The sequence below is a fragment of the Enterobacter sp. RCC_40 genome (genome assembly GCF_041360735.1).
In the GTDB taxonomy this organism is placed as follows: Bacteria; Pseudomonadota; Gammaproteobacteria; order Enterobacterales; family Enterobacteriaceae; genus Enterobacter; species Enterobacter ludwigii.
This window is the reverse complement of record NZ_JBFUPR010000001.1, coordinates 1,253,156-1,367,263: the sequence shown is the minus strand read 5'-3', so window position 1 is coordinate 1,367,263 and position 114,108 is coordinate 1,253,156. Positions and strand designations below refer to the sequence as shown.

The 114,108-nt window shown below is 55.1% G+C and carries 113 protein-coding genes, 2 tRNA genes and 1 riboswitch (2 of these 116 only partly in view); of the genes, 47 read left to right on the top strand and 68 right to left on the bottom strand.

Going from position 1 to position 114,108, the window contains the following annotated elements:
- Positions 1–317: the 3' portion of a response regulator transcription factor gene (locus AB6731_RS06400; protein ID WP_014169758.1), read on the top strand. The gene continues 295 nt to the left of window position 1, outside the view; the window shows 317 of its 612 coding nt (coding positions 296–612); its start codon lies off the left edge, out of view; it ends in the stop codon at positions 315–317.
- Between the two features lie 89 nt (positions 318–406).
- Entirely contained in the window at positions 407–886 is a 480-nt protein-coding gene (locus AB6731_RS06395) for a heme-binding protein (protein WP_020884350.1), read from the top strand.
- A gap of 35 nt (positions 887–921) precedes the next feature.
- On the opposite strand, the gene AB6731_RS06390 is transcribed toward AB6731_RS06395, so the two are convergent.
- Positions 922–1,062, bottom strand: a complete 141-nt coding sequence (locus AB6731_RS06390; protein WP_020884349.1) for a hypothetical protein — start codon at positions 1,060–1,062, stop codon at positions 922–924.
- Positions 1,063–1,187: 125 nt separating this feature from the next.
- On the opposite strand from AB6731_RS06390, the gene AB6731_RS06385 reads away from it, so the two are divergent.
- On the top strand, positions 1,188–1,970 hold the full coding sequence (locus AB6731_RS06385) for an MBL fold metallo-hydrolase (RefSeq protein ID WP_025204360.1): 783 nt from the start codon (positions 1,188–1,190) through the stop codon (positions 1,968–1,970).
- A gap of 72 nt (positions 1,971–2,042) precedes the next feature.
- Positions 2,043–2,678: a carbonic anhydrase gene (locus tag AB6731_RS06380; protein WP_014169762.1), complete on the top strand. Its 636-nt coding sequence runs from the start codon at positions 2,043–2,045 to the stop codon at positions 2,676–2,678.
- 28 nt (positions 2,679–2,706) lie between these two features.
- On the opposite strand, the gene AB6731_RS06375 is transcribed toward AB6731_RS06380, so the two are convergent.
- The 4 genes from AB6731_RS06375 to mdtK all read right to left on the bottom strand — a co-directional run bounded on the left by AB6731_RS06375 (position 2,707) and on the right by mdtK (position 6,105).
- Complete coding sequence (locus AB6731_RS06375) at positions 2,707–4,302, bottom strand: FAD-NAD(P)-binding protein (RefSeq protein ID WP_371006058.1); 1,596 nt, start codon at positions 4,300–4,302, stop codon at positions 2,707–2,709.
- Positions 4,303–4,420: 118 nt separating this feature from the next.
- A tRNA-Val gene (locus AB6731_RS06370) sits at positions 4,421–4,497 on the bottom strand.
- A gap of 4 nt (positions 4,498–4,501) precedes the next feature.
- Positions 4,502–4,578: transfer RNA gene (locus AB6731_RS06365), tRNA-Val, on the bottom strand.
- 153 nt (positions 4,579–4,731) lie between these two features.
- The gene (gene mdtK / locus AB6731_RS06360; protein WP_014169764.1) at positions 4,732–6,105 is read right to left on the bottom strand and encodes an MdtK family multidrug efflux MATE transporter; all 1,374 of its coding nucleotides are present in this window, start codon (positions 6,103–6,105) and stop codon (positions 4,732–4,734) included.
- A 225-nt stretch (positions 6,106–6,330) separates the two neighbouring features.
- Here mdtK and AB6731_RS06355 point away from each other — a divergent pair, with 225 nt between their 5' ends.
- The gene (locus tag AB6731_RS06355) at positions 6,331–6,972 is read left to right on the top strand and encodes a riboflavin synthase (protein ID WP_020884345.1); all 642 of its coding nucleotides are present in this window, start codon (positions 6,331–6,333) and stop codon (positions 6,970–6,972) included.
- Positions 6,973–7,000: 28 nt separating this feature from the next.
- Here the strand turns inward: AB6731_RS06355 and cfa are convergent, their stop codons facing one another.
- Both cfa and punC read right to left on the bottom strand, forming a co-directional pair.
- Positions 7,001–8,149, bottom strand: coding sequence for a cyclopropane fatty acyl phospholipid synthase (cfa, locus tag AB6731_RS06350; protein WP_014169766.1), 1,149 nt, complete (start codon positions 8,147–8,149; stop codon positions 7,001–7,003).
- Positions 8,150–8,448: 299 nt separating this feature from the next.
- Entirely contained in the window at positions 8,449–9,648 is a 1,200-nt protein-coding gene (gene punC, locus AB6731_RS06345; RefSeq protein WP_014169767.1) for a purine nucleoside transporter PunC, read from the bottom strand.
- Between the two features lie 115 nt (positions 9,649–9,763).
- Here punC and punR point away from each other — a divergent pair, with 115 nt between their 5' ends.
- Complete coding sequence (gene punR / locus AB6731_RS06340; protein ID WP_014169768.1) at positions 9,764–10,675, top strand: DNA-binding transcriptional activator PunR; 912 nt, start codon at positions 9,764–9,766, stop codon at positions 10,673–10,675.
- Positions 10,676–10,691: 16 nt separating this feature from the next.
- Here the strand turns inward: punR and purR are convergent, their stop codons facing one another.
- The gene (gene purR / locus AB6731_RS06335) at positions 10,692–11,717 is read right to left on the bottom strand and encodes an HTH-type transcriptional repressor PurR (RefSeq protein WP_014169769.1); all 1,026 of its coding nucleotides are present in this window, start codon (positions 11,715–11,717) and stop codon (positions 10,692–10,694) included.
- 297 nt (positions 11,718–12,014) lie between these two features.
- On the opposite strand from purR, the gene AB6731_RS06330 reads away from it, so the two are divergent.
- Both AB6731_RS06330 and AB6731_RS06325 read left to right on the top strand, forming a co-directional pair.
- On the top strand, positions 12,015–12,104 hold the full coding sequence (locus tag AB6731_RS06330) for a YnhF family membrane protein (protein ID WP_032670423.1): 90 nt from the start codon (positions 12,015–12,017) through the stop codon (positions 12,102–12,104).
- Between the two features lie 163 nt (positions 12,105–12,267).
- Positions 12,268–13,434, top strand: a complete 1,167-nt coding sequence (locus AB6731_RS06325) for an MFS transporter (protein ID WP_014169771.1) — start codon at positions 12,268–12,270, stop codon at positions 13,432–13,434.
- A 38-nt stretch (positions 13,435–13,472) separates the two neighbouring features.
- Here AB6731_RS06325 and sodB read toward each other — a convergent pair whose 3' ends face one another.
- Together sodB and AB6731_RS06315 are read right to left on the bottom strand one after the other, a co-directional pair.
- Positions 13,473–14,054, bottom strand: coding sequence for a superoxide dismutase [Fe] (gene sodB / locus AB6731_RS06320; protein WP_020884341.1), 582 nt, complete (start codon positions 14,052–14,054; stop codon positions 13,473–13,475).
- A 122-nt stretch (positions 14,055–14,176) separates the two neighbouring features.
- Positions 14,177–14,950, bottom strand: coding sequence for a C40 family peptidase (locus tag AB6731_RS06315; protein ID WP_014169773.1), 774 nt, complete (start codon positions 14,948–14,950; stop codon positions 14,177–14,179).
- Positions 14,951–15,289: 339 nt separating this feature from the next.
- Between AB6731_RS06315 and grxD the strand changes: the two genes are divergently transcribed.
- Positions 15,290–15,637 carry a monothiol glutaredoxin 4 gene (gene grxD, locus AB6731_RS06310; RefSeq protein WP_003832760.1) on the top strand — a complete coding sequence of 116 codons (348 nt, stop codon included), beginning with the start codon at positions 15,290–15,292 and terminating at the stop codon, positions 15,635–15,637.
- 45 nt (positions 15,638–15,682) lie between these two features.
- Here grxD and rnt read toward each other — a convergent pair whose 3' ends face one another.
- The 5 genes from rnt to eptA all read right to left on the bottom strand — a co-directional run bounded on the left by rnt (position 15,683) and on the right by eptA (position 20,355).
- Complete coding sequence (gene rnt, locus AB6731_RS06305) at positions 15,683–16,333, bottom strand: ribonuclease T (protein ID WP_025204356.1); 651 nt, start codon at positions 16,331–16,333, stop codon at positions 15,683–15,685.
- 96 nt (positions 16,334–16,429) lie between these two features.
- Positions 16,430–16,837: a lactoylglutathione lyase gene (gene gloA / locus AB6731_RS06300; RefSeq protein WP_020884340.1), complete on the bottom strand. Its 408-nt coding sequence runs from the start codon at positions 16,835–16,837 to the stop codon at positions 16,430–16,432.
- Between the two features lie 100 nt (positions 16,838–16,937).
- Positions 16,938–18,035 (bottom strand): alkene reductase, encoded by a 1,098-nt coding sequence (locus AB6731_RS06295; protein ID WP_020884339.1) that lies wholly within the window; start codon positions 18,033–18,035, stop codon positions 16,938–16,940.
- A gap of 53 nt (positions 18,036–18,088) precedes the next feature.
- Entirely contained in the window at positions 18,089–18,688 is a 600-nt protein-coding gene (locus AB6731_RS06290) for a TetR/AcrR family transcriptional regulator (protein WP_014169778.1), read from the bottom strand.
- A 41-nt stretch (positions 18,689–18,729) separates the two neighbouring features.
- Positions 18,730–20,355: a phosphoethanolamine transferase EptA gene (gene eptA / locus AB6731_RS06285; protein WP_252068128.1), complete on the bottom strand. Its 1,626-nt coding sequence runs from the start codon at positions 20,353–20,355 to the stop codon at positions 18,730–18,732.
- A gap of 149 nt (positions 20,356–20,504) precedes the next feature.
- On the opposite strand from eptA, the gene AB6731_RS06280 reads away from it, so the two are divergent.
- From AB6731_RS06280 to sodC, 3 genes are all read left to right on the top strand, one after another.
- On the top strand, positions 20,505–20,744 hold the full coding sequence (locus tag AB6731_RS06280) for a DUF1289 domain-containing protein (RefSeq protein ID WP_020884337.1): 240 nt from the start codon (positions 20,505–20,507) through the stop codon (positions 20,742–20,744).
- A 48-nt stretch (positions 20,745–20,792) separates the two neighbouring features.
- Positions 20,793–21,689, top strand: a complete 897-nt coding sequence (locus AB6731_RS06275; RefSeq protein ID WP_014169781.1) for an aldo/keto reductase family oxidoreductase — start codon at positions 20,793–20,795, stop codon at positions 21,687–21,689.
- 79 nt (positions 21,690–21,768) lie between these two features.
- Positions 21,769–22,287 carry a superoxide dismutase [Cu-Zn] SodC gene (gene sodC / locus AB6731_RS06270; protein ID WP_020884336.1) on the top strand — a complete coding sequence of 173 codons (519 nt, stop codon included), beginning with the start codon at positions 21,769–21,771 and terminating at the stop codon, positions 22,285–22,287.
- On the opposite strand, the gene AB6731_RS06265 is transcribed toward sodC, so the two are convergent.
- From AB6731_RS06265 to AB6731_RS06255, 3 genes are read right to left on the bottom strand one after another with little or no spacing between them, the layout of a single operon-like run.
- Positions 22,266–24,299 carry an FUSC family protein gene (locus AB6731_RS06265; protein WP_047366454.1) on the bottom strand — a complete coding sequence of 678 codons (2,034 nt, stop codon included), beginning with the start codon at positions 24,297–24,299 and terminating at the stop codon, positions 22,266–22,268. The two genes, sodC and AB6731_RS06265, sit on opposite strands and share 22 nt — an antisense overlap.
- Entirely contained in the window at positions 24,299–25,159 is an 861-nt protein-coding gene (locus tag AB6731_RS06260; protein ID WP_272755626.1) for an HlyD family secretion protein, read from the bottom strand. The genes AB6731_RS06265 and AB6731_RS06260 overlap by 1 nt, the downstream gene beginning before the upstream one ends.
- A 2-nt stretch (positions 25,160–25,161) precedes the next feature.
- Positions 25,162–25,398, bottom strand: a complete 237-nt coding sequence (locus tag AB6731_RS06255; protein WP_020884333.1) for a DUF1656 domain-containing protein — start codon at positions 25,396–25,398, stop codon at positions 25,162–25,164.
- 186 nt (positions 25,399–25,584) lie between these two features.
- Here AB6731_RS06255 and slyA point away from each other — a divergent pair, with 186 nt between their 5' ends.
- Positions 25,585–26,025 (top strand): transcriptional regulator SlyA, encoded by a 441-nt coding sequence (slyA, locus tag AB6731_RS06250; protein WP_014169785.1) that lies wholly within the window; start codon positions 25,585–25,587, stop codon positions 26,023–26,025.
- A 35-nt stretch (positions 26,026–26,060) separates the two neighbouring features.
- Here the strand turns inward: slyA and AB6731_RS06245 are convergent, their stop codons facing one another.
- Positions 26,061–27,422 (bottom strand): GGDEF domain-containing protein, encoded by a 1,362-nt coding sequence (locus AB6731_RS06245; RefSeq protein ID WP_047744553.1) that lies wholly within the window; start codon positions 27,420–27,422, stop codon positions 26,061–26,063.
- 235 nt (positions 27,423–27,657) lie between these two features.
- Positions 27,658–28,125, bottom strand: a complete 468-nt coding sequence (gene slyB, locus AB6731_RS06240; protein WP_014169789.1) for an outer membrane lipoprotein SlyB — start codon at positions 28,123–28,125, stop codon at positions 27,658–27,660.
- 255 nt (positions 28,126–28,380) lie between these two features.
- Here slyB and anmK point away from each other — a divergent pair, with 255 nt between their 5' ends.
- The 5 genes from anmK to pdxY all read left to right on the top strand — a co-directional run bounded on the left by anmK (position 28,381) and on the right by pdxY (position 32,962).
- Positions 28,381–29,505, top strand: coding sequence for an anhydro-N-acetylmuramic acid kinase (gene anmK, locus AB6731_RS06235; RefSeq protein ID WP_020884330.1), 1,125 nt, complete (start codon positions 28,381–28,383; stop codon positions 29,503–29,505).
- 93 nt (positions 29,506–29,598) lie between these two features.
- The gene (gene mliC / locus AB6731_RS06230; protein WP_020884329.1) at positions 29,599–29,922 is read left to right on the top strand and encodes a C-type lysozyme inhibitor; all 324 of its coding nucleotides are present in this window, start codon (positions 29,599–29,601) and stop codon (positions 29,920–29,922) included.
- A gap of 57 nt (positions 29,923–29,979) precedes the next feature.
- Positions 29,980–30,636, top strand: a complete 657-nt coding sequence (pdxH, locus tag AB6731_RS06225) for a pyridoxamine 5'-phosphate oxidase (RefSeq protein ID WP_025204349.1) — start codon at positions 29,980–29,982, stop codon at positions 30,634–30,636.
- Positions 30,637–30,761: 125 nt separating this feature from the next.
- Positions 30,762–32,036, top strand: a complete 1,275-nt coding sequence (gene tyrS / locus AB6731_RS06220) for a tyrosine--tRNA ligase (RefSeq protein WP_032678025.1) — start codon at positions 30,762–30,764, stop codon at positions 32,034–32,036.
- Between the two features lie 65 nt (positions 32,037–32,101).
- Positions 32,102–32,962 (top strand): pyridoxal kinase PdxY, encoded by an 861-nt coding sequence (gene pdxY, locus AB6731_RS06215; protein ID WP_014169794.1) that lies wholly within the window; start codon positions 32,102–32,104, stop codon positions 32,960–32,962.
- Positions 32,963–33,021: 59 nt separating this feature from the next.
- On the opposite strand, the gene gstA is transcribed toward pdxY, so the two are convergent.
- The 12 genes from gstA to blr form a co-directional block, all read right to left on the bottom strand.
- On the bottom strand, positions 33,022–33,627 hold the full coding sequence (gene gstA / locus AB6731_RS06210) for a glutathione transferase GstA (RefSeq protein ID WP_014169795.1): 606 nt from the start codon (positions 33,625–33,627) through the stop codon (positions 33,022–33,024).
- A gap of 105 nt (positions 33,628–33,732) precedes the next feature.
- A complete protein-coding gene (dtpA, locus tag AB6731_RS06205; RefSeq protein WP_014169796.1) occupies positions 33,733–35,241 on the bottom strand; it encodes a dipeptide/tripeptide permease DtpA in 1,509 nt (502 codons plus the stop codon).
- A 617-nt stretch (positions 35,242–35,858) separates the two neighbouring features.
- Complete coding sequence (gene nth, locus AB6731_RS06200) at positions 35,859–36,494, bottom strand: endonuclease III (protein ID WP_014169797.1); 636 nt, start codon at positions 36,492–36,494, stop codon at positions 35,859–35,861.
- A complete protein-coding gene (locus AB6731_RS06195; RefSeq protein WP_014169798.1) occupies positions 36,491–37,177 on the bottom strand; it encodes an electron transport complex subunit E in 687 nt (228 codons plus the stop codon). The genes nth and AB6731_RS06195 overlap by 4 nt, the downstream gene beginning before the upstream one ends.
- A gap of 2 nt (positions 37,178–37,179) precedes the next feature.
- Positions 37,180–37,800: an electron transport complex subunit RsxG gene (rsxG, locus tag AB6731_RS06190; protein ID WP_020884325.1), complete on the bottom strand. Its 621-nt coding sequence runs from the start codon at positions 37,798–37,800 to the stop codon at positions 37,180–37,182.
- Between the two features lie 10 nt (positions 37,801–37,810).
- Positions 37,811–38,863 carry an electron transport complex subunit RsxD gene (rsxD, locus tag AB6731_RS06185; RefSeq protein WP_014169800.1) on the bottom strand — a complete coding sequence of 351 codons (1,053 nt, stop codon included), beginning with the start codon at positions 38,861–38,863 and terminating at the stop codon, positions 37,811–37,813.
- Entirely contained in the window at positions 38,864–41,086 is a 2,223-nt protein-coding gene (gene rsxC, locus AB6731_RS06180) for an electron transport complex subunit RsxC (protein ID WP_371006056.1), read from the bottom strand.
- Positions 41,079–41,657, bottom strand: a complete 579-nt coding sequence (gene rsxB / locus AB6731_RS06175; RefSeq protein WP_032678028.1) for an electron transport complex subunit RsxB — start codon at positions 41,655–41,657, stop codon at positions 41,079–41,081. Before rsxB ends, rsxC begins: the two co-directional genes overlap by 8 nt.
- On the bottom strand, positions 41,657–42,238 hold the full coding sequence (gene rsxA / locus AB6731_RS06170) for an electron transport complex subunit RsxA (protein WP_014169803.1): 582 nt from the start codon (positions 42,236–42,238) through the stop codon (positions 41,657–41,659). The genes rsxB and rsxA overlap by 1 nt, the downstream gene beginning before the upstream one ends.
- Before the next feature lie 76 nt (positions 42,239–42,314).
- On the bottom strand, positions 42,315–42,755 hold the full coding sequence (locus tag AB6731_RS06165; RefSeq protein ID WP_025204344.1) for a DUF2569 domain-containing protein: 441 nt from the start codon (positions 42,753–42,755) through the stop codon (positions 42,315–42,317).
- An 86-nt stretch (positions 42,756–42,841) separates the two neighbouring features.
- Entirely contained in the window at positions 42,842–43,057 is a 216-nt protein-coding gene (gene ydgT, locus AB6731_RS06160) for a transcription modulator YdgT (protein WP_006174966.1), read from the bottom strand.
- Positions 43,058–43,289: 232 nt separating this feature from the next.
- Positions 43,290–43,415 (bottom strand): division septum protein Blr, encoded by a 126-nt coding sequence (gene blr / locus AB6731_RS06155; protein WP_170289847.1) that lies wholly within the window; start codon positions 43,413–43,415, stop codon positions 43,290–43,292.
- Between the two features lie 243 nt (positions 43,416–43,658).
- Between blr and AB6731_RS06150 the strand changes: the two genes are divergently transcribed.
- Positions 43,659–44,699 carry an oxidoreductase gene (locus tag AB6731_RS06150; protein WP_214578814.1) on the top strand — a complete coding sequence of 347 codons (1,041 nt, stop codon included), beginning with the start codon at positions 43,659–43,661 and terminating at the stop codon, positions 44,697–44,699.
- Between the two features lie 45 nt (positions 44,700–44,744).
- Here AB6731_RS06150 and add read toward each other — a convergent pair whose 3' ends face one another.
- The 3 genes from add to malX all read right to left on the bottom strand — a co-directional run bounded on the left by add (position 44,745) and on the right by malX (position 48,656).
- A complete protein-coding gene (gene add / locus AB6731_RS06145) occupies positions 44,745–45,746 on the bottom strand; it encodes an adenosine deaminase (RefSeq protein WP_014169807.1) in 1,002 nt (333 codons plus the stop codon).
- 96 nt (positions 45,747–45,842) lie between these two features.
- Complete coding sequence (locus AB6731_RS06140) at positions 45,843–47,015, bottom strand: MalY/PatB family protein (RefSeq protein WP_333062647.1); 1,173 nt, start codon at positions 47,013–47,015, stop codon at positions 45,843–45,845.
- Between the two features lie 48 nt (positions 47,016–47,063).
- A complete protein-coding gene (malX, locus tag AB6731_RS06135; protein WP_014169809.1) occupies positions 47,064–48,656 on the bottom strand; it encodes a maltose/glucose-specific PTS transporter subunit IIBC in 1,593 nt (530 codons plus the stop codon).
- A gap of 177 nt (positions 48,657–48,833) precedes the next feature.
- Here malX and AB6731_RS06130 point away from each other — a divergent pair, with 177 nt between their 5' ends.
- Complete coding sequence (locus AB6731_RS06130; RefSeq protein ID WP_014169810.1) at positions 48,834–49,862, top strand: Mal regulon transcriptional regulator MalI; 1,029 nt, start codon at positions 48,834–48,836, stop codon at positions 49,860–49,862.
- A 69-nt stretch (positions 49,863–49,931) separates the two neighbouring features.
- On the opposite strand, the gene AB6731_RS06125 is transcribed toward AB6731_RS06130, so the two are convergent.
- On the bottom strand, positions 49,932–51,482 hold the full coding sequence (locus AB6731_RS06125; protein ID WP_371006055.1) for a YdgA family protein: 1,551 nt from the start codon (positions 51,480–51,482) through the stop codon (positions 49,932–49,934).
- A gap of 99 nt (positions 51,483–51,581) precedes the next feature.
- Positions 51,582–52,757, bottom strand: a complete 1,176-nt coding sequence (gene manA / locus AB6731_RS06120) for a mannose-6-phosphate isomerase (protein WP_049022014.1) — start codon at positions 52,755–52,757, stop codon at positions 51,582–51,584.
- A gap of 197 nt (positions 52,758–52,954) precedes the next feature.
- On the opposite strand from manA, the gene fumA reads away from it, so the two are divergent.
- Together fumA and fumC are read left to right on the top strand one after the other, a co-directional pair.
- On the top strand, positions 52,955–54,601 hold the full coding sequence (gene fumA / locus AB6731_RS06115; protein WP_371006054.1) for a class I fumarate hydratase FumA: 1,647 nt from the start codon (positions 52,955–52,957) through the stop codon (positions 54,599–54,601).
- 137 nt (positions 54,602–54,738) lie between these two features.
- On the top strand, positions 54,739–56,133 hold the full coding sequence (gene fumC / locus AB6731_RS06110) for a class II fumarate hydratase (protein WP_020884315.1): 1,395 nt from the start codon (positions 54,739–54,741) through the stop codon (positions 56,131–56,133).
- Here fumC and tus read toward each other — a convergent pair whose 3' ends face one another.
- The 3 genes from tus to rstA all read right to left on the bottom strand — a co-directional run bounded on the left by tus (position 56,134) and on the right by rstA (position 59,638).
- The gene (gene tus, locus AB6731_RS06105) at positions 56,134–57,063 is read right to left on the bottom strand and encodes a DNA replication terminus site-binding protein (protein ID WP_014169815.1); all 930 of its coding nucleotides are present in this window, start codon (positions 57,061–57,063) and stop codon (positions 56,134–56,136) included.
- Between the two features lie 74 nt (positions 57,064–57,137).
- The gene (gene rstB / locus AB6731_RS06100; RefSeq protein ID WP_149376609.1) at positions 57,138–58,436 is read right to left on the bottom strand and encodes a two-component system sensor histidine kinase RstB; all 1,299 of its coding nucleotides are present in this window, start codon (positions 58,434–58,436) and stop codon (positions 57,138–57,140) included.
- 485 nt (positions 58,437–58,921) lie between these two features.
- The gene (gene rstA, locus AB6731_RS06095; RefSeq protein ID WP_025204337.1) at positions 58,922–59,638 is read right to left on the bottom strand and encodes a two-component system response regulator RstA; all 717 of its coding nucleotides are present in this window, start codon (positions 59,636–59,638) and stop codon (positions 58,922–58,924) included.
- 128 nt (positions 59,639–59,766) lie between these two features.
- On the opposite strand from rstA, the gene AB6731_RS06090 reads away from it, so the two are divergent.
- Positions 59,767–60,102 (top strand): GlpM family protein, encoded by a 336-nt coding sequence (locus AB6731_RS06090; protein WP_025204336.1) that lies wholly within the window; start codon positions 59,767–59,769, stop codon positions 60,100–60,102.
- Here the strand turns inward: AB6731_RS06090 and folM are convergent.
- From folM to ydgH, 3 genes are all read right to left on the bottom strand, one after another.
- Complete coding sequence (folM, locus tag AB6731_RS06085) at positions 60,099–60,821, bottom strand: dihydromonapterin reductase (RefSeq protein ID WP_025204335.1); 723 nt, start codon at positions 60,819–60,821, stop codon at positions 60,099–60,101. The genes AB6731_RS06090 and folM overlap by 4 nt on opposite strands.
- 39 nt (positions 60,822–60,860) lie before the next feature.
- The gene (locus tag AB6731_RS06080; RefSeq protein ID WP_020884310.1) at positions 60,861–62,243 is read right to left on the bottom strand and encodes an amino acid permease; all 1,383 of its coding nucleotides are present in this window, start codon (positions 62,241–62,243) and stop codon (positions 60,861–60,863) included.
- 185 nt (positions 62,244–62,428) lie between these two features.
- The gene (ydgH, locus tag AB6731_RS06075) at positions 62,429–63,373 is read right to left on the bottom strand and encodes a DUF1471 family protein YdgH (RefSeq protein WP_020884309.1); all 945 of its coding nucleotides are present in this window, start codon (positions 63,371–63,373) and stop codon (positions 62,429–62,431) included.
- 535 nt (positions 63,374–63,908) lie between these two features.
- Between ydgH and pntA the strand changes: the two genes are divergently transcribed.
- Together pntA and pntB are read left to right on the top strand one after the other, a co-directional pair.
- Positions 63,909–65,438 (top strand): Re/Si-specific NAD(P)(+) transhydrogenase subunit alpha, encoded by a 1,530-nt coding sequence (gene pntA, locus AB6731_RS06070; protein ID WP_371006053.1) that lies wholly within the window; start codon positions 63,909–63,911, stop codon positions 65,436–65,438.
- A 10-nt stretch (positions 65,439–65,448) separates the two neighbouring features.
- Positions 65,449–66,837 (top strand): Re/Si-specific NAD(P)(+) transhydrogenase subunit beta, encoded by a 1,389-nt coding sequence (gene pntB, locus AB6731_RS06065; RefSeq protein WP_025204333.1) that lies wholly within the window; start codon positions 65,449–65,451, stop codon positions 66,835–66,837.
- A gap of 51 nt (positions 66,838–66,888) precedes the next feature.
- Here the strand turns inward: pntB and uspE are convergent, their stop codons facing one another.
- From uspE to AB6731_RS06030, 7 genes are all read right to left on the bottom strand, one after another.
- On the bottom strand, positions 66,889–67,839 hold the full coding sequence (gene uspE / locus AB6731_RS06060) for a universal stress protein UspE (protein WP_014169827.1): 951 nt from the start codon (positions 67,837–67,839) through the stop codon (positions 66,889–66,891).
- A 110-nt stretch (positions 67,840–67,949) separates the two neighbouring features.
- Positions 67,950–68,102 carry a hypothetical protein gene (locus tag AB6731_RS06055; RefSeq protein WP_223398027.1) on the bottom strand — a complete coding sequence of 51 codons (153 nt, stop codon included), beginning with the start codon at positions 68,100–68,102 and terminating at the stop codon, positions 67,950–67,952.
- A 176-nt stretch (positions 68,103–68,278) separates the two neighbouring features.
- Complete coding sequence (fnr, locus tag AB6731_RS06050; RefSeq protein ID WP_014070017.1) at positions 68,279–69,031, bottom strand: fumarate/nitrate reduction transcriptional regulator Fnr; 753 nt, start codon at positions 69,029–69,031, stop codon at positions 68,279–68,281.
- Positions 69,032–69,214: 183 nt separating this feature from the next.
- Positions 69,215–69,730 carry a methylated-DNA--[protein]-cysteine S-methyltransferase gene (ogt, locus tag AB6731_RS06045; RefSeq protein WP_020884306.1) on the bottom strand — a complete coding sequence of 172 codons (516 nt, stop codon included), beginning with the start codon at positions 69,728–69,730 and terminating at the stop codon, positions 69,215–69,217.
- Positions 69,731–69,740: 10 nt separating this feature from the next.
- On the bottom strand, positions 69,741–71,267 hold the full coding sequence (abgT, locus tag AB6731_RS06040; protein ID WP_032681150.1) for a p-aminobenzoyl-glutamate transporter: 1,527 nt from the start codon (positions 71,265–71,267) through the stop codon (positions 69,741–69,743).
- A 36-nt stretch (positions 71,268–71,303) separates the two neighbouring features.
- The gene (locus AB6731_RS06035; protein WP_371006052.1) at positions 71,304–72,749 is read right to left on the bottom strand and encodes a M20 family metallopeptidase; all 1,446 of its coding nucleotides are present in this window, start codon (positions 72,747–72,749) and stop codon (positions 71,304–71,306) included.
- Positions 72,749–74,059, bottom strand: coding sequence for a M20 family metallo-hydrolase (locus AB6731_RS06030; RefSeq protein ID WP_020884303.1), 1,311 nt, complete (start codon positions 74,057–74,059; stop codon positions 72,749–72,751). The genes AB6731_RS06035 and AB6731_RS06030 overlap by 1 nt, the downstream gene beginning before the upstream one ends.
- A gap of 175 nt (positions 74,060–74,234) precedes the next feature.
- On the opposite strand from AB6731_RS06030, the gene AB6731_RS06025 reads away from it, so the two are divergent.
- Together AB6731_RS06025 and smrA are read left to right on the top strand one after the other, a co-directional pair.
- Positions 74,235–75,146, top strand: coding sequence for a LysR family transcriptional regulator (locus tag AB6731_RS06025; RefSeq protein ID WP_014169834.1), 912 nt, complete (start codon positions 74,235–74,237; stop codon positions 75,144–75,146).
- Positions 75,147–75,501: 355 nt separating this feature from the next.
- Positions 75,502–76,065, top strand: coding sequence for a DNA endonuclease SmrA (smrA, locus tag AB6731_RS06020; RefSeq protein ID WP_020884302.1), 564 nt, complete (start codon positions 75,502–75,504; stop codon positions 76,063–76,065).
- Between the two features lie 37 nt (positions 76,066–76,102).
- On the opposite strand, the gene AB6731_RS06015 is transcribed toward smrA, so the two are convergent.
- A complete protein-coding gene (locus tag AB6731_RS06015; RefSeq protein WP_014169836.1) occupies positions 76,103–77,764 on the bottom strand; it encodes a methyl-accepting chemotaxis protein in 1,662 nt (553 codons plus the stop codon).
- Between the two features lie 144 nt (positions 77,765–77,908).
- On the opposite strand from AB6731_RS06015, the gene AB6731_RS06010 reads away from it, so the two are divergent.
- The 3 genes from AB6731_RS06010 (at position 77,909) to umuC (ending at position 80,689) form a co-directional block, all read left to right on the top strand.
- Positions 77,909–78,775: an aldo/keto reductase family oxidoreductase gene (locus tag AB6731_RS06010; protein WP_020884301.1), complete on the top strand. Its 867-nt coding sequence runs from the start codon at positions 77,909–77,911 to the stop codon at positions 78,773–78,775.
- 233 nt (positions 78,776–79,008) lie between these two features.
- The gene (umuD, locus tag AB6731_RS06005; RefSeq protein ID WP_044866940.1) at positions 79,009–79,443 is read left to right on the top strand and encodes a translesion error-prone DNA polymerase V autoproteolytic subunit; all 435 of its coding nucleotides are present in this window, start codon (positions 79,009–79,011) and stop codon (positions 79,441–79,443) included.
- Positions 79,427–80,689: a translesion error-prone DNA polymerase V subunit UmuC gene (gene umuC, locus AB6731_RS06000; RefSeq protein ID WP_014169839.1), complete on the top strand. Its 1,263-nt coding sequence runs from the start codon at positions 79,427–79,429 to the stop codon at positions 80,687–80,689. The genes umuD and umuC overlap by 17 nt, the downstream gene beginning before the upstream one ends.
- A 7-nt stretch (positions 80,690–80,696) precedes the next feature.
- Here the strand turns inward: umuC and AB6731_RS05995 are convergent, their stop codons facing one another.
- Complete coding sequence (locus AB6731_RS05995; RefSeq protein ID WP_014169840.1) at positions 80,697–81,578, bottom strand: LysR family transcriptional regulator; 882 nt, start codon at positions 81,576–81,578, stop codon at positions 80,697–80,699.
- Positions 81,579–81,675: 97 nt separating this feature from the next.
- Here AB6731_RS05995 and AB6731_RS05990 point away from each other — a divergent pair, with 97 nt between their 5' ends.
- Positions 81,676–82,731: an SDR family oxidoreductase gene (locus tag AB6731_RS05990; RefSeq protein ID WP_371006051.1), complete on the top strand. Its 1,056-nt coding sequence runs from the start codon at positions 81,676–81,678 to the stop codon at positions 82,729–82,731.
- A 66-nt stretch (positions 82,732–82,797) separates the two neighbouring features.
- On the opposite strand, the gene AB6731_RS05985 is transcribed toward AB6731_RS05990, so the two are convergent.
- Positions 82,798–84,306 carry a PLP-dependent aminotransferase family protein gene (locus tag AB6731_RS05985; protein WP_371006050.1) on the bottom strand — a complete coding sequence of 503 codons (1,509 nt, stop codon included), beginning with the start codon at positions 84,304–84,306 and terminating at the stop codon, positions 82,798–82,800.
- 36 nt (positions 84,307–84,342) lie between these two features.
- Here AB6731_RS05985 and AB6731_RS05980 point away from each other — a divergent pair, with 36 nt between their 5' ends.
- The gene (locus AB6731_RS05980) at positions 84,343–85,110 is read left to right on the top strand and encodes an arylamine N-acetyltransferase (RefSeq protein ID WP_371006049.1); all 768 of its coding nucleotides are present in this window, start codon (positions 84,343–84,345) and stop codon (positions 85,108–85,110) included.
- A 120-nt stretch (positions 85,111–85,230) separates the two neighbouring features.
- Here the strand turns inward: AB6731_RS05980 and AB6731_RS05975 are convergent, their stop codons facing one another.
- A complete protein-coding gene (locus tag AB6731_RS05975) occupies positions 85,231–85,500 on the bottom strand; it encodes a hypothetical protein (protein WP_032681142.1) in 270 nt (89 codons plus the stop codon).
- 56 nt (positions 85,501–85,556) lie between these two features.
- Positions 85,557–85,904, bottom strand: a complete 348-nt coding sequence (yajD, locus tag AB6731_RS05970) for an HNH nuclease YajD (RefSeq protein ID WP_014169845.1) — start codon at positions 85,902–85,904, stop codon at positions 85,557–85,559.
- 178 nt (positions 85,905–86,082) lie between these two features.
- Between yajD and AB6731_RS05965 the strand changes: the two genes are divergently transcribed.
- Complete coding sequence (locus AB6731_RS05965) at positions 86,083–87,108, top strand: LLM class flavin-dependent oxidoreductase (RefSeq protein WP_014169846.1); 1,026 nt, start codon at positions 86,083–86,085, stop codon at positions 87,106–87,108.
- 96 nt (positions 87,109–87,204) lie between these two features.
- On the opposite strand, the gene AB6731_RS05960 is transcribed toward AB6731_RS05965, so the two are convergent.
- On the bottom strand, positions 87,205–88,248 hold the full coding sequence (locus AB6731_RS05960) for an AI-2E family transporter (RefSeq protein ID WP_014169847.1): 1,044 nt from the start codon (positions 88,246–88,248) through the stop codon (positions 87,205–87,207).
- A 421-nt stretch (positions 88,249–88,669) separates the two neighbouring features.
- On the opposite strand from AB6731_RS05960, the gene mdtJ reads away from it, so the two are divergent.
- From mdtJ to AB6731_RS05945, 3 genes are all read left to right on the top strand, one after another.
- The gene (gene mdtJ, locus AB6731_RS05955; protein ID WP_025204323.1) at positions 88,670–89,032 is read left to right on the top strand and encodes a multidrug/spermidine efflux SMR transporter subunit MdtJ; all 363 of its coding nucleotides are present in this window, start codon (positions 88,670–88,672) and stop codon (positions 89,030–89,032) included.
- On the top strand, positions 89,019–89,348 hold the full coding sequence (gene mdtI, locus AB6731_RS05950) for a multidrug/spermidine efflux SMR transporter subunit MdtI (RefSeq protein ID WP_014169849.1): 330 nt from the start codon (positions 89,019–89,021) through the stop codon (positions 89,346–89,348). Before mdtJ ends, mdtI begins: the two co-directional genes overlap by 14 nt.
- Before the next feature lie 85 nt (positions 89,349–89,433).
- On the top strand, positions 89,434–91,596 hold the full coding sequence (locus tag AB6731_RS05945) for a bifunctional diguanylate cyclase/phosphodiesterase (RefSeq protein ID WP_014169850.1): 2,163 nt from the start codon (positions 89,434–89,436) through the stop codon (positions 91,594–91,596).
- A 1-nt stretch (position 91,597) separates the two neighbouring features.
- Here AB6731_RS05945 and AB6731_RS05940 read toward each other — a convergent pair whose 3' ends face one another.
- From AB6731_RS05940 to AB6731_RS05930, 3 genes are all read right to left on the bottom strand, one after another.
- Positions 91,598–92,419: a serine protease gene (locus tag AB6731_RS05940; protein ID WP_020884292.1), complete on the bottom strand. Its 822-nt coding sequence runs from the start codon at positions 92,417–92,419 to the stop codon at positions 91,598–91,600.
- Positions 92,420–92,697: 278 nt separating this feature from the next.
- Positions 92,698–93,087: an acid resistance repetitive basic protein Asr gene (gene asr, locus AB6731_RS05935; RefSeq protein WP_032670412.1), complete on the bottom strand. Its 390-nt coding sequence runs from the start codon at positions 93,085–93,087 to the stop codon at positions 92,698–92,700.
- A gap of 177 nt (positions 93,088–93,264) precedes the next feature.
- Positions 93,265–94,752 (bottom strand): carboxypeptidase M32, encoded by a 1,488-nt coding sequence (locus tag AB6731_RS05930; protein WP_371006048.1) that lies wholly within the window; start codon positions 94,750–94,752, stop codon positions 93,265–93,267.
- Positions 94,753–94,907: 155 nt separating this feature from the next.
- Here AB6731_RS05930 and AB6731_RS05925 point away from each other — a divergent pair, with 155 nt between their 5' ends.
- A complete protein-coding gene (locus AB6731_RS05925) occupies positions 94,908–95,270 on the top strand; it encodes a cell envelope integrity protein TolA (RefSeq protein WP_063214510.1) in 363 nt (120 codons plus the stop codon).
- Position 95,271: 1 nt separating this feature from the next.
- Here AB6731_RS05925 and AB6731_RS05920 read toward each other — a convergent pair whose 3' ends face one another.
- On the bottom strand, positions 95,272–96,525 hold the full coding sequence (locus AB6731_RS05920) for an MFS transporter (RefSeq protein ID WP_020884288.1): 1,254 nt from the start codon (positions 96,523–96,525) through the stop codon (positions 95,272–95,274).
- A 121-nt stretch (positions 96,526–96,646) separates the two neighbouring features.
- On the opposite strand from AB6731_RS05920, the gene AB6731_RS05915 reads away from it, so the two are divergent.
- The 3 genes from AB6731_RS05915 (at position 96,647) to bioD (ending at position 99,720) form a co-directional block, all read left to right on the top strand.
- Positions 96,647–97,579: a LysR family transcriptional regulator gene (locus tag AB6731_RS05915; protein ID WP_032678049.1), complete on the top strand. Its 933-nt coding sequence runs from the start codon at positions 96,647–96,649 to the stop codon at positions 97,577–97,579.
- 94 nt (positions 97,580–97,673) lie between these two features.
- The gene (mlc, locus tag AB6731_RS05910; RefSeq protein WP_020884286.1) at positions 97,674–98,894 is read left to right on the top strand and encodes a sugar metabolism global transcriptional regulator Mlc; all 1,221 of its coding nucleotides are present in this window, start codon (positions 97,674–97,676) and stop codon (positions 98,892–98,894) included.
- Positions 98,895–99,024: 130 nt separating this feature from the next.
- Entirely contained in the window at positions 99,025–99,720 is a 696-nt protein-coding gene (gene bioD / locus AB6731_RS05905; protein ID WP_014169857.1) for a dethiobiotin synthase, read from the top strand.
- Here the strand turns inward: bioD and clcB are convergent.
- The 8 genes from clcB to AB6731_RS05865 all read right to left on the bottom strand — a co-directional run bounded on the left by clcB (position 99,655) and on the right by AB6731_RS05865 (position 106,760).
- Positions 99,655–100,965, bottom strand: coding sequence for a voltage-gated ClC-type chloride channel ClcB (clcB, locus tag AB6731_RS05900; protein ID WP_371006047.1), 1,311 nt, complete (start codon positions 100,963–100,965; stop codon positions 99,655–99,657). The genes bioD and clcB overlap by 66 nt on opposite strands.
- Before the next feature lie 168 nt (positions 100,966–101,133).
- Positions 101,134–102,282, bottom strand: a complete 1,149-nt coding sequence (gene osmV / locus AB6731_RS05895) for an osmoprotectant ABC transporter ATP-binding protein OsmV (RefSeq protein ID WP_020884283.1) — start codon at positions 102,280–102,282, stop codon at positions 101,134–101,136.
- A complete protein-coding gene (osmW, locus tag AB6731_RS05890; protein ID WP_014169860.1) occupies positions 102,282–102,929 on the bottom strand; it encodes an osmoprotectant ABC transporter permease OsmW in 648 nt (215 codons plus the stop codon). The genes osmV and osmW overlap by 1 nt, the downstream gene beginning before the upstream one ends.
- 8 nt (positions 102,930–102,937) lie before the next feature.
- The gene (osmX, locus tag AB6731_RS05885) at positions 102,938–103,837 is read right to left on the bottom strand and encodes an osmoprotectant ABC transporter substrate-binding protein OsmX (RefSeq protein WP_073396666.1); all 900 of its coding nucleotides are present in this window, start codon (positions 103,835–103,837) and stop codon (positions 102,938–102,940) included.
- Positions 103,838–103,855: 18 nt separating this feature from the next.
- Positions 103,856–104,566 (bottom strand): osmoprotectant ABC transporter permease OsmY, encoded by a 711-nt coding sequence (gene osmY, locus AB6731_RS05880; RefSeq protein ID WP_059306006.1) that lies wholly within the window; start codon positions 104,564–104,566, stop codon positions 103,856–103,858.
- A gap of 273 nt (positions 104,567–104,839) precedes the next feature.
- Positions 104,840–105,583 (bottom strand): YoaK family protein, encoded by a 744-nt coding sequence (locus tag AB6731_RS05875; protein ID WP_047357364.1) that lies wholly within the window; start codon positions 105,581–105,583, stop codon positions 104,840–104,842.
- Positions 105,584–105,739: 156 nt separating this feature from the next.
- Positions 105,740–106,363, bottom strand: a complete 624-nt coding sequence (locus AB6731_RS05870) for a glutathione S-transferase family protein (RefSeq protein WP_014169864.1) — start codon at positions 106,361–106,363, stop codon at positions 105,740–105,742.
- A gap of 106 nt (positions 106,364–106,469) precedes the next feature.
- Positions 106,470–106,760 carry a DUF1330 domain-containing protein gene (locus tag AB6731_RS05865; RefSeq protein WP_032678054.1) on the bottom strand — a complete coding sequence of 97 codons (291 nt, stop codon included), beginning with the start codon at positions 106,758–106,760 and terminating at the stop codon, positions 106,470–106,472.
- Positions 106,761–106,831: 71 nt separating this feature from the next.
- On the opposite strand from AB6731_RS05865, the gene AB6731_RS05860 reads away from it, so the two are divergent.
- The 7 genes from AB6731_RS05860 to uca all read left to right on the top strand — a co-directional run.
- Positions 106,832–107,284, top strand: a complete 453-nt coding sequence (locus AB6731_RS05860) for a MarR family winged helix-turn-helix transcriptional regulator (protein WP_014169866.1) — start codon at positions 106,832–106,834, stop codon at positions 107,282–107,284.
- A 216-nt stretch (positions 107,285–107,500) separates the two neighbouring features.
- A riboswitch (guanidine-I (ykkC/yxkD leader) is annotated at positions 107,501–107,599 on the top strand.
- A 57-nt stretch (positions 107,600–107,656) separates the two neighbouring features.
- Positions 107,657–108,715, top strand: a complete 1,059-nt coding sequence (locus tag AB6731_RS05855; protein ID WP_032681129.1) for a putative urea ABC transporter substrate-binding protein — start codon at positions 107,657–107,659, stop codon at positions 108,713–108,715.
- A gap of 17 nt (positions 108,716–108,732) precedes the next feature.
- Entirely contained in the window at positions 108,733–109,548 is an 816-nt protein-coding gene (locus AB6731_RS05850) for an ABC transporter permease (RefSeq protein WP_014169869.1), read from the top strand.
- The gene (locus tag AB6731_RS05845) at positions 109,545–110,321 is read left to right on the top strand and encodes an ABC transporter ATP-binding protein (RefSeq protein WP_014169870.1); all 777 of its coding nucleotides are present in this window, start codon (positions 109,545–109,547) and stop codon (positions 110,319–110,321) included. Before AB6731_RS05850 ends, AB6731_RS05845 begins: the two co-directional genes overlap by 4 nt.
- Before the next feature lie 13 nt (positions 110,322–110,334).
- The gene (locus tag AB6731_RS05840; protein ID WP_040019021.1) at positions 110,335–111,042 is read left to right on the top strand and encodes an urea amidolyase associated protein UAAP1; all 708 of its coding nucleotides are present in this window, start codon (positions 110,335–110,337) and stop codon (positions 111,040–111,042) included.
- Positions 111,043–111,053: 11 nt separating this feature from the next.
- Positions 111,054–111,686 (top strand): urea amidolyase associated protein UAAP2, encoded by a 633-nt coding sequence (locus tag AB6731_RS05835; RefSeq protein ID WP_371006046.1) that lies wholly within the window; start codon positions 111,054–111,056, stop codon positions 111,684–111,686.
- A 152-nt stretch (positions 111,687–111,838) separates the two neighbouring features.
- Positions 111,839–114,108, top strand: the 5' portion of a protein-coding gene (uca, locus tag AB6731_RS05830) for an urea carboxylase (protein ID WP_371006045.1). 1,333 nt of this gene lie beyond the right edge of the window; the window shows 2,270 of its 3,603 coding nt (coding positions 1–2,270); its start codon is at positions 111,839–111,841; its stop codon lies beyond the right edge, outside the window.

Below are 114,108 nucleotides of genomic sequence, written 5' to 3'. Positions count from 1 at the left end.
TCTTTGAGTTTTTCACCAAGCCGCTGGATGCCGATAAGCTCATTGAAACGGTAGGGCTCGCCTTCGAAGAGAGCCAGAGACGACTGACCCGCTGGCAGGAAACGTCGCGGATTAAAGCGCGTTTCGAACAACTGACGGCGCGTGAGCACGAGGTGCTGGCGGTGCTGATGGAAGGACGCAGCAATAAAGAGGTGGCCCTGCAGTTGAACCTCTCGCCCAGAACGGTTGAAGCGCACCGGGCCGCGGCGTTCGCCAAGCTTGGCGTGACCAGCCTGGTGCAGGCAATCCGCGATTACGACAAATTACAATCCGTATAACTACCAGGATAATTGCGTAATCAACCGAATTACGCTTCATCGCGCGTCTGAGTACGATCGAACGGTATTCAATCATTCGAGGACGTGCGATGAAAAAAGTAATGATGGCAGCCGCGCTTGTCGCCGGTAGCGTAAGCCTGACGGCACAGGCCGACGCATTGAACCAGAAAAATCTCTCCCTGGCGCAGGCCAACGCGCTGGCGACCTCCGCCATTCAGGCCTGCGTAGCGAAAAACTACCAGGTGACGGTCACCGTGGTGGACCGCGCCGGTGTGGTCAAAGCGGTGCAGCGTACCGACAATGCCGGGCCCCACACGGTAAAAGCCAGCGAAATGAAAGCCTATACCGCGCTGAGTGCAAAAAATGCGTCAGGCAAGGTTATGGAAGCCGCGCAGAGCAATGCCGGCGCACAAAACATGCGTGATATTCCGGGCTTCCTGCTGCTGGCCGGTGGTCTGCCGGTGAAAGAGGGGGATGAGGTGATCGGCGCAATAGGGATCGGCGGTGCGCCGGGTGGTCATCTGGATGAAGCGTGCGCGCAGGCGGCGATTGACGGGCTGAAGAAATAATATAAAAAAGCACCGGGTTTTCCGGTGCTTTATCATCAGATCTTGCAGGCATCACCGCAGTCGTCATCGGCGATAATCGACTGCGCTTTTTTATCAGCGTCGTCGAGACGTTCCGCGTTACGCTCTTCAGCTTCATCCAGCCCGTTAAAGACCAAGTTTTCGAGATCAATTTCCATATGGCACCTGCTTTGTTCGGTTTTTGATACTGGCACAGTATAGGGCAAAAAGAGCCGGCAATGTACCGCGCAGCACATAACGATAATCCCTGCCATACTCAGTGCTTTATCGCTGAGGAGAGCTCATGATTACACTGTGTAAAACCTGCGGTACCTCTTATGACGCAACGCCGGCGCGATGCCCTGTGTGCGAGGATGAACGCCAGTATGTTCCGGCCAGCGGCCAGGCGTGGAGTGATTTTGCGACGGTGACGGCCACACACAGCAATAAATGGCAGCAGCTGGAGCCGCAGCTGCTCAGTATCAAAACGGTGCCCGCTTTTGCCATCAACCAGCGCGCGCTGCTTCTGCGTACCCCCCACGGCAATATCCTTTGGGATTGCATTGCGAATCTCGACCCGGCAACCAGAACCATCATCACGGCGCTCGGCGGCATCAGCGCGATCGCGATTTCACATCCTCACTACTACACCACAATGCAGGAGTGGGCCGGGGCTTTCGATGCGCCGGTTTACCTGCACGCGAACGATCGCGAGTGGGTTATGCGCGACAGCCCGATGCTCCACTTCTGGCAGGGCGATACGCTGGACATTTTCCCCGCGGTAACGTTATTACGCCTCGGAGGACATTTCGCTGGCGGAACGGTGCTGCACTGGCAGGAGGGTGATGGTGTCTTACTGGCAGGCGATATTCTACAGGTCACGCCGGGCAAAGATGCTGTCTCGTTTATGTGGAGCTATCCGAATATGCTGCCGTTGCCCGCCCGCAGCGTCGAAGACGTGACCGGGCGGCTGGTGGGGAAAAAATTCGCTCGCCTGTACGGCGCTTTTGAAGGGCAAAATATCCTGGCGAATGCGGATGAGATTGTGCAGCGGTCGGGCCAGAAATATATTGCTTGTCTGAAGTAAAGTCCGGTGGGTAAACTTTACTTGTGTGATCCCGATCATACCTAAACTAAAACAGATAAAAGAGAAATTGCTATGCAACATATCATTGAAGGTTTTCTCAGCTTTCAAAAAGAGATTTTCCCGCAACGTAAAGAGCTCTTCCGCAGTTTAGCGTCCAGCCAGAATCCCAAAGCGCTGTTCATCTCATGCTCTGACAGCCGTCTGGTCCCAGAACTGGTCACTCAGCAAGAGCCAGGACAACTCTTTGTCATTCGTAATGCTGGCAACATCGTGCCACCGTTCGGCCCTGAGCCAGGCGGTGTCTCCGCAACGATTGAATACGCGGTTGTCGCGCTGGGCGTGACCGATATTGTTATCTGCGGCCACTCCAACTGTGGGGCGATGAAAGCCATTGCCGACAATGCGGACCTCGAACCTATGCCGGCGGTTTCTCACTGGTTACGCTATTCCGATGCGGCAAAAGCGGTGGTTGAGAAGAAAACCTGGGATAAGCCAATCGATAAAGTGAATGCGATGGTGCAGGAAAACGTGTTTGCGCAGCTGAGCAACATTAAGACTCACCCGTCAGTGGCGGTGGGCCTGCGCAACAACGCCATCCGCCTTCACGGCTGGGTGTATGACATTGAAAGCGGCAAAATTCTTGCACTGGATAAAGAGACGAAAACCTTCGTCTCTTTATCCGATAACCCGCAGGTTTACTTCGAGTAATCCCGCGTTGCAGGGCACGGATGCCCTGTCAGTCATCACTGTACGGTAATTTCCGTCTTGAACCCGATGCGGTTTTCTCTGCGGCTTTTGCCATCGCCTCTGCTATCTCTGCACATTCCGCCAGTCCCTGAACAAAAGGGCGATCGTGCATCAGCCACGGGATTGCGCCAAATGCAATGCGTCCGCGAAGCGTTTCCGGCGCTTTTAACGTGTAATCCTCGCCAATATCCGGGATCTCATCGCCCGTCGCCTGTAGCTGCTTGCGCAGCGTCGGGAAGGGCAGATCTTTTGTTTTAAGCGGCTTTTGCCCGCGGGCATCAATAAAGACGTCGAAACGGTAGGTCGTTTCTTTTGTGGCGATGACCGTCTGCGCGCTGCCAATATCCAGCGTGTAATCATCACCCAGCGCCACAACGCTAATGATGCCGGCCTCACGAAGCGCGAGAAGCCTGCGAATCGACTGCGGGGGAATGGCGGCATAGTTGTCGATAAAGACGCGCGCCAGCCCGTTTTTAAAGCGTTCAGCGTCCTCCTCGGTAAGATGAGGAACCATCTCCTGAACCACTTCATGCAGCCGAAGCACGGTGTAGCGCCAGGCCACCGTGCGCCGGTCACGTTTGTTCCGCTCGACTTCAATCAGGTTCTCTTCAGCCCAGGTAAACGGACCGTGCTGTTTTCGATCCTCAAACCACGCTTCGCGAAGGCTGTCCGCCGTCTGCATGCGCAGCGATATTTTCTCACACCAGGCGGGGTCGGCGAGTTCAAGCTCTTTCACCATCAGGGCGAAAATGCGGTCAAGCAGACCGTCTGATCCTTTGGCGATTTCGGCTTCGAGTACCGATTCGGTTAATACCGACAGCGGTTCGTACGGAATAGGGCAGTAAAAATCGGCCTCTGGCAGAATCCCGGACCTGGACATGAGTACAATTTTTAACGCTTCACTTCCTTTATCGAGGAGGAATGTGCCGTCGCGAAACTCACCGTGCTGCATGACCACGGCCATCGCCGCGTCCAGCCCGCTTAAGGATGTTCCCATAATACCGACGCGGCAGGGGCGGATGCGGGCATCCATCAACCCTGACCACGGGCTTGGGAAATACGCGCGAGTGGCTTCCTCTTCTTCTGGCCAGACATGCCCGGTGGCGATCACGGCGAGATCGAATCGTTCCGGAAACGGCGTGTCATTGACCGAAAGCGTCACGCCGGAGGAGGACGGGGCAACATCGGTGACGGTGGCAGACGTGTGGATCTCAACCTGAAATCCCCGCCTCTTAGCTTCCTGGACTATCGTCTGGAAACTGTCGCGAAAATACTCGCCCAGCAGAATACGGGGCAAAAACTGTCTGTCATGCAAGGTGGCTTTATCAACCTTAAAGCGCGCCAGATGGGCTTCACTCTGGCGCTTAAGCCAGTCGAGGTAGGTCATAAAAAGGGGCGGGATTTCAATGCTGGCAATGTTGGCCAGCATCAGGCGAGAGTTATCGTCGTCGTTGTAGGGCATTCCCACGCCAGCTTCGTCTGCCTGTTCAAAAACGGAGACAGAGAGCGGCGACGCGTTCTTAAGAAGAGAATAAAAGGTGTAAATCCCTGTAGGGCCGGAGCCGATAATGGCGATTTTCTTCATCGACAGTCTTCCTGTTTTTTTTCCATAAGAAAAGCGTAGCAGGAGAATAATGATGAAATTGGGGTATTAAGAAAAATCAGGCATTAAGAAGAGGATTTGCACCATTTCAGGACTGAAATGGTGCGTCCGAGTGGACTCGAACCACCGACCCCCACCATGTCAAGGTGGTGCTCTAACCAACTGAGCTACGGACGCAGAATGGTGCGTTCAATTGGACTCGAACCAACGACCCCCACCATGTCAAGGTGGTGCTCTAACCAACTGAGCTATGAACGCAACGTGTTGTCGGTGACAACGGGGACGAATATTAGCGGCACAGCATCGTTGAGGCAAGAGGGAAAATGCATTTTTCTCTCTGATTTCACGCGATTGCTTTATTACCGCGCAAAGTGAAGAGAAAGTAGCCGCCAGCTGGCGGCTACTGCGTATTTAACGTGCAGCGCGTTGCAATATTACCGAGGATGACTGGCGTTGCAGGAAGCGCATGCGCAGCATCATCATAATTGCCGCAGAGGTTAAGCCGATGATAAAGCCCATCCAGAATCCTGCCGGCCCCATGCGGTCAACCACCAGGTCGGTAAGCGCCAGGATATAACCACACGGCAGACCCAGCACCCAGTAAGCGATGAAGGTGATAAAGAAGATCGAACGCGTATCTTTATACCCACGCAGTACGCCGCTGCCAATCACCTGTATGGAGTCGGAGATCTGGTACACCGCGGCTAGCAGCATCAGGTGGGAGGCCAGGGCCACCACTTCCGGGTTATCGTTGTAAAGCAGGGCAATTTGCTCACGCAGCGTGATGGTAAACAGTGCCGTACAGATGGCCATACAGACACCGACGCCAAGCCCTGTGCGGGCCGCCGTTTGCGCATCCAGCGTCGAACCTTGCCCCAGACGAAAGCCCACGCGAATGGTCACCGCTGCGGCCAGCGACATCGGCAATACGAACATCAGGGAACTGAAGTTCAGCGCAATCTGGTGACCGGCTACGTTCACAATGCCGAGCGGAGAAACCAGCAGGGCGACCACGGCAAACAGCGTCACTTCAAAGAACAGCGCCAGTGCAATCGGCAGGCCTAACTGCACCAGACGCGTCATGATGTTCCAGTCCGGCGTGCTGAACGAACGTTCATTGCGGATATCGCGCATTGAACGGGCACGTTTCACATAAGAGATCATACTGAAGAACATCACCCAATAGACGGCAGCCGTCGCCACGCCGCAGCCGACGCCGCCGAGCTCCGGCATACCGAAGTGACCATAGATGAAGATGTAGTTCACCGGAATATTCACCAGCAAGCCGATAAAGCCCATCACCATTCCGGGCTTGGTTTTCGCCAGACCTTCACACTGGTTACGCGCGACCTGGAAGAACAGATAGCCAGGCGCACCCCACAGCAGGGCCCGCAGGTAGCCGACGGCTTTGTCAGCCAGAGCCGGGTCAATATTATGCATGGCGCGGATGATATGACCGGCATTCCACAGCACAACCATTATCAGCACGGAGACAAACCCTGCCAGCCAGAACCCCTGTCGAACCTGATGGGCAATACGTTCACGTCGCCCTGAGCCATTTAGCTGAGCGATAACCGGGGTGAGGGCGAGCAGCAGGCCGTGGCCAAACAGGATGGCCGGAAGCCAGATCGAGGTGCCTATTGCCACGGCGGCCATATCGGTGGCGCTGTAGCCACCCGCCATTACCGTATCCACAAATCCCATTGCGGTCTGGGCCACTTGCGCGATGATCACTGGTATAGCCAGTGCCAATAACTGGCGCGCTTCATTCATGTACTTCTGCACGTGAACACCTTTATATTCTAGTTATTTGAGAGACTAAAAAGGCCGCCGTAACTGGCAGCAAGAAGAAAATGCAGGGGGGTGCCAGCTATTGTAGCGGGGTTTAGCTATTTATCTAGTGAAAAAATCGCCACAAAATGCGCTCCGCTGGCAACCTGTTTTTCCAACTGTTATTGTGGTGGGATTAAACGGTGTCACCACCGTCCGGAAAAAACAGGAGTTGTAAGCATGTTTACTGGTATTGTGCAGGGCACCGCCAAAGTGGTGTCCATTGATGAAAAACCTAATTTCCGAACTCATGTGGTTGAGCTTCCGGAATATATGCTTGATGGCATTGAAACTGGCGCCTCGATTGCACATAACGGCTGTTGCCTGACGGTAACCGAAATTAACGGTAACCAGATTAGCTTTGATTTAATGAAAGAGACGCTGCGCATCACCAACCTGGGCGAGCTGGTGGTGGGGGATACCGTAAACGTAGAGCGTGCGGCCAGGTTCAGCGATGAGATTGGCGGCCATCTGATGTCAGGCCATATTATGACCACCGCGGAAGTGGCGAAGATTGTTACCTCGGAAAATAACCGTCAAATCTGGTTTAAAGTGCAGGATCCTTCATTAATGAAATACATCCTGTATAAAGGATTTATTGGTATTGATGGGATTAGCCTGACGGTTGGGGAAGTGACGCCGACCCGTTTCTGCGTGCATTTAATTCCTGAAACTCTCCAGCGTACAACCCTGGGAGCGAAAAAACTGGGGCATCGGGTTAATATCGAAATCGATCCGCAGACTCAGGCGGTTGTGGATACCGTTGAGCGGCTGTTGGCGGCTAAAGAAGCCGCAATAATAAAGACCGCAGAAGAAGAATAAAATGAACCCCGGATATCCGGGGTTTTTTTTAGCGTGCGACCCGCAAACCGTGTTCTATCCCTCGGCTGAAAACAACCTGCCAAAGTTGAATATCACGCGCGCGAAAGGCGCCTGCGCAGGCATTGAGATAATAGCTGAACATCCGTTTAAACCGTTCAGAATAGTTGTCCGCAATTTCTGGCCAGGCTTCCTGGAAACGTGAATGCCATGCCATCAACGTGGTGTCATAATCCGCGCCAAAGTTATGCCAGTCTTCCATAATGAAATGAGGTTCACTGGCGTTAGCAATCTGGCGAACGGACGGCAAACAGCCATTCGGAAAGATGTATTTGTTGATCCACGGATCGACGTTATTGTCGGTGCGCTTAGAACCAATGGTGTGCAGCAGGAAGATGCCGTCAGGTTTCAAGTTACGGTCCACCACGCTGAAGTAGGTGTCATAGTTTTTCGGCCCCACGTGTTCGAACATGCCGACGGAGACTATGCGATCAAACTGCTCGTTCAGGTCGCGATAATCCTGAAGGCGAATATCCACATCAAGGCCCTGGCAGCGCTCCCGTGCCATTTTTTGCTGTTCGGCTGAAATGGTCACACCGACCACGCTGGCACCATAATGCTTCGCCATAAAATAGGCCAGACCACCCCATCCACAGCCGATATCCAGCACACGCATGCCCGGCTGTAGCTGCAGTTTTTCACAAATCAGACGCAGCTTAGCCTGCTGGGCTTCTTCAAGGGTTGAGGCCTCTTTCCAGTAGGCGCAGGAATATTGCATGAAAGGATCGAGCATGCGGCTGAACAGGTCATTACCGAGGTCGTAATGCTCCTTGCCGACGATCCACGCCCGTTTTTTGCTTTGCAGATTAAACAGCCGGGCGGAGGCGACACGTAATGTATCTTTCAGATTGCGGGGGAGCTGGTTTTCCAGACCGGCGCGTAAAACGCTGGAGAAAAACATATCCAGCCGTTCACACTCCCACCAGCCGTCCATATAACTTTCCCCCAGGCCTAACGATCCCTCCCGCAATACGCGTTTAAAAAAGTCGGGATGCTTAACCTGTGGATCGGATGGCGAAGATCCATTAATAGTGATGCCTGCGCGACCTAACAGTTCACTGACGATCCGGGACCAGTTATCGTCCGGAACGCTGACTTCTTCTATACACGATGAACTCATAGCTTCTCCATCACCTTACTGTGATCAGAACCTTCAAACAGCGTAGACGCTTTTTATGGTTTGTGAGAAATCTCACGGTATTTCCCCGTGAGGCTAGTATCCGACGTAGAACAGAGGAAGGGAGATAACCCTTGCCGAAATGCCTTCCATGGTAAAACGGGAGCGCTCCGGCTCCCGTTAACACTTAATATTTATCGTATTTAATCGAACCAAATTTAGTATAGGCCTCAAAATTTGGTGATTCAATAGAAAATTCTTAGCAACCTAATCACTGATATTTAACATAATTTCTGGCGCGATTATGCATGCGAGGTTTTCACCTCTGCGCGGTCATCCTGCTCACGTTGTGCCGCAGACTGCATACGGTATCCCAGAAGGGCCAGCGCAACCGTAACCAGCATGACGCTGGTGGTGGTCAGGAGCGGCGTGGCAATCAGCGCAGAGACCACCAGGCTTGCCAGGAAGCACAGACCCAGCTGCAGGGTATTCTGAAGCGCGGCCGCACGACCTGTTGCCTGTGGGAACGGACGTAACGCCTGGGCTACGACGATAGGGTAAATCGCACCGTTCGCCACGGCCATCACGCAGAATGGAATCAGAATTTCTGCCAGACCGGCGCCCGGGATAAAGCCCACAGCCCAGGTGGCGATCACGCTCAGCGCGTAGAGCACCAGCAGCCAGGGCAGCATCTGCTGACCTTCCCATTTTTGCAGCGCCGCGCGACAGCCATAGCCCCCGACCAGAAACGCGATGGTCTGCGGGACATAGCTCAGACCGATGGCGGCCGGGCTGTAACCCATATCGTGAAGAATGAACGGCGAACCGGTCAGCCACGCGAAGAAACTCGCCGAGCAGGCGGCATAAATCAGGACATTACCGCGGTACGCTTTGGTGCTCAGCAGAGAGGTAAAGGTCACCGGTGTCGTGTCAGCAGGCGTCTCTTTCTTATGTGCCGCTTTGAGTGTGAATGCCGGGATCATCAGGACCAGCGTGATGGCAAACAGCGTAGCGAAAATGGCCTGCCAGTCGAAATGCGCCAGGATCCAGCTCCCGAGCAGCGGGGCGAGGGCAGGCGAAAGCCCTACCAGCGGCATAATGGTGGCGAAAATGCGGTTTGTCCGGTTGGCCGGATAGTAGTCGGTTACCAGCGCCTGCCAGGTCACCGCGGCAGCACAGACGCCAACGGCCTGCACGAAGCGTAGCACCAGCAGCCAGGTTGCATCGCGTACCCATAACATTCCCAGACAGCCGACGGCAAAGATAGCCAGCCCCAGCAACAGCACCGGTTTACGGCCAAAGCGGTCAGAGAGCGGCCCCCAGAGCAGCTGCGCGAAGGCAAAGCCCGCGAGGAATAAGCTCAGGCTGGCGCTGATGGCTGCCGCCGGGGTCTGTAAATCTTCCTGCATTGCGGCGAAGGCGGGCAGGTACATATCAGTGGCTAAAAAGCCCAGCACGCTTAAACCACCGAGCCAGACTAAAAATCCTTTCCTGGGTTGCATTGTTTTTTTCTCCTGAGGGAGGCAGGTCTATGTTTGCGCAGAGTGTAGGGAGTGCAAAGCAGCTTGTGAAACGCTAATATTTGGCGAGTGCATTCAAAATTTTTGCAGGCAGAAAATGTGGTCAGATTATTCTCTTGAAGTGGTCGATGCTGTTGCGCGCAACGGCAGCTTTAGCGGTGCAGCGCAGGAGTTGCACCGCGTCCCCTCGGCAATCAGCTATACGGTGCGTCAGCTTGAGGAATGGCTGGCCGTTCCGCTGTTTGAACGGCGTCACCGTGATGTGGAATTAACGCCCGCCGGGGCATGGTTTTTGAAAGAAGGGCGTTCTGTTATCAAAAAAATGCAGATCACCCGCGAACAGTGTCAGCAGATCGCTAACGGCTGGCGAGGACATCTTTCGATTGCCGTGGATAACATCGTAAAACCAGAACGTACCCGGCAGATGATTGTCGATTTCTATCGCCATTTCTCGGATGTCGAATTGCGGGTATCCCAGGAAGTGTTTAACGGCGTCTGGGATGCGCTGGCGGATGGCAGGGCAGAGATGGCGATCGGTGCCACGCAGGCGATCCCGGTTGGGGGACGCTTTGCCTTTCGCGACATGGGCATGCTCAATTGGAAATGTGTGGTGGCAAGCGATCATCCGCTGGCTGACCTGGACGGGCCGCTCAGCGACGAAACGCTCCGTAACTGGCCCTCGCTGGTGCTGGAAGATACCTCGCGTTCGTTGCCCAAACGCATCACCTGGCTGCTGGATAACCAGCGACGGGTGGTTGCGCCGGACTGGGAATCCTCAGCAACATGCCTCAGCGCCGGGCTGTGCGTTGCCATGGTCCCTGGCCATTTTGCACGGCCCCGAATCGACACCGGTGAATGGGTTGAACTGACGCTGGAAAATCCTTTTCCGGATGCGGCCTGTTGCCTCACCTGGCAACAAAATGATGTGTCGCCCGCAATGGCCTGGCTTCTGGATTACCTGGGAGACAGTGAGACGCTTAACCGGGAATGGCTACGGGAGCCAGTATAACTGGCCCCGTAAAAGATTAACGACGATAGTCGCGGAACGGACCATCCGCAACGGAACGGCGTTCGATAAGACGCGGGTGAACTTCAATGGACTGAGACTCTTCACGCTTGTTGACGATCCTGTCCATCAGCATATTGAAGGCCGTTTCACCCAGCGAGTCTTTTGGCTGGTGGATGGTGGTCAGCGCCGGGGTAAAGAAGCGCGCGTTGCGCACGTTGTCATACCCGATCACGGAAATGTCCTGCGGCACGCGCAAACCCAGTTCATCGGCGGCACAGAGAGCACCCATCGCCATAATGTCACCTCCACAGAAAACGGCTGTCGGGCGATGCGACTGGGAGACAATCTGCTGCATCGCGCGGTAACCGGATTCCGGTTCAAAGTCACCCTGCACGATCCAGTTTTCCGGCACGGTAATCAGCGCCTCTTCCATTGCTTTCATAAACCCGGCCAGACGTCCGGCACCGGTGTTGCGCTCCAGTGGACCCGGGATCACACCAATCTCACGGTGACCGCGTTCAATCAGATAACGGCCTGCCATATAGCCGCCTTCAAACGCGTTATCGATGACGGAGTCGGTGAAGTCTGCACGCGCTTCGCCCCAGTCCATGACCACCATAGGGATATGGCGGTACTCTTCCAGCATGGAAAGCACGGACTCCGGATACTCTGAACACATCACCAGCAGGCCATCCACACGCTTTTGCGCCATCATGGAGAGATAAGCGCGCTGTTTTTCAATGCTGTTCCACGCGTTGCCCAGAATCAGGGTATAGCCTTTCTGGAAGCAGTTTTTCTCGACCGCTTCAATGATCTCGGCAAAATAGGCCGCTTCACTGCTGGTAGCCAGCAAACCAATGGACTTGGTGTGATTAACTTTGAGGCTGCGCGCCACCGCACTCGGTGAATAGTGTAATTCTTTGATTGCCGCCCAGACGGCGTTGCGCGTCTCTTCCGCCACAAAGCGGGTTTTGTTAATTACATGTGATACGGTTGTAGTGGAAACGTTTGCGCGTTTTGCTACGTCTTTAATTGTTGCCATTAAATGTCACTCCAGACCATATCCTAAACTCCTGAAAAACTTGAAGGTAAACGTTTGCCTTCTCTCACCCTTATCACGCAATCTTGAATTGCGGCACGCCGGGAAAACGACACAGGACGTCAGGAGGGGGTCAATGGCCGGTACGCTAATAAATTTAGCGTGGAATTTTGTCCTATCTTGATGAAAAGGGGAAGAGCTAAAGTGGTTATCAGTTTAAATCCAGGAAGATTTTTGAACTAAACTGTGTAAAAATGAGCAGGCTCACTTTTCGTGGGGAGATTAAAAGGAGAAAAATTGATGAGCTACGATCTGAAGTTTTCGCTGGTGACCACCGTTATTGTACTGGCTCTGATTGTTGCGGCGGGTCTGACGGCTGCATTGCACTGATTTACACGGAGGGAGAGCTCTCTCCCTCTCAGTTTTCCTGATTGTTACGCCTGCGGCAAAAATCTTTTGCCAATTTGTTAACTTCTCATTTTTTGTGATTGATGTCATGCTTTCGGCTTCTTTGTTCTGTGTCACGACATGACACGGCATCCGGAGTTGACGCATGAAAATCAATTTTCCCCTGCTTGCCCTGGCGATTGGCGCTTTTGGGATTGGCACCACTGAATTCTCCCCGATGGGGTTACTGCCTGTTATCGCCCGGGGCGTGGATGTTTCTATCCCGGCGGCCGGGATGCTCATCAGCGCCTACGCCATTGGCGTGATGGTGGGGGCACCGCTCATGACGCTTCTGCTTTCACACCGCGCGCGCCGCAATGCGCTCATTTTCCTGATGGCGATATTTACGCTGGGCAACGTGCTTTCCGCGATTGCTCCGGATTACACCACCCTGATGTTGTCCCGCATTCTGACCAGTCTTAACCACGGCGCGTTCTTTGGGCTGGGATCGGTTGTGGCCGCAAGCGTAGTGCCAAAACACAAGCAGGCGAGTGCCGTGGCAACCATGTTTATGGGTCTGACAATTGCCAACATTGGCGGTGTACCTGCCGCAACCTGGCTGGGTGAGGCGATCGGCTGGCGCATGTCGTTCCTGGCGACGGCCGTGCTGGGTGTTATCGCCATGGTGGCGTTGTACTTCTCCTTGCCGAAAGGCAGCGCTGGTGAACGTCCTGACGTCCGCAAAGAGCTGTCGGTACTGATGCGCCCGCAGGTGCTCTCCGCACTGTTGACCACCGTACTGGGGGCGGGTGCCATGTTTACCCTGTACACCTATATTTCACCGGTGTTGCACGATATCACCCACGCGACGCCTCTCTTTGTGACCGCGATGCTGGTGCTGATTGGTGTCGGGTTCTCTATAGGCAACTATCTCGGCGGGAAATTCGCCGATCGTTCCGTGAGCGGGACGCTGAAAGGCTTTTTAACGCTGCTGATTGTCATCATGATCGCCATTCCGTGGCTGGCGCGTAATGAAGTCGGGGCGGCGATGGCGATGGTTGTCTGGGGGGCTGCGACCTTTGCCGTGGTTCCGCCGCTGCAGATGCGCGTGATGCGCGTTGCCCATGAGGCACCGGGTCTCTCGTCGTCGGTCAATATTGGCGCGTTTAACCTTGGCAATGCGCTCGGTGCCGCTGCCGGTGGTGCCGTCATTTCTGGTGGCCTGGGATACAGCTTTGTGCCGGTGATGGGGGCGATAATTGCCGCGCTCGGCCTGCTGTTAGTGATGATGTCTGGCCGTAAACAGCCGGAAGCAGCGTGCGCTGCTGAATAATGAAAAAACGCAGAAGGGCAAACCCTTCTGCGTGTCTCTTACGCGGCGAAGTTCTTCGCCACAAACGCCCAGTTAACCAGTGCCCAGAAGTGCTCCAGGTAGTTCGGGCGCGCGTTACGGTAATCAATGTAGTAAGCGTGTTCCCAGACGTCCACGGTCATCAGCGGCGTTGCGCTGGTGGTCAGTGGCGTACCCGCGTTCGAGGTGGAAACGATAGCCAGTTTGCCATCCGCGTCTTTCACCAGCCACGTCCAGCCAGAACCGAAGTTCTTGACTGCAGCATCCGTAAACTTCGCTTTAAAATCAGCAAAGCTGCCAAATGCCGCGTTAATCGCACCAGCCAGTTCACCCGTAGGTTCGCCGCCTGCATTCGGTGCCAGGCAGTGCCAGTAGAAGGTGTGGTTCCACACCTGAGCGGCATTGTTAAAGACACCGCCCTCTGAACTGCGGACGATCTCTTCCAGCGTTTTGCCTTCAAAATCGGTGCCCTTGATCAGGTTGTTCAGATTGGTGACGTACGTCTGGTGATGTTTGCCGTAGTGATACTCCAGGGTTTCCGCAGAAATGTGCGGGGCCAGGGCGTCTTTTGCATATGGTAGTGCAGGTAATTCGAACGACATTGCTTCTCTCCTTATTGTTTTTTATGTTGCCAATAACCACACAGACAACAGGGACAGAATAGCAAATTGAAAGGGTATGCAAAAGAGGAACTTACCCTGCCACGGCTGTGGCAGGGCAGGGGTTAGCGAATGGTTTTTGGCGTCATCACGCGGCGTGCGCCGACATAGTGACGTACCCAGTAGTCTTCACTGAGAGAGGTTATCTGGATGTCCTGGCCGCTACGTGGGGACTGAATAAATTTCCCGTTGCCTACATATACGCCAACGTGGTCAGCCGTGCCGCGCCCCTGAGTGCGGAAGAAGACGAGATCGCCATTCTCCAGTTCACCGCGGTTGACCGGTGACGCGTCGCGCAGGTGATACATCTCATTGGCGGTACGTGGAATACGGAACTTCACCAGATCTTTATAGGCGTAATAGACGAGGCCGCTGCAGTCGAAACCGGTACGCGGTGAGCTGCCGCCCCAGCGATAGGGTTTGCCGATCTGCCCCATCAGTTTATTCAACGCCGTTTTTTGCGCTTTCTGCACGCGAACCTTATGCACTTCCGCTATTTTCGTGACCTTCGTGCATTTCGCTTTATGACCTTTGCGGGGGATGCATTTTTCCGTCACGAGATTAGCTGCAGTTTGCGAGGCTTTGCTTTTGGTTGCGTGGGCAGTGCGGGAAGGTTTTGTTTTCGTCTTGCTGGAGGCGGTCTTTTTAGTCTGGGTGGTGGTCTTTTTCTTGTCGTTCTTGCTGGTGGTTTTTTTCTTACGGTCTGTGGTTTTGGCCAGATGCGTTTTTTGTACAGCAGAGTGCCGCGCCTGTTGAGAGGCGTTCGCCACTGGCGTGAAAGTGAGTGTTGTAAACAGTAAAGCACAGAGCGTGATCGAGATTTTATTTATCCGCGCCACTGGGCAGTCCCCTGATAAATGCAGGTCATCAATAATACCCGCGAATGATTTACAAAGCCCGTCGATTCTAATCTATAAAAACCCGATAAGTTAATAGCATTTTTCAATCTACAATCCTGTTTCGTTAGCAAGTGCAAAAAAATTCATCAATCTGTCGCACTATTGTTCACTCCCTAAACAAAACCCTGAGTGCCGCAGGGTTAAACACCATTTGCAATGCAACTTTTCATCACTCGCGGTAAAATAAGAAAGACGTGACAAAAATGTTATTTTCCGATGGCAGTCTGAACCGCTACAATGACAGACGAATGCCGTAACAGAAGTTAAAGGAAGCAAGACATGAGCACCACTATTGAAAAAATCCAGCGCCAGATCGCTGAAAACCCGATTCTGCTGTATATGAAAGGTTCTCCGAAGCTGCCAAGCTGTGGCTTCTCCGCGCAAGCGGTTCAGGCGCTGTCTGCCTGTGGTGAGCGTTTTGCTTACGTTGATATCCTGCAGAACCCGGACATCCGCGCTGAGCTGCCTAAATACGCTAACTGGCCGACGTTCCCACAGCTGTGGGTAGACGGTGAGCTGGTCGGCGGTTGCGATATCCTGATCGAAATGTATCAGCGCGGTGAACTGCAGCAGCTGATCAAAGAAACGGCTGCGAAGTACAAAACGGAAGAGCCAGACGCGGAGTAAGTTATCTGCGAAGACAAAAAAGCGACCTCATGAGGTCGCTTTTTTTTATTCTTCATTGTCACCCATCGGCAGCGGCCAGCCGCCCAGACGCTTCCAGCGGTTCACAATTTCGCAAAACAGTTCCGCCGTCCGCTCGGTGTCATAAAGCGCGGAATGCGCCTGCGTACCGTCAAACTCAATGCCTGCCGTAATACATGCCTTTGATAATACCGTTTGTCCCAACGCCAGACCGCTCAGTGCCGCGGTATCGAAGGTCACAAACGGGTGGAAAGGGTTACGCTTGAGCGACGCGCGCTCAGCGGCGGCCATGGTAAAGGTGTGATCGAACGTGGCGTTATGCGCCACCATAATGGCGCGGCTGCAGTTGCTCTCTTTCATACCTTTACGCACCATTTTAAAAATGGCGTGCAGCGCGTCATATTCACTTACCGCACCACGCAGCGGGTTATGCGGATCGATGCCGTTAAAGGCCAGCGCTTCGGGCTGTAAGTTGGCCCCTTCAAACGGTTCAACGTGGAAATGCAGCGTGGTGTCCGGTGTAAGCCATCCCTGTTCATCCATCTTCAGCGTGATGGCGGCAATTTCAAGCAGCGCATCAGTTTTAGCGTTAAATCCGGCTGTTTCAACATCGATCACAACAGGATAAAAACCACGAAAACGGTCGCACAGACCGCTAAATTGAGCGTTATCGGACATCAGGGTCTCTTACATGGGGAAAAAAGCAGTGCGCATTATGGCAAATTTTGGATGGGGATGCAGTAAAAGTACGGGCGCATGTTGCGCCCTGCGGGATCAGTTGCCCAGACCGCGACCAGCGTCTTTGGCTTCAATCAGCTCGATTTTGTAGCCGTCCGGATCTTCAACAAACGCGATCACGGTGGTGCCGCCTTTGACCGGGCCAGCTTCGCGCGTCACGTTACCGCCGTTGCTGCGAATACGTTCACAGGCTTCGGCTGCGTTGTCCACTTCCAGCGCGATATGACCATAAGCGGTGCCCAGCTCATAGCTGTCCACGCCCCAGTTGTAGGTCAGTTCGATGACCGCTTCGTCCGTTTCCGGGCCGTAACCCACAAACGCCAGCGAGTATTTATATTCCGGGTTTTCGCTGGTGCGCAGCAGTTTCATACCCAGTACGTTAGTGTAGAAATCGACAGAACGTTGCAGATCGCCAACGCGCAGCATGGTGTGAAGTAGGCGCATAATTTCCTCATTAACCAATGGAATAGAATATCTATTTGAACAGAAACGATGTTTTAGTATAGCGGCGAAAGGTCGCCGCTATCAATGAGCAATGAAGAGATTACAGGGTAGGGTAGTCGGTATAACCTTCAGCGCCGCCGCCGTAGAAGCTTTCCGGACGCTGAGGGTTCAGCGCGGCTTTCTGCTGCAGACGGGCGACCAGATCAGGGTTAGCGATAAAATCGCGACCAAATGCAACGGCGTCGATCAAACCTTTGCTAATCAGATCTTCAGCTTTCTCAGGGGTATATGCACCTGCACCGATGATCACACCGTGGAAGCGTTCGCGTACTTTCTGACGGAAGGCTTCAGTGTAAGGCTGACCACCGGCCCAGTCTGGCTCGGACATATGCAGATACGCGATACCCCGTTTTGCCAGCTCTTCAATCAGATAAAGGGCATCCGCTTCTTCGTCCGGGCCGTTATCAACGTTCTGGAAAGAACCAATCGGGGACACGCGGATACCAATGCGATCCGGGCTCCACTCCTGACATACGGCATCCACCACTTCCAGTACCAGGCGCGCACGGTTTTCAACGCTGCCGCCGTACTGGTCGGTACGATGGTTAGAGGACGGTGACAGGAACTGGTGCAGCAGATAGCCATGCGCGGAGTGCAGTTCAACCAGGTCGAAACCGGCTTCACGCGCATTCGCCACGGCCTGGCGGAAATCGTTAACAATCCCCGGGATCTCGTCCAGTTCAAGAGCGCGCGGCATAGACGTATCAACGCGGATCGCATTGCCGTTTTCATCACGCAGCGAGGTGCGGGTGTTCGCGCTCAGGGCAGAGGCGGAAACCGGTGCCTGACCGCCAGGCTGGATGCTGCTGTGAGAGATACGACCGGTATGCCACAGCTGGACGGCAATACGACCCTCTTCAGCGTGAACGCCAGCCGTGATTTTTTTCCACGCGGCAATCTGTTCCGGGCTGTGCAGACCTGGTGCGCCAGCGTAACCCTTAGCCTGAGCAGAAATCTGGGTGGCCTCGGTGATGATCAGGCCAGAGCTTGCGCGCTGACGGTAATATTCACCCATCAACGGGGTAGGGATATCACCCGGCTCAATGCTGCGCAGACGGGTAAGCGGGGCCATGAACACACGGTTTGGCGCGGTAACGGCACCCACTTTCAAGGGGGTAAATAATTTTTCAGCGGACATAAAGGCTCCTGAGTAGACCAGTCGTCTAGTAATTACGTAAATAAAAACGCCTGCTATACGCGAGGCGTAGTAATGCTGCTTTTTACATGTGCCAGTGCGCTTTCAAGCGGCACCGCACTGCGAGAAATCTTGGCCTGCAGGTTCGCGCCTAACCAGAGGGCGTATAAAACCTGCGCCTGGGTTAAAGGTTCGCCGGGAAAAGTCAGCGTTTTTTCATCGCGGCCTTTCTCCAGCGCCTGTGCCATGAGGGCGATAACCCCGCGGGCCCCTTTATCCATTGCTGTGCGCATATCTTCTGAAAGATCGCACACTTCGGCAGAAAGTTTTACCGTCAGGCAACCGCTGATGATGCCCTGCTGACAGAACTGGTTCAGCGTTTCCTGATAGAAGTGCAGAACACGATCGCGATAATTACCTTCGCCCGTGGCAAAGTGCGCTGCCAGGCGCTGATGGTAGCTGGCATAGTGCCGCTCCAGCATTGCCACGCCAAACGCCTCTTTGGACCGGAAGTAGTGATAAAACGACCCCTTCGGTACCTCAGCGGTTTTTAATAACTCGCTCAACCCCATACCGGTGAACCCGCGATGCATGCAAAGTCGCTCGCCGGTCGCCAGTAAATGTTCTCGGGTATCGTGTTCTGTATTTCTGCTCATGGCCGCACTCTAATAGACCGTTCGGTCTATTGCAAGCGTGTTCAGTGGCGACATGCGTTCAGAATATCCAGCTGTTGTTGATAAACCTTTGATTTAATGTCCATCATACCCAATACGGTAGAGAACAAATTGTCCTGCGAAACCGCATTTTTTGCTGCATGGTCACGTAAACATTGCTCGTTGACGCCGAAATTTTTCGCATAGTCTGGTGATAACCAGAACATAAACGGAATGTGCGTTTGTTGCTCTGGTGCCAGCAAATACGGCGTGCCGTGCAGATAAATCCCGCTTTCGCCCAGCGACTCCCCGTGATCCGAAAGGTAAATCAGGGCGGTATTCATGCTCGCCTGACGCGCTTTCAGGGCATCGATGGTTTTACTGACCATGCTGTCGGTATACAGGATGGTGTTGTCATAGGTATTCATTAGCGCCTGGTGATCGCAATCCTGAATTTCATTGGTATCGCAGGTTGGCGTAAATTTGCGGAAATTATCCGGATAACGGCGATAGTATGCCGGGCCGTGGCTGCCCATCAGGTGGATGACCAGTACGGAGTCCTGCTTCAGGCCATCCAGAACATTGTCCAGACGGGTGAAGTTCACATCGTCAATGCAGGAGTTGTCTTTGCAGAACTGATCGAGTTTCCACTGGGTCATGTCGGTATGGGGAACGCGATCGCAGGCGCCTTTACAACCGCCATCATTGTCACGCCACAGCATATTGATCCCCGCATGGGCGAGCACGTCCAGCAACCCTTCCTGGTGATGGGCCAGATCGGCATCGTATTTACTGCGCGTCATACCGGAGAACATGCAGGGCACGGAAACGGCCGTTTCGGTGCCGCAGGAGGAGGCCTGCGGGAAGTTAATCACATCCTGCTTTTTCAGCTCGGGGTTTGTTTCACGCCCGTAGCCATTCAACGAGTAGTTCGCGGCACGTGACGCTTCGCCGATGACCAGCACCAGAACGGTTTTCTTTTGTTGGCCTGCAATCAGCGGCCCTTTATGGGCATCTTCACCGATCCGGACCAGTGTTTGATCGCCTGCAAACCAGCGCATTTTGCTGTATTTGACCATCGCGCTGACATAGTTAGCGGGGGTCACCATTTTGACGATGCTTTTGTTATTGCGAAACAGCGACGCGTAGTCTTTATAAAACAGGGCGGCGATGAGGATGATAACCAGCAGGGCGCCGAGCATTGCGGCAAAACGGGTCAGCAGGGCGTACCACCATTTCCCGGTGCGAATGCGGGTCATGGCCAGCACCACGGACGGAACAAGACCGGCAACGACAATCCACAGGATCATCTGCGGCGTCACCAGGGCAGTGGCTTCCTGAGAGTTGGTTTCGAACACGTTAACAATCATGTTCTGATCGATAACCGCGCCGTAGGTATACATAAAGTAGGTCGCGGCGGCGCATCCGACGGTCAAGACAATCAGCAGCGGCTTACGGATAAACGGGATATTAAGCAGACTAAAAACAATGACCCAGCCGCAAAACAGCACCAGTGGAACGGACGCGGCAAAGAGGACGTCATGGATATGCGCGGGCGCGATAATTGCCCAGCTACGCTGAATAAACAGCGCGTTTAATACGGTAAAGAAAAGTGCACAGCCCAGAGTAAATTTTATATCGTTACATTGTAACTTTTTGATTGGCCACATCGATCAGAAAACCTGCAATTTTAATGATGGGGCGAGTATAGAGAACGAAGATTAGTGAAACCTTAATGCCACAAAACTGTGGTAAAGCCCTTGCACGCGGGACGTTTAGCGTCTTCACTGTAGGTGATAGTCGTTATCGGGAGGTGAGTGTGGCAGAGCAACTGGAGTTTTTCCCCATCCAGAGCCCGTGCCGGGGTATTTGTCAGGTGGATGAGCGCGGATATTGCCGTGGCTGCATGCGCACGCGCGATGAGCGTTTTAACTGGCAACACTTCAGCGACACGCAGAAACAGGAGGTGCTCCGTCTCTGTCGACAGCGACTTCTGCGCAAAATACGCGCAAACAAAGCCGGTGACACCGAAGAACCCCAGCAACCTTCACTGTTTTAACACGGTAATTGCGTATACTCATGACATCACGTCCTTGAGGAAAATGTTATGGTTCAGCGAATTACCCTTGCCCCCCAGGGGCCAGAATTCTCCCGCTTTGTGATGGGCTACTGGCGCCTGATGGACTGGAATATGTCCCCCCTCCAGCTGGCAAGCTTTATTGAAGAGCATCTCGACTTAGGGATCACCACGGTCGATCACGCTGATATTTACGGTGGCTATCAGTGTGAAGCCGCGTTCGGCGAGGCACTCAAACTGGTTCCTGCGTTACGCGAACGCATGGAGATCGTCACCAAATGCGGGATTGCCACGACGGCAAAACCGGAGCATGCCCTCGGCCATTACATTACCGACAGCGCGCACATCATTAAGAGCGCCGAACAGTCGCTGGTTAACCTGGCGACCGATCATATCGATCTGCTACTGATCCACCGCCCCGATCCGTTGATGGATGCCGATGAGGTGGCCGAAGCGTTTCTGAATCTGCATCAAAGCGGCAAAGTGCGTCATTTCGGCGTATCAAACTTTACCCCTGCACAGTTTGCGCTGCTGCAGTCTCGTCTGCCGTTTACCCTGGCCACCAACCAGGTTGAAATTTCTCCGGTTCATCAGCCGCTGCTGCTGGATGGCACGCTCGATCAGCTTCAGCAATTGCGTATCCGACCGATGGCGTGGTCGTGTCTGGGCGGCGGACGTCTGTTTAATGATGATGAATTCCAGCCGCTGCGCACTGAGCTTGAGACCATTGCCCGCGAACTGAATGCCGGGAGCATCGAACAGGTGGTGTACGCGTGGATCCTGCGTCTGCCGTCAAAACCACTGCCGATCATTGGCTCGGGCAAAATTGAACGCGTACGCGCCGCCATTGCCGCGGAAGAGTTGCAGATGACCCGTCAGCAGTGGTTCCGCATCCGCAAAGCGGCGCTGGGTTACGACGTCCCGTAACCGGTAAAACGTGACTTTCCGGTGAAATCTTTGCCCCTGGTATAAACTTAAGGGGCAAAAAACAACCCGTGGAGGTCATATGAAGCGTTTTACTCTGGCTCTCGTCACGCTGGTGGTCTGTGCAGGTGCGCAGGCGGCCAGTGATGAAGTGGAAATGAATCTCGTCACCTCTCAGGGTGTAGGTCAGTCCATCGGCACGGTGAAAATCACTGAAACCGACAAGGGACTGGAATTCGCGCCCAATCTCAAAGCCCTTCCTCCTGGTGAACATGGTTTCCATGTCCATGCCAACGGTAGCTGTCAGCCCGCATTAAAAGAGGGTAAAGCCTCGGCTGCGGAGGCGGCAGGCGGCCACCTCGACCCACAACATACCGGTAAGCATGAAGGTCCTGACGGTATGGGACATCTGGGCGATTTGCCGGTGCTGGTGGTGAATAACGACGGCAAAGCCACGGATCCCGTCGTCGCGCCGCGGCTGAAAAAGCTGGATGAAGTGAAAGGCAAGGCGCTGATGATCCACGTCGGCGGCGACAATATGTCCGATCAGCCAAAACCGCTTGGCGGTGGCGGGGCTCGCTATGCCTGCGGGGTGATGTGATCCCCAATTGTACCCGGAGCCGGTGCCTGTTCCAGCTGCGACAGTGAGCAGTGCAGGCGCCAGATTATCGAGGCTAAATCTCGTGCTGCAGGCGAGTGGTGGTGCGCAAGGGTATCGCAAATTCGCTGAAGTTCAGCAAGCGTGGTTTCCAGTGGCCGCTGCTGGACACCGCGTTCGCTCATGACATCGCGTAGCAGGGTGATGCAGACATCACGAACCTGCGACAGCGGGTCGGACCGTGTTTCCCATGCCCTAAGTTGCCAGACCACGTGAGAGCAGTTCAACAGCACCACGCCCCAGCGCAACAGCCAGCGGCGCGAAAGGGAGTCCTGGCTGTTATTGAGCTGGCTGACATAGTGATAGACCAGCGATTCATACTCACTTTCACGTAAATGCGGTTTTCGACTCAACTGGTCGACAAAACCTCTGCGTAACTCGCGGATATGCCGGCGACTCTTGCGCGCATCTGAACCCGGACGTAACACCGCAAATGCCAGCCACGCCAGCCCAACGCCAAGGATCTTCGCCAGATTGTCATTGAGAAAATCGGCGTAGTCATAAACCGGCGGGTTAGTGACGGAGATAAACGAGCCCATAAACACAATCAGCTGTCCCCACAGCCCCGCGAGTTTGGGCATTTGCAGCTTCAGCAGCTGCATGGTGGTTAACAGCGGGAACAGGAACAGAAGGAACTGCCACAGGTCGCTTATCTGCACCATCAACCCAAACTTCACGGCAAAACTAAACAGCGAAAGCAGCACCAGGGTGCGCAGCAGCAGCGTGAGGGAGTTGAACGGTGACGCAGCGACGGAGTATAGCACGCAGCTGATAGCAGCAAGCGTCAGGGCCGCAGGGCCTGACTCCCACTGGGTGGTGATACTCCACGCGCCAACCAGCGTGAGCGCGCAAAAGGTACGAAAACCGCTCCAGAGTGCCTCCATCGAGTCTGTGTGTCGTGCCAGCGCCGGGCTACCGGGGACAGCGAACTCGGTGACCGGGGTGGCATTTTCCACGGCGTTAATCCAGCGGCTGCTGCGCAGATACAACCGGCAAAAATAGTTGAGACGCTGCCAGAAGGCGCGGTGACGGTAATCGTACTCATCTACTGGCGCGAGCGGGGCGATAATCTTCGCGACGGTGTAGATGTCGGCATCCGGGCGTGCAAGCGCCGCGAGCAGCGTTTCAATCACGGCGCGCGTATGTGCAGGGGGCGTGGGCCAGTTGAGCAGCATCCGGCGCAGGCTGGAGATTGAACTGGTCATACGCAGCTGCTGATGCAACAGATAGTTCAGCAGGGTGTTCTGACGACGAAAGCGATAGTGGCTCCAGAAGGCCTGAATGCGTAACAGATTCATGGTCAGGATCTGGCCGATCACCTTTTCGTGCGCAAGACGGATGTCGTCGTTGGTATCCGGTTGCCAGAGCAGGCTTGCGTGCTCCAGTAAACGGGTATGCATGGTCTTCAGGGCGGTAATAAGCGCGGTGCCATCGGAAGTGCTCGGCAGTATCATCATCATGAAACCGCCGCTCAGAATACCGACAATCACTTCGCAGACGCGCGCCTGTGCGATGTCCCACAGCTCGGTGGTATCGAGCACATTCACCACCGGAAAGGCGATAATGGCGGCGGTATAGCCGGCCAGCTGGAAGGCATAGGCCACGTTATTCGTAAAATGTGCGCAGGCCCAGGTACAAAAGCCCAGCCATATCGCCATGCTCAACAAAAAAAGCCACGGATCGTTCAGCGTATGACCTGCAATGATTAACGCTGCGGTGGCACCCAACAGGCTGCCGGCAATACGTCCAAGACTCTTGCTGATCACCCCGCCGACGGTGGGGAAACTCACCACCGCGGCAGAGGTCATTGCCCAGTAGGGCTGATCAAGGTTGAGGTAATAGGCGACAGTCAGCGCCAGACACATCGCAATGCCATTACGCAGCGCATAGCGCCACTGCGGACGTGTCGCTTTCATCCACGGCGTATTTCGCCAGGAGAAGGCCTGCAGGTTCATCAACGGGTCCCGATGGCGACGGTGCAGGTTGTGCCGGAGACCAGCGTTATGCCCTGCGGTAAATGGTCAAACTCCACACGAACCGGTACGCGCTGGGCCAGACGCACCCACGGCACGTTCGGTTTAATGTCCGGTACCAGGCCTGAATCCATTTCAACACTCTGATCGTAGATGGCACGGCCGATGCTGGAGACGTGACCCTGTAACCTCTGCGAACCGCTGTAAAGCGTAATGGTAGCGGCAGACCCTTCGCGAATATGGCGAAGCTTGGTCTCTTCAAAATAACCCACCACATAGAACGAGTGGCTGTCGACAAGGGCGAAAACGGGTTGCCCGGCGGTGGCATAATTCCCCACGCGGGCTGACAGGTTGGTGATCCATCCATTGACTGGCGCGGTAATAACGGTTTGTGTCAGCTCCCACTGCGCCTGTTTGAGCGTAGCCTCCGCGACGTTCACGCTCGCCTGCATGGCCTTAACGTTGATATTGGCAGTATCTAAATCTTCTGCGGAAATATAGTTGCGCGACAAGTGCCGGCGGCGATTGGCTTCGTTATTGGCTTTTGCTAAATCAGACTGGGCCTTCGCCAGCTGTGCCTGGGCGTTAAGGATCGCAATATGATAGGGGGTGTCGTCGATACGGAATAACACGTCACCCTTTTTAACGTACTGGTTATCTTTCACGACAAGCGTCGTAATGCTGCCCGACACCTGAGGGGTAATGCTGACCTGCTCAGCCCGCACTTTGCCGTCACGTGTCCAGGGTGACTGCATATAAAAATTCCAGAGCCACCACCCGGCAACCAGGGCCAGAGCAAGAACAATCAGCGTGGAAAAGTACTTCAGCGTTTTCAGGGGCATATTCACCACACAATCAAGACAGCTAGGCCCAGGCATACGGAAAGGGCAAACAGGGAGAGATCCATTAACATGGGGTGCCAAATCTCGCCGGAGTACATCCAGTCGCGAAGCAGGCGATGGGCTATGAGCCAAATCATAAAGCCGACCAGGACGGCCTTAAACAAGGGCGGAAAGTAGACTGACGCACCGAAAATCAGGTCCTGAAGGGGGAGTCCCACGGAGCTTTGAAAAAACGTCACGGGCAGAGATCCTTTGCAGTGAACAAAATGCCGCGAGGGCGAGTCTTAATCTGATGGAACATCACAATTCAGTGTAAGTCATCCTTTTAAGTTCGATGAATGCAGTATTGCATTTGTTTTGCCAATACAAATGCTGCACACTATTCTAAAATCAGTATAATAACTTAGCAAGCTAATTATAAGGAGATGAAATTGGAATCGCCATTAGGTTCTGATCTGGCAAGGTTGGTACGCGTCTGGCGTGCTCTGATTGACCATCGCCTGAAACCTCTGGAATTGACACAGACGCACTGGGTCACGCTGCATAACATTCATCAGCTGCCACCCGACCAGTCACAAATTCAACTGGCAAAAGCGATCGGCATTGAGCAACCGTCACTGGTACGTACGCTTGACCAACTGGAAGAGAAAGGACTCATCTCCCGGCAAACCTGCGCCAGCGATCGTCGCGCTAAGCGGATTAAGCTCACTGAGAAAGCGGCCCCTATCATTACTGAAATGGAAGCCGTTATCACCAAAACGCGCGGCGAAATCCTTTCCGGGGTTTCACCCGCAGAGCTTGAACTGCTCATCAGCCTCATTGGACGCCTCGAGCAGAACATCCATGAGCTGCAGTCACGCGACTGACACCATCACAAGGCCTTGCTGCTGCAAGGCCTTTTTTACCTCGATACAACGACACGGTTACGCCCGGTCTCTTTCGCTTCATACATCGCCTTGTCAGCATTCTCCACGCACGCTTCAGCGGTCGTCGTCGGAGAGGTGGCGGTAAATACCCCCATGCTAATCGTGATGGATTCAGGTAACTGACCCCCGCTGCTGACCTTATCAAAACTGCTCAGCTTTAGCCGTATGCGTTCAGCCACTTGGTACGCTGCCTCCGACGAAGTATTGGTCAGCATCAGGACAAATTCTTCCCCACCAATACGTGCCGCAATGTCCTGCGGGCGGACGGAATCCATCAGCAGGTTGGCGACAAACTGCAATACTTTGTCTCCCTGCAGATGGCCGTAGCAGTCGTTGATGCGCTTAAAACGGTCGAGATCGCTGACGATAACCGACACAGGGTGGTTGGCTTTGCTGATGCTGAGTGCCTGATTTAAGGCGTCGTAAAAATAACTGCGGTTGTAAAGGCGCGTCAGCGGGTCGCGGATCGAGTTCTGATAAGACTGCTGATACTTTATGTGCGAGTCGCGATACAGGTTAAAGACGTCGTACAGCAGGACAAAAATAATCATCAGCGTCGCCACGGTTTCGAATAAGCGAGCGTGATACCAGGACGTGTCCTCAGCATGCCCGCCGGCTAACAGTAATGAGAGCGTCAGGACATAACAAACACATAAGAAATTACCGCCAACCCAAAAAAGATTCCGCACCCGGGTAATCGTCATTAACGTTGCTAATGCCACAACCCAGAGAAGAATCAAAAAGATATTTATGACCTGGCTCCAGAGAACCATAAATTGCCGGGTTTCATTATCCACCAGATCCAGCGTTATCAGTGCCGAGTGGCTGGAGCAGAACCAGGCCAGGGCGACCATAGAAACCGTAAACAGCATTGTACCGATAACCACGGCAATATGCGCGGGGCGTGAAAGGGGATAATCCCGAATAGAATAGAGCAAGGCTGAGACTATTATCAGCACCGCCATAAGAATATGACGGAACATAAAGAAGATCATGGCGTCGTTATAGTCGACAACATTGAACTGATAGAGATCCAGCCATGACGGGAAGCTGGACAGGGTACCGGCCATCAGCATCGTCGAACCGGCGAAGGCCGAGGCGAGGGCGATAAGGTACAACCGCCGTCTGTCACACCAGTATTTCATGACCATGAAGCAGGCAATAAACAGGTGGAATACCAGCAAAAATATGGTAAGTGTCGGGAATAGCAGCGGTGAGAATGAAGGGACTAATTCGACCAGTTTTACAAAGAGACCTTGTAATATTCCAACGACGACGATGCATCCAAAACAGAATGTAATATAAGGGTTCTTAAAATATCGTTGTAGTGCAAGCATAGGGATTTGACGGAATAATAAAATTAAAAAATGTAAAGTAAGAAAGAGAGTAACAGGCGTGGAGAGTAAATACTTTGCGCAGGAACAAGATATACCGCGCTTAATGATTCATGGCGGGAATGTTTTTTGTAAATATATTACTGGTAATTATATTATATGTAAATAGATTTGTTTACGGACTTCGCTAAACGGATTTGTTAAATGGATGTGGTCTGATGACCACATCCATTTTGAATTAGCGTGGAGAAACGGTGACCTGGCTTCCGTTGCTCGCCAGAACAACGCGCTGGCCGGCAGAGAAACGGGTATTACCTTGTTTCTGTACTACCATGATGGTGCTGCCGTCATCTTTACGGATTTCCAGTTCTACGCCCTGGCTTTTGTTCATTGCACCCTGAACGCCCTGGCCTGCAACACCACCCGCAACGGCACCTGCTGCCGTGGCCAGCGAACGACCCGTGCCACCGCCTACGGTATTACCGAGGAAGCCACCCAGCACAGCACCGCCGATGGCACCCATCACGTTGCTGTCATCGCCACCCTGAATTTGTACAGGACGTGCGTTAACAACGGTACCGTAAGTGACGCTCTGAACCTGTTTGGCTTCAGAAGCGCTGTACACGTCGCCAGAAAGTGAACTGTCATTCACACAGCCTGCAAGGGTTAAACCGATCAGCGAAACGCCCAGTACACGTAAAATCATTTGAATCTCCTGTTCACCAAAAACGCCCGATGGCGGGCATCCGTTATGGCTAAATTATATGGCATAAGGGGCCATAGTTCATATCTTTGCACTAACAATAAGAAAATTGTACTTGAATTTAACTTAACGAGACATAAACGGGCACCCGGCAGGTTACCTGTCTGAGATTGTTAAAAAATATTATCGCCGGATAGCAAAGCGGCGCTGTTTATGGTTGAGTGGAGAGCATTAGCCCACGCAACGTAAGGAAAGCGCATGAAATCGGGTCGCTACATTGGTGTGATGTCGGGTACCAGTCTGGATGGCGTAGACGTCGTTCTGGCCGCTATTGATGAAAACATGGTGGCACAGCAGGCGAGCCTGACCTGGCCTATCCCCCTGGCGCTGAAAGAGGACATTCTCAGTGTCTGTCAGGGGCAGCAACTGACGCTTTCTCAGCTTGGTCAGCTTGATGTGCGGCTGGGGGCGCTGTTTGCCGATGCGGTACTGGCTCTGATGCATAAAGAAAAGCTTCGCCCGCAGGATGTCGTCGCTATCGGCTGTCACGGACAAACGGTCTGGCATGAGCCGGTCGGCGATGCACCGCATACCCTGCAAATCGGCGACAACAACCAGATTGTGGCGAAGACGGGCGTGACCGTAGTCGGTGATTTTCGGCGTCGCGATATTGCGCTTGGCGGGCAGGGCGCGCCGCTGGTGCCCGCTTTTCATCAGGCATTGTTGACCCATCCGACAGAGCGCCGAATGGTGCTGAACATTGGCGGTATTGCCAACCTGTCTCTGCTTATCCCGGATCAACCCGTACGCGGCTATGACACCGGCCCGGGTAACATGCTGATGGATGCCTGGATCTGGCGTCAGCGTGGTCAGGCGTATGATAAAGACGCGCAGTGGGCCAGCGAAGGCAAAGTGATCATCCCGCTGTTGCAGTCCATGCTAAGCGATCCGTACTTCGCCCTACCGGCGCCCAAAAGCACGGGGCGCGAATATTTCAACTATGGCTGGCTCGAACGTCAGCTGGCGCAGTTCCCGGCGCTTGCACCGCAGGATGTCCAGGCGACACTCGCCGAGTTAACGGCGGTCTCGATATCGGAACAGGTTCTTCTCAGCGGTGGATGCGAACGCCTGCTGGTGTGCGGCGGCGGCAGTCGTAACCCGTTGGTGATGGCACGTCTTGCCGGGTTATTGCCGGGTACCGAGGTGACGACCACCGATGAAGCCGGCATCAGCGGCGATGATATGGAAGCGCTGGCCTTTGCCTGGCTTGCCTGGCGCACCATTGCCGGGCTTCCGGGCAATTTGCCGTCGGTGACTGGCGCACGTGAGGCCAGCGTCCTCGGGGCCATTTTCCCGGCGAATCCACGTCATAATCAGAGTTAACTGAAATTCAGCGCGGCGTGTGGTCGTTAGAATGGAATGAAACAGGAGGGCAGCCATGCCCTCCAGGACCAGGAAAGTCTTCGGAATACGCCCATGAAAAAACTTCTTCTTATTGCCGCGCCTTTATTGCTGTCAGGATGCAGCGTCTACAACCAGTTCCTTGATCGCATGCAGACCGATACCCTGGAGTATCGCTGTGATGAAAAACCGCTGACCGTTAAGCTGAACAATCCGCGTCAGGAAGCCAGTTTTGTCTACGACAACAAATTGCTCACCCTCAAGCAGGGCATTTCTGCCTCCGGCGCACGCTACACGGACGGAATTTATGTCTTCTGGTCGAAAGGCGACAGTGCCACCGTCTACAAACGCGACCGTATTGTGCTGAACAATTGCCAGCTCGAAAATCCGAAGCGTTGAGATTTTTACAGGGGCGGCGCACAATAGCGCCACCCAATGTCAATGTCAGCTAACGCCATGTCAGATAACGACGAACTGCAGCAAATTGCGCATCTGCGCCGTGAATACACCAAAGGCGGCCTGCGTCGCCAGGATCTTCCCGCCGAACCCCTCGTGCTTTTTGAACGCTGGCTGAAACAGGCCTGCGAAGCGAAACTCGCCGACCCAACGGCAATGGTTGTCGCAACGGTAGATGAAAACGGTCAACCGTATCAGCGTATCGTCCTGCTCAAACATTATGACGAGAAAGGCCTGGTGTTTTACACCAACCTGGGCAGTCGTAAGGCACACCATTTAGAAAACAATCCTCGTATCAGCCTGCTGTTCCCGTGGCATATGCTGGAGCGTCAGGTGATGGTCACCGGCAAAGCAGAGCGTCTCTCCACGCTGGAAGTGGTGAAGTATTTCCACAGCCGTCCGCGTGACAGCCAGATTGGCGCCTGGGTCTCAAAACAGTCCAGCCGTATTTCGGCGCGTGGGGTGCTTGAAAGCAAATTCCTCGAACTGAAGCAGAAATTCCAGCAGGGCGAAGTTCCGTTGCCCAGTTTCTGGGGGGGCTTCCGCATTCCGATCGAGCAGATGGAATTCTGGCAGGGCGGCGAACACCGTCTGCATGACCGCTTTTTATACCAGCGTGAAAATGGCGGCTGGAAAATCGACAGGCTGGCACCGTAATCGCCGAAATTTGTTGATTTAAGCGCTAGCGCAGGCCGCGCTTGCGCTTTATTCTATGTACCTTTCGCATCAGGCGAAAAGTCGTGTACCGGCAAAGGTGCAGTCGTTTATACATGGAGAATTTGATGGCAAGCAGTAACTTGATTAAACAATTGCAAGAGCGGGGCCTTGTGGCTCAGGTGACGGACGAGGAAGCGTTAGCAGAGCGACTGGCGCAAGGCCCGATCGCGCTCTATTGCGGCTTCGATCCTACCGCTGACAGCTTGCATTTGGGGCATCTTGTTCCATTGTTATGCCTGAAACGCTTCCAGATGGCGGGCCACAAGCCTGTCGCACTGGTTGGCGGCGCGACCGGTCTGATTGGCGACCCAAGCTTTAAAGCTGCCGAGCGTAAACTGAACACCGAAGACACCGTGCAGGAGTGGGTGGATAAGATCCGCAAACAGGTTGCGCCTTTCCTCGACTTTAACTGCGGTGACAACTCTGCGATTGCGGCCAACAACTATGACTGGTTTGGCGGCATGAACGTGCTGACCTTCCTGCGCGACATTGGCAAACACTTCTCTGTTAACCAGATGATTAACAAAGAAGCGGTGAAGCAGCGTCTGAACCGTGACGACCAGGGCATCTCCTTTACCGAGTTCTCCTACAACCTGCTGCAGGGTTATGACTTTGCTTGCCTGAATAAACTGCACGGCGTCTGCCTGCAGATTGGTGGCTCTGACCAGTGGGGCAACATCACGTCGGGTATCGATCTGACGCGTCGTCTGCACCAGAACCAGGTCTTCGGTCTGACCGTTCCACTGATCACCAAAGCCGACGGCACCAAATTTGGTAAAACCGAAGGCGGCGCGGTATGGCTTGATCCGAAGAAAACCAGCCCGTACAAATTCTACCAGTTCTGGATTAACACGGCGGATGCCGATGTTTATCGCTTCCTGAAGTTCTTCACCTTTATGGACATTGAGACGATCAATGCTCTGGAAGAAGAAGACAAAACCAGCGGTAAAGCGCCACGTGCTCAGTACGTACTGGCTGATGAAGTGACCAAACTGGTTCACGGTGAAGAAGGTCTGGCCGCGGCAAAACGTATTACTGCAAGCCTGTTCAACGGGACGCTGAGCGATCTGAGCGAAGCGGACTTCGAACAGCTGGCGCAGGATGGCGTGCCGATGGTTGAGATGGAAAAAGGTGCCGACCTGATGCAGGCGCTGGTGGACTCCGAGCTGCAGCCATCCCGCGGTCAGGCGCGTAAAACCATCGCCTCGAACGCTATCACCATTAACGGTGAAAAACAGGCCGACCCGGAATACACCTTCGCTGACAGCGATCGTCTGTATGGCCGCTACACGCTTCTGCGTCGCGGTAAGAAAAACTACTGTCTGGTCTGCTGGAAATAATTAAAAGTATCCAGGGGCGTGGGAAACCACGCCCCTTTTGTTTTTTCAGGGTTTGGTAAGTAAAAATGAAGAACATCCTCGCCATTCAGTCCCACGTTGTCTTTGGGCATGCTGGCAACAGCGCCGCGGAATTTCCGATGCGCCGCCTCGGTGCCAACGTCTGGCCCCTCAATACCGTGCAGTTCTCAAACCATACACAATACGGTCAATGGACCGGCTGCGTGATGCCGCCTTCGCACCTCACCGACATTGTGCAGGGCATTGCCAATATCGATCAGCTAAAACGCTGTGATGCGATACTGAGCGGATATCTCGGTTCGGCAGAGCAGGGAGAGCATATCCTGGGCATTGTCCGCCAGGTGAAAGCGGCAAACCCGGCGGCGAAATACTTTTGTGATCCTGTTATGGGGCATCCGGAGAAAGGCTGTATCGTGGCCCCCGGCGTGGCTGAATTCCATGTGCGTCACGCGCTGCCGGCTAGCGATATTATTGCGCCGAACCTGATTGAGCTGGAAATTCTCTGCGAGCATCCGGTGAATAGCGTAGAAGAGGCGGTAAGCGCTTCTCGTGAGCTAATAGCCCAGGGGCCGGAGATTGTCCTGGTGAAACATCTCGCGCGCGCAGGGCTGAGCAGGGACCGTTTTGAGATGCTGCTGGTGACGAAAGACGAAGCCTGGCATATCAGCCGTCCGCTGGTGGACTTCGGCATGCGTCAGCCGGTGGGTGTCGGTGATGTGACAAGCGGTTTGCTGCTGGTGAAATTACTTCAGGGAGCCACGCTGCGGGATGCGCTTGAGCATGTGACTGCTGCGGTTTACGAAATCATGAAGGCGACAAAAGAGATGCAGGAGTATGAACTGCAGGTGGTCGCGGCACAGGATCGTATCGCGAAACCGGAGCATTACTTCAGCGCGACCCGGTTATAACGGTTCACGTTCCTGTCAGCCGGGTAGCGACAGCGCCACCCGGCAATACAGTGCGCCGGTCAGTTCAACCCTTCTGCTTTAAGCGCTGCAGCCACCGCAGGACGCGCGGCTACGCGATCCATGTACGATGCAATGTGGTCCAGCCCGTCCATGTTGAGCTTAATGGCCCGCGCCCAGCGCAGCACGGTGAACAGATAGGCATCGGCAATCGTAAAACGCGCGCCCCCAATCCACTGATCGTCTTTCAGCGATGCGTTAACGTACTGCAGTTTTTTCTCCAGTTGAGCACGTACGGTCGGTTTGTACTCTTCCGGCGTCTCCGGACGGAACAGCGGCGTAAAGCCTTTGTGCAGCTCGGTCGCAATGTAGTTCATCCACTCCAGCGTTTTGTAGCGAGAAACCGTGCTTACCGGTGCCAGCAATTGCCTGTCGGGCACACTATCGGCGAGGAACTGCATAATCGCCACGCCTTCGGTCAGCAGGGTACCGTCATCCAGCAGCAGAGCCGGAACTTGTCCCTTCGGGTTAATAGCAAAAAAATCATCGCCGTTTTCCAGGCGTTTTTTCATCAGGTCAACGCCATCCAGCGTGAAATCTTTGCCGCTCTCGCGCAGGGTAATGTGGGAAGCAAGAGAGCACGCGCCCGGTTTGTAGAACAGTTTCATCGGTAACTCCTTTTTGCTGAGGTTTCAGCTATGTTAGTGCGCGAACGGGTAAAAAAAAAGCCGCTAATACATTAGCGGCTTCTGTTCAGTCGTTTCTCAGTGACATTATGCGGTAGCGGTTTCGGTCGCTTTCGCCGTCTTGTCGTCGTCCTGAGTCATGCGATTCAGCTTCGGCGCAGTCAGCATCATCAGAACCGCGATAACCGCAGTAGCAATACCAATCTGCATGAACACGGTACCGTAGACGTTCAGAGAGACCAGTGGGTCAGTCACGTTATCCGGCACGGCCATCAGGTTTGCAATTTTACCTGCGATGATGGCGGCACCCGCAGTGGTCAGGAACCAGCTACCCATGATGAAGCCCATCAGACGCTGAGGAACCAGTTGTGCAACCATCGCCAGGCCCAGACCGGAGATCATCAATTCACCGATAGACTGCAGCGCGTAGCTCAGGATCAGCCAGTTAACGGAGACGATACCGGCGTCAGTCGCAAATTTCGTACCCAGCGGCAGTACCAGGAATGCGCCAGAACACAGCAGCATACCGATAGCAAATTTGTGCGGCATCGGCAGACGGTCGCCCATTTTGTTATAGATAGCAGCCAGAATCGGGCTACCAATCATGATCCAGAACGGGTTCAGGGCCTGATACTGCTCCGGCTCGAACGCGATACCCAGGATTGAGTGTTCAACGTTACGGATAGCGAAGAAGTTCAGAGACGTTGGCATCTGGCTGTACAGAACGAAGAAGATAATCGCTTCCAGCATCAGGATGAAGGCCACAATCATCTTACGACGAGCGGCACCCTGCATGGCGAAGGCTTCTTTCGCGAAGATGATCACGATACCCAGCGCAACCACACCCAGAACCGCACGCGCGATGCCCTGGTTATGCAGCAGCCAAGTTGCGATTGCCGCGAGGATCACCACGCCGACAATGGTCGCCAGCAGTTTGCCAATGTGAACCGGTTCGAAGTCTGGTTTGGAGCCGTAGTCTTTTACCCAGCGTTTGCAGAAGGCAAAGTTAACCACGGTGATCAGCATACCGACAACGGACAGGGAGAACGCAACGCTCCAGCCGAATTTAGCGGCCAGCCACGGGGTTGCCAGCATGGAGAAGAAGGAACCGATGTTCACGGACATGTAGTACATGGTGAATGCACCGTCCAGACGCGGGTCATCTTTGTTGTAACAGGTAGAGAGCAGGGAAGACGGGTTCGCTTTGAACAGACCGTTACCGACGGCGATAGTCGCCATACCCATATACACCACAGCGGCATCGTGACCAGACCATGCAACCAGCGCATAGCCAACGGCCAGGACAATCGCACCCAGCATAATGACACGTTTAGTCCCGAGGACTTTATCACCCAGCCAGCCGCCGATAGCGACCAGACCGTACACCAGGGCACTGAAAGAGGAGAACAGCGTAATGGAATCTGCTTCGGACATACCCAGCTGTTTTACCAGGTAAACCGCCATGATCCCTTGCAGGCCGTAATAACCAAAACGCTCCCATAACTCGATAGAGAAGATGAGATAGAACGCTTTAGGTTGTTTAAAAGCGTTAAGACTTACGCTTTCATCTGTTGGTTTATTGTTTGCAGTCGACACATATACCTCTTTTTTTACATCCCATATTAACGGGGGTGTTCATCGCGTGATGGCCGTAGTCCATCCGCCTTATAGTTATATTGGGAGGAGAAACGGCGGGTAATGTTCACTATCCTGCACCGTCTGGCAATACGTTTGTAATAATCTGTTACATATAACTGGGCCGCTATAATCGGCGGTTCATACAAATGTTATTCAGCGTTAAATTTCATACGATCTGTAAAGGGAGTTTTTTTGACTGGCATTCACCCATAATTTGCCCTCAATGGCGATATGTTCTGCTATTTGAGGTTTATTGCAGTGATATAGCCCATATTCTGAAAAATAGCTGGTCTTATGTGTTGCTCGTGATGAGTTTGATCTTGTCTGGCAAAGGGTTTACGCCGCTTTTAACAACAAAAATTCAACACGAAGTTATCAGGGTGATCTTGATCACATATGTATAGAAATTTTTGGCTATGAAAAAAGTATTAACCTGTTTGAGCGTTAAAGGCTCGAACAAGTGATAAGGGAAGCGGTAAGGAAGGCGGATAAATTATGGTCAAAAGAAGGTCTACTGGTAGACCCTCTCTTGGTAAGGAATTGGCGTTGCGTCAGAAAACGAAAAGCGGAAGATATCAGGGATACACTTTCTCTTTGTACTCGCAGAGATCTTCGATAATACAGGAGCCACAGCGAGGCTTACGGGCAATACAGGTATAACGGCCATGGAGAATGAGCCAGTGATGGCAATCCACCTTAAATTCGGCGGGAACCACTTTTAGCAGTTTCTCTTCAACCTGCTCGACATTCTTGCCCGGTGCGAAGTTCGTGCGGTTAGAGACGCGGAAAATATGGGTATCAACGGCGATAGTCGGCCAGCCAAACGCGGTGTTAAGTACCACATTCGCAGTCTTGCGTCCCACGCCGGGTAATGCTTCCAGCGCGGCGCGATCTTCCGGCACTTCACCCCCGTGCTGTTCCAGCAGGATCCGGCAGGTTTTGATCACGTTCTCAGCCTTGCTGTTAAACAGACCGATGGTTTTGATATAGGACTTCACCCCGTCCACGCCCAGTTCCAGCATCGCCTTTGGCGTGTTGGCGACCGGATAAAGCAGGGCGGTCGCCTTATTAACGCTCACGTCGGTAGCCTGCGCAGAGAGCAGCACGGCGATCAACAGCTCGAACGGGGAGTTAAAATTCAGCTCCGTCGTCGGATGTGGGTTCTCATCCCGCAGACGGGTCAGGATCGCAATGCGCTTTTCTTTATTCATGAGGCCTTCTCGGGTATTCCTTCCTGTACGCTGCGCTCAGCCACGCGGCGCTTACGTTTTTCATCAATCAGGTATTTTATCGCCAGCATCATGCCGAGGCCAATAAACGCGCCTGGCGGCAGCATGGCCAGCAGGAACGGCGTATCGGTGTGGAAGACTTCGATGCGCAGCGCTTTAGCCCAGCCGCCGAGCAGCGCATCTGCGCCATCAAACAGCGTTCCGTTACCCAGGATCTCACGCATTGAGCCGAGCACGAACATGGCACCGGTTGCCCCCATACCAATAGAGAAACCATCCAGAGCCGACATCGCCGGGCTGTTTTTTACGGCAAAAGCTTCCGCGCGCCCGACCACAATACAGTTGGTTACGATGAGGGGAATAAAGATCCCGAGCGACTGATACAGACCGAACGCATAAGCGTTAATCAGCATCTGGACGATACTCACCACCGACGCGATGATCATGACGTAAATCGGAATACGGATTTCCGATGGCGTCCAGCGGCGCAGGGCAGAGATGGACAGATTGGTCAGGGTGAGAACCAGCGTGGTTGCCAGCCCCAGACCCAGCGCGTTGGTGGCGGTGGATGTCACTGCCAGCAGCGGACACATCCCCAGCAGCTGTACCAGCGCGGAGTTGTTCTTCCACAATCCCTGGACGATAACCTCTTTAACCTGGCTCATGATTACTCCTCACAGGCCGGAAGATTGTTCATCTGCGCGGGCAGCGTTTCCGCATACAGCCCGGCTCGTTTTACGGCATTGACCACGGCCCGTGGGGTAATGGTTGCCCCCGTGAACTGGTCAAACTCGCCGCCATCCTTTTTCACAGCAAATGCAGGATCCGCTTCGCCGTGGATCACTTTTCCGGCAAAATGCAAAATCCAGTCGCTCAGACGGGTTTCAATTTTATCCCCCAGGCCTGGCGTCTCATGATGTTCCGTCACGCGCGTACCCAACACGGTACCGGAGAAATCGCTGCCGACCAGCAGTTGAATCGCCCCGGAGTAGCCATCGGGCGCCGTCGCTTCCATTACCGCGCCTACCGCGTTATCCCCCTTACGGGCAATAAAGACGCGGTGCGGGCCTTTGCCTAACTGAGGTGCCTGGACCACGAAGCAACTTTTCTGCAGGTCATTATCGTAGAAATCAGGGGGGATCACCTGATCGAACAGGGCTTTTTGCTGCTTCACCGCCTGTTCGTCGATGGTCGATTTGGTCAGGTTGTTCACCAGGGCCGTCAGTCCGGTGAGGACCGCGGCGAAAATGGCCAGCGTGACGCCATGTTTTTGCATTGTTTTCAGCATCGCGAAACCCTTAACGGTGGCCGTACACGCGCGGACGCGTGTAGTAGTCGATGAGCGGAACGGTGATGTTCGCAAGCAGAACCGCGAATGCCACACCGTCCGGGTAACCGCCAAAGCTGCGGATGAGCCACACCAGCAAGCCGGCCAGTGCACCGAAGATCAGGCGGCCACGGTTCGTGGTAGATGCCGTTACCGGATCGGTCAGGATAAAGAACGCACCCAGCATGGTTGCCCCCGAGAGCAGATGCATCTGTGGGCTGGCGAGCGATTCTGGCGAGAACACCCATCCCAGTGTGGCGCAGACCGCCAGCGTCACGAGGAAGCTGACCGGAATATGCCAGCGGATCGCTTTCTGCTGCAGCAGGAAGAGCCCGCCCAGCAAATAAGCAAGGTTCACCCACTGCCAGCCCGCGCCCGCCAGCATGCCGCTGAAGATGGCAGATTTCATAATCTGATCGACGGAGTGTCCGGCATGCAGGGAGGTTTTAAACGTATCGAGTGGTGTGGCCTGGCTGATGCCATCCACGCCCATACGCAGCGCGTTCATATCCGCACCGAGCGCGGTATGGCCGGTAAAGATAACGTGCAGGGCATCCATAAAGCCGGGTACTGTCGCGGCAATGTCATGCGGCGGCAACCAGCTGGTCATCTGAACCGGGAAGGAGATGAGCAGTACGACGTAGCCAATCATCGCCGGGTTGAACGGGTTATGGCCCAGCCCACCATAAAGTTGTTTGGCAATAATGACTGCAAACACCGTACCGAGCACCACCATCCACCACGGAGCAAACGGTGGAATACTGATTGCCAGCAACAGGCCAGTCAGCAGTGCTGAGTTATCGGCAAGGATGCGGGAAACCGCCAGCTTACGCAGTTTAAGCACCAGGGCTTCTGCCCCTAAGGCGCTGGCACAACCCAGCACTATCTGGAACAGCGTTCCCCAGCCGAAAAACCAGCACTGAACGGCAATGCCCGGCAGCGCCGCCAGGCACACCAGCATCATGATGCGTGATGTCTGGCGCTGATTATGGGTGTAAGGGGAACTTGCGATTCTGAAAACCATTTAATCCTCGTTAACTGCTTGCTGTGCGGCTTTCTTCGCCTGAACGCGCGCAATGGCGGCGGCGACTGCGGCTTTACGTGGGTCGTCGTTTGCGGCCGGCTGCTGTTCTTCCTGCTGTGCTGCTTTGCGTGCCTTGGCGCGGGCAATGGCGGCTTCAACAGCCGCCTTACGCGGGTCGACAGGTGCTTCAGGTTCAGCGGCTTCAGGCTGCGCCGCCGCTTTACGCGCTTTGGCACGGGCAATGGCGGCTTCGACAGCCGCTTTACGCGGGTCGACGGGGGCTTCAGGCGTAGCGGTTTCAGTCTGCGCCGCTGCTTTGCGCGCTTTAGCGCGCGCGATCGCCGCTTCAACAGCCGCTTTACGGGGATCTACGGCCTCCACTTCTTGCTCAACCACCACGTTTTGCTCGCCGGCCTTACGCGCTTTGGCGCGAGCGATCGCCGCTTCAACAGCCGCTTTACGGGGATCTACGGCCTCCGCTTCTTGTTCAACTACCACGTTTTGCTCGCCGGCCTTACGGGCTTTGGCGCGGGCAATGGCGGCTTCAACGGCGGCTTTACGCGGATCGATCTCAGCGTCAGAGGAGGCTGACTGTGCTTTTTCTGCCTGACGGGCGCGCGCAGCCGCTTTACGCGCTTCGCGGGCGGCAATCGCTTCGCTGTTATCCGGTTTTTCACCTGCCGGGATCACCACGGTCTGGGCTGCCGTCGCTTTTTTCTCCCGCACGCGTGCCAGTGCGGCATTAATCGTATCCTGGTCTTTTTCGCCGGGCTGAACTGCGGCCTGTTTGTGACGCGCCTGACGGGCCAGTTTTTCACGCTCCAGACGCGCCTGACGCGCTTCAAAACGTGCTTTCGCTTCGGCTGCGCGTTTCTCTTCCATGGAGATGGCATAAATCTCGGCCTTCTCCTGGCGGAAGTACTGCACCAGAGGAATGTTACTTGGGCAGACCCAGGCGCAGGCGCCGCATTCGATGCAGTCGGCCAGGTTATGGGCCTGCGCTTTATCGTGCAGCTGACCTTTGCTGTACCAGTACAACTGTTGCGGAAGTAAATCCGCCGGACAGGCATCGGCACAGGCGCTGCAGCGGATACAGCCTTTCTCCTCCTGCTCTTCACCCATTTCAGTCGGGGAGGGGGCAAGCAGGCAGTTTGTGATTTTTACTACCGGGACATCGAGCCACGGCAGGGTAAAGCCCATCAGCGGGCCACCCATGATCACCATCTGGTCGCTGCCCGGGCAAAAATCAGCCTGTTCCAGCAGATGACGAACCGGCGTACCCAGACGCGCCCAGACGTTGCCCGGACGTGCTACAGATTCACCGGTCAGCGTAACCACGCGCTCGGTCAGCGGTTCACCGTCCACCACCGCACGTTTCACGGCGTAGGCTGTCCCGACGTTTTGCATCAGCACCCCGATGTCCGAAGAGCGTCCGCCATGCGGAACCTGCTTGCCGGTCAGAATTTGCGTCAGCTGTTTGGCGCCGCCAGAGGGGTACTTGGTTGGGATAACGCGCAGGCCGATATCGTGGCTGCCGTTGAGGACGGCGCGCAGCATCGAAATAGCCTGTGGCTTGTTATCTTCAATGCCAATCAGCACTTCGCGCGGCTGCAGAATATGGGCAAGAATGCGGATCCCTTCCACGACCTGCGCGGCGCAGTCCTGCATCAGACGATCGTCGGCGGTGATGTAGGGTTCACATTCCGCTGCATTGATGATCAGAGTCTGAATTTTATCGCCGCCGCCGTGCAGTTTGACGCCGGTAGGGAACCCTGCGCCGCCCAGGCCGGCAACGCCGAATTGATGAATACGCTCGATAAGCGCTTCGCGGCTCCGGTTGCGGTAGTCGCTCCAGCCGTCACGTTCTATCCAGCGGTCTTCTCCGTCGGCTTCAATAATGACGCTCAGCTCGGAGAGCGCAGAGGGGTGTGCAACGGTATGGGGGGCGATCGCCATCACTGTACCGGAGGTCGGAGCGTGGACCGGCAGCATACGTCCGCGACCGAACGTTAACGGCTGGCCGCGAAGGACGGTATCGCCTTCTTTCACGCACAGTTCACCCTCAGCACCGATATGCTGTTTCAGCGGCATGACGTAACGGGACGCCAGCGGAATTTGGCGCAGCGGCGTGCCGTTGGACTGGGTTTTCATTTCAGGTGGATGGATACCACCGTCAAAGTCCCAAATCTTCTCTTTTCTGAAAGCAGAAAATAACTTAAGCATGTTGTTCCACAGGAATGATGCGAACCGGAATGGTTTGAAGATCCCACTTCCAGCTTTCGGTAGTCGGTTCAACCGGGCGCAACGCGATACATTGCGTCGGGCAGGGCGCCACGCAGAGGTTACAGCCGGTGCACAGATCCGCCACGACGGTGTGCATGGCGCGCGTTGCGCCAACGATGGCGTCGACAGGGCATGCCTGAATGCATTTTGTGCAGCCGATGCAGTTCGCTTCGTCAATCACGGCGAGGGCGCGAACCGGCTCCTGCACATCTTCATCGCCGTCAACAGGTTGCGGGTCAACGTTAAGCAGGGCGGCTATTTTCAGCATTACCGCTTCACCGCCGGGTGCGCAGCGGTTAATTTTTTCACCCTGCACGCCTACCGCTTCGGCATAGGGGCGGCAGCCAGGATAGCCACACTGCCCGCACTGGCTTTGCGGCAGAAGCTCATCGATTTTTTCTACAACAGGATCATCCTCTACCGCGAAACGGCGGGAGGCGTAACCCAGAATAAGGCCAAACACCAACCCCAGCACGCTGATAGAGGCGATGGCTATCCAGACAGTACTCATTACAACTTCACCAGACCACTAAAGCCCATAAAGGCCAGAGACATTAAACCTGCTGTCACCAGGGCGATCGCGTTACCGCGGAATGGCGCAGGGATATCCGCTGCTGCCAGACGCTCGCGAATCGAGGCGAACAGCACCATCACCAGAGAGAAACCGACGGCGGCAGAAAAACCGTACAGCGCCGATTGCATGAAATTATGCCCAAGGTTGATGTTCAGCAGCGCCACGCCAAGTACTGCACAGTTGGTGGTAATCAGCGGCAGGAAGATACCCAGCAGGCGATAGAGAGCCGGGCTGGTTTTACGCACCACCATTTCTGTGAATTGCACTACCACCGCGATGACCAGAATAAAGGACAGCGTACGCAGATAGATTAAATCCAGCGGGATGAGGATCCAGTTATCAATCAACCACGCGCAGATAGACGCCATCGTCATCACGAAGGTGGTGGCCAGCCCCATGCCCATCGCAGTTTCCAGCTTTTTGGAAACCCCCATAAATGGACACAGGCCAAGGAACTTCACCAGGACGAAGTTGTTAACCAGCACAGTGCCGACAAAGAGCAGTAAGTAATCGGTCATTATTTAGCCTGAAATAAAAAAGCCGCCTATTATCGGACAAACCACCGCAGGCGACAACAGGTTATCTGTAAGGTTATTACGGGTTCACAAAGGTGTTCTTCACCCGCGTCGAACGCTTGAAATAGGGCACCAGCAGCGCCGCCGCCAGTAACGGGAAAAGCAGCTGGCGAACGGCCAGGGCATCAGAAACTGGCGAAAAAGCAAAGGCTTTCACCGCCAGCAGGACCGAAATCAGCAGCCAGATAATGTAGTGTTTAGGGACACCCTTACGGCGCTTAAAGAAGGCAATGGTCAGCCATAGCGTGTAGTACCACATCCCGATTGCAAAAACGAACGACACAAACCACATCGTAATATTAAGCACACTTTGCGACATCAGGGTCTGGATTGCATGAGGTGTAATCAGAGCGGTGGTATAAAGCAGCAGCGCAAGTGATGCGCTTAATAAGGCAACCAGCAGCCATGCCAGTGGGGCGATTAACCAGCCTCCAATTCGTTCTCCAGGCGTTGCGGTCATGAACTCTCCCATAATCTGCGCGAAATGTTGTACAGCCAGTTTGCAGGGCGGAGAGTATATAACATTTCGCGCGGATGGCTACTTTCTTATAAAACGTAGCGCCATACAGACTTAGGCACTTCACCGACGTTGAACAAACGGCCACCGGAGACCAGCTCCGCACGGCGGTGGTCAGCGGCGCGATACATATTGATGATTTCCTGATTATCCGACAGCGTGTAGTTCAGATGGTCAAACAGTTTTTCCAGGCTCTCAAGCGAATTGATCTTGCGAAATTTTAATAAATAGTCCTGAACTGTCATATTAATAAGTTTCCATATAAAAGTGAGTAATACCAGTTAAGGTAATTCGTCCGAATAATAAACGGATTAATAAAGACGTAAACAGCCCACTCAGATAACGCGACTAAATTAGGAGTTTTCTTTGCTGAAAGTACAGGCATCAGACGATGCCTGTAAGAGAAGGTTAACCGTGTTCACCAGGGCTGGCAATAAGTAACTGACATATTATGTCACTCTTTATTGCGGTAACCGGTTACTTAGGTTGGGCGACGGTGGCAGGCTCCGGCGGCTGGTAGTTATCGATATGGCTGGCAACGCCAAGCAAAATGACCGATACCCCAAGGACAATCCATCCCGCTAATTCAATGATTCGATTAATAATTGACGTCATGACTGGTACGTGTAATTTATCCATAAATACAGGTTGCAAATGTTACAGCGCCGTTTCCCCCGCGGCAAGTGCTTTGGGAACGGTTCCCCTAAACAAAATCAGAACGTTAAATCTATGTAACAAAAACAACCGGCATAGCCTGCTATTTTACGTCATATGGCACATGATTAATCTGTAAGAACGTCAGAGTAGCCAGTGTGAAATAAGATAGTCATAAAAGAGGGCAACATTATGAGTGATAGCATCCGCGTCGGGCTTATTGGTTACGGTTACGCGAGCAAGACTTTTCATGCGCCTCTGATTGCCGGGACGCCGGGCATGGCGCTGGCGGCAGTTTCCAGTAGCGATGCCACGAAAGTGCATGCCGACTGGCCCTCCGTGCCGGTTGTTTCTGAATCTAAGCATCTTTTTAACGACCCTAATATTGATCTGATCGTCATTCCCACCCCCAATGACACGCATTTTCCGCTGGCAAAGGCCGCACTGGAAGCCGGTAAGCACGTTATTGTCGATAAACCCTTCACGGTGACGTTGTCACAGGCACGCGAACTGGATGCGCTGGCAAAAAGTTTTGGCAGAGTGCTTTCGGTATTTCATAACCGCCGCTGGGACAGTGATTTCCTGACGGTAAAAGCGCTCCTTAATGAAGGTACGCTGGGCGAAATCCTCTTTTTTGAATCGCACTTTGACCGCTTCCGCCCTCAGGTCCGAAACCGCTGGCGTGAGCAAGCCGGGCCGGGCAGCGGCATCTGGTACGATTTAGCGCCGCATCTTCTCGATCAGGCCGTAAATTTGTTTGGCCTGCCGGTCAGTATGACAGTCGATCTGGCCCAGCTCAGACCCGGAGCGCAAACCACTGATTACTTTCATGCCGTCTTGAGTTACCCGCAGCGGCGTATTGTACTGCACGGGACAATGGTGGCAGCCGCCGAATCAGCGCGTTATATCCTCCACGGTACCCGCGGGAGCTTTGTGAAGTTTGGTCTCGATCCTCAGGAAGAACGCCTGAAAAACGGCGAGCGTTTGCCGCAGGAAGACTGGGGCTATGACATGCGGGACGGGGTTGTGACGCGGGTGGAAGGCGAGGAGAGGGTTGAAGAAACGTTACTGACGATCCCGGGTAACTATCCGGCGTATTATGCCGCTATCCGTGATGCGCTAAACGGGACGGGGGATAACCCGGTTCCGGCCAGCCAGGCGATTCAGATTATGGAATTGATTGAACTGGGGATTGAATCAGCCAAACACCGCGCAACGCTCTGTCTGGCGTGATTCTGGCAAAGCCGGGTAAGGCGAAGCGCCCACCCGGCAACGGGCTTAGCCGCGGGCGACCTTATCCCGCAGCGCCTGTTTCTCTGCTGGCGTCAGGAAGGCGATGTCCAGGCCGTTAATCTGCGCCTGGCGGATCTGATCCTGACTCAGGCCAGCCTGCGGTGCGGCGACGGTGTACTCATGAATAATATCCACGCCCTGTACTGCCGGATCGTCCGTGTTCAGTGAGGCCAGAACACCGTGCTCCAGGAAGGTTTTCAGCGGGTGATGCGCCAGTGATGCCACTGTGCTGGTCTGAATATTGGACGTCAGACAGGATTCAATACCAATACGCTGCTCGGCAAGGAAATCCATCAGGGCGCGATCTTCAACGGCTTTGACACCATGACCGATACGCTCTGCACCCAGCTCACGGATGGCCTGCCAGATGCTTTCAGGGCCTGCCGCTTCACCGGCATGCACGGTAATGTGCCAGCCGGCGTCACGCGCGCGGTTGAAATGAGAAAGGAACAGACTGCCCGGGAAGCCGAGTTCATCACCCGCCAGGTCAACGGCAGCGATCGCATCACGATGCGCCAGTAACCCTTCAAGCTCCTGCAGACAGGCCGCTTCACCGAAGGTGCGGCTCATAATGCCAATCAGGCGAGCCTGAACGTCGAAGGTTTTACACCCTTCACGCACGCCGTCAATTACCGCTTCAACCACGCCTGCAACGGGCAGGTTGTGGGTCATCGCCATATAGCCTGGCGAAAAGCGCAGTTCAACGTAGTGCAGGCCATTACGGGCGGCATCTTCAATATTTTCGAAAGCAACACGGCGGCAGGCATCCAGCGAGGCCAGCATCTTCACGCCCCAGTCGAGTTTGCTCAGGAAACTGACCAGATCCGGTTCATTTGAGGTGACCTGAACGTGGGGGATTAGGGTCTCAATCGTTTGAGCAGGGAGCGTGAGATTGTACTGGCGGCCAAGATCGAGGATGGTTTGGGCACGAATGTTACCGTCAAGATGGCGGTGAATATCAGTTAGTGGCAGGCGTGTATCAATCATGGTCGCACTCTTTTCTGGTTAAAGTGCGTCATATTATAAAAACAAAACGAGGTAAAAAGCTATTTGCGCAAGGGAATATTCCGTTGCGCAATCTGATTACAGGAGCGTCGTTATGCCAGCGATCAGCCGCTGAACCCCTTGCTCAAGCTTGCTACGCGGGCATCCCGCGTTCAGACGGACAAAACCGTTACCCTCTTCGCCGTAGGTGTATCCTGGCATGATGGCGACCTTTTGCTGCTCAATCAGGACTTTTTGTAGCATTTTGTCGTCAAGGTTGAGTGGACGTAAATCGATCCAGGCCAGATACGTGGCTTCGGGTGGCTGCCAGTCGAGCGTCGGAAACGCGCGGTGTAATTCGCGTGCAATGTACGCCAGATTTTCCTCCAGATACGCCCGCAACGCATCCAGCCATGGCTCTCCCTGCTGATAGGCAGCAATGTGGGCCGTCAGCGCCAGCACGGAAGGGGAAGAGAGCCCGTCACGACCTTTTAATGCGCTGAGGTAACCGTTACGGCTCTCTTCATCGCCAATCAGCCCCCAGGCACCGGTGAGCGCCGGTATGTTAAAACTTTTTGAACCAGAGCTCAGAAGTGCCCATTTGCCGCGTGCCACTTCATTCCACGGCGTATGGCGACGGCCTCCCCACACCATGTCCATATGAATTTCATCGCTGATCACCGCCACGTCATAACGGGCGCACAGTTCAGCCATGTGACTCAGCTCTTCACGCGTCCAGACTTTACCCGTGGGGTTTTGCGGGCTGCACAGCAGCAAAATTTTGTTTTCCGGTTTTGCCAGCGCCGCCTCAAGCGCGGCCCTATTTCCCTGCCAGCCCGTGGCATGTTTTTCCATCGCCACGCCGACCACCTGGCGGGCATTCCCCTCGATGGCCTTATAGAACGCATCGTAAGCGGGGGTATGGACCACCACGCCGTCGCCGGGAGTTGACCAGAGGCGAATCAGTTCGGACACCATATAAATAACGGAAGGCCCGTACACGAGCGAGTCGGTATCAATGTGGCTGCTAAAGCGCTGCCGGAACCAGTGCGCCACAGCGGCGAGAAACTCTTCATTTTTCCAGCGGCTGTAGCCAAACACCCCGTGATGAATACGCTGGTGCAGCGCTTCGGTGATGCAGGGCGCGGTCGCGAAATCCATATCGGAGATGGTGAAGGGCAGCAGATCGGCCGCGCCAAAGCGGTCGGCGACATAGTCCCACTGCGTGCACCAGGTGCCGTGTCGATCCACGACGGTTGAAAAATCGAACATGACTCAAGTCCTTAAAGAAAAACCCCCTCAGCGCGAGGGGGTGAGGCATCAGGCTTCCACTGTACGCATCAGGGTTGCCAGCTCATCTTTCACTGACTGGACCTGCGGGCCGATAACCACCTGCAAATTATGTTGATTTAACTGTACCACGCCGATGGCCCGGTTGGCTTTCAGGGCGTTGGTGTCCACTTTCGACATGTCCGCCACCGACAGGCGCAGTCGGGTGATGCAGTTATCCAGAGAGGTAATGTTATCCGCACCGCCCAGCGCCGCCAGAATAGCAGGGGTGTTATAGCCAGACTTACCCACGGTACCTGCAACAGCCTGCTCAACGCTGCTGGCGGTATCGGTATCCCGTCCAGGCGTTTTGAGGTTAAAGCGGGTGATGGCGAAGCGGAAAATTCCGTAGTACACCGCGAACCAGATAGCGGCCACCACCGGTACCAGGTACCATTTGGTCGACAACCCGTGCAGGATCCCGAACACCACAAAGTCGATGACGTTGCCGTCGGTATTCCCGATGGTGACGCCCAGCACCGCCATCACGGTGAAGCCCAGACCGGTCAGTACCGCGTGGATGAGATACAGCACTGGCGCGACAAACAGGAACAGGAATTCGATTGGCTCCGTTGTACCGCCCACGACACAGGCGATTACCCCGGAAATCAGCAGCCCTTTAATTTTATGGCGGTTTTCCGGACGAGCACAGTGATACATGGCCAGCGCCGCACCCGGCAAGCCGCCGAGGAAGGCCGGCATTTTACCCTGTGACAGGAAGCGGGTTGCACTTTCAGAGAAGCCGTGCGTGGTCGGGCAGCTCAGCTGTGCCTGGAAGATGGTCAGCGCACCGCTCACATCGTGTCCGCACACCTCCATCGTGCCGCCCGCTTCGGTAAAGCGGATCAGCGCCACCAGAATATGTTGCAGACCAAACGGCAGCAGCAGACGTTCGCCGGTTCCGAAGATCATCGGACCAAAATCGCCCGCACCGTTGATGATGCGGCCAATCCCGTTAATCCCCAGCGCAAAGACTGGCCAGATCAGCGGAATAATAAGGCCAAACAGACCCATGACCACAAGGGTTACAATGGGTACAAAGCGGGTGCCCCCGAAGAACGCCAGCGCATCAGGCAGGCGGATATTGTGGAAGCGCTCATGCAGCATCCAGATAATTACCCCGGCGATCACCGCACCGAGGATCCCGGTATCAATGGACTGAATCCCGATAACGCTCTGAATGTTGTTAGCTTTGAGTACGGCGGCATCGGTGGTGGGCAGAATGCCTTTAGCCGTCAGCCAGAAGTTCACCGCAAGGTTCATTACCGCATAACCGACAAACCCGGCAAAGGCGGCCACGCCTTTGTTCTCGCGTGCCAGACCCAGCGGGATAGCAATACAGAACATCACCGGCAGGAAACTGAAGGCGAAGGAGCCGACTTTACTCATCCAGATAAAGATCGCCTGCAGCACAGGTGTCCCGAGGAACGGGATCAGCGTGATGACGTCCTTACTGCTCAATGAACTGCCGATCCCGAGCATGATCCCGCAGAACGAGAGGAGTGCCACGGGCAGCATAAAGGTTTTACCCAGTTGCTGGAAAAATTCCCACAGCGATATTTTTTGTGCTGCTTTCGCCGTCATAAAACGACTCCTTTATTGTTAAAATCAGTTTATCTGCTTCAATGCTGCGAGAAGATAAAACGTTTTATCAAAGTTTAGTGCGCTCTGAATCACATTCTCAGGCTTTGACTGGTAGTATAAAGATTACATTTTGATAAAACGTTTTACCGATCTCATTTCAGGGAGTCACGCCGACACATGGCTGTAGCGAAAAAAATCACCATCAACGATGTCGCGCTGGCGGCCGGGGTTTCCGTCAGCACCGTTTCACTGGTGCTCAGCGGGAAAGGACGCATTTCTCCCGCGACCGGGCAACGGGTTAACGAGGCGGTTGAGCAACTGGGCTTTGTACGTAACCGCCAGGCATCAGCGCTGCGCGGTGGCCAAAGCGGTGTGATCGGTTTGATTGTGCGTGACCTGACCTCTCCCTTTTATGCCGAACTGACCGCGGGCCTGACCGAAGCGCTTGAAGCGCAGGGACGGATGGTCTTTTTGCTTCACGGCGGTCGCGAGGCCGATCAGCTCCTTTCCCGTCTGGATATGCTGCTTACGCAGGGCGTCGACGGGGTGATCGTCGCCGGCGCGTCGGGTGTGAGTAATGACTTGTGCGAGCGCGCCGCCGAAAAAGGCGTGCCGCTGGTGTTTGCCTCGCGCGCCAGTTATCTGGACGAAGCCGATACCCTGCGACCGGACAACATGCAGGCCGCACAAATGTTGACGGAGCATCTCATTCATCGGGGGCATCAGCGCATTGCCTGGCTTGGCGGAAAAAGTTCGTCCCTGACGCGAGCCGAGCGGGTAGGCGGTTACTGCGCGACGCTGATTAAATACGGCCTCCCGTTCCACAGCGAATGGGTGGTGGAATGCGAATCCAGCCAGAAGAAAGCCGCGGAAGCGATAAACGCGTTATTACGGAGTAGCCCGACGATAAGCGCCGTGATTTGCTATAACGAGGTGATTGCGATGGGAGCCTGGTTTGGCCTGATCCGCGCCGGGCGTCAGAGCGGCGAGGGTGGGGTTGAAACCTTCTTCGGCCACCAGGTGGCGTTAGGGGCATTTGCCGACGTCGGTGAAAACGCGCTGGACGATCTGCCCATTGTCTGGGCCACCACACCTGCCCGGGAGATGGGTTACACGCTGGCGGACAGGATTATGCAGCGCATCGAAAAAGCAGACGTGCAGGCCGGGCACCAGATTGTGTCGGCACGGTTAGTGACGGTGAAATAGTATTTCGTGGCACCAGTCTGAGTACCTGCAACCGGTAATAAAAAACCCCTCAGAGAGGGGTTTTGATGATTACTGCTGTGGTGCAGCGGGTGCAGCAGGTGCTTCAGGCACGGCCGGCGCTGCAGGTTCAGCCGGTTCCGGCATCCCCAGGGCAGGCATACCAAACATCCCGACAAAATCTTCCAGCGGCATTTTATCGCCGTTTAGCGTGACCTGACCGTTGGCATACTGCAGGCTGGTGGAAATGGTGTTGTCTTCCATCTTCGTGATGCGGAACATCTGGCCCATTGCCGCCAGGCCTTTCACCTGCTGGCTCGCCAGCTTGCCGGCATCTTCATCACCATACCCTTCAAGCTTCGCAATCTGGGTCATAAACTCGGTCGCCATATCCACAGGGATGGTCAGCTTGCTGTCGAGTGACTTCACGCTGCGATCCACTTCCTGCGCCAGGGTCTGAGGTTCACCCGTTGCGGTTGCCGGGTCTTTCAGGAACAGGGACAGATTAAAGTTGGTTTCGCCTTTGCTGTTTTTCCAGCTCAGCGGGGCCACGGTGATAACCGGCTCGCCTTTCAGCAGGATGGGCAGGTTGTTCATCAGCACCGCCATGGCCTGCTGCTGGTAAACTTCCGGATTCTGCTGCAGCGCGGCATTGCTCAGCAGTGCCTGGCTCTCTTTGCTGTATTTCTGGCTAAATTCATGCCATGCCTGACCGTCGATATTTCCAATCTTCAGCGACAGTTTGCCGGTCCCGAGATCCTGGTTCTGCACTTTCAGGCTCTTCAGGGCGTAATCCAGTTGGGTATTGATGCTCTTACCGTCTTTAGACACGTCGGATTTGCCGTCCACCTCCATGCCTTCCAGCACGGCCATCTCTTTCCCTTCAACCGCGATAGCAATCTTGTCGAAAGAGAGTTTCTGATTACCGATACGCTCTTTAAAATCGGTCATCTTGCTGTCGCCATCGGCTTTCAGGTTATTGAACGTCAGCTGAACCTTTTGACCGTATTCATTGACGGCATTGATCAGGCCGCTCTCTGCTTTACCGGTCAGGGAGAAGACATTTCCATCGCGGTCAGCATCAACCTTGAAATTCCCCCCGCTAAAGGTCACTTTCTCGTTATCTTTCTCGTAGTTCAGTGCTTTCAGATCAATACTGGAACGTGTGTCACCGGCGTAGCTGATGCGGGTGTTAACCTCGAAAGGTGACTCATTTTTTGCCAGATCAAACAGAGGTTTGGTTAAGTCGTTATTCACCAGTACAGTGTGAACGGACGCCATCGACGGGATCAGGTTAAAAGACGTTAACTGTGCCAGCGGGAACGGACCGTGGCTGACCACTTCATCCAGCACCACGCTTTGGCCCGGTTTCAGCCAGCCATTTTCATTACCGGCAACAGGCTTGACAACCACCTGCATATGGCTGGTAAAGATACCACGCTGATAATTCTGGTAGGCAAGCTCCACGCCTGCTTCCGGCGCGCCACGCTTAAGCTCTCCGTTAGCCTGTGCCACCATCTCAGCCAGACGGCTTTCCAGCTGTTTCCCGGTAAACCAGGAGGCACCTGTCCAGACCACGCCTAACGCTACAATCACTCCTACCGCTACGACCGATTTTTTCATTGCGACTATCCCTAAAATGAAACCAGGCGGTAGAAACCGCCCGGTGATGTAAAGTCTTCAACTAGCTTAGCAAGAGTTGTTAAAAAATTCAGTAAGTGCTTATAGCTTATTAAAAACACGCGCCAGACGACCGGTACCGCTCACGCTCACCGGCGACTCGTTTGCCGCTACAAATGCCGATTCGCCTGGCTTGAGCACCAGACGCTCGCCACCTTTATGCAGCGTTGCTTCACCCTCAACGCAGAACAGGATTGCTGCGCTCTCCTGCGCGATGGCGGTTTCTGCCGGGCTCAGGTCATGCAGTGAGAAGGCAAAATCATCCACCGGGATTGGGAAGTCCAGCTCCGCACCCTGTTTAACAGGCTGAGTCAGCAGGTGATCCGCTGGCTTCGCCTCAAACTTCACGTTGGCAACCAGCTCAGGGATATCAATGTATTTCGGCGTCAGGCCTGCACGCAGTACGTTGTCTGAGTTGGCCATCACCTCCAGCGCCACGCCCTGCAGGTAGGCGTGCGGGGTTTCAGCAAACAGGAACATCGCCTCGCCCGGGTTCAGCTTCACCACGTTCAGCAGCAGAGGGGAGAACAGGCCGCTGTCGTCCGGGTAGAATTCAGAAATCAGGCGGATGGTATCCCACGGCTCACCGTGCTGGCTGTCCAGCGCTGCTTTTAGCACCGCCAGGGCGTGAGATTTCTCTTCACCCTGCATGTTCAGCAGGCTGGCGAAAAGCTGGCTCAGGCCTGCTGCATTCGGGTTTTCCAGGAAGTGGGCGATCGCGTTGTTAGCACCCGCCACCGGCTGCAGCAGAGAGATAATTTCTGAGAACTCGCGAAATGCATTCATCGCCAGGAAGGGGGTCAGCGCAAAGACCAGCTCCGGCTTGTGGTTAGGATCTTTGTAGTTACGCTCGGCGGCATCTAACGGAATACCGGCCGCGTTCTCTTTCGCAAAGCCCATCTCAGAGGCTTTTTTATTCGGGTGCACCTGGATGGAGAGCGGCTGGTCGGCGCACAGCACTTTAAACAGGAACGGCAGCTCACCAAAACGGCTGGCAACCTTGTCACCCAGCAGGGTGGCTTTGTCGGCATCAATCACGTCGCGCAGAGAGCGAACCTGGCCGCTTGCGTCTTCAATTTTTGAGCTGCTCTTCGGGTGCGCACCCATCCACAGTTCTGCCATTGGCAGGTTGTTTGGGTTCGCGATACCGTAGAGATCCGTTAACGCAGTTTTACTTCCCCAGGCGTAGTTTTGCACTGAGTTAATGAGTTTTTGCATTATCAAGCCCTGATTCAATGGTGGAATTAACTCCGGGTATTAAAGCAATAAACCACATGGAAGTAACCTGTGGATGTAAAAAGTCGTACTAGTCTCAGTTTTTGTTAAAAAATTGTGTAGGATAAGCTGACTCGCTTTTAAGCGGGCAGCGGAACATCTGCCCAAATAATCAGACTGAAGCAGTAAGTGAGAGAACAATGTCGAACAAACCCTTTCATTATCAGGATCCTTTCCCCTTCAGTAAGGATCAAACCGAATATTACCTGTTAACCCGCGATCACGTCTCCGTCTCTGAATTCGAAGGGCAGGAGATCCTCAAGGTCGATCCGCAGGCGCTGACGTTACTGGCGCAGCAGGCTTTCCACGACGCCTCGTTTATGCTCCGCCCTGCGCACCAGCAGCAGGTTGCCGATATCCTGAGCGACCCGCAGGCCAGCGAAAACGACAAATACGTCGCCCTGCAGTTCCTGCGTAACTCGGATATCGCGGCGAAAGGTATTTTACCTACCTGCCAGGACACCGGCACGGCCATCATTGTGGGTAAAAAAGGCCAGCGCGTCTGGACCGGCGGCGGCGACGAAGCGGCGCTGGCGCACGGCGTGTACAACACCTACACCGAAGACAACCTGCGCTACTCGCAAAACGCGGCGCTGGATATGTACAAAGAGGTCAACACGGGCACAAACCTGCCTGCGCAGATTGACCTGTATAGCGTGGACGGTGATGAATACAAATTCCTTTGCATCGCCAAAGGTGGCGGTTCAGCGAACAAAACCTATCTCTACCAGGAAACCAAAGCGCTGCTCACACCGGGCAAGCTGAAGAATTACCTGGTTGAGAAAATGCGCACGCTCGGCACCGCTGCCTGCCCGCCGTACCATATTGCCTTTGTGATTGGCGGTACGTCAGCAGAGAGCACCCTGAAAACGGTGAAGCTGGCGTCGACCAAATACTACGACGGCCTGCCTACCGAAGGGAACGAGCACGGCCAGGCGTTCCGCGATGTTCAGCTTGAACAGGAACTGCTGGAAGAAGCGCGTAACCTCGGCCTGGGCGCGCAGTTCGGCGGCAAATATTTTGCCCATGATGTGCGTGTAATCCGTCTGCCGCGCCACGGCGCCTCCTGTCCGGTCGGGATGGGAGTCTCCTGTTCTGCGGATCGTAACATCAAGGCGAAGATCAACCGCGAAGGCGTCTGGATCGAAAAACTGGAAAACAACCCAGGGAAGTACATTCCTGAAGCGCTGCGCAAAGCGGGAGAGGGTGAAGCCGTTCATGTTGACCTGAACCGTCCGATGAAAGAGATTCTGGCGCAGCTGTCTCAGTATCCGGTGTCGACCCGTCTCTCTCTTAACGGAACCATCATCGTTGGTCGTGACATCGCTCACGCGAAACTGAAAGAGCGTCTGGACAATGGTGAAGGGCTGCCGCAGTACATCAAAGATCACCCGATTTACTACGCAGGCCCGGCCAAAACGCCAGAAGGCTACGCCTCTGGCTCGTTAGGCCCGACCACCGCAGGCCGTATGGACTCGTATGTTGACCAGCTGCAGGCCAACGGCGGCAGCATGATCATGCTGGCAAAAGGAAACCGTAGCCAGCAGGTGACAGATGCCTGCCATAAACACGGTGGCTTCTACCTGGGCAGCATCGGCGGTCCGGCTGCCGTACTCGCGCAGGGCAGCATCAAGAGCCTGGAGTGCATTGAATACCCGGAATTGGGTATGGAAGCTATCTGGAAAATTGAAGTGGAAGATTTCCCGGCGTTTATCCTTGTGGATGACAAAGGTAACGACTTCTTCAGGCAGATCCAGTCCTCTCAATGTTCGGCGTGTGTGAAGTAATCTACTATAGCCGGGTGGCGTTCACGTCACCCGGCACATCAAAGAGCGCACAAAGCGCCATATCTTTTCTGTAAAGCAATCAATACTTATCTCTGAAGCATGTGAGCAATCCCGACAGTGTTATCAAGGAGAAAGTAATGACTACGGTACGCCGTGAGAAAGACTCTATGGGCGCGATCGATGTCCCGGCTGACAAGCTATGGGGCGCGCAAACCCAGCGTTCGCTGGAACATTTCCGTATTTCGACCGAGAAAATGCCCGTCTCGCTTATTCAGGCGCTGGCGCTCACTAAACGTGCGGCCGCCAAAGTGAATCAGGATTTAGGCCTGCTGGCGGCAGATAAGGCCACCGCGATTATCACTGCTGCCGATGAAGTGCTGGCCGGCAAGCATCCCGATGAATTCCCCCTCGCCATCTGGCAGACCGGTTCTGGCACCCAGAGCAACATGAATATGAACGAAGTGCTGGCGAACCGGGCAAGCGAACTGCTGGGCGGCGTGCGCGGTATGGAGCGTAAGGTTCACCCGAACGATGACGTAAACAAAAGCCAAAGTTCGAACGACGTCTTCCCGACGGCGATGCACGTGGCGGCGGTGATTGCGCTTCGTGAACAGCTGATCCCGCAGCTCAACGTGCTTAAAACCACCCTTGGCGAGAAGGCGCAGGCTTTCAGCGATATCGTCAAAATAGGACGTACTCACCTGCAGGATGCCACGCCGCTGACGCTCGGCCAGGAGATTTCCGGCTGGGTGGCAATGCTAGAACATAACCTCAAGCACATCGAGTACAGCCTGCCGCATCTTGCAGAGCTGGCGCTGGGCGGAACGGCGGTCGGTACGGGGTTAAATACCCATCCGGAATATGCGGTGCGCGTTGCCGACGAGCTGGCGGCCATCACCGGGCAGCCGTTTATCACGGCGCCGAATAAGTTTGAAGCGCTGGCCACCTGTGATGCGCTGGTTCATACCCACGGTGCCCTCAAGGGGCTGGCAGCGTCGTTGATGAAAATCGCCAATGATGTGCGCTGGCTGGCCTCGGGTCCCCGTTGTGGTATCGGTGAAATTAGCATTCCGGAAAACGAGCCGGGTAGCTCTATCATGCCGGGCAAAGTAAACCCGACCCAGTGTGAAGCCATGACCATGCTCTGCTGCCAGGTAATGGGTAACGACGTTGCCGTTAACATGGGCGGCGCATCCGGTAACTTTGAGCTGAACGTCTATCGCCCGATGGTGATTCACAACGTGCTTCAGTCCATACGCCTGCTGGCGGACGGTATGGAGAGTTTCAACGAGCACTGTGCGTCAGGCATTGAGCCAAACCGCGAGCGCATCAGTCAGTTGCTCAATGAGTCGTTGATGCTGGTGACCGCGCTGAATACCCATATCGGCTACGACAAAGCCGCCGAGATTGCGAAAAAAGCGCATAAAGAGGGGCTGACGCTGAAAGCCTCCGCTCTGGCATTGGGTTACCTGACGGAGGCTGAGTTTGATGCATGGGTACGCCCGGAATCGATGGTCGGCAGCCTGAAATAATCACTGCGCCACATACAGGTGCAGCCGCGGAATAATCAGCTGCAGCGGTTGCGCCTGAGGTCTGTAACGATGCTGGACATTTTCAGCATCGTAATTCAGCAGTTCGCCAATATCCGGCACAATGGCCCCCTGATCGGCATCATAAAGTGCGATCAGCGGCGTCGGGCAGGCATACTGTACCTGCTTTTGCTGGCCGGAATACCAGACGCGCGCGATAGGCTGCACCTTCACCGGACGCTTAATCTTGAGCCGGGTATCTGCCGGCAGTGAGGCGATGCTGTGGTACTCCTGCTCAAGCCGTTCAATCCACTGCTCGCGTGACCACGGTGCGACAGTCCGCGGTGCCTTCAGACTCTTTTCCAGCTGCGCCAGAATGTCATCCCGGGTGAAGTTTTTAATGATGTGCTTGTTGGCCCAGCCGAAGCGAAGCGTGGCGGGATGACGCAGTACCGTGAGCGTACGATAGGCATTCAGGGTGATTAATCCCGGTAGCTGTCGGTGTACCCATTCAAAACGGGCGGCAGGGGCCAGACCTGACTCTTCAGTGATGATCTTTTCAAACGTCGCCTTAAGCGTGTTGATATGCGCAATTTGGTTTTCCAGCGCTTCTCGCGTTGTTGCATCAGTTTGCAGGCAGATTACGCCCGGCAGACGAACGGCCGCCTTACTGCTGCGGTTTTCTGACTGCTGCTGGATAAACAGGCGACGGTAGTGTCGCAGCGTCAGTTCCAGCGCCGCTTTGCCGATATGCTGCTGTACCTCTATGGTTTCCAGCGGGTCGTGTTCAGCGCCTTTCACCACATCCGGCAGGGTAAAGACGCGCGCGGCTAACAGACGGCAGGTCTGCAAACGTTCGGTCAGGGTCAGTAACTCGTGTTCAATGTCGCGGAACGTGCTGTTCAGCCTTTCGATGAGATCGTACGTCGCCATGATAACTCTTCATTAGTTACAACATACTTATCATATAGCACAGCACGCCGGGTCAGGCCAGCGTGCGATAAAGGTCAGGCAGGGACGGGAAGGGTGATGTTGTGATATACCGGCCAGCTAAAGCAGAAGCGCGCGCCGCCGAGTGCGCTCTCTTCACAATGCACCGTGCCGCCCATCGCCTGCGCAATGGAGTAAACAATTGCCAGCCCGAGGCCACATCCCCCCGTGGCACGATCGCGGCTGGGGTCGAGGCGTACAAACGGCTCAAACACCGTTTCACGCGCTTCCGGGGCGATGCCCGGTCCGTCATCCTCAACCGTCAGACAGGCCTGACTACCCTGTAAATCTAAGCCAATCTGCAGCGTGCTCTCGCTATAGCGCATGGCGTTGTTCATCAGATTATCCAGCACGCGTTCCATCAGACGCATATCCAGTGCGCCATAATCGCCGGGCGTGACGTGTGTCAACAGGGTACGTTGCGGGTTTACGCTCTGGACATCATCGATATGGGTTTGTAACCAGCCGGGCAGGTCCGGCGTACTGAGGTTCAGTTCGTTTTGCGGGCGATCGAGGCGCGCGTAGGTCAGGAGCTCCTCAATGAGGCCCTCAAGCTGACCAATGTCGCGGTTCAGCGCCTGAGACTCGGCCTCCGTCAGGTTTTCGCTCATCTCCAGCCGATAGCGCAGGCGTACCAGCGGCGTACGCAGCTCGTGAGCAATTCCGTCAATGAGCTGTTTTTTACTGATAATCAGCGCATTGATGTTATCAGCCATCTGGTTAAACGCCACGCCAAGACGTTCGAAGCTGGAACCGCTGTCGAAGTGAATGCGCTCGGTAAAATGCCCGTCACCAAAACGTTGCGCAGCAGATTCCAGTTTCAGCATGTCCTGCCAATGTGGCCTCATCCAGATAAAGACCGGGAAAGCGAGCGAAATGGCAATGAAAGCCAGCAGGGCAAGGTCCAGCAGGCGCATCTGATGCAGATAATAGAGATAAGGTACCGGCCCCACGGCCAGAACGTAATGGCTCCGTGGAATGCGCTGGATAAAGGTATATTTCTCATCCAGCGCCACAATGTCCCCGTCACGCAGTCGCTGCATGGCGGGTGGCTCTAAATCGAAATCCTTCATCGGCTCGATGCGCAGATCAAACGACAGGTTCAGATCCAGCTCTTTTAAGGTCCTGGCCCAGTCGTGTGGCGGGATCTCTCGCAGCTCGCTGCGCATCAGGTAGAGCGAGCTTTTCATTAAATCATCCAGTGACTGCCTGCCCGCACGTTCGGCGGTGAATTTATAGACCAGCCCAACCAGCATGGTCATCACCAGGAAGCAGACAAACAGCAGGAGATAAAACTGTACGAACAGCTTTTTCATTCAATCTCACCGAAAATCAATACGTTAACAACCTGCGTCGAAGACAAACACGCAAACCCAAACTAGTTACACATACCGCTCGGTTTTTTACGGGGCCCGCATTGTGAGTAATCCCACAGAACGTACCCTTTTGATTTCATACAGTCTTCTATTTTTTGGATCCTGGAATCTTGCTGTTCTATCGTTTCGCCCGGCAGCAGGCGGTTACGACTGAAGTTTTCGTCCCATGAATTGAGCGAATACTTTCGATCAACACCGCAGGCGTACAAATCCTCACGGCGTTGTTGCACATTGGTATGGCCCGGGGTCCTGGGATTCTGGATAGTCTGAATATACGGAACATAGTCATAATGACTTGAATCCATATCTGCGACAACGCACCCGGTTAACCCAAAACAGCAGATCAGGCTGAGTGTTCTTATTTTATGCAACTGTCAGACCTCGTCTGCGTAATGTTTTAAACGGTGTCGTTCGGGGAACCGGTATCAGGTTTCCCAGGCGTGAGGCGCGAACAGATAGCCCTTGTTACGCACGGTTTTAATGCGGTACGGTTCAGTGGCATTATCCTGCAGTTTTTTACGCAGGCGCGAAATAGCCACGTCAACGCTGCGATCCATTCCGTCATAGCTGACGCCGCGCAGGTTTTTCAGTAATGCATCGCGGTCCATGATCTGCCCGGCGTGAGTTGCCAGTTCCCAGAGCAGGTCAAAATCTGCGGTGGAAAGGGCGATAAGCTCGCCAGAAAGCAGAACCTGACGGTTAATCGGATCAATAGACAAGGTACCAAAACGCATCGCTTTGTGCGGGGTCAGCGACTGAGCAGGCGCTTCTCGTTCAACGCTGGCACGCTGGCGTAAATGAAGGCGCAGACGAGCAAGGAGGACGGCAGGGGGCGTGGTTTTCAGAATGTAGTCATTGGCACCCATTTCGAGTGACAAAATATGGTTCATGTCGCTGTCCAGCGAGGTCAGCAGCACGATAGGGCCCTCCCACCGGGCGCGCAGATCGCGGCAGACCGTCATGCCATCTTTGCCGGGCAGCATAATGTCCAGCAGCACCAGGTCCGGGTTTTCACGTAAGACCACCTCTTCGGCACGATCGCCACGAGGCTCAACAATGACGTCCATATCATGCTTACCCAGATAGGCGGCGATCAATTGCCCCACTTCGGGCTCGTCTTCAACATAAACAATCTTATTCATACAACGTCTGTTATCGTGAAAAAAGCCAACATACACCGCACAACCTTAACGTTCCATTAATCTTTCATAATTAACGCCAGTTCCGTTATTCTGGCTCATAGTGTTATTTGATTGTTATAGGGAAAAACATGGGGCTGGTGATAAAAGCCGCGTTGGGTGCGCTGGTGGTGTTACTGATTGGTGTTCTGGCTAAAACCAGGAATTATTATATTGCCGGGCTGATCCCACTCTTCCCGACCTTTGCGTTAATAGCGCACTATATTGTCGCCTCAGAACGAGGCACGGAAGCATTACGTACGACTATCGTGTTCGGGATGTGGTCGATCATCCCTTATTTTCTTTATCTGCTTTCGCTGTGGTACTTCACCGGTTTTATGCGACTTCCCCTGGCGCTGAGCGGGGCCGTTGTCTGCTGGGGACTCAGCGCCTGGGTGCTTATCTTCTTCTGGAGCCGCTTTCACTAGCGCAGCGGTCGTCCGCCGTCCACGGCAAAGGTTCTGCCAGTGACGTAGCAACTGGTGAGCAGATAATCGATAAGATCGATAACCTCTTTTTCACCTGGCGCAATTTTCATCAGCGATTTATTCAGCGCCTGCTGGCGATACTCCGCATCATCGTCTTCGTTGAATAAAATCATCGCCGGGGCGATGGCGTTCACCTTAACTTCAGGGGCAAGTTTACGGGCGAACGAGCGCGTCATGTTATCGAGTGCGGCTTTACTGGCCGCATAGGCGATGTGCTTGTCGCTGCCGCGCTCCACGACGTAATCGGTGAAATGAATAATATCACCCGCCGCATGTCCGTGACCACGCAGCAGGTCGAGCAGGGCATGGTTCAGCAGATAGGGCGCATTGACGTGGATCTGCAGCATGCAGGAGAGCGTTTCGCTGAGTGGCGTACCAGATTTTTCGGGAAGCCAGGCGCTGGCATTATGGATAATGGCGCGCAGCCCGGGGGTGGTAGATTTTACTTTTTCAGCGAAGGCCAGAATACCGTCATCGGTTGAGAAATCGGCCTGAATGCAGATCGCACCGGCTTTGCGTAGCCCCTCAATCGAGGGATATTCGCTGCGGTAACTGATGATGACCGGATGGCGAAGATTGAGAAAGTGATGGGCAAGGGCGAGGCCGATACGACGGCCTCCACCAGTAATCAGTATTGGGCGTTGCTGCGCGTTTCCCATCGTGTTCTCCTTTTCAGTTCAACAATGGGAAAGGCGATTCTATCCCATTAACATCCAGGTTGCCGGTACGGCAGCAACCAGTAACAGCCCGATTAAGGCCATCTCACGGCGTCTAAGCGCGTTCTCTAACTGATGCGTGCGGCGGGCGTAGATAAACACCAGCAGGCCCGGTGCATACAACACCACCGACAGCAGCAGATGCATAGGCCCGGAAGCATACAACAACCACAGGCCGTAAATACAGGCTCCGACACCCACCACATAGTGCGCCGGACGTGTGGCGATTTTTAACAGATATGCACCCACTAAGAAATAGGGTACCAGAATCATCTCCGAGGCGATGGTCAGCAGAGTGTTATAGTCTGAACCTGTGAGCCAGATCAGCACCAGACAGACCTGAACGCTGATGTTGGTCAGCCAGAGTGAGGCCGACGGCGCGCTGTTTTTGTTTTGACGAGCAAACAGGCGTGGAAATGCTTTGTGCGTTGCGGCCAGGAACGGCACTTCTGCCGCCATAATGGTCCAGCTCAGGTACGCGCCGCACACGGAGATAATCAGCCCCGCGGCAATCACCACGTCACCCCACGGTCCGAACATTTTCACCATCAGGCCCGCCATCGACGGGTTACGCATTTCGGCCAGTTCAGGACGCGCGACCACCCCCAGCGACAGCAGCGTCACCATCAGATACACGCCCAGCGCCGCCAGTACCGCCAGCAGCGTGGCGCGACCCACATCGCGCTTATTCCGCGCCCGGGCAGAGACCACGACGGCACCTTCAACACCGATGAAGACCCACAGGGTGATCAGCATGGTGTTTTTGACCTGCTCCCAGACCGGTACGCCCAGCGCGACACCGCTGAAATCGAGACTGAACACATCGAGACGGAACGCCATAAAGGCCAGCACGATAAACAGGCCGAGCGGAACCAGTTTGGCCAGGGTTGCCACCAGGTTAATGCTGGCCGCCGTCTGTACGCCACGTAGAATCAGCCAGTGAACAACCCACAGCAGTACCGAAGCGCCCACAATGGACTGCCAGGTATTGCCGTCGCCAAAGAACCGCAGTTCAGGGGTATCGGTAAAGAAACTGAGCGCCGAAAAGACGATCACCAGGTAGGAGACGTTTGCGATGACCGCACACAGCCAGTAGCCCCATGCGGAACAGAAGCCAATCAGTTCGCCGAAACCTTCACGGGCGTAAGTGAAAATCCCCCCATCCAGATCCGGGCGGATGCGGGTCAGCAGCAGCATTGCGAACGCCAGCAGCAAAATCCCGGCACCCGTGATGCCCCACCCTATAAGCAGTGCGGCAGGGCTTGCGACCGCCGCCATATTCTGCGGTAAGCTGAACACGCCCGCACCCAGCATTGAGCTCAAAACGAGTGCAGTCAAAGCACTCAGGCCTAGTTTCTTTTCCATTGGCTTCCTGTTATGAAAGGTCCAAATCCAGAATAATTATTTCGCACAGGCGCATAAAAATGGTGGATCACACTAAGGCGCGGGATTTTACGGAGTGTCACGAAAGCATGCAATGACGTGGGGCCGAATTTCAAAAAAAAGTAACAAAAAAGGCGGCATTGCGCCGCCTCGGGTCAACCGTTCTGTTACTTGTACAGGTCGGCGCTGATGGTCACGTTGTTACCACGTTCCTGCCACTGGCGGGTGATGTGGTAATACTTCGCCCCTTTCTTCGCCGCACGTTTCGCGACCTGATAAGAGACTTCCGTCATGTTGCCGTAGTTGCCGGTAAATTTAATGCTGTCGAACGGCACCATCTGCGCTGCAGTGGCTTTGTTCAGCTCTTCAATTTTGGTTCCGTCTGGCAGGGTAACGGAGTAACGGCCACCTTTGGTGGATTGTGTTTCGAAGAAACGGCCCACTTCAGCGCTTGGTGCGGCAGAGGTGGCTACGCCTGGAATTTCCACTTTCTTCGCTTCTTCACCGCCTTTCGCTATCGCCGCACGACCCGCTTCGGAATCAGCAGGAATAGCGTCCGGGCTTTGCAGAACGCGTTTCTTCGCATCTTCTTTATAGATGAACGCAGTAATGCGCTGGTTGCCACCCTGGTTAGCATCGACCTGACGCACGATAAAGAAAGAGTACGCGCCTTTTTCTTTTGCGGCTTTGGTGATGGCATCGTTCACTTCAGGCTGGCTGCGATAGAAGCCCTGCACGGTGACGGTGTCATAAGGTTCCAGCTCAATCGCCTGATCTTTCGGTAATTCAACGACGCCGTTAATCACGCGGTTTTTCGGTGCGTCAGCTTTCGGCGCATTGTCTTTATACAGCGCAATCGTCACGCGCTGGTTACCGCTGTTGCCGGAGTCAGACTGATCAACAACGTAAAACGAGGCCGCACCGTTTTTATCGGCGGCTTTTGATGCGGCGGCGACGGCATCGCCAATAGAATTATAACGACCCACAATGACCGTATGGTCAAAAGGTTTTAACGCTGCCGCTTGCTCCGGCGTTAACTCTGTCGCGGCATTCGCAGACAGGGCGGTCGCGGAGAGAAGTGCGGACGCCAGGAGTGTGTTCTTAAGCTTCATAAAAATAATCCTTCGCCTTGCGCAAACCATGTACTGGTATTGTTGTTAATTTGAGACGGTCCCGATTATGGCATTTAAAACCCGTCGCTGTCTGCGCCATTTTTCACAGCCTGTGCTCACTGAATCATCTGATTTGATAACATTTAGTGATATGTTGAAAAAACAGGCGTCTGACAAGCAAAACTGATAAAGCTTATGACTTTTACAAGTTAATTTAATGTTAATAAGTTGTTCTCTAATGGCGCTATATCATGTTTTTACCGCTTCGCTTGCGCTATTTATCGGTCTCAGCGATGAATTTAAGGTAAATATCACTGTCAGCGACGCAGATCACTTATTTTTCACAGATAAAGTAAGAAATAGTGTTTTCTGGCGGTAGATCACGGGCGTTATTTTCAGTAGGTTATAGAAAGTTTGTTACTGTTTTATTTTCTGGGGTTAATCATATGTCGTCGCTGTCCTGCTGGCGAAAGTTGATACAAACCGCGGGCATTTATCGACAAACCATCATCAAAAACCGATGGAAGGGAAAACTATGCGTATTGGGGTACCAAAAGAACGGTTAGCCAATGAAACCCGCGTAGCGGCAACACCGAAAACGGTGGAGCAACTGCTTAAACTGGGTTTTACCGTCGCAGTTGAACGCGGCGCGGGCAAACTGGCGAGTTTCGATGACGAGGCCTTTATTCAGGCTGGCGCGGAAGTGGTGGACGGTGCTGAAGTCTGGCAGTCGCCCGTTATTCTCAAGGTTAATGCGCCGGAAGAGAGCGAGATTGAACTGCTGAATCCTGGCACGACGCTGGTGAGCTTCATCTGGCCTGCACAGAATCCTGAGTTGATGGAGAAGCTGGCAGCACGTGGCGTGACCGTGATGGCCATGGACTCCGTGCCGCGTATTTCGCGCGCGCAGTCGCTGGATGCCTTAAGTTCCATGGCGAATATCGCCGGTTACCGCGCGATTGTTGAGGCGGCGCATGAGTTTGGTCGCTTCTTTACCGGTCAGATCACCGCGGCAGGGAAAGTGCCTCCGGCGAAAGTGATGGTGATTGGCGCGGGCGTGGCGGGTCTTGCGGCTATCGGCGCGGCAAACAGCCTGGGCGCTATCGTACGCGCTTTTGACACCCGTCCTGAAGTAAAAGAACAAGTCCAAAGTATGGGTGCCGAATTCCTTGAGCTGGACTTCAAGGAAGAAGCGGGCAACGGTGACGGTTACGCGAAGGTCATGTCCGAAGCCTTTATCAAAGCGGAAATGGAACTCTTCGCCGCGCAGGCCAAAGATGTCGACATCATTGTCACTACCGCGCTTATCCCCGGTAAACCCGCGCCGAAGCTGATTACCCGTGAGATGGTTGACTCAATGAAGTCGGGCAGCGTGATTGTGGACCTGGCGTCGCAGAATGGTGGCAACTGTGAATACACCGTGCCAAATCAGGTGACCACAACTGCTAACGGCGTGAAGGTGATCGGGTATACCGATTTGCCGGGCCGTCTGCCAACGCAGTCTTCTCAGCTGTACGGTACCAACCTTGTTAACCTGCTGAAACTGCTCTGCAAAGAGAAAGACGGCAACATCACCGTTGATTTTGACGATGTTGTTGTGCGTGGCGTAACGGTGGTGCGTGAAGGCGAAATCACCTGGCCTGCGCCACCGATTCAGGTGTCCGCGCAGCCTCAGGCGGCACCGAAAGCGGCGCCTGAGCCTAAAGAGCCAGCTAAACCGGCTTCTCCGTGGCGCAAATACGCGATCATGGCGCTGGTCATTATTCTGTTTGGCTGGCTGGCAGACGTCGCGCCGAAAGAATTCCTCGGCCACTTTACCGTCTTCGCGCTCTCGTGTGTGGTGGGGTACTACGTCGTGTGGAATGTCTCTCATGCGCTGCATACGCCACTGATGTCGGTCACTAACGCCATCTCCGGGATTATCGTGGTCGGGGCGCTGCTGCAGATTGGCCACGGCGGCTGGGTAAGCTTCCTGAGCTTTATCGCGGTGCTGATCGCCAGTATCAATATTTTCGGTGGGTTCACCGTGACTCAGCGCATGCTGAAAATGTTTCGTAAAGGCTAAGGGGTAGCATATGTCTGGAGGATTAGTCACAGCCGCATACATTGTTGCTGCAATCCTGTTTATTTTCAGTCTGGCGGGACTTTCCAAACACGAAACGTCTCAGCAGGGAAATAACTTTGGTATCGCCGGGATGGCGATTGCGCTGATTGCCACCATCTTCGGGCCGGACACCGGCAACGTTGCATGGATCCTGGTGGCGATGATTATCGGTGGCGCGATTGGTATTCGCCTGGCGAAACGCGTTGAAATGACCGAGATGCCGGAGCTGGTGGCCATTCTGCACAGCTTCGTGGGGCTGGCGGCGGTGCTGGTGGGCTTCAACAGCTACCTGTACCACACACCCGGTCTGGAACCGATTCTGGTCAACATCCATCTGACGGAAGTGTTCCTCGGCATCTTCATTGGTGCGGTGACCTTCACCGGCTCAATTGTCGCGTTCGGCAAACTGCGCGGTAAGATCTCTTCTAAACCGCTGATGCTGCCAAACCGTCACAAGCTGAACCTGGCGGCGCTGGTCGTGTCCTTTGTGCTGCTGGTGGTCTTCGTGCGCACTGAAAGCGTGGGCCTGCAGGTGCTGGCGTTACTGGTGATGACCCTGATTGCTCTGGCCTTTGGCTGGCACCTGGTGGCCTCCATTGGTGGTGCCGATATGCCAGTGGTTGTCTCCATGCTGAACTCCTACTCCGGTTGGGCCGCGGCGGCAGCTGGCTTCATGCTGAGCAACGATCTGTTGATCGTCACCGGTGCGCTGGTCGGTTCTTCTGGTGCGATCCTGTCTTACATCATGTGTAAGGCGATGAACCGTTCGTTTATCAGCGTTATCGCGGGTGGCTTTGGTTCTGACGGCTCCTCAACCGGTTCTGACGAAGAAGTGGGTGAGCACCGTGAGATCACCGCGGAAGATACCGCAGAGATGCTGAAAAACTCACACTCGGTCATCATTACCCCAGGCTACGGCATGGCGGTGGCACAGGCTCAGTATCCGGTTGCGGAGATCACCGAGAAGCTGCGTGCGCGTGGTATCAAGGTTCGCTTTGGCATTCACCCGGTAGCGGGGCGTCTGCCAGGACACATGAACGTGCTGCTGGCGGAAGCGAAAGTGCCTTACGACATCGTGCTGGAGATGGATGAGATCAACGATGATTTCACCGATACCGACACCGTCCTGGTTATTGGTGCCAACGACACCGTTAACCCGGCGGCGCAGGACGATCCGCGTAGCCCAATTGCCGGTATGCCGGTTCTGGAAGTGTGGAAGGCGCAGAACGTGATTGTCTTCAAACGTTCCATGAACACCGGTTATGCAGGGGTTCAGAACCCGCTGTTCTTCAAAGAGAACACGCACATGCTGTTTGGCGATGCAAAAGCCAGTGTCGATGCGATTCTGAAATCGCTGTAAATCAGCGACAAAAAAAACCGCCGGAAACGGCGGTTTTTTTTATGTCTGAACTTAGTCGTCTTCCGGGTCGTCCAGTTCAACCGGTGTTTGATACTCATCCGGCTTAATGACCAGCAGGTCACAGCGCAGATGGTCGATCACCTGTTCGGCGGTATTGCCCAGGAATGCGGCAGAAATACCGGTCCGGCCAATGGTACCCAGTACCACAATCCCCGCCTGCAGATGTTCTGCTAAATCCGGGATCACCTCTTCAGGCAACCCTTTTTCCACATGTGTCATTTTCTCATCGATGCTGAATTTCTGGCGTAACGCCTTCATGGCCAGCAGGTGCTGCCCCCGGATCGCATCGTTATACACGCTCGGGTCAAATTCAGGCAGCTCGATAGCAATATTAATCGGTGTTACCGGGTAAGCGCCCACCAGATGGACTTCAGTGTGGTTAACCTGCTCGGCAAGCTGGATCGTCTCCTTGACCAGCTTTTCATTGAGCGAATTGTGGTAATCCTCCTCGCTCGCCAGGTTGACAGCCACGACGGCCTTGCCGCCTTCTGGCCACGGCTGGTCTTTTACCATCCACACCGGGCAAGGGCATTTACGCAGCAGGTGCCAGTCGGTAGGGGTAAAGATCACGGATTCCAGCTTGTCGTGCTGGTGCGCCATTTTCAGCAACAGGTCGTGCCCACCGGCGACCACTTCCTGGATAATGGCTTCGAAAGGTCGGTTATGCCAGACCACTTTAATATCGATAGGAACACCCGCTTCCAGGTAATATTTGGCCTGTTCACGGATCCACGCGGTACGCTGGCTGATCACTCCCTGACGCATTGCGGTGCGTTCGTCAGGCGACAGAAGGGTGGTCATCTCATATGAGAAGTCATAGATCGGCAAAAACGCTTTGATTTTGCCACCAATCCGTTGATGTAGATACACAGCACGTCGTAATGCCGGCTGATCGTCCTGGTTAGGATCGATAGCCACCAGCATGTTTTGATACTTTGCCATACAGGTCTCCTTACTACTGTCACCACAGTCTGTAATTAAAAGAGTAACCTATATATCTTGAATGAAACAGGGGGGAAGTTTTTGTCAGATCAATAAATCATGAAAATCTGTCACAGAAAAAGAACCGTTGTCGTTACCGCGATAAAGGCAATCAGCAGCAGTACCATCACCGCAATCGCAAACGTCGTTGAATCCTGTACGTAGGTTTTTTCTTCACCCTTCATTGGCCCGACAAGCATGATCCAGATGAATATGAAGGTCACTGAGGCGATAACGACTGAAACGAAAAATAAACTTTCTCTCAATTCATAACCTCAACAAGAACCTTTCAGGGACTGAGTGGGGCGGTGCCAGGGAAACGTGGTGAAACGGAAGTGGTGACGTACCAGACCAATAAATCATAAAAATTTATCGGCCTGGCATCAATCATGCGGAGGCGTTATGCCACGTTGCGGGAGTGACCGGCAAGAACGGCCAGAGCTTCACCGTTTTCGATGGTAATGTATTTACCCTTAACGGCCAGCATTCCGCTTTTCTGGAAACGACCCAGCAGACGGCTGATGGTTTCCACGGTCAGGCCCAGGTAGTTACCGATATCGCCACGCGTCATGGTCAGACGGAATTCACGCGGGGAGAAACCGCGCTCCGCGAAGCGGCGTGAGAGGTTATAGATAAACGCGGCCAGGCGTTCTTCTGCATTCTTTTTGGAAAGCAGCAGAATCATGTCCTGATCGCCTTTGATCTCACCGCTCATCAGACGCATCATCTGCTGACGCAGATTGGGCATTTTGCCTGAGAGATCGTCCAGCGTTTCAAACGGAATTTCGCAAACCATTGAGGTTTCCAGCGCCTGAGCAAAGCTCGGGTGATGGCCAGTACCGATGGCATCAAAGCCAACCAGGTCACCCGCCAGATGGAAGCCGGTGATCTGCTCATCACCCTGTTCAGTGATGGTGTAGCTTTTGATGGTGCCAGAACGGATAGCATAGAGCGATTTCAGTTCGTCTCCCGCTTTAAACAGCGTCTGCCCTTTCTGAATAGGCTTTTTGCGCTCGATGATATTATCAAGCTGATCGAGTTCATGCTCATTCAGGGTAAACGGGATACAGAGCTGGCTGATGCTGCAATCCTGGCAATGGATAGCACAACCGCCAGACTGAATGCGTCGTATAATTCGCTTTTCCGGGATCATAGGTTTGCTCAAGCCTTAATTGATATTGGTCAATTTTAACATCTTTTTGGTAAGTACGTAAGCCTGCCAAACCATCAATAAGGACAAGAGACGACAACCTGTTGCCATCTTCTTGAAATTCCACAGCTTGATTATGGATTTTTAGCCTAACCGGAAGAAAATTAAGCACTAAAAGCCTGGAAACTAGAGCAGGAGATACCCCTCGTGACGCAGTAACCACTCCTTGCGCTGCACGCCACCGGCATAGCCGGTCAGGGTGCCGTTGCGGCCAATCACGCGGTGGCAGGGGACCACAATACTGACGGGGTTAGCACCATTTGCCGCGCCGACCGCGCGGGCCGCGCCGGCACGGCCGAGTTGCCCGGCGAGCTGGCCGTAATGCATGACCTGTCCGCACGGAATACTGCGCAGCGCCTGCCAGACTTCGCGCTGGAAAGGTGTGCCTGCCGTGGCGGTCGGCAGGGTGTCAATGATGCTGAGATCGCCCTCGAAGTACGCCGTCAGTTTGTCGCTCAGGCCGCCGGGGTTGGTGGCGCTGATACGTTCATAACCCTGCGCGCGATAGTGCACGTTGAGCAACGTGTCCATCCTGTCGCTGTGTTCTTCCCACTCAACGGCGCGCAGACAGAACTGCTCGTCTGCAATCACCCACAGTGGACCAAGCGGCGTGGCAATTTTATCTTCGAGTAATCTCAGCATCGATAATCCTTTAGTGCAGCCTTGGGTAAATCCCCGGCCCAATCGGCAGACCGACAAGATACCATGCCACCAGCATCACCAGCCATACCCCTAAAAAGATAAGCGGATAGGGTAAAACCAGCGAATAGTAGGTACCCAGTTTTGCCTCTGGTTTATAGCGCTGCAGGAAGCCTAAAAACAGCGGAACAAACGGTGAGACCGGTGCCAGCGGGATGACGGAGGAGTCTGCGATACGGAACAGGATCTGGGCAAACGCCGGGTGGAACCCCAGCATCATAAACATCGGCACAAAGATGGGAGCCAGAATCGACCAGATTGCCGAGCCGCTGGCGATAAACATGCACAGCAGTGACGACAGCAGCGCAAGGCCGACAAATGCCGGGACGCCGCTTAACCCCGCCGCTTCCAGCGCATCGGTCAGCCCCACGGCCATAAATTTGCCCATGTTGCTCCAGTTAAACATCGCCACGAACTGCGCCAGCGGGAACACCATCACAATAAAGCCCGCCATCTCTTTCATGGGTTCGATCATCAGCTGCGGCAGATCGCCCTGACGGCGAATTTTGCCGGTGGCGATCCCATAGGCGAGCGAAACGACAAAGAAAAACAGAATAATCAGCGGCACAATGCCCTGAATAAACGGCGAGGGGAGAACGGTATGTTTAACCGGATCGCGCAGGATGCCGTTTTCCGGTACCACCATCAGCGCGACCGCGGCAATAAACGCCAGCGAGACCACGCCTGCCACGCGCAGGCCAACGCGTTGCTCTTTACTCAGCGTCTCCAGCTTCTCATCGCTTCGACCTTCCCATTTCCCTAAACGCGGCTCAATGAGCTTATCGGTAATCAGTCCGCCCACCAGGGTCAGCAGGACCACCGAGCTGGCCATAAAGTACCAGTTGTCGATGACGCTGACGTGCATCGCGGTGTCGATGGTTTTAGCCGCCTCCGTGCTGATGCCTGAGAGCAGGACATCGGTGGTCACGATCAGCAGGTTGGCGGTAAAGCCGCAGCCTACGCCCGCAATCGCCGACAGCAGACCCGCCACGGGATGGCGTCCGACGGCGAGGAAAATCAGAGCGCCCATGGGCGGCATGATCACCAGCGCGGCATCAGAGGAGATGTGGCTAAAGAAGGCGATAAACAGCACCATGTAGCTGGCGTAACGTGCGCTGACGTGGGAGGCCATTTTCACCATCAGCGCCGGTAACAGTCCGACACGCTCGGCAAGCCCGGCGCCCAGTACCAGCGCCAGAATGGCCCCCAGCGGGGCGAAGCCGCTGAAGTTTTTAACCACATTCGGTAAGAACCAGTGCAACCCTTCGACACTCAACAGGTTCTTGACCGCCACCAGACTGCCATCGGCCGGACTGCGCACGCTGACATCAAAGGCGGACAGCACCGCTGTCGCCACCATCAAAACCACGATCAACCAGATAAAAAGCAGGAAAGGGTGCGGCACTTTATTGCCGATCCTTTCAACCCAGCCATAGAGCTTACCGGATGGGGAATGCGAAGGTATGGAAGACATACTCATGGGCGTTCCTCGGGACTGTTGTTGTGTTGTGTTTTATTATTTTAAAGGTGACGGTGTCACGCCTGCCGGAATCGGACACACGTACGGCTTTTCGGTGATTTGTTGTTCGAACTCTTCCCGGCATTGTTGCAGCAGCGTTGCATCCTGGAGCAGATTTAGCGCGGTTGCGCCCATCACTTTTCCGGCCAGCAGCATGCCTTTATGAGCAATGGAGGTTCGCCCCTGAGCCACGAGTTGCCAGGTATGCAAAGGCGTTCCGATGGTAAAGCAGGGGCTGAAACACTGTGCCACCGGTATTTTCCAGCTGACATCGCCCACATCGGTTGACCCGGCCAGTACGTTATCGGTAATGGCGTAAGGTGCGACCTCATCTGTCAGTAACTTCTCCTGCTGACGGCGCGCAAAAGCGTTACCGGCTTCTCCCCCCGTCGCGGCAATGTTCTTCAGGCTGTTTTGCAGGTCATTTGGCGTTAGCGTGGCACGAATATCCTGCGCAAACTGGCGCTCTTCTTCCGTCCATTCCGGCGTGCCGTAATGCTGCAGGGCGCGATACATCGCCGCTTCGAGCGTGCGGTTGGGCAGGTAGCTGGAGCAGGCTTTATCAAAGCGACACGCAACGGTGGTTTCGGTCATCATTGCCGCGCCCTGAGCGATTTTCTCGATACGTTCGTAGATCTGCTGCGCATCGGCCATTTCCGGCGCGCGGATCAGGTACAGCACTTCAGCCTGCGCCTGCACCACGTTGGGTGAGATTCCACCGGTATCGGTGATAGCGTAATGAACGCGCGCTTTCTCAATGATGTGTTCGTTGAGGAAATTGGTGCCGGTGGTCATCAGCGTTACGGCATCCAGCGCGCTACGCCCCAGATGTGGCGAGTTAGCAGCATGTGCCGCCACGCCGTGAAACCGCCAGGCGGCCTGAATATTGGCCAGCGTGCTGACGTTAAACATGCCGGCAAATGCTTCAGGGTGCCAGGTGACGGCGGCATCAACGTCATCAAACAAACCTTCGCGCACCATAAAGGTTTTCCCTGAACCGCCTTCTTCACCAGGACAGCCGTAGAAACGCACGGTGCCGCTCCCCCCGTGCTGCTCCAGCCAGCTTTTCACCGCAATGGCACCCGCCAGCGCTGCCGTTCCCAGCAAATTGTGGCCACAGCCGTGGCCGTTGGCACCCGGCGTGGCGGACTGTGCCGTCGCGCAGTGTGCCTGCTGGCTCAATCCGGCCAGAGCATCATATTCCCCCAGCAGGGCGATAACGGGTTTACCACTGCCGAAGCTGGCGATAAAGGCATTCGGAATCCCGCCGGCTTCACGGGTCAGGGTGAAACCTTCCGCTTCCAGCGCGCCGGCAATCCGTTCCGCGGACCAGAACTCTTCAAAACGCGTTTCAGGGTGATCCCAGATGTCGTCGGCAATGCCGGTTAACAGCTGACATCGCGTGTCGATGGCATCGGCAATAAAAGCGTAGTTCTCCTGCATTACACACCTCGCGTCCACGGGAAATTAAGCGCAGTGCGCGCCAGCGTTTCGATAGCGAGGTTCATGACCTGCTCATCAAAATCAAATTTTTCATTGTGATGACCTGCGCTTAACTCGGTACCGAACACCATATACGACGCCATTCCGCCGTTCTGCTGCACGCGGGCCATCATCAGCGTCGCGTCTTCGGAACCTGCGGGGGCGTTGACTCTGTCAATGGCCTGCACCACACCGGTCACCTGACTTGCCTGCTGGCGCAGATAATCTACCCAGGCCGGTGTAGGGGCACTGGCGGTGGCGGCGCCCATCAGACGCATCTCGACGCTCACGCCGTAGAGTGCCGCCGCACCGGTAATCACGGCCTGCGCGCGTTCAAAGACGTACTGGTTAATGGCTTCGCTTACGCCGCGGGTTTCAACCTTGAGCAGGGCGTTAGCTGGCACGACGTTGCGTCCGCTGCCGGCCTGCATCACGCCGACATTCACCCGCGATGCACCTTCGCTGTGTGGGGCAATGCTGTGAAGCGCGATAGCGGCCTGAGCTGCGGCGAGCAGGGCATTACGGCCGTCCTCCGGTTTACCGCCGGCGTGTGCGGCAACCCCGGTAAAATGCACATCGAACTTGGTGGTGGCCATAAAGTTATCGCTGCCGCAGATCACCACACCGGCGGGCACACCGGTGCCAATGTGAATCGCGGTGAAGTAGTCCACGTCGTCGAGCGCCCCGGCGGCCACCATGGCGCGAGCGCCTCGGGTGCCTTCCTCGGCTGGCTGGAAGATCAGTTTGATGGTGCCATTGAGTTGCGATTCATTCTGCTTAAGCACGTGCGCCAGCCCCAGACCAATGGTGGTGTGGCCATCGTGGCCGCAGGCGTGCATCATCCCCGGGTTGCAGGAGGCAAACCCGTCGCGGAACGGGCGATGGCTGTCATCGAGTGCTTCGCTTAAATCCAGCGCGTCCATATCCACGCGAAACGCCAGCGTCGGGCCTGGGCGGCCGGTATTCAGGGTCGCCACAATGCCGGTAAATCCCCCTTCAAACGGGGCCAGCCATTTCTCTGGTGCGCCTTGCGCCCGGGCGCGGGCAAACTCTCGCGCCAGCGTGGCGTCATCGGGTAATCCCATACGGCTTTCGGCGTCCACCACGTCGCGGCCCATCGCCAGCGAATAACCCAGCTGGTCTAAGATTTCCGCGACTTTCGCCGCCGTGCGAAATTCGAGCCATCCGGACTCCGCGAAATGGTGAAAATCGCGACGCCATGCGCTCAGTTGTGGGGCTAATGTCTGGATGTACTGCGCCAGTGATTCCATATCTGTTCCTGTCATCATTAAAATATGTGAACTGCTTCACGCTGTGATAGTTTTTACTTATCACTAACCGTTTTTTCACAGTTTTAACCGTTCAGGAATTACCCTCGCACATCCATTTCCATTAAAGTAGATGACAGTTTCTTTACTCTGATAAATAACGGTTATCGGTCGGGCTATGTCATTTCAGATTAAATTTCATCAAATCCGGGCGTTTGTTGAAGTCGCGCGTCAGGGCAGTATCCGCGGTGCCAGCAGGACGCTTAATCTTTCGCAACCGGCGCTGACCAAATCGATCAAAGAGCTGGAAGAGGGGATGGCGGCGCAGCTGTTTGTGCGCAGGAGTAAAGGCGTCGCATTGACCGAATGTGGGGAAGGGTTTTACTCGCGCGCCAGGCTGATTCTGGAAGAGTTACGCGCGGCGCAGGATGATATCCGCCAGCGCCAGGGGGAACTGGCCGGGCAGATTAACATTGGAATGGGAGCCAGTATTTCGCGAAGCCTTATGCCCGCGGTGATCACCCGCTTTCATGCACAACATCCGCAGGTAAAAGTCCGGATTATGGAAGGGCAACTGGTGTCGATGATCAATGAATTACGCCAGGGCGAGCTGGATTTCACCATCAACACCTATTATCAGGGGCCGTACGATCATGAGTTTACGTTTGAAAAATTGTTTGAAAAGCCTTTCGCCGTATTTTGTCGGGAAGGGCATCCGGCGACGGGCGCGACATCCATTACCGAATTGCTGAATTATAACTGGACAATGCCGACGCCACGCGGGAGTTATTATAAGCAATTAGAAGATGTTTTTACTCATCGCTCGCAAATACCGCGCATTGACGTTGTCTGCGAAACGTTTTCTTCCTGCATTAGCCTTGTTGCACAAAGTGATTTTTTAAGTATCCTTCCAAAGGAACTGGGCTGTGACCCGCTGCTGGCGCACCGTCTGGTTATGCTGCCCGTTGTCGAATCGCTACCTAAAGCGGCCTATTATTTAATTCAGCGCCGTGATTCTCGTCAGACACCACTGACCGAATCGTTAATTACGCAATTCAGAAGAGAGGCGCGGAAAATAGTATCGGAGTGAAGCGGGGAGTAAAATAAAAAAACAGAGCCTGTCCGACATCAGACAGACCCTACAACACACAGCAGTGCTTCCCTTCGCAGATCCTGAATGTTATATCCGTGAAGCAGGTTTATTTAATTATAACAGCCAACCCTCAAAAAGATATGTTTTAGCATCATTGATTCCACATTTTTTTAACCTAAACTTTCTGTTTTATGTGTGCTGAAATTTAAGTTAAGTCGCGTTTAACTTTTGCGAAGAAATAATTTTTATATTCATCAGGTTAATATTTATGCCCTCATCCTGGGGTAGCGGTTATTGAGGCCCATGCCTGGCGCAGGTATAGTACAGGCTCAGATGTAGCGGGAGGATGTCCATGAACCCTGACGACAAATCACTTTTTCTTGACGCCATGGAGGGTATCCAGCCCCTGAAGCGCTGCACGGATATTCACTGGCAGCCGAGCCGCAACACGCGAACGCGTCAGGAGATTGATACCGAGCAACTGGATAACTTCCTGACCCTGGGCTTCCTGGAACTTCTGCCCCTGGAGGAGCCGCTGGCGTTCAGACGGGAAGGGGTGCAACAGGGCGTTATTGATAAGCTCCGCTCGGGTAAATATTCCCGCCAGGCCAGCTTAAATCTGTTACGCCAGCCCGCCGAGCGTTGCCGGCAGATGCTGTTTTCCTTTATCCGCCAGGCTGGACGCGATGGATTACGTAACCTGGTGATCATTCATGGAAAAGGGCGGGAGCAGAACGCTCATCCCAACGTGGTACGCAGTTATCTGGCGCGCTGGTTAACCGAGTTCGAGGAAGTGCAGGCCTTTTGCGTGGCGCTGCCGCATCACGGCGGCAGCGGAGCATGCTATGTTTCGCTACGAAAGTCTGACGAAGCGAAACAGGAGAACTGGGAACGGCACGCTAAGCGCAGCCGTTAAGCGCTTCTGGCGGGCGAGACGTTCGCCCGTCTGTCACTCAGAAGGTTTCCCAGTTGCTGTCGGTGGCGGTGTTGGCCGTTGCCGGGCGTAACAGCTGTGGGGTTTTCACCGTGGCCGGGCGGGGCGCGGTGGCTTTTTCCTTTCCGTTCAGGCGAAACGCTGCCACAGCCTGGCGCAGTTGTTCCGACTGATCTTCCAGGGCCGCCGCCGCCGTGGCGGATTGCTGTACCAGCGCGGCGTTTTGCTGTGTGACGCTGTCCATCTGCGAAACGGCCAGGCTCACCTGTTCAATGCCGCGGCTCTGTTCATCGGACGCCGACGAAATCTCGCCCATGATATCGGTCACGCGGGTCACGGCAGCGACAATCTCCTTCATGGTTGCGCCCGCTTCGCTGACCTGCTCTGAACCGGTATTCACCCGGCTGACGGAGTTCTCAATCAGCCCTTTGATCTCTTTCGCCGCCTGCGCACTGCGGCTGGCCAGCGTGCGGACTTCACCTGCGACGACCGCAAAGCCACGACCTTGCTCCCCGGCACGCGCGGCTTCCACCGCCGCGTTAAGCGCCAGAATGTTTGTCTGGAAGGCAATGCTGTCAATCACGCCGGTAATGTGCGCAATTTGCTGCGAGCTGTCGGCGATTTCGGTCATGGTACGGACAACGTTATCCACCACGTGACCGCCACGGGCCGCCGTTTCTGAAGCGTTTTTCGCCAGTAGCGTAGCCTGACGGGCGTTGTCGGAGTTCTGTTTAACCGTTGCGGTCAGCTCTTCCATGCTGGCAGCCGTCTCCTCCAGCGAAGCCGCCTGTTGCTCGGTGCGGGCAGACAGATCGTTGCTTCCGGCGGCAATTTCACCTGCGCCTGTGTAAATGGAGTCGGTGCTACCACGCACGGCGCTGACGGTGGTCACCAGCGACTGCTGCATCTCATGCAGACCCGCCGCCAGCTGGCCCATCTCATTGCGGCCAGACAGGGCGATATCCTGCGTCAGATCGCCGCCCGCAATGGCGCGAATATGGTTCATAATCATGTGGAGCGGTTTTAACAGCAGGTGTTGTAAACCCTGCCAGATCACCACCAGTACCGCGATAACGGCCAGGAAGATCGCTGCCAGCGTCCATTGCATCTGGGTAAAGCTGCTCTGGTTCTCTTCGGTTGCGGCTTTCAGCAGGGTGTTGTTTTCGGCGCGCCAGCGGTTATAAACCCCTTCCATATCGTCCTGGGCCTGTTGGGCATCCAGATCGCCATAGGCCTGGTAGTTGTCGGCACGCAGATACGCAATGGAGAGACGCATTACTTCATGCATCTGGCTCCATGATTTCTGCATTTCGTCGGTTAATGCCGCGTTCTGGCCGTTAACCTGCGGCATTTTCTGCCACTCTTTGTTATAGGCTTCAGCTTTAGCCAGAGAATCAGCCGCGGTGCCAAGCAGTTTGTTGATCGCCGCAAGGGACGCCGGGTCGCGCTGGTTTTTCAGGTAGCGGATCGCCACGCGGGTGACGGTGACGCGCGTTTTGATCAGCGTGTTCACGCTGTCGCTCAGGCTCTCCTGCTGGGCATTGAGCACCCCGGAGTTCTGGAAGTTATGGCGGTCGTTGCTGACGGCAGAGTAGAACAACCCTCCCGTGACAACTTGCAACAGACAGAATATGGTGAGAGCAAAGATAATACCGGTAATCACGTGCAGATTTTTCAGCATAGCGGTCGTCCGTTAGAGAAGATGCAGGGTTACACAAATACTATCGTCGTAGAGAAATTAAACTTTAATTTAACTCGCGCTTAACTACGGGGTCTGTTAAGGAACTCGTTGTAAATCCGGATCATTTTTATGAGGAAGGTCGACATGAGCAGCATTGATAAAAGCGGGACGTACGCACTGGGGTCGCGGACGGTTAAACGGCTTGGCTATGGCGCGATGCAGCTTGCCGGGCCGGGCGTGTTTGGTCCTCCAAAGGACAAAAATGCCGCGCTGGATGTGCTCCGCGAAGCGGTGGCTGCTGGGGTGAATCACATTGATACCAGCGATTTTTACGGGCCTCATATCACCAACCAGCTGATCCGCGAGGCGCTTCATCCGTACCGCGACGATCTGACGCTCGTCACCAAGATCGGTGCCCGTCGCGGCAGTGATGCCTCCTGGCTGCCGGCCTTCTCCGCGCAGGAACTGACGCAGGCGGTACATGACAACCTGCGTAATCTGCAGCTGGATGTGCTGGACGTGGTTAATCTGCGCATCATGTTCAGCGCACACGGGCCAGCAGAAGGCTCGATTGCTGAACCTCTCGCCACGCTGGCCGAGTTACAACAGCAAGGTTTGGTGCGCCATATTGGCCTGAGCAACGTCACGGCCACCCAGGTTGCGGAAGCGCAGAAGATGGTGCAGGTGGTGTGTGTGCAGAACATGTACAACATCGTGAACCGTGGCGATGATGCGCTGGTGGATTCGCTGGCGCAGCAGGGGATTGCGTATGTGCCGTTCTTCCCGCTGGGCGGTTTTACACCCCTGCAATCATCCGGGCTGCAGGCGGTCGCTGATTCGCTGGGCGTAACGGCAATGCAGGTCGCGCTGGCGTGGTTGCTGCAACGTTCGCCGAACATCCTGCTGATCCCCGGCACCTCCTCCGTGGCGCATCTGCGACAAAATCTTGCGGCGGCGGAGCTGGTGCTCCCGGCTGACGCGCTGGAAACGCTCGATTCGCTGGCGGATTAAGCCAGACAGGCATAAGCCCAAAGCAGTGCTTTGGGCTTTTTTGTCCCTCTTGAAACCTGAATGTCGCTGCCGCAGGCGTTATCTGGCTATTCTTTCGCCGATGCGCAGGATACGGCTGAATTAAATCCGCTCACACTTCAATGCGTTTGGGGTGACCCCCGTAAAGGACCTTGATCCTTGTCCATAATCCGTAATACTGTATTTATATACAGTATCTGACGAGAAAGGCATTTATGGACACTCTCTTTTCTTATTATCCAAAGCAACCTCTTGAATTACCGTTATTTGTAGAACGCGTAGCGTGTGGTTTTCCAAGCCCGGCACAGGATTATGTGGAGGATCGTCTCGATCTTAACCGCCTGGCCGTCAGGCATCCCAGCGCGACCTACTTTGTGAAGGTGAGCGGAGACTCGATGATCGGCGTTGGGATCGGCGATGGCGATCTGCTGGTCGTCGATCGTTCGTTAAACGCCGTGCACGGGGATATTGTGGTGGCATCCGTCGCGGGTGAGTTTACGGTCAAAGAGCTGCAGACCCGCCCGATCCTGAGGTTAGTGCCGCATAACGTTCGCTATCAGCCGATCACGTTTCAGTCCGAAGAGGAACTGCAGATCTTCGGTGTTGTCACCCACACACTCAAAACGCATAAACATGTTCGCACTGGTTGATGTGAACAGCTTTTATGCCTCCTGCGAGACGGTGTTTCGGCCCGATCTGCGGGGCAAACCCGTGGTGGTGGTCTCCAATAACGACGGCTGCATTATTTCGCTGTCGCGGGAGGCAAAGCAGTTCGATATAAAAATGGGCGAGCCGTATTTCAAATTCAAAGAGAAGCGCTTTCCCGCGCGGGTTTACGTCTTTAGCTCGAACTATGCGCTTTACGCCGATCTCAGCAGCCGGGTGATGCAGACGCTGACCGACTTCGCCCCGGCCATAGAGATTTACTCCATTGATGAGGCGTTTGTGAACGTTGCTGGCGTCAGCAACTGCATGGCGCTGGAGGCGTTTGGTCATCATATGCGCACGCAGGTGTTTAAAAATACGGGATTAACCGTTGGCGTAGGCATTGCCCCCACGAAAACGCTGGCGAAGCTGGCCAACTATGCGGCAAAGCGGTGGAGCAGCACGGGAGGCGTAGTGGATTTATCGGATCGCGAGCGGCAGCGTAAACTGCTGGCGCGCGTACCGGTAGAGGAGGTGTGGGGCGTCGGGCGGCGCATTACCAAAAAACTTAATGCGATGGGCGTCACCACGGCGCTGGATCTGGCACAAGCTTCCTCGTGGGTCATCCGCAAACATTTTAACGTTGTCCTGGAGCGCACGGCGCGCGAGTTGCGCGGCGAGCCCTGTCTTGATCTGGAAGAGTTCACGCCCACGAAGCAGCAGATTATCTGTAGCCGCTCGTTTGGACACCGTATTACGCAATACGAGGAGATGCACCAGGCCATTTGCGCCTACGCTGAACGGGCTGCGGAAAAGCTGCGCAGCGAGCATCAATATTGTCGCTTTATCAGCGTGTTTTTGCGTACCAGCCCGCATGCGGACAACGAGGTTTATTACGGCAATCAGGCGTCTGTCACCCTGATGACGCCCACCAATGACTCGCGCGATATCATCCGTGCCGCCACCGATGCGCTGGGGCGCATATGGCTTGACGGCTATCGCTACATGAAAGCGGGGGTGATGCTGGCGGACTTTTTCAGTAGCGGCGTCGCCCAGCTGAATTTATTTGACGATAACCGTTTGCGCGCCAACAGCGCGGCGCTGATGGCGCTGATCGACAGCGTGAATCATTCCGGGAAAGGGAAGATATGGTTTGCCGGGCAGGGGATTGAGAAATCCTGGGCGATGAAGCGCGAGATGTTGTCACCGGCTTATACGACGCGGTACGCGGATTTGCCGGTAGCGAAGTAGACGCCGGTTATTTGGCAAGCGACGGCAGGATTTGTTCGATCACCTGTATCACGCTTCTGACGCGTTGTGGGATAAAGCGGGCGTCGGGGTAGACGGCATAGAGATACCGGTCAGGTAACCGCCAGGCCGGTAATACCGGCACCAGCGTGCCGGCTTGCAACGCCTTTGCCGCAAGCGGCAGCTGCATGCCGCCAATCCCGATGCCTGACTCCAGCGCCTGTAACAGGGCGTCACTGGTGTTGGCACGAAAAACGGTATGCACTTTCACGTCAATTGTTTCCTCACCGGCGATCAACCGTAGAGGCGCATCCCGCGGGATGCCGCTAAATCGCACATGGGGATGTGCCGCCAGTTCGCTGACGGAGTGTACCGCCTGAAAGCCGGGAGCAGCGAACAGCGCGGTTTCAATCCGCATCAGCAGACGTGCCGCATGCGATTGCGGAGGCTCAGCGCTAAGGCGTAGCGCGACATCCACCCCTTCGCTCACCAGGTCGGCAATGCGGTCATCCAGGGACAGCGTCAGGTGCAATGCCGGATGCAGGCGCTGAAGCGCCAGCAGAGGGGGCAAAACGATCTGCCCCAGACCGCTTGGCAACTGAACATGGACGCTGCCCTGAAACTGATGATCGGCAGGGTTCAACCGTCTCTCCGCTTCCTGCATGGCATCCAGCAAAAGCTGCATATCACGGCGATAACGTTCACCCTGCTCGGTGAGCTTCATCATTCGCGTTGTCCGATGCAGTAATACCACCCCGAGCTCCTGTTCCAGGGCGGCAATCTGCTGGCTGACGGCAGACTGCTTCATTCCGCTCTGGCGAGCGGCTGCCGAAAAGGAACCCGCTTCTGCGACGCGCAGAAAGGTGGAAATGGCGTTGAGCTTATTGTTCATTTAATGTTTTTTCTTATAAGTGCCATCGAATTCAGGGGATATGTAGGGAAAAAATAATATATCACACTGTGTCTGTCACCCTAACTGGAGAAACACCGTGAATAAGATGCAGCCACAAAACGTCGCGCTGGTCGCTGGCGCCAGCGGGATCGTAGGCAGACAGCTCGTCAAAACGCTCCTGGACAACAAATGGCAGGTGATTGGCCTGAGCCGCCATGCCTTATCCCATCCTGATGCTATTTCGCTGATCAACGTTGATTTACTGGATGCGGAGGAAAGCGCCAGGGCTTTGCAAGCCGCTGGCGAGATCACCCATATTTTTTACAGCGCCTGGATGAATGCCGGGAGCTGGACGGAAATGGTTGAACCGAACGTCACGATGTTGCGCAACCTGGTCAGCAATATTGAAAAAACGGCGCCTTTGCAGACGGTAAGCCTGATGCAGGGATACAAAGTGTATGGCGCGCACCTGGGACCGTTCAAAACCCCGGCACGCGAAAGCGATCCGGGCGTACCCGGGGCAGAATTTAACGCCGCTCAGCTCGCGTGGCTCCGTGATTTTCAGCGGGGAAAACGCTGGCACTGGAATGCCATCAGGCCAGGCGTGGTGGGCAGTTCGGTGCCAGGCAATACAATGAACCTTGCGCTGAGCATCGCACTGTATGCGTCCCTGTGTAAGGCTCTGGGTTTACCTCTGCGTTTTCCCGGTTCGGAACAGACCTGGCACAGCATTGTTGATCATACTGACGCCGGATTGCTGGCGGAGGCAACGCTGTGGGCAGCCACATCACGTAGGGCTAACAACCAGGCTTTCAACGTGAATAATGGGGACATCTGGCGCTGGAGCGAGCTGTGGCCGCGCATCGCACGCTGGTTTGAACTGGACTCTGCGCCGCCGGTCAGATTGTCATTCCATCAGTTGTTTAAGGATTATCGTGCGTTATGGCGCGACATTGCCGGGGAGCGGTTGGTGGAGGCGGATATTTTGCAGCTGAACGACGGGCATTTTGCCGATTTTGTCTTTAGCTGGAATTACGACATGTTTGGCGACGGCAGTAAGCTCCGCCGGTCAGGGTTCACGCGAATGCAGGCAACCGATGAGATGTTTTTCAGCCTGTTCTCGCAGCTAAGAGCGGCACGTATTATTCCGTAAAAAAAGGGGTGTGCGTTTCTGACGGCAGTAAAAAACGCGAACCCGGATGCAGGGAGTAAAGAGCGCTCAATGCTCACTTTCTGGAATAAGGCCAGAGGAGCTGGCCAGTTCATGACAAAGCGCGCCAATCCGATCCACCGCATTCAGCAGGAGGGGCGTGGGTTCGTTGGCACAATTTAATCGCAGGAAATTCGTTAAGTGTGCGCGGGGGGAAAACAGCGGCCCGGGGCTAACGCCAATGTTCAGTGTCAGCGCGCGGCGGTGCACCTCCAGTGCATTCACCTGGTGTGGAAGTTCAACCCACAACAGGAAACCGGCAGCCGGCACGTTAACGCGTGTGCCGGGAGGGAAGCTTGCCTTGACGCGCGCAATGACGGCACCAATCCCCTCCGCGATGCGCCGCTTTAGCCGCCGCAGATGACGATCGTAGTCGCCACTGGCCAGGATTTCGCTCGTTGCGGCTTCAAACAGCGGCGCGCCTGCCCAGTCTCCGGCCATACGCGCCTGCAGGACCTGGGCGTGGTAACGTCCGGGCGCAATCCAGCCGATGCGCCATCCGGGCGCAAGCGTTTTAGACAATGAACTGCAGTAAATGACATTCCCGCTCTGGTCGAACGCTTTACAGGCCGGAGGACGTTGCCCCTCGCCGACCAGATCACCATAAACATCGTCCTCAATTAACGGGATGCCTGCATCTTCCAGCAGGGCAACAAGTTCCTGCTTGCGGGTGACGGACATACTGGCGCCCAGCGGATTTTGCACGGTGGGCGAGGCCAGAACGGCCGCTGGATGATGGCACCGAATAGCATCGGCGAGCGGCGCCAGCAACAACCCTTCTTGAGGATCGGTTGGGATCTCCAGCGCCTTCAGGCCCAAATCTTCCAGCAGCAACAGCGTACCGAAATAGGCGGGTTGTTCTATCGCTACTACGTCGCCAGGCTGGCACACAGCCCGCAACGCCAGACGCAGCGCCTGTGTTGCGCCAGCGGTGATGATGAGATCCTCTGCACCAAAACGGCCGCCCCATTGCGCTGCCCGGGCGGCAATCTTACTGCGCAAATCAACCCGTCCCGGAGGCAGGCTATAGCTTTGCCCACGCGCTTCCAGACGTCGACCTGCAGACTGCAGCGCACGTTGCAGGGTATCGCCTGGCAGCCACGCGGGGTCGGGCAAGGCAGCCCCCAGCGGTACCAGCCGGGCTTCTGCACTACTGAATAACGATCGCGCGACGGCTGACATTGTCACAGGCACGGGGCCGGGCAGGGAACGGGTGGGCTGCACGCATCGGGACAGGCGGGTCTGACGGACGTAGTAGCCCGAACGCGGACGCGCAACGATCAGGCCTTCGGCCTCAAGGCAGCGGAGTGCTTCCAGTGCCGTCGGGAGACTGACCTGTTCGCGCTCGGCCAGTTTACGTGCAGAGATCATCCGGTCGCCGATTTGCAACGCGCCTGAAGCCAGCGTAAGACGCAGCATCTCAGCAATCCGACGGTAATGGGGGGACGGGGCGGCCATGGGGATCTGTGCAGTCAAATTTTCGATAAAACTGACTATACAGCCAATGAAGTGCCCCATCTATAGTGTCCGGCATGTTCCAGACAAGGAGGCACTATGCACAGCGACAATTTCGATATTTCTGCCTATTTCAGGCGCATAAACTATACCGGCCCTGCGGCTGCCGATACTGCTACCCTGCATGCGCTTATGCGCCATCAGCTCTTTTCGATACCCTTTGAAAATGGGGATGTACAGGCGGGTAAAGTTGTCTCGCTGGTACCCGAAGACATTGCCGATAAGCTGTTGAGGCAGAAGCGCGGCGGTTACTGCTATGAGGTGAATGGGCTATTTGCGATGGCGCTGGAGGCATTGGGCATTCGCTGGCGTTTTGTCGCGGCGCGCCCGATGTTCTACCCGGTGCGTCGGCCTAAAACCCATATGGCACTCATTGCTGAGATTGACGGTCGTCAGTGGCTTTGTGACCTCGGGTTCGGTAGCTACGGCATCCGTGCTCCGATGGCGTTAGACATGCTTGATACGGATATCCGGCAGGATTTCGACACGTTCCGGCTGACCCGTAACGCTGAGGGTGAGTATCTGCTTCAGGCATGGGTGGAGGGTAAATGGGCCAGTCAGTACGGCTTTGACCTCTCTCCTCAGGAGTGGATTGATTTTGTGCCTGCCAACTACCTTAACTCCACGCACCCGGACGCCATTTTTGTGCAGAAGCTGCTCGTCGTACAGCATCGCCCGGAAGGACGCCAGATTTTGCTGGGTAACGTGCTGAAAACGATCACCGCGCAGGGCGTTGAAACGCAGCAGCTGGCAGAAAATGACATTGCCTCTGTACTGAAAAATTGTTTTGCGCTGACGGTTGAGTGATCCGCAGGGGGACGCTGGACTGTATCGAATCTGCGCATGCGTCCCCGGCTTATCATCGACAATGCGGACTGTTAAAGACAGAAGCTACCTGAGACGTTTTCAGGGCAGAAACCGTATCCGCTACGTAAAAAGCGTCGTAATAATCGACCCTATAATATACAGGGAAAGGATGCCCTGAATGCTACTTAAAGCCCACCGCAAGTAGCGCCACTGGTAGCGTTCTCTGGCATTGGCCTCGGCAATGGGGCCGGTAGCGTCAGGGGCTTCTTTTCTGAAGCGCTGCAGGGTTTGATGACACCACCACACCAGCAGTAATACCAGCACGGTTTTCGTGAGCAGTGAGCCATAAGCATTGAAAAAAACGTCCCAGTAGCAACGGAGTGTATCCATATCCTTTTACCTGTAACTGTGCGGCCCATATGACGAAGAGGGGCAATATTAGGGAATTATTTTTTCTTATTCATCATCGCTTTTAGATCGGCAAACGGGTTGAAAGTGGCCACGCCCATGTCTTTTTGCGCGTCTTCACCCGCCACAACGGTAGTACCGTACTGATCTGCTTCGGTGTATTTCGAGTGTTCATGGTCGTGGCAAAACAGGCACAACAGCTCCCAGTTGCTGCCATCTTCCGGGTTATTAGTATGATCGTGATCGATATGGTGAACCGTGAGCTCGCGCAGGTTTGAATAGACGAACTCGCGTGAGCAGCGTCCACAGACCCAGGGATAGATTTTTAATGCCTTTTCACGGTAGCCACTTTCCAGTCGCGCGTAGTTTTTAGGGATCAGAGCCATTGCCGGTTTTACCTGCCAGGGAAAAAGAAAGACGCACTATATCTCATTATGGGGCGTCATTGCGATCCGCTCAATTCAGTCAATTTATTTGAATTATTCCGTTAAATAAAGGGCATTTATTCTCCCCGGGTAATGCGTAAAGTAGAGATAACGCAAAGCATCATCAGGATATCTCGTTATGAAAAAGATCGGCTTTTTGTCATTTGGTCACTGGACACCGTCACCTCAGTCCGGCACGCGTTCCGCGGCGGACACCCTGTTGCAATCCATCGACCTGGCCGTCGCCGCTGAAGAGCTGGGCGCAGACGGTGCCTATTTCCGTGTGCATCATTTTGCCCGTCAACTCAGCTCTCCGTTCCCCTTACTGGCGGCGATCGGTGCGAAAACGAAAAGCATCGAAATCGGTACTGGCGTGATCGATATGCGCTATGAAAATCCGATGTACATGGCGGAAGATGCGGGCGCGGCGGATTTAATCTCCGGCGGACGTTTGCAGCTGGGGATCAGCCGGGGCTCTCCGGAGCAGGTCATTGATGGCTGGCGTCATTTTGGTTATGTCCCGCAGGAAGGGGAAAATGAATCAGATATGGCGCGCCGACACACCGAGGTACTGCTCGAGGTGCTGCGCGGAGAAGGGTTTGCAAAACCGAACCCACAACCCATGTTCCCAAATCCACCGGGACTGCTGCGCCTGGAGCCACATTCCGAAGGTTTACGTGAGCGCATCTGGTGGGGCGCAGGGTCGAACGCGACAGCGGTATGGGCTGCAAAACTGGGGATGAACCTGCAAAGCTCAACCTTGAAAGATGATGAAACCGGTGAGCCATTCCATATTCAGCAGGCAAAACAGATCCGCGCTTACCGACAGGCCTGGGCGGAAGCCGGGCATACTCGTCAGCCGCGCGTCTCGGTCAGCCGCAGTATTTTCGCGCTGATGGACGATCGTGACCGCATGTACTTCGGCGCAAGCCGGAACGACAGCGATAGCGTGGGTTACCTTGATGAGAAAACGCGCGCAATTTTCGGACGCAGCTATGCCGCTGAGCCTGAAAAGCTGATTGAGCAGTTGAAACAGGACGAAGCGATTGCCGAAGCGGACACCTTATTGCTCACCGTGCCGAACCAGCTCGGAGTGGATTACAACGCGCATGTTATCGAATCCATTCTGAAGCATGTTGCACCGGCAATGGGATGGCGCGAGTAGCCATTTTGTTGTGCGTCGGGCACCGCGCGCGAAAGCCGTAACACCTGCCTGTCTCGTCACCGCCGGTAAGGGGGACGAGACAGGTATCTGCGGAGGTTATTCGACTGGCTTATGGCTCATATCGCTCAGCAGCACGGCGATACTTTGCCCGCCTGCCGTCTGTTCGAGGCCAATCTTCACAATGATGGTCAGCGGAACGGAGAGCAACATGCCGACCGGGCCGAGCAGCCATCCCCAAAAGATAAGGGACAGAAATACCACCAGCGTGGACAATCCCAGACCACGCCCCATCATGCGTGGCTCAAGAATGTTCCCGAACACCAGGTTAATCACCAGATAACCGGCTAGCAGAATCAGCGCATCATAGAACCCACTGAACACCAGCACCTGCAGAATAGGGGGGATAGCGGCCAGCACCGAACCGATGTTGGGGATATAGTTGAGCGCAAAGGCCAGTAATCCCCAGACGAACGCAAACCGGACATCCAGCGCCATCAGCATTCCCCAGACCACGGCCCCGGTGACCAGGCTAATGGCGGTTTTCAGGACCAGATAGCGGGAGACGCTATCCAGCGCGCGTTGAATCGCCCCCATGCCTTCAACCGGACGGACCATTATTTGCTGCAGTTTTGCGGGCAGTTGCGGTACTTCCAACAGCATGAACACCACCGTTAAAAACAGCAGGAAAATCGAGGTCATGGCGTTAGAGAGCTGCGCCAGCAGGCCAGTGACGAGGGTCATGGCGGCATTCGGATCAATGTACTTCAGCAACTCCTCAACGGAGACTTCGATTCCCGCACGCTGCAGCCAGGGTTCTAGCTGCAACAGCGGTATCGCCAGCGACGAGCGGTATTTCGGTAACGTTCGCGTCAGTTCATTGAGGGAGGTGCCGAGATAAGCGACCAGCAGCACCATGGCAATAATAATGATGCTGATAAGCATCGTGATTGCCAGCACGCGCGGGATGCGGAACCGCGTCATGCGCTGTATGAGCGGGTTAAGGATCACCGCAATAAACAGGGCCAGAATAAACGGCACGATGATGTCGGCGGCAAAACGGACGCCCGTCAATATGATCACCAGCATGCCCAGCATGATGACAATTTTTAGCCCGTTCAGGGTAATGATGGGTTTAGCCATGGGGGTTCCTGAATAATATTTTTATTTATAATAAAGGCGAAAGCCGTTTCAATAAACTAACCAAAATCAAACGGGATGGGTAAAGAATTGAAAAGACTTTGAGTAAAAGCCTTACTTATGGTACAAATTTGGCGTGTTCAACTACCGAGGACAATTTTCATCCGCAAAGACGAGAAGCAACAACGCGGATAATTGTAATTTTATGGACAATTTGTTCAGGACGTATTCTTCAAACAACACCGCTGTATTTTTCACTTCCTTCTGCCTTCTTTCTGGTGAGCAACACTGGCGCAACGCGCTATAGTCACATCTTCTGCCTGAGCTGGCGCTACGCGCTTAGCTGTCTGATTTAATTTCATATTTTTGGGTTTGCTGCACGCAGCAGGCCACGATGGATTATATTCTCAAGCAGGAGAAAAACATGTTTTACTGGATTTTATTAGCCCTTGCTATTATCGCTGAAATTACCGGCACGTTGTCGATGAAATGGGCAAGCGTCAGCGATGGCAATACCGGCTTTATTTTAATGCTGGTGATGATTTCACTTTCCTATATTTTCCTGTCGTTTGCAGTGAAGAAAATTGCGCTGGGTGTGGCCTATGCACTGTGGGAAGGGATCGGTATTTTGTTGATCACCCTGTTCAGCGTCTTATTATTTGACGAAACATTATCAACAATGAAGATTGCCGGGTTAACGACGCTGGTAGCAGGTATCGTGCTGATTAAATCGGGTACACGCAAACCGACTAAGCAGCCGAAGGAGCAGACCCATGCAGCAGTTTGAATGGATCCACGCGGCCTGGTTGGGGTTTGCCATCGTGCTGGAGATTTTAGCGAACGTCCTGCTAAAATTCTCTGACGGTTTTCGTCGTAAAATTTACGGACTGTTGTCGATTGCCGCCGTACTGGGGGCGTTCAGCGCCCTGTCACAGGCGGTGAAGGGTATCGATCTGTCCGTGGCCTATGCGCTGTGGGGCGGGTTTGGTATTGCCGCCACCCTGGCAGCCGGCTGGGTGCTGTTCGGTCAGCGTTTAAATAACAAAGGTTGGATTGGACTGATATTGCTGCTTGCCGGCATGATCATGATAAAACTCGCCTGATACACGTTAAGCCATTATTTACAGGCAGCGAAATTCGCTGCCTGTATTACTCTTAAAAAAAGCAAAACATTGAAGAGGATGGCTAATGTATCGCACATTAAGCTGGCGCAATATTCCCACCGCGAGAACATTGTTTGCCATGATCTTCATGGCGGGGATCGGCTTAATCATCTCCATTGTCGCGCTGCTCTATTTATCTCTGCACCTGATCAGCACCAAAACCAATGAAATTGACGAGCACCGCACCACGCTTTCCGTGCAGGGTGCGATACAAACGTCGGTTAACCGTGTCTCGACCCTGGTGATTGATAATGCCGTCTGGGACGATGCGGTACGCGAGGTCTACCGCCCAAAGCTCGATACCGAATGGTTATACAACACCTGGGGAGCGGGCTTTAAAGTCAATAACCTCTATGACGGCACTTTCGTGCTGGATGAGCATTTCAACGTCATCTGGGGATCGTTTCAAAGCCAGCCTTTTGCGGAAACGAATCTCGATTTTTTTGGCAAAGGCCTGCAAGCGCTTATTCAGCAGCACGGACGTGAATTACCCAGCCAGAAGAATATTTATGCCGGGATCACCCGAACGCGTCACGGCGTCGCGTTTGTCGGAATAGGGCTGATCCGACCGATGATCGGGCGATTGCAGGTTAACGACGGTACACGCCGCTATCTGGTGATTACCCGCCATTTGAATGGCGGCATATTATCCGATCTGGGGCAGACCTTTCAGATTGATAACCTCAACTTTACCCCGGATAAAATCAACAGTCTGAGTATGCCGCTGCGCAGTTCTGCAGGGGAGTTACTGGGGTACCTCAACTGGCAGGCACGCCTTCCTGGCGCGCAGGCGGCCCGGGCCGCATCATCCGATATTACGCAGATAGTGGTGCTGGCATCGGTGCTGATCCTGCTGTTCATTATGGTGAGCTGCGTGGGCCTGTACAAACTGGCCCGCGGAGAAAGCCAGGCGCGTCTGGTCGCCAGAACGGACTGGCTAAGCCATCTGCCGAACCGCCGCGCACTCATTGAAGCGCTGGACCGCGTGAGTTTGCGTGGCGATATTGACGTCAAAAGCGTGGTGTTTATCGATCTGGATGGCTTCAAGGACGTCAACGATATCTACGGCCACAGCGTCGGTGACGATCTCATTGTGACCATTGCCAAAACGCTGAATGAATGCGTTCCACCGGGCGGGATGCTGGCGCGCATGGGAGGCGATGAGTTTGCCATGACCATCGGCGGTGAAGGGGCAGAAGCGCTGGCGACCACCTTTGCCGAATCCGTACTGGATTTTCTCAATACCCCCATTCGTCTGGGGGAGCGCACCATTCATATCGGCGCCAGCATCGGGATTGCCAGCGGAACCCTGATTGAATGCACCAGTTCCGAGCTGTTTCGCCGCGCCGATATCGCCATGTACCATTCCAAAATTAGCGGGAAAGGGCGTGTCACCCACTATGACGCGGCGCTGAATAACGCCCGGGAACGCAAGCTTGCGATTGAAAACCAGATCCGTAACGGACTGGAGCGAGACGAGTTTGAGGTCTGGTACCAGCCGATTATTGACGCCCGCAGTCAGAAAATGAGCAGTGTGGAAGCGCTGGTTCGCTGGCCGCGTCGTCCGGAAGGCGAACTCGGTCCGGATACCTTCATTTCCATTGCGGAAACGAGTGGGCTGATTTACAAACTGGGCCAGTTTGTTTTGCAGCGTGCCTGCCAGGATCTGGAGCCGTACAGCGAATTAAAGCTCTCCGTTAATATCTCCCCGGCGCAGTTTCGCGACCCTGAATTCGAAGAAAAAGTGGCCTGGGTTCTGGAAAGCACCCGTTTCCCGGCCAGGCGACTCCAGCTCGAAGTCACGGAGACCTATGTGCTGGAAAACCCCGAGCGTGCCCGCACGGCGATTGCCAACCTTAAAGCACTGGGCACCGCGGTGGCGCTGGATGATTTTGGCACGGGCTATTCGAGTATTGGCTATTTGCGGCGTTTTAATTTCGACACCATTAAGATCGATAAATCACTGGCCGGGCTGGTGGACAACGATGAGCAGGCGGCGGCGCTGGTGAGCGGCACGGTGAGGATCGCCAATGCCCTGGGCATGGCGGTGGTCGCTGAAGGGGTGGAAAACGAAAAGCAGATGAAATTGTTACGGCTGGCTGGCTGCGATCAGCTGCAGGGATTCTGGTTCAGCCAGCCGATGCCGATTGAATCAATCAGGGCGTTACGTCAGGTCAGACAGTGCTGAGTTACTGCTGTGCCAGTGCTTCCAGCTTGTCACGAAAACCGGTCACGGCTAAGGCCCGGTTATCTGCTCGCCATCTGTCTTTTGCCGCTGGCGCAGAGCTTTGAACACCAATCAGCTGCCAGCCGTTATCCGTTTTTAACATCAGCGGCGAGCCGCTGTCACCGGGTAACGTATCGCACTGATGTGAGAGCACGCTGTTTTGCGCCCATCCTGTGACAATACAGTCCGTGTGGGTGTAAAGCGCGTCCAGATGATCGACAGGGTAGCCTGATTGCGTCACCTTACGGTCGGCGGCTTTCAGTGCGGCAGTGAGCGCGGCTTTGTCTCCGTCAAATAACGGAAGCGGGGTTATGCCAGAAGGCGGGTAGCGCAAAATGATCAGGCCAAAATCCCAGGATGCCGCTGACGGAGGCACTATCCAGCCGTCACCGTCGGGCTTCAGACGTTTGCCGAGAGAAGCATCAACCCGTCCCTCAATACCGTGAATTTCATAACGCCACATCCCTTTTTGCGACACAAATCGCAGGGCAACGGCTTTGTCTGGCTTGCCGTCTGGCGGTGTCAGCAGGCAGTGGCCAGCCGTCAGGGCTAGTTGCGGGGTAATCAGCGTAGCGGTACATAAATTACCGCTGGCGGTTTCCAGTTGCCCGATAGCGTCCCAGGGTGCCTGGGTAGGATCGGCGACGCGCGTACGATCGTCATGACCGAAAAACAGCGTTTTAAGCTCTTTCGCGCTAATGGTTTCATCACCGCCATCATCCGCATGTGAGAATCCAGAAAAAAGACCAAACGTTCCCAGTAACAACACAACAGATTTACGCATATCACACTCTGGTGGGGGCAATTATGATTATTAAAAGTGAACCCTATAAAAATACTATAGACGGGACAGCGCTAAAGTGGGAGTAAAATCAGCGTGCTACGATCAGGAAAGATAAAAATGGCTTGCGATGAGCGCGCATAAAATAAGCAGGATAAGAATCAGCTCAAACCGATAGCGCCGCAGCATACGCCCTCCGGATAAAAAAAACGGCGCTGGACCTTTCCGGTTCAGCGCCGGTTTACCAACGTGCCCCGAAAGGCACGGTTAAGCTTGTACTCTTACGCAGCTGGCTGTGCAGCTGGTTTAGCAGCTTCGTGTTTTACTGCTTTTTTGTGATGCTTTTTAGCGGCCTGGGCTTTCTGTTCTACAGCAGGTTTGGTCGCTTTTTTGTGGTGCTTTTTAGCGGCCTGCGCTTTCTGCTCTACAGCCGGTTTAGCGGCATCTTGTTTAACGGCTTTTTTGTGGTGTTTTTTAGCAGCCTGGGCTTTTTGCTCTGCAGCAGGTTTAGCGGCTTTATGGTGTTTCTTGTGGTGTACGGTTTTTGCCGGAGCAGCAGTCGTCGTTGCAGCTGGCGCAGCAGCAGCCGGTGCAGCAGTGGTTTCAGCAGCAAACGCAGCAGAAGACAGACCCATAGCAGCGGCAACAACCAGAGCTAATACTTTTTTCATGTTCATACCCTCGAATTTGGTTTTTCATTTAACCCCACTGCGGGGCCGTTGAAAGAACTATATCCCTGTAAATTCGGGGTTTCCGTGAGTGATTGGTATCGGCGTGTAACGGAATGTACAAAGGGCGGTAAAGGGTGCGCAAAAGGAAAACGGCCGGAGCGTACTCCGGCCGCTGGATTACAGATAACGGGACGTCAAATGCTCGCGGAAGTAACGGATATTCAGGTCTTCACCCGTCGCCTGGGTAATCAGTTGCGAAGTGGTGAAGCGGCTACCGTGCTGCCAGATGTTCTGACGCAGCCAGTCAAACAGGGCGGAGAAATCGCCCTCAGCGATGGAGGACTGCAGACCCGGCAGCGCCGTTTTGGCCGCATGGAACAATTGCGCGGCGTACATCGCGCCGAGCGTGTAGGACGGGAAGTAGCCAAAACCGCCGTCGGTCCAGTGAATGTCCTGCATACAGCCGTTGCGGTAGTTATCTTTGGTTGATAACCCGAGCCAGGCCTGCATTTTCTCATCCCACAGCGCCGGAATGTCATCCACCTCGATATCGCTATTGATCAGCGCACGTTCAATTTCATAGCGCAGCACCACATGTGCCGGGTAGCTGACTTCGTCGGCATCGACGCGGATATAGCCCGGTTTCACGCGCTGGTTCCAGGCAATAAAGTTCTCTTCACTGAACGCCGCCTGACTGCCAAAACGGGCGTGAACCGCAGGAAGGAGATGTTTAAGGAAAGCGTCGCTGCGCCCCAGCTGCATCTCAAAGAACAGGCTCTGGGATTCGTGGATCGCCGTTGAACGGGCCAGCGCGACAGGTTGACCGGCCCACGTTCGTGGCAGGTTTTGCTCGTAGCGCGCGTGTCCGGTTTCGTGGATCACGCCAAACAGCGCGCTGAGCAGCTCGTCCTCATCATAACGCGTGGTGATGCGCACATCTTCCGGCACGCCACCGCAGAACGGGTGTGCACTGACGTCCAGGCGACCGCCGTTAAAATCAAAGCCGAGCATCTTCATGGCTTCAAGCCCAAGTTCACGCTGCGTTGCCGTCGGGAAGGGGCCCTGCGGCGGAACGAACGACTGCTGAGCCTGTTTTTCCACAACGTTTGCCAGCAGGTCCGGCAGCCAGGATTTCATATCCGCGAACAGTACGTCCAGACGCGCACTGGTCATGTCCGGCTCGAAAATATCCAGCAGCGCGTCGTAAGGGCTGCAGCCTTTGGCTTCAGCACGCAGACGAGCCTCCTCGCGGCTCAGTTTGACGACCTCTTTCAGGTTGGCGGCAAACCCCTGCCAGTCATTGGCCGGGCGCTGGGTACGCCAGGCGTGCTCACATTTGCTGCCTGCCAGCGATTTGGCTTCCACCAGCGCTTCCGGCAACAGCGACGCCTGCTGGTAATGACGCGTCATTTCACGCAGGTTGGCTTGTTCAATATCATTCAGGTCCTCACCGGCCGCGGCGGTGAGCCATTCACCCACCTTTTTATCGGTCAGGATCTGGTGTTGCAGAACGCTCATTTCGGCCAGCGCTTCACCGCGCGCGGCACTGCCGCCCGGTGGCATCATGGTAAACATATCCCAGCTGGCGATGGAGGAGAGGTGGGAGAAACGGGAGAGGCGCTGGAAGGTGCGGGTGAGTTGTTGGTAGTGGCTGTTTTCGCTCATTTCGTTTTCTCTTTGCAAGGCGATGTTTCAGGCATGAAGAGTGAGTAGTATCAAAATTCCCGCCTGAATCCAAGCCATTACCCCTTAGAGTTTGGTGCTATTTCGTTCAGTAACGCTGTGTTATAACCCTAAAAAAAACGACTGCCGGATGGAAAATGAACAAGGTTGTGAGTGTAGGGATTGCAGTGTTGCTGACGGGGTGCCAGACACATCATCATGACGTGATCCCGTTCAACACCGAAAAAGACTCTGCGCACGCATGGGCGTTTGCGTATGTGGAAACAGTGAAACAAAGGATGACGACCACAGAGCAGTATGAAGGGAAGCTCTGCTCGTTAAAGATTCACCAGCCCAAAGGCGCGACCTATGTGACCCACATTCAGGTGGTAAAAGGCAGCGATCCTGAGCTGTGTAAGGCCGCCATTGCGGCCTTACAGTCTGCCAGTGACGATCATGTGCTCCCAGTGGTACCTGATGAGCGTATCGGGGAAAACTACACGCTCGATTTCAAACCCTGAATCAGTGCAGCCGCTGGTGTAAACGGGTCCCTACCAACAGCGCCCCGCAGAGCATCAGCGCAATAAAACCGCCCACGCCGTTCCAGCCATAGTTATGCCAGAACACCCCACCCAGCGTCCCCGCAAAGCTGGAACCGAGGTAATAGCTGAACAGATACAAAGACGACGCCTGGCCTTTGGCCCGGCGAGCGCGTGGCCCAATCCAGCTGCTGGCCACCGAGTGAGCGGCGAAGAAACCGGCAGAGAAAAGCAGCATCCCGGCGAAGATAAGCCACAGGGAGGCGAAAAGGGTCATCAACAGGCCGAGCAGCATGACGGCCGTAGAGACCAGCATAACCGGACCGCGTCCAAAGCGGGCCGTCATCGCTCCGGCTTTAGGTGAACTCCACGTGCCGGTGAGATACGCCACAGAGAGCAGACCCACCACCGCCTGGCTCAGGTGCCACGGGGAGAGCATCAGGCGATAACCGATATAGTTAAACAACGTAACGAATGAGCCCATCAGCAGAAAGCCGGTCAGGAACAGCAGCGGCAACCCTTTGTCACGCCAGTGCAGACGGAAGTTGATAAACAGCGTTTTCGGGCGCAGGGAGGTGGAACGAAAATGACGTGATTCCGGAAGGATTCTCCAGAACATCAGCGCAGACGCAAGGGCAAAGCAGCCGATCACCGCCAGCGCAATGCGCCAGTTAAAGAAGTCCGTAAACACCCCGCTCAGCAGACGTCCACTCATTCCGCCAATCGAGTTCCCGCTGATGTACAGCCCCATAGAGAAGGCGACAAAGCTCGGGTGGATCTCTTCGCTGAGATAGGTCATCCCGACCGCCGCCACGCCGCTCAGGGATAACCCAATTAACGCGCGCATCACCAGGATACCGTGCCAGCTGGTCATCATCGTGGAGAGTAACGTACAAATCGAAGCCAGCATCAGGGCGGTAACCATCACCTGTTTACGGCCAATGGCGTCGGAAAGTGGCCCGGTGAAAAGCAGACCAATCGCCAGCATGCCGGTAGAGATGGAGAGCGAAATACTGCTGCTGGCAGGCGATACGCCAAATTCATGGGAAAGAACGGGCAGGATCGGCTGAACGCAATAGAGCAGGGCGAAGGTTGCCAGACCCGCTGAGAAAAGCGCCAGCGTGACGCGCATAAACTGGGGGGTACCACGTTTAATGAACTGAACCGGCTGCGATGCTGCGGGTAAATCATCAATATCTCTGGCCGGATCGATATCAATGGTAGATGTACGACTCACACAATGTCCTTGCTTAAACATCCCCGTGGTTTCGGGTGACGGGTATGACCACACGATCAGAGTAGGAAAATGTAAATATTCTGTCTAATATATTAATAATCTCAAATGATACTTTAAAAATATGAATATCGAACTGCGTCATCTGCGCTACTTTGTCGCCGTCGCTGAAGAGCTTCATTTTGGCCGCGCGGCGGCAAGACTGAATATCTCACAACCCCCGCTAAGCCAGCAGATCCAGATCCTTGAGCAACAGGTCGGGGCGCGCCTTCTGGCACGGACCAACCGCAGCGTGAGCCTGACGGCGGCCGGGAAGCAATTTCTGGCCGACAGCCGACAAATTCTCAGTATGGTGGATGAGGCGGCAGCCCGGGCAGAGCGGCTTTATCTCGGGGAAACCGGAGAGTTGCGGATTGGGTTTACCTCGTCTGCACCGTTTATCAGCGCTGTTTCGCAGACCCTGTCGTCGTTTCGCCGGCATTTTCCGGATGTGCATATTCAGACGCGCGAAATTAATACCCGCGAGCAAATCGCTCCGCTGAATGAAGGTTCTCTTGATTTAGGTCTGATGCGTAACACCCAACTCCCGGATACGCTGGCGTGGCAGGTTATTCTGCGCGAACCGTTGATGGCAATGATTCCGCACGATCATCCGCTCGCCTCGCGTTCGGCGGTCACGCTGGCAGAGCTGGCAAAAGAGCCGTTTGTTTTTTTCGACCCGCAGGTAGGTACCGGTCTGTACGACGATATTCTGGGCCTGTTACGACGCTACGATCTTGCCCCGATCATTACGCAGGAAGTTGGGGAAGCGATGACCATTATTGGGCTGGTCGCGGCGGGGCTGGGCGTCTCTATTCTTCCGGCCTCGTTTAAACGGGTACAATTGCGTGAAATGCGCTGGGTTGCTATCGCCGAAGACGATGCTGTTTCGGAAATGTGGCTGGTATGGTCGAAACATCATGAGCAGAGCCACGCAGCGCAGCGGTTTAAAGCACAGCTGTTAAGCGCCTCTGCAGGACGATATTTAGAGGGAAAAGTGGGTAAAAATGTGCAGTAAATCACATGGCTAAGTAAATATTTGACGACGGCCATTGAAGTGCTTCACCATAGCCCACAGTTTATTTCGATGCTCGAAAATAAGGGAGTACGAGGTGGTTGCTGATAGTCAGCCAGGGCACATTGATCAGATTAAGCAGACCAACGCTGGCGCGGTTTATCGCCTGATTGATCAGCTTGGCCCGGTTTCGCGTATCGATCTTTCGCGCCTGGCACAACTGGCACCTGCCAGTATTACCAAGATTGTTCGTGAAATGCTGGAAGCCCACCTGGTCCAGGAGACGGAAATTCAGGAGCCGGGCAGCCGCGGCCGTCCGGCGGTCGGCCTGGTGGTGGAGACTGAGGCGTGGCACTACCTGTCACTGCGCATTAGCCGGGGAGAGATCTTCCTTGCCCTGCGCGATCTAAGCAGCAAGCTGGTGGTAGAAGACCGGCTGGAGCTGCCGCTCAAGGCTGAACAATCGCTCCTCGATGCCATTGTCACCCATATCGATCACTTCTTTATTCGCCATCAGCAACGCCTTGAACGCTTAACGGCCATTGCGATCACCATGCCGGGTATTATTGATACCGAAAATGGAATCGTGCACCGCATGCCGTTCTACGACGATGTTAAAGAGATGCCGCTGGGCGAGGTGCTGAAAAATCACACCGGCGTGCCGGTCTATATTCAGCATGACATCAGCGCCTGGACGATGGCGGAGGCGCTGTTTGGCGCATCCCGCGGCGCAAGGGACGTGATTCAGGTGGTGATTGACCATAACGTCGGGGCGGGCGTCATCACCGACGGACGCCTTCTGCATGCCGGAAGCAGTAGCCTGGTCGAAATCGGCCACACGCAGGTCGATCCCTACGGCAAGCGCTGTTACTGCGGCAACCATGGCTGTCTGGAAACCATCGCCAGCGTGGAAAGCGTGCTGGAGCTGGCGCAGGTCAGGCTCAGCCAGTCCATGAGCTCTTCGCTGCACGGACAACCGTTGACCGTCGATTCACTGTGCGCCGCAGCGCGTCAGGGGGATCTGCTGGCAAAGGATATTATTACCGGAGTGGGGAATAACGTTGGCCGCATTCTGGCCATTATGGTGAATCTCTTCAACCCGCAAAAAATCCTGATTGGCTCACCGCTGAGTCAGGCGGCGGAAATCCTCTTCCCGGCTATCTCGGCCTGTATTCATCAACAGGCGCTCCCGGCCTACAGCAAAAATATTGCCGTGGAAAGCACCCAGTTTTCCAATCAGGGCACCATGGCTGGTGCAGCCCTGGTCAAGGACGCCATGTATAACGGCTCGCTGCTGATCCGCCTGTTACAGGGTTAACTCTTTTCCGCAGATGTACGAAAAATTGCGCTATCTCAAGCTGGGTAGCGCACGCATCCCGTAGACTTCCCCCACTGAATTATTTCTCTGGTTTATATTTTCGAAGCATACCCAAGAGGTGGAATGAGTCATGCTTAAGCGTTTCTTTGTTACGGGTACAGATACCTCTGTCGGCAAGACCGTTGTATCCCGCGCGTTGCTACAGGCTCTGGCAGCAAGCGGTAAACGCGTTGCAGGGTACAAACCGGTCGCAAAAGGCAGTAAAGAGACGCCCGAAGGATTGCGGAATAAAGACGCCCTGGTGTTACAAAGCGTCTCGTCACTGGAACTGCCATATCACGCGATCAATCCCATTGCCTTAAGCGAAGATGAAAGCAGCGTGGCGCACAGCGGTCTGATTAATTACACCCTGTTGTCCGACGGTCTGGCGAACCTGAGCGAGATGGCCGACCATGTCGTGGTGGAAGGTACCGGCGGATGGCGCAGCCTGATGAACGATCTGCGCCCGCTTTCTGAGTGGGTGGTGCAGGAGCAACTGCCGGTGATCATGGTGGTCGGTATTCAGGAAGGGTGCATCAACCATGCGCTTCTGACGGCGCAGGCGATTGCCAATGACGGATTGCCGTTGATTGGCTGGGTCGCAAACCGTATCAACCCGGGCCTGGCGCACTACGCGGAAATCATCGACGTGCTCAGCAAAAAACTGCCGGGACCGTTGGTGGGCGAGCTGCCTTATCTGCCACGTGCCGAACAGCGTGAATTAGCGCAGTACATCGATCTCTCTTCCCTCGGTCGCATGTTGTCCGTAGATCGAGTCGTGGCGTAACGTCCGCGAGAAGACGGACGCGATCACGCAGGCAATCAGCAAACCGGGCAGCAAAAAATACTGCCCGGTCATTTCACAGACCATCAACGCAGACATAATGGGCGCATGGGTCGTCGCGGCGAGTAACGTCGCCATGCCTGCCAGCCCCAGTAAAATCACCGTTTCAGACCCCGGAAACCACAGCCCGAAGAGTTGTGCAAACAGCATTCCTGTGGCCATGCCGACAAACAACGTCGGTGTGAAAACCCCGCCCGGCGCGCCAGAACCACTGCTTGCCAGTACCGCCAGCAATTTACAGATAAATACACCTGCTATCACGGACAGCAGCGGTGGGGCGAGCAGAAAAGCCTGAACCACGCTGTAGCCATTCCCCCACACGTCAGGCGTCAGGAGCGACAGCAGCCCGACGATCGCTCCGCCGAGCGCCAGTTGCCAGGGCGGCGAAAGCCTGAGACGCAGAAATAACGAATGGCTGAACGCCATTAGCCACATCAGCAGCGGTCCGCACAGGCCCGCCAGCAGGCCTGTCGCGACAAGCAGGCCATAATCTGCCGCACTGAGTAGGCCACTCAGATGGACGTCATAGAGCGTACCGGCACCGGGCGCTAAGAGTCGCGTGGTAAGCAGGGCTACCACCGCCGCAATCACCACCGGCCCGAGCGAGGCCAGCATCAGCGTGCCAAACAGAATTTCGGCAATAAACAGGCTACCGGCCAGGGGCGCGTGATAGGCGCTGGCCATCCCGGCCGCGGCTCCGCAGGCAATCCATAATTTCCATTCGGATTTCGGCGTAAAGCGTTGGGCGAAAAAGGAGGCGGCCAGCGCCGCAAGCAGGATCATGGCACCTTCGCGGCCGATGGCGCTCCCGCTGGAGACAACCAGCAGTGACGCAAGGGATTTTACGAGGCTCGAGCCATAATCAAACTGGCCGTCGCCCGTCTCCAGTGCTTCCATATAATCTGTCGGCGCATGAGGACGTTGCGCCGTAAGCCGCTGCCATCCCCACAACAGTAACCCCGCCGCCAGCCCTCCCAGCGCGGGCGTCAGCGCGCGACGCCACGGGGATAACGCAGCCGCGGCATTCACCAGACTGCCGCTGTTGTTACTGAGAAACAGCCACTCCAGCAGATACATGCTGTGGCGGAACACCGCGACGGCCAGCGCGGCCAGTATGCCGATAAGGGTGGCAATCAGAAGTCTGCGAAACATCGCGCGGATGTCGGGATAAGCGTGAAGACGTTGCATGGGCCGCAATTAAACGTGGGAGATACAATATTGTGAGGGGAAATCGCGGGGTTAGCAAAAGGTATGCGTGCGATGAACCGTGTCGGCCTGAGCAAATGCGCTGTGGGGGAGCGTGCCGCCGGGCAGGTCAGCGCCATACGTCTGGCCCGCCCGGCGGAGTGTTTTCGCTTAACTCTCGCTGTGAATATTCAGCGCCCGGCGCGTACGACCGGAGCTGAGATACTCGGCAATATAATCCTGTGAGATCTCGCCGTTATAGCGGCCCTCTTCGTCGACAATCGGCATCCAGCTGGTGTTGCTCTCATACAACCGTGAAAGCACCACGCGCAGGTTATCCTCCGCTTTGCCGGTCATACGGAACGGATGCAGGATATCGGCACAGGTGCCACTGGCATTACGCGCTTCCCGACGCTTCACAAAGCCCAGCGGTTTACCCCGATCGTCCACGACGGTAATGGCGCGAATATCGTTGTCATCCATGGTCGCAAAGGCGTCAGAAAGCAGGGTAGAGCCCCGCACGGTGAGGGTCGGTTGCTGGTCGGTGACATCACCTGCCGATACCAGCAGCAAACGCTTGAGCGTACGGTCCTGGCCGACAAACGAGCCGACGAACTCATTCGCCGGTTTTGCCAGCAGTTCGTCCGGGCTGGCGCACTGGACAATACGCCCCTGGCGGAAGACGGCGATACGATCCCCAAGCTTCAGGGCCTCGTCGATGTCATGGCTGACCAGCATCACGGTCTTTTTCAGTTTACGCTGCATCTCCAGGAACTGGTTCTGGATCACCTCGCGGTTTATCGGGTCCACCGCACCGAACGGTTCATCCATCAGCAGTACCGGAGGATCCGCCGCCAGGGCGCGGATCACGCCGATACGCTGCTGCTGACCGCCGGACATTTCACGCGGATAGCGGTTGAGAAATTTATGCGGGTCCATGGCCACCATATCCATCAGCTCTTCAGCGCGGGTTTTACACCGGGCTTTATCCCAGCCCAGCATGCGCGGCACCACGGTGATGTTCTCCTCAATGGTCATGTTCGGGAACAGACCAATCTGCTGAATAACGTAGCCAATATTGCGGCGCAGGGTCACGGTATCCATCCCGCTGGTGTCTTCGCCGTTAATCAGGATCGTGCCGCTGCTTGGTGCGATCAGACGGTTAATCATCTTCAGGGTGGTGGTTTTCCCACAGCCTGACGGGCCAAGCAGGACGCACATTTCCCCTTCAGGCACGTTGAGGTTGACGTTGTCGACGGCCTTAACGCTCTGGCCGTGTTTTTGCGAAAATTGTTTGGTGAGGTTTTCCAGTTTTATCATTATCGTATCCCCTTTGGAGTCAGAACGACCTGCAGACGATGCAGCAGCCAGTCGAGCACAATCGCTAAAAGACAGATCATCAGCGCACCCGCAATTAACATTCGAATATCGCTACCGCCGATGCCGTTAAGCAGCAGCAGGCCAAGGCCGCCAGCGCCAATCACTGCGGCAATGGCCATCACGCCGATGTTCATCACGACGGCGGTGCGGATACCGCCAAAAATCACCGGCAGTGCCATCGGGATTTCAACCCAGCGCAAACGCTGCCAGAAGGTCATCCCGATACCACGTCCGGCTTCACGCAGGCCCGGCGGCAGGCTGTCCAGCGCGGTATGGGTGTTACGCACAATTGGTAGCAACGAGTAGAGAAACACCGCCGTGATAGCGGGCAGGGCACCAATACCCTGACCGATCAGCGAAAAGAGCGGGATCATCAGGCCAAACAGCGCAATGGACGGTATCGTCAGCACGATGGTGGCAATCCCCAGCACCGGCGTCGCCAGCCATTTGTGGCGGACAATCAAAATCCCCAGAGGGACGCCGATGAGTATGGCTAGCCCAACCGCCAGCGCCACCAGCCACAGGTGTTGCAGCGTCAGGGTTAACAGATAGTCCCAGTTATCCAGAATGTAGTGAATCGTCTCCATAGCGCCTCCTACAGCAACTGTTTGCTACGCAGGAAATCACGGGCGACCTGCTGCGGTGACTGATGGTCGATATCCACCTTCTTATTCAGTTCGGTGATAACGTCGTTATTGAGCTGGGCGGAGAGAGTATTCAGCGCCTCTTTCAGACCCGGATTGGCGTCAAGGGTGTCTTTACGCACCACGGGAGTGACCGCATAGCTCGGGAAGAAGCCTTTATCATCTTCCAGCACCTTCAGGTCGAAGCCTTTTACCCGCCCGTCGGTGGTATAGATAAGCCCGGCATCGACGAAACCGTCCCGCACCGCGTTATAGACCAGGCCCGGGTCCATCTGGCGGATCTGCGGGCGATCCAGTTCCATGTTGTATGCCGCCTGCAGCGGTTTCATCCCGTCGCTGCGTCCGGCAAATTCGAGGTCCAGACCCAGCAGCCAGTTTTTATCCGGATCGGTTTTACGGGTCTGCTCAATCTTTGCGACCATTTCAGACATGGTGTTGATGTGTTCCGCTTCGGCGCGTTTACGCTGCATGGCGAAGGCGTAGGTATTGTTCATATCGGCGGGGTTGAGCCATACCAGACCGTGCTTCGCGTCCAGGCGTTTCACCGTCTCGTAAGACTCCTGTGGCGACATGCGCTTGTTGATGTGGTTAAAAATGATTAACGACGTGCCGGTGTACTCCCAGGTCATATCAATTTGTTTGTTGATCATCGCGTTGCGGGAAATGACCGTGGCAATATTGGTCTGTGGCTGGACCTGAAATCCCTTTTTTTGCAGATACTGGACGGTCATGGCCGAGAGAATGTGCTGCTCGGTAAAGCTCTTGGTCGCCAGGATCAGCGGGGCCGCTATCGCCTGGCTGGTGAACAGTGCCGCGGCACACAGCGCCGTCAGGCTGGATATCAGTCTCATAAAAGCTCCTTGTTATTGTTATCGAGCGAGATGTGGACTCATCACGCGACCCAGCGCAGCCAGCAGGGTGTCGAGGATCAGAGCAAACAGGGCGGTGGCCGCCGCGCCGAGGATCAGCGTCGGGAAGTCGTTGAGGTAGATACCGGGAAAAATCAGTTCGCCGTAGCTGCTGGCACCAATCAGGAAGGCCAGCGGGGCGGTACCCACGTTGATGGCGGTGGCAATGCGGATCCCGGAGAGCATTACTGGCCAGGCGTTGGGAAGTTCGACCTGGCGCAGACGCTGCCATTTCGTCATCCCAATGCCATTAGCCGCTTCCAGTAACGACGACGGAACCGAGCACAGTCCGGCATAGGTGTTGCGCACTATCGGCAGCAGCGAGGCGAGGAACAGGGCGATAATCGCAGGCGTATCACCGATACCAATCACCACCATTGCCAGCGCCAGAACGGCCAGCGGCGGCAGGGTATTACCGACATTAAAGATTTGCATCACGTATTCAGCGATACCGCGTGCTGACGGGCGGCTCAACAAAATGCCGCTGGGAATACCCATCAGCAGGGCAAAGAACATGGATGAGAATACCAGGATTAAATGCTGTTGCCCGAGGTAAATCAGGTCAACCTGACGCGCCTTAATTGTATCCAGCCCAATTCCCCAGGTGAGGAGGGCAACGACCACAATAATGGCGCCGACAAAAAGCAGCGAACGTTTGAGTAATGGGTGCATTGCGATGTGTCTCCCTGTGCGCATGCGTTATAGCAACCACGGGTTGCCTGTTGTTATGCCATGTTTCGGCAGGGGTAGTTGACCTATAGCAAGCGTTTGGGATGGGTTCCAGCGAAGGGGGAAAATCAGTAACCCTATGAAATTAGTGACAACCTTAGGTTAAGCCTTATGGAGCAAGGGCTGGCTGTGGGGCAGACAGAATTGTCCTAAAGCGTAATTTAAAATGTGACAGTGTCACATGGCGTGAGCGTCTCCTCACGCCTGCGACCCTCATTATCGGCTGAAGGCGGCGCGCACCCGGCGAACGCGCACTGAGGTGCTGATGATGGAAAAGGCGGCGACAACGACGAGCATTACCCCAAGCGCCAGCATGGCGTTAAACCCAATCCACCTGAACAGGAGCAGCCCGGCGATACCGCCGGTAATAAACGAGAAAATGGTGGTTAAGTGGGTTTTAAGCTGACTTTTTTGCGCTGCCGTATCTTTGGAATAATCCCGGCGGAGCATCGCCACCAGGACCGAGGCCAGGGATATTCCCGCGTCCGTCAGCGTGCCGGTAATATGGGTTGATCTTACCCGGCCGCCGGAAAGCTGGGTCGATGTTGAATTATGAATCCCCATCAGACCACAAAGAAAGATAATAATTTCACGGTTAGTCGTGAGGGCATGGAAATACATCTCGTAACAGGAAACGCCGGTCAGTAATAATCCCTCGACCAACAGTATCTGGCAAAAAACCAGCCTGATATTATGGATAATCCCCCATAACACGATGATACGGGCCATGATTGCGCCGGCAACAAAAGACAGAATAATGGTGCCAAAGAACAAAATATCATTCAGATCGGTAGAGGAAACTTCGCTGGATAATTGGGAGGTATTGCCGGTCATATGGGAGGGAAAAAAGCCAAATGCCCCGAGGGCGATGGCGTTGAGCAAGCCTGCAGAGGTCGCCAGCCAGAGTGCGAGCAGGCGATCCTCCTGATGCGTTCGTTCTTTTTTGAGTTTAATCAGCAAGAATACCTCCGGGTTGAGCTTTGCCTGACTATTCAGGCTAGCAAAGCGGTGCAAGGGGCTGTCCAGGATATTGCTTAATTATTATTCCTGATAACGGCATTCAGGGTTTTGTAATTAAATAAAATATCCTTGCTGAATGTGTGTGGGCTGAAAAACTTACACCATACCGTTATTCCCGTGACGTAAAAATGCCGGTCGCTGATTAAGCCGTTCGAACCAGGCGTTAATTGCCGGCACATCAGGCTTATCAAATGGCGTCATTTTCCAGCGGTTCACCGAGAGACCAAGTACCACGTCTGCAAGGGTAAACACCTCGCCCGCCGTATAGGCTGCGGTGCGTTGCAACTGCTCCTCCAGAATAGCAATGCAGTGGTTCCACGCTTTAATTCCGGCGGCAATACGCTCCGGGTCGTTATAGTCCGGGTTATTGCGTCCCAGTGCCGGAAAGACATACCGCCAGGCATTGTTAAATTCGCTTGCCTGCCAGTCCATCCAGCGTTCGACGTTGGCGCAGGCCTGCGGTTCCGTTGGCAGGAGATCCTCACGGCCGGCTTTACGGGCCAGATAACGGCAGATTGCGTTAGATTCCCAGAGGACGAACTCGTCATCGAGCAGCACGGGAACCATGGCGTTGGGATTCAGGGCGCGGAAGGCAGCGGTTTGCGTGGAGGCAAAACCGCTGCCGTAGTCTTCCTGGTGATACTCGATACCCGCTTCTTCGCAGGTCCAGAGCACTTTACGTACGTTGATCGAGGTTGTCTTGCCCAGGATGCTTAACATGATGCCGGTGTCCTTTTAGAGATGCAGTGTTTAAAAACTCTACACCGGTTCTGGCGAACGGGTGGAGAAATCTGGAAACGATACCGCAGGCAAGGAAACGAAACGCTTAGTCAGTGGTGACAACGAACATTTTTGCCTGCTGTGCCAGCTGGCGTTCAGCTTTGATCGGGGCATATTTTTCCGAATGGTAAAACGCCAGCGCCTGCTGCAGTGAAGGGAACTCAAAAATGCCAGCAAAGGGTAGCGGTTCTTCATCGCCTTCAAGGAGTTCGACAACAGGACCAAAATGCAGAATTTTGCCGCCGGCCTCTTCAAGTGCCAGTCTGAAGCGAGGGGCAAGATTGGCCTGCCGTGCAGGGTCGATAACACGTAAATTGATATGGATAAATGCGGGCATCATGATACCTTGAATAGCGTTAATAGTGTATATACACTATTTTATCTCACCGTATCTGTCGAGCGTAAAGTATGAACACTGTTGATCTGGCGTTACTAAAAACCATCCCCGAGACCTGTCCGGCGTATCAGGCACGTGCAACAGCACGGGCTATTACGCGTTATTACAACGCCTGCTTCAGACCTTATGAATTGACGGCAGAACAGTTCAGCCTGCTGGTGGGGATCGGCGGTGGCGTAAATGAAACGGTGGCAGGGCTTGCATCAAAGGCCGGGGTGGATGCAACCACACTGAGCCGAAACATACGGATTATGGAGTCCCGTGGGGTTATTGAATCAACGGGGGGGCGCGGACGCCGTGGAAAACAACTTAGCCTGACCGCGCAGGGGTGGGCGCTTCTGACATCCGTGATCCCCGTATGGCAGTCCGCAAGAGAGGAATTGTCACGTAAAATGGGAAGCGAGCAGCTCAGCCTGACGACGACGATGATGAAAGACCTGGCAAAAACCAGCACATCATTTTGAGCCTTTCCTGCTGTCGCAGACACGTTCTGTGGGCAACGCCGTCAGCGCCACGCGTCATCCCAAAGAGCACCAACACGGTGCACTCAACTCGCCGTGTCTCACCAAAACGGTGAAACAGCCTGCACAGGCAGACTTAACAGTTTAATAATTAACATAAAAAATTCTGGCATATCCCTTGCAACGCTTAACACTGAAGGGCAGCACACCACAATTTGAAAAATAGCTGGCTAGGGTTCCGGTTCACTGCGGTGAATGGCTGGTCCAAGAGCTGGCGACCTCTGAGAGGTTACACGGCGGGACAAAAGCCCGGGAGACAGCAGCACCTGAAGGTGTCGCGCTGCCCCCTAATTTTGTGCCACTCAGAGGTCAAGCATGAAGAAAACGCCATTATTCCGCACCCTGGTACTCTCCCTGGCGATGCTGGTCAGTCTCCCCACCTTTGCTGCGGTGAAGAAAGAGTTCAACGTCTGCTGGACCATCTACGCCGGCTGGATGCCCTGGGGCACCCTCAGCAGTAGCAAAATCATCGATAAATGGGCCGATAAATACGGCATCAAAATCAACGTTGTTCAGCTCAACGACTATATCGAATCCATCAACCAGTACACTGCGGGCCAGTTTGACGGCTGCACCATGACCAATATGGATGCGCTGACCATACCGGCCGCGGGCGGCGTTGATACCACGGCGCTGATCCTCGGCAGCTATTCAGAAGGCAACGACGGCGTAGTGATGAAGGGCGAGGGCAAAACGCTCAACGACCTGAAAGGGATGAAAGTCTACCTGCCTGAGCTCTCTGTTTCCCACTATCTGCTGGTGCGCGGCCTGGAAAAAGCCGGCCTGGCCGAAAAAGACGTCACTGTGGTAAACACGTCTGACGCGGACATCGTCTCCGCCTTTGGCACGGCAAATGTGCAGGCAGCGGTAGCCTGGAACCCGCAGCTGTCGGTCATCAAAGGCACGCCAAAAACGACAGAAGTGTTCAGCTCCTCTCAGGTACCGGGTGAGCTTATCGACATGATGGTGGTCAACAGCGAAACCCTGAAAGACAACCCGGCGCTTGGCAAAGCATTAACCGGCGCATGGTACGAGATGATGGGGCTGATGAAAGCGCAGGATGCCACCGTGCTCAACGCAATGGCCGCCGCCTCCGGTACCGATCTGGCCGGTTATCAGGCACAGCTGAAAACAACCCACCTGTTCTATACCCCGCAGGACAATATTGCCTTTTTAACCTCGCCGGAGCTGGCGAAAACCATGCAGCGCGTAGCCACGTTTTCGTTCGATAAAGGGCTGCTGGGCGATGGGGCGCAAAGCGCGGATTTCATCGGCATGCGCTTCCCGGGCAATGTCACCCAGGGCGATGCCAGCAACGTGAAGCTGCGCTTTGACGACAGCTTCGTGAAAATGGCCGCTGCCGGCACGCTGTAATAACGGACGGAACATCCATGCGACAAATTAATCGCCATCCCACGCCCGGCATGCGGCTGATGCTCGTGATGCTGCCTTTCGTCCTGCTGTTGGCCGCATACTTTTTCGGTTCCGCGGTCAGGCTGGAGGCTAACCCGCAGGACAAGCTGCTGCCTGGCCTGCAGCAGATGCTGGACGCGCTATCACGCATGGCGTTTACCCCGGATAAACGCAGCGGTGACTATCTGTTCTGGGTGGACACGCTGGTGAGCCTTGCCCGTCTTCTGACGGGGCTGGTCATCGCCTCGATCATCGGCCTCTGTGTTGGCGTCACCGCCGGTGTTTTCCCACTGTGGCGCGCGTCGCTCTCGCCGCTGATGACGGTGCTGTCGATGATCCCGCCGCTGGCGATCCTGCCAGTGCTATTTATCGTTTTCGGGCTGGATGAACTGTCGAAAGTGATGCTGATTGTCATCGGCATCACTCCGATGCTGGCGCGCGATCTGGAGCATCGCGCGTGCGAAATCCCACCGGAGATTCTGATCAAAGCCCAGACGCTGGGTGCCAACAGCTGGACGCTGGTGTTGCGCGTGGTACTTCCGCAGCTGCTATCGCGGCTTCTGACCTCGCTGCGTCTGCTGCTGGGGTCGGCATGGTTGTTTCTCATTTCGGCGGAGGCCATCTCCTCAACCGCCGGGCTGGGCTATCGCATTTTCCTCGTGCGCCGCTATATGGCGATGGATGTGATCATTCCGTACGTCCTGTGGATCACGCTGCTGGCCTGGCTGATGGATCTGGCCCTGCGCCAGTTACATAAAACCTGGTTTCCCTGGGCGGAAGGAGGGAAGGCATGAGCTTTATCACCATCAACAATATCTGGCAGGAGTACGGCGACCACGTGGTGCTGGAGCGCCTCAATCTGCAGGTGAAAGAGGGTGAGTTCTGCTCAATGGTGGGGGCCTCTGGCTGCGGAAAATCCACGTTTTTGCGCCTGCTGCTCGGTCAGGAAGCGCCCAGCCGAGGGTCCATTACGCTGGATGGTAAACCGCTGCGCGCCGAGCCGGACAGCAGCCGGGGCGTGGTGTTTCAGCGCTACTCCGTTTTCCCGCATCTCAGCGTGCTGGATAACGTCACCATAGGTCTGGAACTGCCGCAAGCGCCGCTGTTCGGGCGCTTGTTTGGGGCAAAGAAACGCGCGGCGCGTGAGCGGGCCACCGGGATGCTGGAAAAAGTCGGTCTCGGGCATGCGATGCACAAATACCCGGCCCAGCTTTCCGGCGGTATGCAGCAACGTTTAGCCATTGCGCAGGCCTTCATTATGCAGCCGCGCGTGTTGCTGCTGGATGAGCCGTTTGGCGCCCTGGACCCGGGTATCCGTAAAGATATGCACGCCTTGTTGCTTCAGCTGTGGGGGGAGACCCGCATGACCGTCTTTATGGTCACCCACGATCTTTCGGAGGGCTTTAACCTCGGCACCCGCTTACTGGTGTTCGACAAAGTGCGCCTCGACCCGCAGGCGCCCAACGCCTTTGGCGCCCGTATTACCTACGACATTCCGCTCAACGAGACGCGGCTCTCCGCGCTGAGTGGAACGGCTCCCGATAACGTTTATGCATTAAGGGGTTAACACCGTGAATACCATGACCATGTTACGTGAAGAGATCCTGCCCGGCGGCGGTCACCTCTCGTTTGTGCTTAAGCGCGGGCAGATCCTGCGTATGACCGACATTGAAGGTGGAGCAAACGTCAGCTTGCTGATGCTGAATCCGCACGAGAAAAGTGAACGTCTTAACCTGCCCGACACCCTGAAAGGTCAGCACACCGCGCGTCTGACAGCCGGACACTGCTTTTACTCCGACATGGGACGCGTGCTGGCAGGCATCACCGCAGATACCTGCGGCTGGCATGACCCGTTTGGCGGCGTACTGAACGCCGCCGAGGTGACTGAAAAGTATGGCCAGGGACGCTATCAGGAACTGCGTAACGGGTTTTACCGAAACGGAACGGACAACCTGCTGGTGGAGATGGGTAAGTGGGATCTCAACCTCGAAGATCTGCTGATGGTGGTCAACTTCTTCAGCAAAGTCACCGTCGATGACCGCGGTCAGTTCACCTTCCACGGCGGTTATTCGCAGCCGGGCAGTTACGTGGAGCTGTACGCCCCCATGGACACGCTTGTGGTGATGACCGCGCTGCAGCATCCGATGGATCCGTCCCGGGAATATGCCCCACGACCGGTCGCGCTGAGCTGGCGACAGGCTGAGGATGAAGAGGGGGCCGTTAACGCGCTTCTGACGCGCCCGGAAAACGAACGCGCCATGACCAATACCCGGCTTTTCGCCCTGTAAGGAGCAGTAAAATGACCATGATCTCTGAAAAGCATGTGCAAGACGCGGTATTTCGCCACGTGATCCCGGCAGGTGAACCGTACCTGTTCGAGGTGAAACAAGGGCAGACGTTGCGCCTGCTCGACCTGGAAGGTAACCAGGCGGTCGACACGCTGTTCTACAATGCCGATAACCCGCGTGAACGTTACGATGCGCAGCGCACATTGCGCCGTCAGAACAACGCCTATCTCACGCGGGGCAGCGTCCTGTACTCCAGCCTCGGTAACCCCCTGCTGACCATTATCGACGATACCTGCGGGCGTCACGATACCCTCGGCGGGGCCTGCGCCCAGGAGAGCAACACCGTGCGATACGCCCTCGATAAACGCCATATGCACAGCTGCCGCGATAACTTCCTCTGCGCCTGTCTGCACGATGGCCGTCTGCAAAAACGTGACATCACGGCCAACATCAATTTCTTTATGAACGTGCCGGTGACGCCAGAGGGTGGGCTGACGTTTGAAGATGGCATCTCCGCGCCGGGGAAATACGTCGACCTGCGCGCCGAGTGCAACGTCATTGTCTTGATCTCCAACTGTCCACAGCTGAATAACCCCTGCAACGGCTGGAACCCAACGCCTGTTGAGGTGCTGGTATGGAACTGACGCCCACCCGCTGGCAGCGACTGCGCCAGGCGCTGTACCGCCTGTTTGAAGTTCGTGCCGGACGCATTCTGCCGTAACCGCTTTTTCCCCCATGGACGACCATGGGTGAGCCGATTTTCGGCGGGACGACCCGCCACGATTGAGTCTGACCTATGTTGACGACACTCCTGATTGCGAACCGCGGGGCGATAGCCTGCCGCATTTTACGCACCCTGCGCACCATGAAAATCCGTGGTGTTGCAGTCTATTCCGAGGCGGATATCAGCAGCCTGCATATTCGCGAGGCCGATGAAGCGCTGAGTCTGGGCGATGGCCCGGCGGCGAATACCTATCTGGATAGCACGAAGATCATCGCCGCCGCGAAAGCCAGCGGGGCACAGGCCATTCATCCGGGCTACGGTTTTCTCTCGGAAAACGCCGCGTTCGCCGAAGCGTGTGACGCCGCGGGGATTGCCTTTGTGGGCCCCACGCCGGAACAGCTGCGTCTGTTTGGGCTAAAGCATACCGCTCGCGCGCTGGCGAAAACGCACGGGGTTCCGATGCTGGAGGGCACCGACCTGCTGGCCGATGTTAACCAGGCCGTCAACGCTGCCGCCGAAGTGGGATATCCGGTGATGCTGAAAAGCACGGCGGGAGGCGGCGGTATCGGTATGCGCGTCTGCTATGACGCAGAAGCGCTGCGTGACGCGTTCGATGCGGTAGTGCGTCTGGGGAAAAATAACTTCAGCGACGCGGGTGTATTTATCGAAAAGTACATTGAGCGGGCGCGCCATCTGGAAGTACAGCTGTTTGGTGACGGCAAGGGCGAGGTGATTGCCCTCGGCGTGCGCGACTGCACTGTGCAGCGGCGTAACCAGAAAGTGCTGGAGGAGACGCCTGCGCCAAACCTGCCGGCGGGCATGGTGCAGGCACTGTGCGAGGCGGCGATAACGCTCGGTAAAGCGGTCAACTACCGCAGCGCGGGCACCGTTGAATTCGTCTATGACAGCGACGCCGCCCGCTTTTACTTCCTTGAGGTGAATACCCGTTTGCAGGTGGAGCACGGCGTGACCGAACAGGTGTGGGGCGTGGATCTGGTGCGCTGGATGATCGAACTTGCCGCCGGAACGTTGCCGCCACTGGCGAAACTGCGTGACACCCTGAAACCGGAGGGGCATGCCATTCAGGCCAGGATCTATGCCGAGAACCCGGGCCGCCAGTTCCAGCCTTCACCGGGACTGCTCACCGACGTGGCTTTCCCGCCCGATGACCGCGTTACGTTGCGCATCGACAGCTGGGTTGAGGCCGGATGCGAAGTCCCGCCGTTTTTTGACCCCATGTTAGCCAAAATGATCGCCTGGCAGCCGACACGAGAAGCCGCCATCCGCGTGCTGCATTCCGCGCTGGGGGAGACCCGTCTTTATGGCGTTGAAACCAACCGCAGTTATCTGCAGCAGATCCTGACCTTCGCACCGTTTGCCGCAGGTGAGCCCTGGACCCGCTGTCTTGAGCACCTGATGTACCAGGCGTCCACGCTGGAGGTGCTCAGCGCCGGTACGCAGACCACGGTACAGGATTACCCGGGACGCACAGGTTACTGGGCGGTTGGTGTTCCGCCATCCGGGCCAATGGACAGCCTGGCGCTGCGTCTGGGTAACCGCCTGCTGGGCAATAAAGACGATGCCGCCGCGCTTGAGATCACCCTCAGCGGCCCGACGCTGAAATTCAACTGCGATGCGCAGCTGGTGGTGACGGGCGCTGAAATTGCGCTCACGCTGGACGGTGAACCGCTGGCCAATAATCACGTTTTTCGCGTACGTGCGGGCATGACGCTGCGTATGGGAGAGATCCGCGGTGCGGGCGTGCGCAGCTATCTTTGCCTGCGCGGCGGGTTTAACGTGCCGGAATATCTGGGCAGTAAAAGCACCTTCACGCTGGGGCAGTTCGGGGGGCACGCCGGACGGGCGCTCCGCACAGGTGACATTTTGCATCTGGCGCCGTTAACCGAGCCAGTAGCGGACGCGCCGCTGCCGCAGGCGCTGCACTCGAGGCTGGACGCGGTGCGCGAACTGCGGGTGATTTACGGCCCGCACGGTGCGCCGGAGTATTTCACGCCGGATTACATCGCGACGTTTTTCGCCACCGAATGGGAAGTGCATTTCAACTCCAGCCGGACGGGGGTACGCCTGATTGGCCCGAAACCGGAATGGGTTCGCGACAGCGGCGGCGAGGCGGGCCTGCATCCGTCGAACATTCATGACAATCCGTATGCCATCGGCGCGGTGGATTTTACCGGCGATATGCCGGTGATCCTCGGCCCGGATGGCCCAAGTCTGGGCGGGTTTGTCTGTCCGGTCACCATCATCGAGGCCGATCTGCACGCGGTAGGGCAACTGAAGGCGGGAGATTACGTTCGCTTTGTGCCGGTGGATATTGCCACCGC

Bases quoted from the DNA above. Each gene is read 5' to 3' on its own strand.
- osmV (WP_020884283.1), bottom strand. From the start codon at position 102,282: ATGATAAAACTGGAAAACCTCACCAAACAATTTTCGCAAAAACACGGC.
- AB6731_RS05870 (WP_014169864.1), bottom strand. From the start codon at position 106,363: ATGTTAAGCATCCTGGGCAAGACAACCTCGATCAACGTACGTAAAGTG.
- AB6731_RS05855 (WP_032681129.1), top strand. From the start codon at position 107,657: ATGAAGAAAACGCCATTATTCCGCACCCTGGTACTCTCCCTGGCGATG.
- AB6731_RS06395 (WP_020884350.1), top strand. From the start codon at position 407: ATGAAAAAAGTAATGATGGCAGCCGCGCTTGTCGCCGGTAGCGTAAGC.
- malX (WP_014169809.1), bottom strand. From the start codon at position 48,656: ATGACGGCGAAAGCAGCACAAAAAATATCGCTGTGGGAATTTTTCCAG.
- gloA (WP_020884340.1), bottom strand. From the start codon at position 16,837: ATGCGCCTACTTCACACCATGCTGCGCGTTGGCGATCTGCAACGTTCT.
- rsxA (WP_014169803.1), bottom strand. From the start codon at position 42,238: ATGACCGATTACTTACTGCTCTTTGTCGGCACTGTGCTGGTTAACAAC.
- ydgH (WP_020884309.1), bottom strand. From the start codon at position 63,373: ATGAAGCTTAAGAACACACTCCTGGCGTCCGCACTTCTCTCCGCGACC.
- AB6731_RS06015 (WP_014169836.1), bottom strand. From the start codon at position 77,764: ATGCTGAAAAATCTGCACGTGATTACCGGTATTATCTTTGCTCTCACC.
- sodB (WP_020884341.1), bottom strand. From the start codon at position 14,054: ATGTCGTTCGAATTACCTGCACTACCATATGCAAAAGACGCCCTGGCC.
- AB6731_RS05940 (WP_020884292.1), bottom strand. From the start codon at position 92,419: ATGCGTAAATCTGTTGTGTTGTTACTGGGAACGTTTGGTCTTTTTTCT.
- osmY (WP_059306006.1), bottom strand. From the start codon at position 104,566: ATGCACCCATTACTCAAACGTTCGCTGCTTTTTGTCGGCGCCATTATT.
- rstA (WP_025204337.1), bottom strand. From the start codon at position 59,638: ATGAATAAGATTGTTTATGTTGAAGACGAGCCCGAAGTGGGGCAATTG.
- AB6731_RS06025 (WP_014169834.1), top strand. From the start codon at position 74,235: ATGTCATTTCAGATTAAATTTCATCAAATCCGGGCGTTTGTTGAAGTC.
- sodC (WP_020884336.1), top strand. From the start codon at position 21,769: ATGAAGCGTTTTACTCTGGCTCTCGTCACGCTGGTGGTCTGTGCAGGT.
- AB6731_RS06385 (WP_025204360.1), top strand. From the start codon at position 1,188: ATGATTACACTGTGTAAAACCTGCGGTACCTCTTATGACGCAACGCCG.
- AB6731_RS06090 (WP_025204336.1), top strand. From the start codon at position 59,767: ATGGGGCTGGTGATAAAAGCCGCGTTGGGTGCGCTGGTGGTGTTACTG.
- rsxG (WP_020884325.1), bottom strand. From the start codon at position 37,800: ATGCTGAAAACAATGCAAAAACATGGCGTCACGCTGGCCATTTTCGCC.
- nth (WP_014169797.1), bottom strand. From the start codon at position 36,494: ATGAATAAAGAAAAGCGCATTGCGATCCTGACCCGTCTGCGGGATGAG.
- bioD (WP_014169857.1), top strand. From the start codon at position 99,025: ATGCTTAAGCGTTTCTTTGTTACGGGTACAGATACCTCTGTCGGCAAG.
- AB6731_RS05845 (WP_014169870.1), top strand. From the start codon at position 109,545: ATGAGCTTTATCACCATCAACAATATCTGGCAGGAGTACGGCGACCAC.
- AB6731_RS06030 (WP_020884303.1), bottom strand. From the start codon at position 74,059: ATGGAATCACTGGCGCAGTACATCCAGACATTAGCCCCACAACTGAGC.
- AB6731_RS05965 (WP_014169846.1), top strand. From the start codon at position 86,083: ATGAAAAAGATCGGCTTTTTGTCATTTGGTCACTGGACACCGTCACCT.
- AB6731_RS06165 (WP_025204344.1), bottom strand. From the start codon at position 42,755: ATGACCGCAACGCCTGGAGAACGAATTGGAGGCTGGTTAATCGCCCCA.
- AB6731_RS06330 (WP_032670423.1), top strand. From the start codon at position 12,015: ATGAGCTACGATCTGAAGTTTTCGCTGGTGACCACCGTTATTGTACTG.
- tus (WP_014169815.1), bottom strand. From the start codon at position 57,063: ATGGCGACGTACGATCTCATCGAAAGGCTGAACAGCACGTTCCGCGAC.
- yajD (WP_014169845.1), bottom strand. From the start codon at position 85,904: ATGGCTCTGATCCCTAAAAACTACGCGCGACTGGAAAGTGGCTACCGT.
- purR (WP_014169769.1), bottom strand. From the start codon at position 11,717: ATGGCAACAATTAAAGACGTAGCAAAACGCGCAAACGTTTCCACTACA.
- manA (WP_049022014.1), bottom strand. From the start codon at position 52,757: ATGCAAAAACTCATTAACTCAGTGCAAAACTACGCCTGGGGAAGTAAA.
- AB6731_RS05860 (WP_014169866.1), top strand. From the start codon at position 106,832: ATGAACACTGTTGATCTGGCGTTACTAAAAACCATCCCCGAGACCTGT.
- AB6731_RS06325 (WP_014169771.1), top strand. From the start codon at position 12,268: ATGAAAATCAATTTTCCCCTGCTTGCCCTGGCGATTGGCGCTTTTGGG.
- asr (WP_032670412.1), bottom strand. From the start codon at position 93,087: ATGAAAAAAGTATTAGCTCTGGTTGTTGCCGCTGCTATGGGTCTGTCT.
- eptA (WP_252068128.1), bottom strand. From the start codon at position 20,355: ATGTGGCCAATCAAAAAGTTACAATGTAACGATATAAAATTTACTCTG.
- fumA (WP_371006054.1), top strand. From the start codon at position 52,955: ATGTCGAACAAACCCTTTCATTATCAGGATCCTTTCCCCTTCAGTAAG.
- smrA (WP_020884302.1), top strand. From the start codon at position 75,502: ATGAACCCTGACGACAAATCACTTTTTCTTGACGCCATGGAGGGTATC.
- osmW (WP_014169860.1), bottom strand. From the start codon at position 102,929: ATGGAGACGATTCACTACATTCTGGATAACTGGGACTATCTGTTAACC.
- fumC (WP_020884315.1), top strand. From the start codon at position 54,739: ATGACTACGGTACGCCGTGAGAAAGACTCTATGGGCGCGATCGATGTC.
- AB6731_RS05850 (WP_014169869.1), top strand. From the start codon at position 108,733: ATGCGACAAATTAATCGCCATCCCACGCCCGGCATGCGGCTGATGCTC.
- AB6731_RS06375 (WP_371006058.1), bottom strand. From the start codon at position 4,302: ATGAAGAAAATCGCCATTATCGGCTCCGGCCCTACAGGGATTTACACC.
- mliC (WP_020884329.1), top strand. From the start codon at position 29,599: ATGAAAAAACTTCTTCTTATTGCCGCGCCTTTATTGCTGTCAGGATGC.
- pdxY (WP_014169794.1), top strand. From the start codon at position 32,102: ATGAAGAACATCCTCGCCATTCAGTCCCACGTTGTCTTTGGGCATGCT.
- umuD (WP_044866940.1), top strand. From the start codon at position 79,009: ATGGACACTCTCTTTTCTTATTATCCAAAGCAACCTCTTGAATTACCG.
- rnt (WP_025204356.1), bottom strand. From the start codon at position 16,333: ATGTCCGATAACGCTCAATTTAGCGGTCTGTGCGACCGTTTTCGTGGT.
- anmK (WP_020884330.1), top strand. From the start codon at position 28,381: ATGAAATCGGGTCGCTACATTGGTGTGATGTCGGGTACCAGTCTGGAT.
- AB6731_RS06010 (WP_020884301.1), top strand. From the start codon at position 77,909: ATGAGCAGCATTGATAAAAGCGGGACGTACGCACTGGGGTCGCGGACG.
- punC (WP_014169767.1), bottom strand. From the start codon at position 9,648: ATGCAACCCAGGAAAGGATTTTTAGTCTGGCTCGGTGGTTTAAGCGTG.
- AB6731_RS06260 (WP_272755626.1), bottom strand. From the start codon at position 25,159: ATGCCCCTGAAAACGCTGAAGTACTTTTCCACGCTGATTGTTCTTGCT.
- AB6731_RS05840 (WP_040019021.1), top strand. From the start codon at position 110,335: ATGACCATGTTACGTGAAGAGATCCTGCCCGGCGGCGGTCACCTCTCG.
- mdtI (WP_014169849.1), top strand. From the start codon at position 89,019: ATGCAGCAGTTTGAATGGATCCACGCGGCCTGGTTGGGGTTTGCCATC.
- rsxC (WP_371006056.1), bottom strand. From the start codon at position 41,086: ATGCTTAAGTTATTTTCTGCTTTCAGAAAAGAGAAGATTTGGGACTTT.
- pntB (WP_025204333.1), top strand. From the start codon at position 65,449: ATGTCTGGAGGATTAGTCACAGCCGCATACATTGTTGCTGCAATCCTG.
- rstB (WP_149376609.1), bottom strand. From the start codon at position 58,436: ATGAAAAAGCTGTTCGTACAGTTTTATCTCCTGCTGTTTGTCTGCTTC.
- rsxD (WP_014169800.1), bottom strand. From the start codon at position 38,863: ATGGTTTTCAGAATCGCAAGTTCCCCTTACACCCATAATCAGCGCCAG.
- AB6731_RS06265 (WP_047366454.1), bottom strand. From the start codon at position 24,299: ATGAACCTGCAGGCCTTCTCCTGGCGAAATACGCCGTGGATGAAAGCG.
- gstA (WP_014169795.1), bottom strand. From the start codon at position 33,627: ATGAAACTGTTCTACAAACCGGGCGCGTGCTCTCTTGCTTCCCACATT.
- AB6731_RS06295 (WP_020884339.1), bottom strand. From the start codon at position 18,035: ATGTCCGCTGAAAAATTATTTACCCCCTTGAAAGTGGGTGCCGTTACC.
- AB6731_RS05925 (WP_063214510.1), top strand. From the start codon at position 94,908: ATGAACAAGGTTGTGAGTGTAGGGATTGCAGTGTTGCTGACGGGGTGC.
- fnr (WP_014070017.1), bottom strand. From the start codon at position 69,031: ATGATCCCGGAAAAGCGAATTATACGACGCATTCAGTCTGGCGGTTGT.
- AB6731_RS06140 (WP_333062647.1), bottom strand. From the start codon at position 47,015: ATGTTCGATTTTTCAACCGTCGTGGATCGACACGGCACCTGGTGCACG.
- AB6731_RS05960 (WP_014169847.1), bottom strand. From the start codon at position 88,248: ATGGCTAAACCCATCATTACCCTGAACGGGCTAAAAATTGTCATCATG.
- slyA (WP_014169785.1), top strand. From the start codon at position 25,585: ATGAAATTGGAATCGCCATTAGGTTCTGATCTGGCAAGGTTGGTACGC.
- ydgT (WP_006174966.1), bottom strand. From the start codon at position 43,057: ATGACAGTTCAGGACTATTTATTAAAATTTCGCAAGATCAATTCGCTT.
- AB6731_RS06355 (WP_020884345.1), top strand. From the start codon at position 6,331: ATGTTTACTGGTATTGTGCAGGGCACCGCCAAAGTGGTGTCCATTGAT.
- tyrS (WP_032678025.1), top strand. From the start codon at position 30,762: ATGGCAAGCAGTAACTTGATTAAACAATTGCAAGAGCGGGGCCTTGTG.
- pdxH (WP_025204349.1), top strand. From the start codon at position 29,980: ATGTCAGATAACGACGAACTGCAGCAAATTGCGCATCTGCGCCGTGAA.
- AB6731_RS06390 (WP_020884349.1), bottom strand. From the start codon at position 1,062: ATGGAAATTGATCTCGAAAACTTGGTCTTTAACGGGCTGGATGAAGCT.
- AB6731_RS05995 (WP_014169840.1), bottom strand. From the start codon at position 81,578: ATGAACAATAAGCTCAACGCCATTTCCACCTTTCTGCGCGTCGCAGAA.
- AB6731_RS05980 (WP_371006049.1), top strand. From the start codon at position 84,343: ATGCACAGCGACAATTTCGATATTTCTGCCTATTTCAGGCGCATAAAC.
- abgT (WP_032681150.1), bottom strand. From the start codon at position 71,267: ATGAGTATGTCTTCCATACCTTCGCATTCCCCATCCGGTAAGCTCTAT.
- folM (WP_025204335.1), bottom strand. From the start codon at position 60,821: ATGGGAAACGCGCAGCAACGCCCAATACTGATTACTGGTGGAGGCCGT.
- osmX (WP_073396666.1), bottom strand. From the start codon at position 103,837: ATGAGACTGATATCCAGCCTGACGGCGCTGTGTGCCGCGGCACTGTTC.
- AB6731_RS06130 (WP_014169810.1), top strand. From the start codon at position 48,834: ATGGCTGTAGCGAAAAAAATCACCATCAACGATGTCGCGCTGGCGGCC.
- umuC (WP_014169839.1), top strand. From the start codon at position 79,427: ATGTTCGCACTGGTTGATGTGAACAGCTTTTATGCCTCCTGCGAGACG.
- AB6731_RS06380 (WP_014169762.1), top strand. From the start codon at position 2,043: ATGCAACATATCATTGAAGGTTTTCTCAGCTTTCAAAAAGAGATTTTC.
- pntA (WP_371006053.1), top strand. From the start codon at position 63,909: ATGCGTATTGGGGTACCAAAAGAACGGTTAGCCAATGAAACCCGCGTA.
- AB6731_RS05865 (WP_032678054.1), bottom strand. From the start codon at position 106,760: ATGCCCGCATTTATCCATATCAATTTACGTGTTATCGACCCTGCACGG.
- rsxB (WP_032678028.1), bottom strand. From the start codon at position 41,657: ATGAGTACTGTCTGGATAGCCATCGCCTCTATCAGCGTGCTGGGGTTG.
- AB6731_RS05915 (WP_032678049.1), top strand. From the start codon at position 96,647: ATGAATATCGAACTGCGTCATCTGCGCTACTTTGTCGCCGTCGCTGAA.
- AB6731_RS06275 (WP_014169781.1), top strand. From the start codon at position 20,793: ATGGTTCAGCGAATTACCCTTGCCCCCCAGGGGCCAGAATTCTCCCGC.
- AB6731_RS06125 (WP_371006055.1), bottom strand. From the start codon at position 51,482: ATGAAAAAATCGGTCGTAGCGGTAGGAGTGATTGTAGCGTTAGGCGTG.
- AB6731_RS05975 (WP_032681142.1), bottom strand. From the start codon at position 85,500: ATGGATACACTCCGTTGCTACTGGGACGTTTTTTTCAATGCTTATGGC.
- AB6731_RS06150 (WP_214578814.1), top strand. From the start codon at position 43,659: ATGAGTGATAGCATCCGCGTCGGGCTTATTGGTTACGGTTACGCGAGC.
- AB6731_RS06245 (WP_047744553.1), bottom strand. From the start codon at position 27,422: ATGCTTGCACTACAACGATATTTTAAGAACCCTTATATTACATTCTGT.
- grxD (WP_003832760.1), top strand. From the start codon at position 15,290: ATGAGCACCACTATTGAAAAAATCCAGCGCCAGATCGCTGAAAACCCG.
- ogt (WP_020884306.1), bottom strand. From the start codon at position 69,730: ATGCTGAGATTACTCGAAGATAAAATTGCCACGCCGCTTGGTCCACTG.
- AB6731_RS06080 (WP_020884310.1), bottom strand. From the start codon at position 62,243: ATGGAAAAGAAACTAGGCCTGAGTGCTTTGACTGCACTCGTTTTGAGC.
- mdtJ (WP_025204323.1), top strand. From the start codon at position 88,670: ATGTTTTACTGGATTTTATTAGCCCTTGCTATTATCGCTGAAATTACC.
- slyB (WP_014169789.1), bottom strand. From the start codon at position 28,125: ATGATTTTACGTGTACTGGGCGTTTCGCTGATCGGTTTAACCCTTGCA.
- uspE (WP_014169827.1), bottom strand. From the start codon at position 67,839: ATGGCAAAGTATCAAAACATGCTGGTGGCTATCGATCCTAACCAGGAC.
- AB6731_RS06290 (WP_014169778.1), bottom strand. From the start codon at position 18,688: ATGAGCAGAAATACAGAACACGATACCCGAGAACATTTACTGGCGACC.
- AB6731_RS05930 (WP_371006048.1), bottom strand. From the start codon at position 94,752: ATGAGCGAAAACAGCCACTACCAACAACTCACCCGCACCTTCCAGCGC.
- AB6731_RS06195 (WP_014169798.1), bottom strand. From the start codon at position 37,177: ATGAGCCAGGTTAAAGAGGTTATCGTCCAGGGATTGTGGAAGAACAAC.
- add (WP_014169807.1), bottom strand. From the start codon at position 45,746: ATGATTGATACACGCCTGCCACTAACTGATATTCACCGCCATCTTGAC.
- AB6731_RS05945 (WP_014169850.1), top strand. From the start codon at position 89,434: ATGTATCGCACATTAAGCTGGCGCAATATTCCCACCGCGAGAACATTG.
- punR (WP_014169768.1), top strand. From the start codon at position 9,764: ATGTGGTCAGATTATTCTCTTGAAGTGGTCGATGCTGTTGCGCGCAAC.
- clcB (WP_371006047.1), bottom strand. From the start codon at position 100,965: ATGCAACGTCTTCACGCTTATCCCGACATCCGCGCGATGTTTCGCAGA.
- cfa (WP_014169766.1), bottom strand. From the start codon at position 8,149: ATGAGTTCATCGTGTATAGAAGAAGTCAGCGTTCCGGACGATAACTGG.
- AB6731_RS05835 (WP_371006046.1), top strand. From the start codon at position 111,054: ATGACCATGATCTCTGAAAAGCATGTGCAAGACGCGGTATTTCGCCAC.
- AB6731_RS05985 (WP_371006050.1), bottom strand. From the start codon at position 84,306: ATGGGGCACTTCATTGGCTGTATAGTCAGTTTTATCGAAAATTTGACT.
- AB6731_RS06035 (WP_371006052.1), bottom strand. From the start codon at position 72,749: ATGCAGGAGAACTACGCTTTTATTGCCGATGCCATCGACACGCGATGT.